A 115343-nucleotide genomic window follows, 5' to 3' on the forward strand; every position below is an offset into this window, starting at 1 on the left:
ATGTTAAGCTAGTGTTGAAATAAGGAGGAGTTATACATGAGAAACGATCAGCGTAATGAAAGTAGTTTACGACCTATCACAATTATTACGGATTTTCTTCAGCACCCGGAAGGCTCTGTGCTGATTCAGATAGGAAATACAAAAGTAATATGTAATGCAAGTATTGAAGACAGAGTTCCTCCATTTATGCGTGGGCAAGGAAAGGGGTGGATTACAGCGGAATATGCAATGCTTCCTCGGGCGACTGAGCAAAGAAATATACGTGAATCTTCTAAAGGTAAAGTAAGTGGAAGAACGATGGAAATTCAACGGTTAATTGGACGATCCCTTCGATCGGTCGTCGATTTAGATAACATAGGTGAACGAACGGTTTGGGTAGATTGCGATGTCATTCAAGCTGACGGAGGAACGCGGACAGCTTCGATTACTGGTGCGTTTGTTGCTGTAGCATTAGCATTTAATAAGTTAGTGGAAAATAAAGTTATTTCTAAAATGCCAGTTACAGATTTCTTGGCAGCAACTTCGGTTGGCGTATTACCAGATGGAAACGAAATTCTAGATTTAAATTATCAAGAAGATTCCAGTGCGCATGTTGATATGAATATCGTAATGACAGGCTCAGGTGAGTTTGTTGAAATACAAGGTACAGGGGAAGAAGCTACTTTTTCAAGTAAACAATTGCAAACGATGCTCCAGCTTGCTGAGGAAGGGTTGTTAACACTATTTGAAAAACAGCGGGAAGCATTAGGTTCCATTGCTGAAAAGATTGTTAAGCCTGCAAGTGCGCAAGGAGAAGAATAACAAAATGAAAAAAATAATTATTGCTACAAAAAATAAAGGGAAAGCGAAAGAGTTTAAAGAACTATTTGCTGCGTATGAACTTGAAGCTATATCCTTGAATGAATTAAACGGTATACCAGATGTTGAAGAAACAGGGTCAACATTTAAAGAAAACGCAGCATTAAAAGTAGAACAAATTGCTTCTGTGTTATCGCTCCCTGTCATCGCTGATGATTCTGGCTTAATGATTGATGCATTAGATGGGAAACCTGGGGTGTACTCCGCGCGATATGCTGGAGAGGATAAAAGTGATCAGGCCAATATCGATAAGGTGCTCACAGAATTACATAACGTACCAGAAGTGAAAAGAACAGCACATTTTATCTGTGTACTTGCAGTTGCTATACCTGGTTCAGCTACTACATATTATACTGGATATTGTCACGGTAGAATTGCTCATTCACCAATTGGAAAGAACGGTTTTGGGTATGATCCTATTTTTATTCCAAAAGGCTTTCAACAAACAATGGCTCAATTATCCCAAGAAGAAAAAAATGCTATTAGCCACAGACGAAATGCTTTGAAAGAACTAGAAGTCAGTTTAAACAAACAAGATATACTTTTAGATAGATAGGATGGTTCTTATGACAAAAGTGCTGATTGTGAGTGATAGTCACGGGTTAACGAAAGAGCTGGAAATGATTAAACAACGACACCGTGTAGATGCTATGATTCACTGTGGAGATTCGGAATTAGGTATGGACGACAAGGAAATGGCTGGATTTTATTCTGTAATGGGAAATTGTGATGTTGATACGCGCTATCCTGAGGAACAAACAATCCAAGTTAGTGGAGTCAAATTTCTCATTGTTCATGGTCATCTGCATCAAGTAAAGAGTAATTTATTACATGTGGCTTATCGTGCAGAAGAACTTGGAGCACAAGTGATTTGTTTTGGTCATACACATATTGCTGGCGTGGAACAAAAAGGAAACCAACTGCTAATTAATCCTGGTAGTATACGCTTGCCACGTGTCCGCAAAGAAAAGACCTATGCAATCATGGAATGGCAAGTTAAAGAAGAGATAACCGTGCGTTTTTATTCGGTTGGCGGACCTGAATTAGAAGCATTGTGTTATGTAGCAACATTATAGTTGTAAAGTGTAAAAAGACTCACCACGTGTTGTGGTGAGTCTTTTTACACTACATGTGATAGGTCAAGTACATTAGAAAAACTTGAATTACCTATAACAAAAACAAAAAACCCTTATAAACATTATGTTTGTGAGGGTTTTTAGGTACGTCCCAGGCAGGATTCGAACCTGCGACCCACAGCTTAGAAGGCTGTTGCTCTATCCAGCTGAGCTACTGGGACAAGATATGTATGGAGCGGGTGAAGGGAATCGAACCCTCGTCATCAGCTTGGAAGGCTGAGGTTTTACCATTAAACTACACCCGCAAATAGAGTTATTAATTATTATTGATGTTTTTAACGACAAGATTCATTATATAAATTTATTGTGAAAAAGTCAATGGTTTTTATATATTCTTTTAAAGTTATTATATTCGGAAAAAAGCATTTTCTTAATCGTGTGTCTTTATCGCTTCGTAATTTTTAATTCGCCTGCGTTTGGAAAATTATACTTCATAGGTTGACTTTCAAACGCTTTTCCGTTGGCGGATGCATTTAGAAAAAAGGGAATTAGCCATGTAGTACTCGGTTTCGACTTGCCCGTTTTTAGTTTGCACAGGTGATTGTTTTTTAAAAGTGTTAACCATTTACTTCATTTGTTAAAATCTCAATGTGGCTTTTTCATTTATTCGTCATTTGAGGATATCCTTCTGTTGCACTTTCTTGACTATGAACTGCTTGAGCAATTATCAGTTAATGTTCTGTCGTAAGTTCCATGTTTTGCATTATATCTCTAGCACGCTACTTATTTTATATGTTGCATTCGAATAGTTAGTAGCATTTTACGAATTTTTTAGTCCCTACAAAGGTCCTTCCATGCCTTCTAGCTCTTCTATCTTCTATTTCTGCATTCAAACCTAGTAAGTTAGGTTGTTCGTAGGTTTTATTAAGTATGTAACCACCATGTAAACTTGTTCGAAAAAAGGGATACATAGGGTAGCATATTACCTTGGTATTTATAGTACGGACTCAATCAGTCACTGTTTGCTGTTTAGATTGATCGATTTTTTCTTTCGCTTCCTGTTCAACTATATTTTTTAATTGATTTAAAATAGCACTAAAATCGGTATGTTCGCCAAGTTGTAAACATAATTCATATTCTATCGGCTTCCAAGTACTAATATCGGCTTCATTATGTTGAATTTGCACCTCGAGTTTATCCAAGGCGTTTGCGACTTTTGCTTCATATGTTTGTTTGGCTTCAAATTCCATCCATAAATTGTATAGACTTCCGCCGACTTCCTCTGGTAAAGTATTTTTTATATTTAATTCATTCATTTGTTTTTGCTTCTTCGCTTCTTCGTTGTCCATGATTTCAAAAACAGGAATATCTTTTGCTTCAGCTTCTACTAGATCGTGAATGATAATCATTTTTAATAATTTTTCCATGTCTACTTTCTTGTTTAAATAAGGTTGTAATAATATGGCCATCAGTTACATTCTCCATGTATGCTCTGCTACGCTTTCTCTTCTTCCGTTGGAAAGCCAACTGTGACGTAACTCTGTTTTTAAATTTTCTCCAAGTTTGATAATTTGGTAAATCCGATGTAATGGTTCTTGCATGATTTTCACCTCTACGTATATAGTAATAAATAAAGTTATTTTTATAATAAATTATAAAGAAATGGTAGGAAAAAGGTTTCAAAATTCATTGCTCAGGGAAAGAATGTTTAGTATGTTATAGTTAAAGTAAAAGTTCAAGAAGCTGGTTAATAAACCAAATTAGTACACTACTATGGTAAGGATTTGAACCTCCTTTTTGAACAAAATTAGCAGCAGGAAGGGGGGAGAGAATGGGGCAACGAGAAAATATTATATTGTTCCCGAAATGGAGAACGGCTTTAGAGGAGGAGAGCTTACTTGCCTTAAAAGAAAAAAGATTTGCAGAGGCATTAGAAAAGCTCAATGAATTATTAAGCTATCAAGTCAATAGTTTTGAGATTGTAAGCGGAAAACTAATCTGTTTAATTGAATTAGATCGGCATAAGGAAGCTCAGGATATTTGTGAAGATGTGTTACACCGACAGGATAAACACTATTACCATTACTTACATATTTATTTAACCATTTTGTTTCAAACAAATCAATATGAGATGTTAATGGAGCAGGTGGAAGAAGAGTTTAAATTCCATCAAGTACCACAAGTGTTAAAAGAACAATTTCATCAGTTATACGAAATGAGTCGTAAATTAAAAGCAGACATGTTAGTAGAACATCAATCTGTGTTTATGGAAGAATGGGACGACGCTATTACTACACGTGATTATCAAAAACAATGGTTAATTATAGAGAAATTACGTGTAATTAAAAGCGAACCAAATCGTAAAATGTTACACTTATTAGTAAAAGAAGACATACACCCTGTTGTAAAAACAGCTATATTAATGTGGTTACAAGAAATAGATTATAATCAGCTAGTCGATATAAAAAAATGGGGAAGAAGCATACAAGTACACCCTTTAGAGATAGAAGCAATTGGGAAGCATGCTTCAGTGAAACGAATCAATTCGATCATAAATGAGCTTGAACAAAAAAACCCAACTTTATATGATTTGTTAGTGAAATTGTTATATCATTACATGTATGTCAAATACCCGATGCTCCCTGTTAAAGAGGAAGCGGAACATATCGCGCTAGCCTTAAAAGCAATTGGTGCAAATTATTTAAACATAAATTTGAGTGAGTCAGGAAAGCAATTAGATGTGAATGATTACATAGAAGATATTGAGCGTTGCGAAGCCTTGTATTCTAGTATCATTGAGGATAACTAGAAATATATCGAAATGCTTGAAAGGGAAAGCAATTATGTTATAATGTAATGGTTGTAAATCTCGGTCTTTTAAACAATAAATGAATGTTTGAAAAATGAAGGACACAATAGATTTTGGAGGGAATTATATGTCAGTAAAATGGGAAAAGCAAGAAGGAAATGAAGGTGTACTTACATTTGAAGTAAGTGCTGAAGAGTTTGACAAAGCATTAGATCAAGCATTTAATAAAGTCAAAAAGGATGTACAAATTCCAGGTTTTCGTAAAGGTAAAATTCCACGTGGTTTATTTGAAAAGCGTTTTGGTGTAGAAGCACTTTACCAAGACGCTGTTGACATTGTATTGCCTAGTGCATATATGCAAGCTGTAGCTGAAGCTGAAATTGAACCAGTAGATCAACCAGATATTGATATAGAATCCATTGATAAAGGCGAACCTTTAGTATTCACTGCTAAGGTAACTGTAAAGCCAGAGGTTAAACTTGGTGAATATAAAGGCCTCGAAGTAGAAGATGAAGAAGTAGAGGTAACTGATGAAGATGTTATGCATGACTTGGAGCACCAACGTGAGCACCATGCTGAATTAGTTGTTAAAGAAGATGGTGAAGTAGAAAATGGTGATACAGTTGTTATCGATTTTGAAGGTTTCGTTGATGGAGAAGCATTTGATGGTGGAAAAGCTGAAAACCATTCTTTAGAAATCGGCTCTGGTCAATTTATTCCTGGATTTGAAGAGCAGCTTATTGGTAAAAAACCTGGAGAAGAAGTGGAAGTTGCGGTAACTTTCCCTGAAGATTACCATGCAGAGGAGCTTGCAGGAAAAGAAGCTACCTTTAAAGTGATGATTCATGAAGTCAAATATAAAGAGTTGCCAGAACTTGACGATGAGTTTGCCAAAGATTTGGACGATGAAGTTGATACGCTTGAAGAGTTAAAAGCTAAGAAAAAAGAACAACTTATAGAGAAAAGAACAGAAGAAGCTGATAACAAAAAGCGGGAGACATTGATTGAAAAAGCTAGCGAAAATAGTGAAATTGCTATTCCTGATGCAATGGTAGAATCAGAACTAGACCAAATGGTACAAGAATTTGAACAGCGCCTGCAAATGCAAGGAATGACGCTAGAGATGTACTCCCAATTCTCTGGACAAGATAAGGATGCTTTAAAAGAGCAAATGCGTGAAGATGCTAAGAAGCGTGTGAAAACAAATCTTACGTTAGACGCTATTGCTGAAACAGAGGAATTGGAAGCAACGGATGAAGATGTTGAAGCAGAACTTGATAAAATGGCAGAAATGTACGGTGCTGAAAAAGAACAGATTAGACAAATGCTTGGTGGTAATGCAGAAGCATTAAAGAGTGATTTGAAAAAGCGTAAAGCAATTGACTTCCTTGTAGAACAAAGTAAAGCTGTATAACTTATTTACGTATAGTTATTTAGAAAACAGGGAATGATGCAAAACAAGGTGTGATTCTATCACACCTTGTTTTTTCCATATAAAGTGAAACTTCAATCCGTGAGGGGTTAGTAGCTCAAGGATATGAAAACGAAAGAGGGGATTTAGGACTTGGTAAGCTCATAACTTCCAATGCTTGAAGTGAAAGCCTTGCAGCACCTTAGATCAGGGATGAGCGAAAGAAATGTGTTTCTAGATATAAGATCATAAATCCAATAGAAGTAGCATGAAAAAACTTTGTAGTTACACCGTCCTTTTCATTCGACTTTCTAATTATTCTCTTATAAAGTAATACAAAGAATGTTACATAATATACTTAAATATAAAGCTTTCTTAAAAGGAAGTTAACCTGAAAACAATATTATGAAAAGCGTGAATGATGGGAATGCTAACAAGTAGTGTATCGAACCAAATGTGACGGTGTTAGTAATTATGATGAAAATAGCATTAAAAAAAAGTATATCATTTTGTATTTTAATTTTGATCTGATATGATGGCTATAAGTTGAAACCTAAAGAGCCATTTGCAAGGAAAGAGATTTAACTTTTAGGGGTGAAGAATAAGTGTTTAAATTCAATGAAGAAAAAGGACAATTAAAATGTTCGTTCTGTGGTAAAGGCCAAGATCAAGTTCGGAAATTAGTGGCTGGACCGGGCGTTTATATATGTGATGAATGTATTGAATTGTGTACGGAAATAGTGGAAGAAGAACTTGGCACGGAAGAAGAAACAGAATTAAAAGAAATACCCAAGCCACGTGAAATATGTGATATATTGGACGATTATGTTATTGGTCAAGATAAGGCAAAAAAGAATTTATCTGTTGCTGTATATAACCATTATAAGCGGATCAATACACCGAAAGCTTCTTCTGACGATGTAGAGCTAGCGAAAAGTAACATAGCTATGATTGGTCCAACTGGTAGCGGGAAAACATTGTTAGCGCAAACTTTGGCGCGAATAATTAATGTACCTTTCGCAATGGCTGATGCAACTTCACTTACTGAAGCAGGCTATGTTGGCGAGGATGTAGAGAATATATTACTGAAACTTATTCAAACAGCCGATTATGATGTAGAAAAAGCAGAAAAAGGCATTATTTACATTGATGAAATAGACAAAGTAGCTCGTAAGTCAGAAAATCCTTCTATTACACGAGATGTCTCTGGAGAAGGAGTGCAGCAGGCTTTACTTAAAATATTAGAAGGAACAGTAGCTAGCGTTCCTCCTCAAGGTGGGAGAAAGCACCCTCATCAGGAATTTATTCAAATTGATACAACGAATATTTTGTTTATCGTTGGTGGGGCATTCGATGGAATTGATCAGGTTATTAAACGCCGTCTTGGTAAAAAAGTAATTGGGTTTGGAGCCAATGAAAAGCAGCAAGATTTAGACATGGGTGAGCTGTTAGAAAAGGTTTTACCAGAAGACTTATTACGTTATGGGCTTATTCCAGAGTTTATTGGTAGAATTCCAGTTATAGGTAGTTTAACGCCATTAGATGAAGAGGCGCTCGTTGAAATTTTAACGAAGCCAAAAAACGCTTTAGTGAAACAATATGAAAAATTATTTGAGTTGGATAATATTGAATTAGAATTTGAAGAGGAAGCCTTAAGAGAAATTGCTACTAAGGCAATTGAACGTAAGACGGGAGCTAGGGGGTTACGCTCCATTATTGAGGGTATAACACTTGATGTCATGTTTGAACTTCCGTCTAGAGATGATATTGAAAAATGTATTATTACGAAAGGAACTGTAGAAGAAGAGGGTGTTCCAAAACTCGTATACCGAGATGGGACAGTAACAGAAGGAGCTAAAAAACATCCTAAAGAAAGTGCTTAAAGCGCACCAAAACCTAGGATTTTATGATTTTGGTTGTTGGTAAGTAAAAGTAGTGATACGAATAAACTTATGCATCTTGACAAACTTCCTTGCTAGAGATGAAATTAGCAATATGTAAAAGAGGCTGACTTTTTTGGACGTTTATTATACAACTAGTCAGTCTCTTTTTTTATACTATAGGAAATGTATCATATTGTGGATCTATAGCCTTAGAAAAAACTACAGCTTGCGTAGGTAAAGATTTTTTAAACATATAACCGCCATCAGACCTTCCTTTTCCAATTGTGAAAAAAACAGCACTTAAGTTCGTCCCCCGGCTATTCCAAGGTTTTCAAACCAAATCATATCCTTACACTTTAAGAATCGGTACGGGAAAGAACATCTATGTATTGGAAATGATTTTTATAAAATATTTACAAACCACCCACTTTTCTATAGAATTTAAGAATGTATAAATACATCACTACCTATATATGGAGGTACATATGATGACAAATGATAAAAAACAAATTCCCCTCCTACCATTAAGAGGATTGCTTGTTTTCCCGTCTATGGTTTTACATCTGGATGTAGGAAGAGAAAAATCTATATCAGCTATTGAAAAAGCGATGATGGATAATGAATACATATTTTTAGCAGCACAAAAGAAAATCCGTTTAAAAGAACCGGAACCAAAGGACATCTACTCTATTGGGACGGTTTCTATGGTTAAGCAAATGATTAAACTGCCGAATGGAACGATGCGAGTTTTAGTTGAAGGTGTATACCGAGCAGAAGTATTAAGATACGTTGAACAAGAGCACGAATTTATTGTAGAAGTACAAAAGTTATCCGATATAGAAACGGATCAGCATGAACAAGAAGCGCTTATGCGTTCACTATTGACCCAATTTGAGAAGTATACGACACTTTCGCAAAAAATCACACATGAAACATTTGAGACGGTTGCTGATATAGATGAACCTGGGCGATTAGCAGATATAATTACCTCTCATTTGTCTTTAAAAATAAAGGAAAAGCAAGCACTATTGGAAACGCAAGAAATTAAAGCACGGCTAAAGATGTTAATTCAATACATATCCAACGAACAAAAGGTGCTTGACCTGGAAAAGAAGATCGGTCAACGTGTCAAAACATCCATGGAGAAAACACAAAAAGAATATTATTTACGTGAACAATTAAAGGCAATTCAAAAAGAGTTGGGAGAAAAAGACGGGAAAATAGGTGAGGTAGATGAATTGCGGGAAAAAATTCATGCTTCCACCATGCCTGAGCGAATTCAAACAGCAGCGCTTAAAGAATTAGACCGTTATGAAAAAATCCCTCAAAGCTCTGCGGAAAGTTCAGTAATTAGAAATTACATAGAATGGTTGTTAGCGTTACCTTGGAATGAGAAGACGGAAGATCGGATTGATGTGGACTTGGCAGAAAATATTTTAAATAGGGAACATTACGGTCTGGAGAAGGTAAAAGAGCGAATTTTAGAATATTTAGCTGTACAAAAACTCACTTCATCTATTAAAGGACCTATTTTATGCTTGGCGGGTCCACCTGGAGTGGGGAAAACATCTTTAGCGAAGTCGATCGCTCATGCTGTAAATCGAAATTTCATCCGTATTTCCTTAGGGGGGATCCGTGATGAAGCCGAAATTCGAGGCCACAGGCGTACTTATATTGGGGCTATGCCAGGAAGAATTATTCAAGGAATGAAAAAAGCAAAGACGAACAACCCGGTATTTTTATTAGATGAAATTGATAAAATGGCTCATGACTTTCGCGGAGACCCATCTTCCGCTTTATTAGAAGTTCTTGATCCAGAACAAAACGCGCAATTTAGTGATCATTTTATTGAAGAAACGTACGATTTATCCAATGTGCTGTTCATCGCTACTGCAAATTACATAAACAACATCCCAGCACCTTTGCTCGATCGAATGGAAATTATTTCTATTACTGGATATACAGAAATTGAAAAGCAGCATATTGCAAGGCGCCATTTACTGCCTAAACAATTGAAAGAAAATGGTTTAACAAAAGGACAATTGCAATTACGAGATGAGGCTCTTCGAAAATTAATTCGAATGTATACAAGAGAAGCAGGCGTTCGTAATCTTGACAGGCAATTAGCTTCCTTATGCCGAAAAGCAGCTAAGCTTGTTGTTTCTAAAAAGAAGAAACGTGTCATAGTAACTGAAAAAAGTTTAGAGGAAATGCTTGGAAAACCATTATACCGTTATGGTTTAGTAGAAAAAGAGAACCAGGTAGGTACTGCCACTGGGCTAGCATACACAGCGGTTGGAGGCGATACATTATCTATCGAGGTTTCCCACTACCCTGGAAAGGGGAAATTGACCCTTACAGGGAAACTCGGTGATGTCATGCAAGAGTCAGCGCAAGCTGCTTTCAGCTATATTCGTTCTCGAGCAACTGAACTGAATATAGATCCATCTTTTCATGAGAATTGTGATATTCATATTCATGTGCCTGAGGGAGCCACTCCAAAGGACGGGCCCTCCGCAGGAATAACGATGGCTACTGCTTTAGTTTCTTCATTGACAGGTCGTCCCGTAAAGAAAGAGGTAGCAATGACTGGAGAAATAACCTTAAGAGGTCGTGTACTTCCGATTGGTGGTCTAAAGGAAAAAACGCTAAGCGCACATCGTGCTGGTATTTCTACCGTTATTATTCCAGAAGACAATAAAAAAGATATTGAATCTATTCCTGAAAGTGTAAGAAAAGATATCACATTCGTCACGGTTCGTCATCTGGATCAAGTATTACAACATGCGTTAGTGGGGGAGCAAAATGAAAGTAACAAAAGCTGAAATTGTAATAAGTGCTGTCAGTGAAAAACAATATCCAAATGATCAGTTACCAGAAATAGCTTTAGCAGGACGATCGAATGTGGGAAAGTCTTCGTTTATTAATACGTTAATTAACCGCAAGAATTTAGCACGAACGTCATCAAAACCAGGAAAAACACAAACGCTAAATTTTTATCTTATCAACAACGCCTTTTATTTTGTTGATGTCCCTGGTTATGGTTATGCAAAAGTGTCAAAAAAAGAAAGGCAAAAATGGGGCAAAATGATGGAAGAGTACTTTGAAAAGCGCCATTCGCTAAAAGCGGTGCTTTTAATTACAGATATCCGACATGAGCCCACTGTTGATGATTTACAGATGTATGATTTTTTAAAGTATTATGAACTTCCGGTTTTAATCATAGCGACTAAATTGGATAAAGTGTCTAAAAACAAACGATCACAGCATGTAAAACGAACGGAAAAAGCTTTTCAAGTGGAGGCAGGAGATCTGGTATTACCTTTTTCTGCTGAAACGGGTGAAGGAAAAGAAGAAGCATGGTCCATGATCCGCCAATATATGGAGGTGTGATTTTTCATAAATGATGTAAAGGGGGCTCTTTTTATACGAGCGCCCTTCCATTTCATCATTTATCTATGTTTATTTCCGTTTCGTTAATAAAAACAAGCCAAAAATAATTAACAAAACAGGCCAAAAACGTTCCATTACATCTACAATTGTATAGATCCAATTAAACCAGCTAGGAAGTTGTACTGAAAACATCATGACCAAAGAAAAAGCTGTCAACAATATTCCTGGTATCAAACCTTCTTTCGTTTGTAAAAAACGAACTATAAATGCGACGCCTACAATAAGTACATACATAGCCCAATGATCAATCCAAAAAGAATAGTAAGCTAGACCGTAAAAATGAATGCCTAATCCTAACAAAATAGTACCGCTAAACAAATTCTGGTAATTTTTTGTAATATAACTATGGATTAACAAAACAAGTCCAATTATAATGATTATTGTTTGCCATGAATAAAAGTTGTTCAAGATAGGGATATTTAATTGTTTAAGTAAAAAAAACAAACCTATACCGATAAGAAGATACGCGGTAAGCGTGTTTTGTTTTTTCAAGTAATCACCTCTGATATGTAGTTCGAATGCTTGCTTCTTTACTTTTGTTGTGATAAAGTACAGACGTGTTATGCACTATGGCTTATACGTTATATGCTACCATAATGTTTCAGATTATGTTCACATTTTATTAAATTGTAACGGAATATACATGTTATAATAGTATTTAGAAATGATGTTATTTTATATTTATTATTAATTGGTCATTTATCCTGTTATGCTTGATTAAAAAATTAGTCCAAACTATACGGATAATACCTATTTTTGTAACAGCTATGGAAGTTTCATTTTATTTGGGGGTAGATGGTTGTGCATATTTTAAAGGTGGGTTTTAATTATAAAACAGCCCCTGTAGAAATTAGGGAAAAGCTTGCCTTTTCGGAAGATCATGTTCACGAGGCCATGGTCGCTTTGAATGGGCAAAAAAGTATTTTAGAAAATGTTATTGTTTCCACTTGTAATCGTACAGAAATTTTTGCAGTAGTAGATCAGTTGCATACAGGGCGATACTATATCAAGCAGTTTTTAGCTGATTGGTTCGACGAGGAGAAAGCTAGTTTTTCTTCATTTTTGCAAATTGCTGAAAATGACGGAGCGATGGAGCATTTATTTCGTGTAATTACAGGATTGGATTCTATGGTATTAGGGGAAACGCAAATCTTGGGTCAAGTGAAGCAGGCGTTTTTAACTGCGCAAAAAATGGGGACAACTGGTACTGTGTTGAATGAATTATTTAAACAGGCTATTACGTTTGGTAAGCGTGTACAGAAAGATACGGCAATTGGTAAACAAGCAGTATCTGTTAGTTATGCAGCTGTTGAGCTAGCAAAGAAAATTTTTGGCGACTTAAAGAAAAAACGTGTTGTTATACTAGGAGCGGGAAAAATGGGGGAACTTGCTGTTAAAAATTTACAAGGTTCCGGAGCGAACGACATTACAGTGGTAAATCGTACAAAAGAAAAAGCAGATGCGTTGGCTAAAAAGTTTGCAGCACGCGCTGAAACAATCGACAGGTTACCTATCGTATTACAAGAAGCTGATATTCTGATTACTTCTACCGGTTCCACATCTGTCATCCTATCAAAAGAATTGATGGAAGCAGTGCAAAAAGAGCGCAAGGGGAACCCTTTATTTTTAGTAGACATTGCAGTTCCGCGCGACATTGACCCTTCTGTAAGTGAATTAGAAAATACTTTCTTGTATGATATCGATGATCTGCAACATATTGTTGATGAAAATTTAGAAGCAAGAAAAGAAGCAGCAGAGCAAATTGAGCTGATGTTTGAAAGTGAAATTGTTGCATTTAAAGAATGGTTAAAGACATTAGGTGTTGTACCGATTATTTCGGCTTTACGGCAGAAAGCACTTTCCATACAAATGGAAACAGTGAAAAGTATTGAAAGAAAAATGCCTGATCTCACAGAAAGAGAGAAAAAGATCATTAACAAACATACGAAAAGTATCGTCAATCAGTTGCTAAAAGAGCCAATTACACAAGCAAAAGAAATGGCGGTAGGTGACCGATCCAAGGAATCACTTCAATTGTTTATTGACATATTCGGTATCGAAGCAGAAGTACAAGCAGAGCTTGATAAGCAGGCAAAAAAAAATGAAACAAATAAAGCAATGAAAAATAAACAAGTATCCTTCCCACTTTTAAATAAGATGCCGACCATATAATGAAAGGAATACTCATATGGTAGAATTAAAATGGCTTTATGAATTTATATTAATCATTTATGGGTTAAGCCTGTTCGGATACTTTATTGATTTTGTTCAAGACAACCGGAGGGTAAATCGAATAGCCTTCTGGTTGCTTAGTTTGGTTTGGATCATTCAAACCTTTTTTTTATTCTACGTAATAATCATTGAAAAAAGTTTTCCGGTTGTAACCTTAAATGATAGTCTATTTTTTTATTCGTGGATTCTTGTGACGATATCATTACTAGCGAATAAACTATTTCCTGTTAATTTTATTGTTTTTTTCACAAATGTATTTAGTTTCTTCATTCTATTGCTTTTTTTGTTGACGGACGCGCAAAAAAATTGGCAGGAGCATGCCGTCCAATTTGTTCATGAAATAGTTATTGCACATATAACGATTGCCATTACTTCCTATGGATTTTTTACACTATCATTTTTATTATCCATTATGTATTTAATTCAGTACAAATTATTGAAGCGAAAAAAAGGTTTTAAGTGGATGTGGCGGTTTGCTGACTTGAACCAATTGGATAGCTATGCATTTAAAACAGTAACCATTGGTGTTCCTTTACTATTAATCGCTATTATACTAGGAATTGTGTGGGCTTATGTATCTGATGCTCTATTTTACTGGGTAGATTTAAAGACAATTGGTTCTTTTTTTGTATTGGCTATTTACGTCGTTTACTTAGTCATCCGTTTATGGAAAAAGTATAAAGGGAGAACGATTGCAATGTATAATACAGTTGCTTTTCTATTGTTGCTAGTCAATTTCTTGTTATTCAGTACGTTATCGAAATTTCATTTTTAAAGATAGGGAGAGAATAAACTTGCGTAAATTAGTTGTTGGTTCACGAAAAAGTAATCTTGCATTAACACAAACCAATTGGGTAATTAATCAATTAAAACAAGCTGGGGTTGAAAATGATTTTGAAGTGAAGAAAATCGTTACAAAGGGGGATCGTATTTTAGATGTTACTTTATCTAAAGTAGGTGGGAAAGGTCTGTTTATCAAGGAAATTGAGGAAGCTATGTATAACAAAGAAATTGATTTAGCTGTACATAGTATGAAGGATATGCCGTCTACGATGCCAGAAGGGTTGATTATAACAACTATTCCAGAGCGTGAAGACCATCGAGATGCGTTTATTTCTAAAGGAAATATTCGTTTAAAAGATTTGCCAAACGGGGCAATTGTAGGAACGAGCAGTTTACGAAGAGCTGCGCAAATACAAGCTGTAAGACCAGATGTCACTATAAAGTGGATACGTGGTAATATTGAAACAAGGATAAGAAAATTAAAGGAAGAAGATTATGATGCGATTGTGTTGGCTGTTTCTGGTTTAAAGCGAGTAGGTTTAAGTGAAACATTAATTACGGAGTACTTAGAGCCAGACGTTTGTGTTCCTGCAGTTGGGCAAGGCGCTTTAGCTATTGAATGCCGGGCGGATGATGATGAACTGAAAAAACTCTTAGCAACCCTTCATGATGAAGATACCGCTCGAACGGTTACAGCAGAACGAACCTTTTTGCATTTGTTGGAAGGCGGCTGTCAAGTACCAATCGGAGGCTATGCATATTTACAAGGAGAAACGATTGTACTGACAGCTTTTGTAGGCACACCTGATGGGAAAACAGTCTTAAAGGAAGTGGTACAAGGTAGTGATCCAGAAGCAGTTGGCAGGAAAGCAGCTACGTTATTACAAAATCGAGGAGCTAAGGAAATTATTGAAAAGGTAAAAGAGGAGTTAAATGAGTAATGAGCTTACCGTTAGATGGGAAGCGAATCTTAGTCACTCGCGAGCAAGAAAAAGCAACAGATTTTGCGAATAAAATTACTAATTTAGGCGGAGAACCAATACAAGTCCCACTTATTAATATTACTTGTAAACGTCCAATAAATGGGGATTTTGCACAACAATTGTCAAATTGTAATTGGATATTTTTCACAAGTGGGAATGGGGTAAGCTGCTTTTTTCAGTTCGTAAAGCACGACGCTGTCGCTTTAGAGAATGTGGTGCAAACTAAAATTGCTGTTGTGGGAAATAAAACGGATCTTAAGCTAAAAGAAATAACAGGTCGCTCTGCTGATTTTGTCCCAAGTTCTTTTGATGCTGAGACGATGGCAGAGGAGTTTTTAAGTCAATATCCTACCGACGATCATTTTTTGTTAGTAAGAGGAAATCTCTCTAGACATGTGTTGCCAGAGCGCTTTAAACAAAGCAATAAAACTTTTACAATGCTTGAAGTGTATGAAACCCATAAGAATGTCAAAGCAAAACCGTTGTTGCAATACGCCATAACGGATACTAAGGTTCATTATATTACATTTACAAGCCCGTCTACAGTGGAGTCATTTGTCGATCTAATAGGGGTCAGAAACGTCGCACCATGTGTATGCATTGGTACGACAACAGAACAACGGGCGAAGGAATTAGGATTTTCTAAAGTTTTAACAGCAAAAGATTTTACAATTAATGGTATGATTGATTGTATAAAGCAAGACGTGATGAAAAGAAAGGATGAAAAAAAAATGACGAACATACCGACTTTTGACAGACACCGTAGATTAAGACGTACGGCTGGTATGAGAGACTTAGTAAGAGAAACACATTTGCATAAAACCGATCTTGTCTATCCCATGTTTATTGTTGAAGGAGAAAAGGTGAGAAAACAGGTTCCTTCTATGCCAGGAGTATACCAGTTATCGTTGGATTTACTTACGGAAGAAATAGATGAACTAGAAGAACTTGGTATTCAAGCTGTTATTTTGTTTGGGGTGCCAAATGAAAAAGATGAACAAGGGACGGGCGCTTTTATTGATGAAGGGATTGTCCAACAAGCTACACGAAAAATTAAAACAAAAGTACCATCAATGCTCGTAATTGCAGATACTTGTTTGTGTGAATATACGTCTCATGGACATTGTGGAGTCATTCATGACCATGATGTAGATAATGATGCGTCATTAGAGTTACTTGCTAAAACAGCAGTCTCCCAAGCAAAGGCAGGGGCTGACATTATTGCACCGTCAAACATGATGGATGGGTTTGTAGCAGTTATTCGTCAAGCTTTAGATCAAGCTGGTTTTACACAAATTCCTATTATGTCTTACGCGGTTAAATATGCTTCTTCTTTTTATGGTCCATTCCGAGATGCAGCAGATAGTACACCACAATTTGGAGATCGAAAAACATACCAAATGGACCCCGCGAATCGATTAGAAGCACTTCGTGAGGCGAAATCAGATGTTCATGAAGGTGCTGATTTTTTAATTGTAAAACCAGCTTTAAGCTACTTAGATATTGTGAGAGAAATGAAGAATAACTTTGATTTGCCGATTGTTGCCTATAATGTAAGCGGCGAATATGCGATGGTGAAAGCTGCAGCGCAAAATGGCTGGATTGATGAACAGGCGCTGGTTATGGAAAAACTATTATCTATGAAACGAGCTGGAGCAGATCTAATTATAACTTATTTTGCAAAAGATGTTGCAAAATGGTTAGTAGAAAAAAATAGATAGGAGGATGTCTGGTTATGAATTTTGATAAATCCAAAGCTGCTTATGAAGAAGCAGTTGATTTAATGCCTGGTGGTGTTAATTCACCTGTTCGTGCATTTAAATCAGTAGGTATGTCACCAATTTTTATGGAATCTGGTAAGGGAGCCAAAATAAGAGATATTGATGGTCATGAATACATTGATTACGTTTTAAGCTGGGGTCCACTCATTTTAGGACATGCTGATGAACGGGTCGTAACAAAATTAAAGGAAACAGCGGAAAAAGGTACCAGCTTTGGAGCGCCGACATTATTAGAAAATGAGCTTGCACAGCTAGTTATTGACCGCGTTCCATCCATAGAAATGGTTAGGATGGTTAATTCAGGTACGGAAGCAACAATGAGCGCTTTGCGTGTAGCAAGAGGCTACACAGGAAGAGATAAAATACTAAAATTTGAAGGGAACTACCATGGTCATGGTGATTCACTGTTAATTAAAGCAGGGTCAGGTGTGGCTACACTTGGACTTCCTGATAGTCCAGGTGTTCCTAAAACGATTGCTCAAAATACCATCACGGTTCCATATAATGACTTAGAAAGTGTACGTTATGCTTTTGAGACATATGGTGATGATATTGCTGCAGTTATTGTTGAACCTGTTAGCGGCAATATGGGAGTGGTTCCACCAATAGAAGGTTTTTTACAAGGATTAAGAGAAATTACGGAACAAAACGGCACCGTGCTTATTTTTGATGAAGTAATGACTGGCTTTCGGGTAGGTTACCAATGTGCGCAAGGTCATTTTGGAGTGACACCCGATATGACATGTCTCGGGAAAGTAATCGGTGGCGGATTACCAGTTGGTGCATATGGAGGTAAACGGGAGATTATTGAGAAAGTTGCTCCAACTGGATCCATCTATCAAGCTGGTACATTATCTGGTAACCCGCTAGCGATGACCGCGGGGCTTGAGACATTAAAAGCGTTAGATGAATCATCTTATGAAGCGATAAATAAAAAAGTGGACCGATTGGTAGAAGGGTTTACAGCGGCTTCCAATAAGCATCATATACCATTGCATATTAACCGAGCAGGTTCAATGGTTGGCGTCTTTTTTACTAATGAAAAAGTAATTAATTTTGAAACTGCTCAATCTGCTAATCTTGACTATTTTTCTCAATATTATCGCTCTATGATTGAAAATGGTGTGTTCCTTCCACCTTCACAATTTGAAGGCCTGTTTTTATCAACTGCGCATACAGACGAAGATATTGAACATACGATAAAAGCAATTGACACAGCTTTTGCTTCTATAGAGTAACGAAGCTTATTACTAAGTTACGCCTTTTTTATGGTGTGTATTTATTTCGATCAACCTATGCCAGAGAATAGAACATAATTTAAAGACCTCTACTAGTAGTATTAGTACTAATAGCATGTGATTTTTGATATACATGCCACTAGTGAGGTCTTTTTTTGCAATAAATGAAAAAACTCACAAATTGAAACGATCCTAGCTATTCTTAAAGTCTCATGCAACTACTACGGAAGTCAAGTTTTTCTACATAGTTATAACCTCAAATTTCCAGCACTTTATTTATGTACACTTTAAACGATTTTTCATACAACGTTTATTTTGGAAACGCACAAGCGTCATGTAGATAGTGACCGCTGCAAAACTTTCCATTGGCCCAAAAGTCAGCCTCCTCGAAAAAAAGCGGTTCTCTTTTTCTTGCAGGGTCTTCCGCTACGCTTTCCCATCTTAGTCTCCGGATTTCCTTCGCTAGCTTAAGCAAAAAGGTTCATTTTTAGTAAAGTCGTAGTAAAGAAGCTGTTTTTAACTTCATGGAAATCAACTTTACCGTTTGTAATATCCTAATGAAAATATTCATATAGTTGAATATAAGGCATATCATCATATATGAACTATATGGTGGAGAGGAGGAGAGCCGTGACAAATGAAGCGTCCGTATTTCAGTTTGAATTGAATGAAACACTCTATTTTGAAAAAGGACAGGAAGTAAATGAAATGAGAGGGGTTTCATTGGAGCCAGACATCTCTATTCATTCATTTCACGACTATATTTCAATCAGAGGAGTTATTGAATTAAAAGGAGAGTATGAAAAAAGCAGACACACCGTTTTTCAAGATAATTTAGAAGAAGATGTGATGGGCTCTAAACGCTATGTTGAAGTCGTGGAGCAAGATGAAGAAGGGGTATCTATATTTTCTCATCACTTCCCAGTAGAAATTTCTGTACCTGCAAACCGCATTGCAAACTTAAACGATATAAGCGTGTATATTCAGACATTTGATTATGAAATCCCCAATCCAACCCTATTCCGACTTTATTCAACAATTGAAATCTATGGCATTCAACAAGAAGAAATAACTGATGCACGAGAAAAAGAGTCGCAAGAACAGTTTAACTATCTACCTCCCGAAGAAGATAAGTCTAATCGAGGAGATCAAGAAGCTGATCATTTTCAGTTTGAAATGAAACAATCAGAGCAAGATTATAAAACAGAAAATGAGGAGATGAACCCATCTTTACCATTTCTAACGGTACCAGAGCAAGATAGGTCAGATGAAAAAAGCAGATTAAAGGAAATAGAGCAAGAAGAAACAATACTATCTGATGAAAATCCAGAGAAAATAACAGAACATCTAGATAAGGAAGGTGAGCAAACTGATGAAGTAGGGAGATGGAAGTATAAAGAGACGAAAACGCTAAAGGAATTTTTTGATTCTAAACAAGAGGATACTAGTGATGTTCATGAAGAAGAATCGGGTGAAGATGAGGGGACAGAACAATATGAACAAGTAGTTTATGACTCTACTCATGAAACAATTCAAGAAAGTGAAGAACGAGTCACTGAAGAAAAAAGCAATGTAACAGATTATGAACAAGAAAGAGAAGTTGAAACGAATGAAGAGCAAAATAATTTAAACGGCGATGACCAAGGGAGAAAAGCTGCAGAAGCTGAAGTTACGGAAGAACCTAACAATTTTAATGAGATGAAGATGAAGCAAAATAATGATGAGAATGATCAAGAAGCGTTATCCGTCTCGCCGGAAATTAATCAGACGAGTGGTGATCGACACATCAATGATGAGATCCAGGATGTCACCTACTTAGCAGATATTTTTAGTAATAAAGCTGAAAATAGTTATACTAGCATGAGGTTATGTTTCGTACAGGAAGAAGATTCGATCGATTCCATTGCGGAAAGGTATCAAGTTTCTGCACTACAATTAATTAAACAAAATCAATTGGATGATGATTATGAAGTTACGCAAGGTCAATTACTGTACATTCCACAAAAGAAAAACAAATGATGCTCTTTTCGTTATAGAGGTAAGGGTGCCTGTAGCTTCCTTAAAAGCTAGTATTGGCACCTCATTTTTCATTAACCAAAGGTATAAAAGTTTTTTTACGCTATAGAAAAGTATGAGATTTTTTGGTTTATAATATAAGAAAAACAAAGGCTTTTGCCATAAGATTTGGCGATAAGCCAAGTTTTTCTAAGGCTAAATATAATCGAACTCTATGACTTATCGCGGATAAAGGTGCTGTAAGACTCCTACTTCAAGATTGGAAGATGTGAGCGGAACAAGTCTAAGTGGGAGATACACCGCCTTACTCTCCTTTTTCGTAAAAGCCCTTTAAATCGTATTCCTTGTGCTGCTGAACAACCAGCGGGGTACGAAAGAAAACCCCACTAATTGATAAGAGTGTAAAGGCATGAGCCTAATTTTTGTTCGCTTTGAAACTAGGGTGGTGAAGAAAATGGATACCTTACAAGAAGTTTTGCATGCTTATTCTATTCGACCTTTTTACATAGAAAAACAAACGGAACGGCTCTACATGGTGCAAGACTACAACCAGCAATATGCCTTAAAACATAGCCGGCTAACGGAAGAAACGATCGTTATGTGGGAACAAGTTTATAAATTGGCTTATGAAGAATATCTTTTTCCTATTTTACCAGTTTATTTAACGAAGCAAGGAAAGTTATATGAAAAAAAAGGAGAGCTTATTTATTATGTGACACCTTGGAAAGAAAGCCGAGAAACAGAATTAGATCAATCCACGATTGATAAAATCTTTCAAAGCTTTGGATTGATTCATATGAAAACAAAACGGCGACATTTGGTTGAAATCCAGCAGTTTAAGCAAGCTTTTCAACAGTATAAACAGCATTGTTTGACCTTACAGCAACAATTACTTACATTTGTAGAGGAGTACGAACAACATCGCTTTATGTCCCCATTTGAATTACTTGTGTGCACGCAATTTAAAGATGTTAATTATAGTCTGAATGAAACGATACGAAGAATTGATCAACTGTTGGATGAACAGGAAGAGACTTGGTATTATAGTTTGTGTCATAAGAACATCAAAACTTCACATACTTTAGTTGATCAAGGTCAGCTCTATTTTATAAATTGGGAGAATGCAGGGTTTGACTATCCCGTTTTTGATTTAGTTGCTTTTTTTCAAGAAGAAACAAAGCATTATGATACTCCGACTATTATGCTGCTGCGCGGATTTGACAAGTATATGAATGAGAACGAACTGACCAAGAAAGAACTATATTTGTTAGTCATTCAATTATTAGATCCACAAGCTTATCTAAGTTGTGTCAAAAATCATAAACAAGCAAACACGTCCATGCTGAAACAAATAATTCATTTACAGCATACATTTCGCCGTATACTGTTTGGGTTGCACCTTTCTGCACATGTGGAAAAAACGTATGATACGATCGATCTGGATGATCTGGACGACCTAGATGATTTGGATGAAACAGATTAAATCCATTCCAAATAAAAAGCTATAAAAATGCCAACGATAATACCCAGAAGAAATACATCAAAGGTGGTTGGGAAAAATAAAGTACGAATCAATTGAAAAATTAATATAGGCAGTGTACATCTTTCGATTACGATAATACAATTTCTAGCCCATGGTGGTAGCCGGTAACGGTAATATCTTGCCAATGAGACTCTCTCCTTTACATCAGAAATTTGTATTGTTACTATACTATATGTATAAATTGATCTTTTTGGTGCAAACCTTACTATGTAACGGGTTATTTATTTAAGAATAGATGATAGCACTAGCAATTAGATAAACGTCCACAAACACTTACAATAACAGTGAAGAGTTACATTCTTTAAGCTGCTTTTTGTCGTAAACATTCCAGAGCTGGGAAAAGAACGCCCTATTTCATTTTAGTGAATAAACAGTTGACGTAAAGAGGAATTATATATAAAATAAAGCTATTCTAATAATATGCATGTAAACAATGAAAATGTAAAGAATGGGAAGAGTACAGGATAATTATCATGTAGAGATGGAAATCATTGGCTGAAAGTTTCCTTGAAAGATTATGCTGGAATGTCGCCCAGGAACAGCTCCTTTGAAAAATAAGGCTACGATGATGTCTTCTTTTAAGTAGAAGGAAGCCGGTCTATGTACCGTTATCAACAAATGAAGTGTGTATACTTTGTTTCTTTATTACACTAGAAGTATACAAATAAAGGTGGTACCACGGAAAGCAAGCCCTTTTCGTCCTTTTATAGGACAAAAGGGTTTTTTTTACACTTTGGTAAGTGTCAAAAACGTATAAGAGAAACTACAGCTTTCTAAAAAAGATATTGTCAGGAGGAGCATGTCATGCACGAACAAGAATCAAAACCTTCACTTTCTGCTAAATACAACCCGCAGGAAGTAGAAAAAGGTCGCTATCAATTTTGGCTAGAAGGAAACTATTTTAAAGCAAAGAACGATACGGAGAAAGAACCCTATTCTATTGTTATTCCCCCACCAAATGTTACAGGACGGTTGCATTTAGGGCACGCTTGGGATACGACAATGCAAGATACCATTTCTAGAATGAAACGTATGCAAGGATATGATGTATTATGGCTCCCTGGTATGGATCATGCTGGGATTGCTACACAAGCAAAAGTGGAAGGAAAGCTAAAAGAACAAGGTACGAATCGTTATGAGCTAGGTAGAGAAAAATTTCTCGAAAAAGCCTGGGAATGGAAGGAAGAGTACGCTGCGTTTATTCGTTCACAATGGGAAAAGTTAGGGCTTAGTTTAGACTATTCACGTGAACGGTTCACGCTTGATGAAGGTTTGTCAGATGCAGTTAGAGAAGTATTTGTAAAATTATACGAGCAAGGTTTAATTTATCGCGGAGAATATATTATAAATTGGGATCCAGATACAAAAACGGCTTTATCCGATATCGAAGTGATTTATGAAGAAGTGCAGGGCAAATTTTATCATATGCTCTACCCGTTAAAAGATAGCGATGAGAAAATCGAAATTGCTACCACACGCCCAGAGACGATGTTAGGTGATACTGCGATTGCTGTTCACCCTGATGATGAACGATATAGCCATTTAATTGGCAAAAAAGCTATTTTGCCAATCGTCGGTCGTGAAATACCAATTGTTGCAGATGAGTATGTAGATATGGAATTTGGTTCTGGTGCAGTGAAAATTACGCCCGCTCATGATCCAAACGATTTCGAAGTTGGGAATAGACATGATTTAGAACGAGTATTAGTTATGCATGAAGATGGAACGATGAATGAAAATGCTGGTATTTATGAAGGAATGGACCGATTTGTGTGCAGAAAACAAATTGTTCACGATTTGAAAGAACAAGGTGTACTATTTAAGATTGAAGACCATCTGCACCAAGTTGGTCACTCTGAACGAAGTGGCGCTGTCGTGGAGCCATACTTATCTACGCAATGGTTTGTAAAAATGAAACCACTAGCAGATGCTGCAATCGAGCTACAAGCAGGAAGTGACAAAGTTAATTTTGTTCCACAGCGTTTTGAAAGAACCTATTTAAATTGGATGGAAAATATTCGTGATTGGTGTATTTCTCGCCAACTATGGTGGGGGCACCGCATACCAGCTTGGCATCATAAAGAAACAAAAGAAATTTATGTCGGCAAGGAAGCTCCCGACGATATAGAAAATTGGGAGCAAGATGAAGATGTATTAGACACTTGGTTTTCATCTGCTTTATGGCCATTTTCTACCATGGGATGGCCGGATGTAGGAGCAGAAGATTACAAGCGGTATTTTCCAACTGGAGTTCTCGTAACAGGTTATGATATTATTTTCTTCTGGGTTTCAAGAATGATTTTTCAATCGAAGCATTTTACGAATCAAAAGCCGTTTGATGATGTTTTGATCCACGGATTGATTCGAGATGCAGAAGGAAGAAAAATGAGTAAATCGTTAGGCAACGGTGTCGATCCAATGGATGTCATTGATAAATATGGTGCTGATTCATTACGTTATTTTCTATTGACTGGTTCTACCCCTGGTCAAGATTTACGCTTTCATTGGGAAAAGGTAGAAGCAACATGGAACTTTGCGAATAAGGTGTGGAATGCTTCTCGTTTTTCTTTAATGAATTTAGCAGATTTTTCGTATGAAGATATTGATTTAACAGGCGAAAAGTCTTTGGCAGATAAGTGGATATTAACCCGTTTAAATGAAACAATTGAGCATGTAACTAGAAATAACAATAAATATGAATTTGGCGAAGCTGGCCGTCAATTATATAACTTTATTTGGGATGAACTATGTGATTGGTATATTGAAATGGCAAAAATACCATTATATGGAGATGACAAAACTCAAAAACAAACAACACGTTCTGTGCTCGTTTATGTTTTAGATCAAACGATGCGTATGTTGCATCCATTCATGCCGTTTATTACAGAAGAAATTTGGCAACAGTTACCACATCAAGGAGAATCTATCACAGTTGCCACTTGGCCAGAGCCAAGAGATGAATTCCATGATGAACAGGCAGCAAATGAAATGAAGCGACTAGTGGCGATTATCAAAGCTGTCCGTAATATTCGTGCAGAAGTAGATACACCAATGTCAAAACAAGTTAAACTACTCATCCAAGCGGAGAATGAATCTATTGTGAAGGAATTAGAAGAAGAGCGTCACTATTTAGAACGTTTTTGTAACACAAGTGAATTAGCCATTATGGAAAAGATCGATGTCCCTGAAAAAGCATTGTCAGCAGTAGTGACAGGAGCAGAACTATTTTTACCATTAGAAGGGCTAATTGATTTTGACAAAGAAATTGCTCGCTTAGAAAAAGATCTAGCTAAATGGACAAAAGAAGTAGAGCGTGTGCAGAAAAAACTCGCAAACGAAGGGTTTATTAATAAAGCACCTCAGGCAGTAATTGAAGCAGAAAAACAAAAAGAAAAAGAGTACTTGGATAAACAAGCGAAGGTTCAAGCAAGATTACATGAATTAAAAAACTAACAAATTTAAGGGTTACCTACTTCGAACTGAATGTACGAAGTAGGTAACCCTTATTGCATGATTGCATGATAAAAAGGATTACGACTGGATGTGTTTTTTGATATGCTCCACATATAACCGTAGTATATTTGTATTGCTAACGGCACTTAGTATGCGAGAACCGACAACATCTTCAATTTCATTAAATAATAGTTCTCCATCCATACTTAGTAAGAAATCAATTCCTACCATTCCAAAATCGAAATAATCAATAATCGTTTGGATTCTTGTTGCTTCTTTTTTGGACAATGTATATAGTGTTGCACTACCACCAAGCTTGTAGTTGGCTCTAAAATCGGTATTACTTTCTCTAAGTACAGCTGCGATAATTTTTTTCCCTACGACAAAAACGCGCAAGTCTTTGCCTTGTTGCACATGGCAACTTTGCATGATGATGTCACTGCCTTTTATTTTCTTCATACATGCTAAATACTCCAACTCATTAGTGATCATATAAACCTCTTTTCCACCTCTGCCTGCAACGGTTTTTACTACAAATGGAAAAGAAAGCGGAGGGGAATCTTTTAAAAAAGAAGCTTTATGGAAATATGTGTCTACCATTGGAACATTGAGTTGATGTACATAATGATGCGTTAACGCTTTGTTATTGCAAATAGTTGCTATGTGAGAGTTGTTAAAAACATTAATTCCACAACTTTCCAGATGAATACTAAGCATAGGATCAATGGTACGAACAACTGCAAATTCAGGTAAAGGTTCTATCTGATGGTTATTTAATAGGACTTGGCGCTGTTTATGAATTCCAATCGTCAGGTCTTCCCTACGTACAAGCTGCAGATGGATGGATTGAAGTGCTGCTTCTTCCATAAACCAATGAATATAGGCTTTATTTACTTCAATATCTTCATCACTATAGATAAGCCAGCCGTTATGCATTTGTGTTCCCTTCTATCTTCTTAAAAATATAGTCAATTATAAAGGTAGCAACATTTATTCCCGTGGCATCAAACAAATTGCGGATGTGAGCATTGGAGTTAATCTCGCAAATTATAGGAGAATCATTTTCTCCAACTAATAGATCAACACCTGCGAAATCAGCTCCAATGGATTGTGTAGCTAGGATCGCCAGTTTTTGTTCTTCCTCCGACGGTTCATACGCCTCCATTGTACCACCAGCAGTAATATTTGCTCTGAAATCATGTGCTGACTGTCGTTTCATGGCCGCAACAACTTTATTGCCTACAACATGCAGCCGTAAATCTTTTCCATAGCTAGTAGAAATGAATCTTTGTAAAACGAAGGGCTTTGTTGCCAAATTTTTAATTTGCTGAATTAAGTCCGCTTTATTATGGATAAGATACACTTGTTCGCCAAAAGAGCCGAATGCTTCTTTTACAATCATAGGAAAACCCAAACGGTGAATTGCAGCTTGCAGTGCGCCAGGCTTTAGCTGTTGGGAAGTAAATGTTTTCGGATAAATAATCGTTTTAGGTATTGGAAGCTTAGCTGTTGCAAGCTGTTGATACGTTAATATTTTGTCATCACTAATACGAATTGCTTCCGAAGAATTAAACACGCTTATACCTAATAATTCGAGCTGCTTAGCTAGGTAAATATCTTTATCTGTAAACACTACAAAGTCAGGCAAAGCGCTAGGTTGCTCTTCCGTTAATACAGATAATTCGCTTTGAGATAAAAAAGATAAGAGTTCGCTATTTGACATGATTTTTACGTTGCTAGCTCTTTGTATCGCTGCTTTTTCTAGCCATTGTGCAAAATCAATAAATTTCTTGCCGGGTAAACTATCGTTATATATAATCCATCCAGTTACGTGCATCAGTTCTTTCCTTTCTGCTATACTTATAATCGTTCATAAAATTTTTCAACTTTACAAGTAAGCACTTTTAATTAAAATTTTTACGAAAAGATTTATCCTAGATATAGGTGCTGTATGACTCCCACTTCAAAATGAAGATGTGAGCGAAATAAAGTAAGAGGTAACAGCACTTAAATCCCGGATTCGTCATAGGCCTTTAGGGCATACTGGGCTGCTAACAATCAGTCGGGGATGAAAGAATCTACAGATTGAAGATTCACTTTATGTTATAAATTAAATACTACTCATGAAAGGATTGTACATAATTGCATACAATGAAGCAAATAGAAGCATTTTTTAATCATCGGCATCAGTTAGGTGTTAAACCTGGTTTGGAACGTATGCAACAATTACTTGCTTTACTTGGTCACCCTGAAAAACGATTAAATGCTGTTCATATTGCCGGCACTAATGGAAAAGGATCTACTGCCGCTTTTGTGAAACAAGGTTTGCAAGCAAGTGGCTATCAAGTAGGAGTGTTTACTTCACCAAGCTTACATGGAATTCGCGGGTATATTTATGTAGAGGAAGAACCAATTTCTGAACAAGCATTTTTAAAAGTGTGGGAAAAAGTTTACCCAGCGGTTCAGGAATTAGATCAAAAAAATCAATCCCCAACAGAGTTTGAAATATTGACAGCTATTGCGTTCTTTTATTTTGTTACCAATGTTGACATTGCTGTTATAGAAGCTGGAATGGGAGGGAGAGAAGATACGACAAACTGTATAATCCCTTTAGTATCTATTATTACTAGTGTTAGTAAAGATCATATGGCTTTTCTTGGTCAGACAATACCTGAGATTGCTTTACATAAAGCAGGGATTATTAAACAAGGAGTTCCAGTTGTTATTGGACAATTACAATTAGCTGCTAAAGAGGTGATTATACAAGAAGCGGAGGCTAAGGAAGCTCCAGTCTATCAATTAGGGTTGCATTTTCATTATCAAAGTCTACCTTCTAAAGAATGGAATCATATGGAATGGAACCTACCTTATACGAAGGGAGCTGCTTTTAAACTTAAATTGTATGGAGAACATCAATTAGCGAACGCATCATTAGCGTTAATGGCTTTACATTTAATACAGCAGAAAGGATGTATCATCCAGTTGTCGAAATTACCAACTGCTTTTTTTGACGTACAATTAGAAGGTAGATTTGAACTAGTGTCCCAACATCCTATTATAATTCTTGATGGAGCTCATAATCCAGCAGGAATTCGTGCATTTATAGACACACTGGAGAAAGTCTTTCCATATCAAGAAAGGCAGCTATTATTTGCAGCTTTTAAAGATAAAGCAATTGATGAGATGATGATTCCTCTAACGGGTAAATTTAGTGAAATTTACTTAACCACTTTTGATCACCCGAGAGCTGCAAGTATATCTGAAATGAAAAAAATCTCGTTACCTTCAATGAAAACCATTAATTCGTGGGAAAATGCGATCAGTAAAATGAGTGACCCAAACACTGTATATTGTATTACAGGTTCGCTTCATTTCATTTCTATTGTAAGGTCGTATTTACTCAGTAAGAATAAATAATAGTTTTAGTGGCACCATGTAATGGAAAAAGGTATCACATTATGTTGAACAATTTCTTAAAAAGCTGACAAACTTCGTCTTACTTTTCACATGTTTTTTGCTAGAGTAAAATAGAACTCTTCTAACAGGAGGCAAAACTGTGAAAAAGGACAAGCGTAAAATAACAGTCTGGAAAAACGGTCAGCAGGTGAAGCTGTCTATGTATTCATCAAAAAATAATGATACAACTGGGGAGACAGAGAATGAGGAAGCTGCAACACTAACGGATACAGAGGAAGAAGTTCCATCATACGCCCGACTATCTGATAAGAAGTTTTCAGTTTATCCCATATTTTTTAAAAAAATAAAGCATATGAAACCTTTAATTATTGCCATTGCTTCAGCTTTTATTATAGGGACATTGCTGGGGATTACATTGATTCGAATGTTTGTTACCATTGATGAAGATCGCCAAGCCAATAGTGAGGAGAACAACGCTAGCGTGACCGAAACTAGCCGTGAACAAGAAAGGAAAGAACTAGATGGTCACGCAAATATAAAAGGTTTTGATATTTTTGTATTGCAGGGAGGCGTTTTTTCTGAAGCAGGAAATGCACAGACGTGGCAAAAGAAGTTTCAAGAGGAAGGGCTACCTGCAATGATTTGGGAAAAAGATAAGCAATATTTTTTATTAATATCTGCGGCTGCCTCAAAGGAAAAAGCGGAACGGTTAAAAAATGATATCACTTCAGAATTGGATATTTATGTAAAAAAATGGCAGATTCATGTGGGAGAAGAGGGACTGAAGAAAGAAGAAAGAAGCTGGATGCAGACATTTGCGGATGTATGGCGGAAAGATATGCAACAACAAAAAGTATCTAAAGAACAATGGGAATCTACCAAAAAAACTATCCCTAGACGACTCCAAAGCTTAGGTAATGCAATGAATCAACATGTAATTGAAGAAAAAAATGATAGGGCTGTAGACTTAGGAGCAAATTTACTAACTTTATGGTATGAATTAATACATGAGCTTAACCGTGAAAAAAAAATAGTGAACGAATAAAAGAATACTACACTACTATTTGTAAAAGTAGGATGATGTAAGAAAACAATATCGTATAAAGTTAATAGCTTTAAATAGGGTTGAACCCTTCTACAAAATGGTTGGAATAAAACTTCCCATGCTGTTTTACAATTTATTATACTTCAAGTTTTTTACTTGCTTATCTACTGAGAATAGAATTTTTAAGAAAAAACAGTTACTCATATGGCGGTTTTTCTCCTATATAAAGCTTTTTTTGTCTCAGATATTTAGTTGTTTTTTTAAAATTGCTGGTTTGTTTAAACAAAGAATCCTCTGTAAGATACAAGTATCTTAGTTAAAGGGGGATGAAAATGACTTCAATGCCTATTATGATCAAAGATGTACCTAAAGATGACCGCCCCAGAGAAAGGTTACTAAAGGTTGGCCCTGGACAGGTGTCAAATGCAGAATTATTGGCTATTATTCTTGGGAGTGGGACAAAATCAGAATCTGTACTTTCTTTATCTAATCGCCTATTGATGCATTTTGAAGGTTTAAAACTTTTAAATGATGCAACCATAGAAGAGTTAATAGCTATAAAAGGAATCGGCAGAGCTAAAGGTGTCCTCGTTTTAGCAGCCATTGAGTTGGGAAAGCGAATGAACGGTTTTCAATCAGGTGATCGTTATGTCATTCGGTCTCCTGAAGATGGCGCAGATTACATTATGGAAGATATGCGAGTATTAAACCAGGAACATTTTGTAGCACTATTTTTAAACACCAAAAATCAAGTTATTCACCGGCAAACGATTTTTATTGGCAGTTTAAACGCTTCTATTGTTCACCCTAGAGAAGTATTTCGTGAAGCTGTTAAACGTTCTGCCGCTTCCATAATTGTTGCTCATAACCATCCTTCAGGCGACCCAACACCTTCCCGGGAAGATATTCATGTAACCAGGAGATTAGTTGAGTCCGGAAAAATGATCGGGATTGAACTGATGGATCATTTAATTATAGGCAATCGTAAATTTGTTTCTTTAAAAGAAAAAGGTTACTTGTAAGATAGTGTAATCTAATAGTCTGGCTAAAAATATGCGTTAAGAAATTGAATTCAAAGCGTACTGTAAGAATGACATCGCCTTTTTATCCTTGTTGCCAAAATCTTACTACAGTCTACGTTTTCACTTCAGAAGTTATCGTTTCTTATGATAATTTGAATGATCTACATGAAGTGATCAAACATGCTTTTATCAAAATCCTCACCAGCAATAACTATAAGTTCCCAATCCTTATTTGCTTCATGTGAAATTTATTTGTTGTATGCTAGTGTTTTTTTTACGTATGGACGCTCTACTTATGCTCATATTTTTAAAATACGCTACGCTTAGCATTACCTACTACGTCCTGTTAAACATTCGCCTGCTAAGCTGAAACAAAAAGTTGTTTTGTGAAAATGAAACCCAGTTAAACATAGATGTGGACCATGCTTGACAAAAAACTTGTATTAACACTATCTATTTTTTATTTTTTTTCGTATAATTATATAGAAAAGAAATGAAGGAAGCGCCATTTTTCAGTAAACCTGAGGAAAGTGGCGCTTGTTACGCTTATATTTATGTATAATAAGCGCATGTTATACTAGATAATTGTTTTACTTTTTAACGGGAAAACGAGATAATTGAAAATAACATAATACGAGCTACATAAAAATATATGTATGCAAACTGGAAAGGGAGATTTTTTTGGGATTATTTAATTTTTCTCAGGATTTAGGAATAGATTTAGGTACAGCCAACACGCTTGTATTTGTTAAGGGCAAAGATGTTGTTGTTAGTGAGCCTACAGTGGTAGCCAAAAATAAAAACACTGGAGATATTGAAGCTGTAGGAAGCGCAGCGCGTAATATGATTGGACGAACTCCAGGAAATATTGTTGTCATTCGACCAATGAAAGACGGAGTAATTGCTGATTATGATACAACAGCTACCATGATGAAATATTATATTAATAAAGCAATGAAGAATAGATCTTATTTTGCAAAAAAACCAAATGTAATGGTATGTGTTCCTTCGGGCATTACGATGGTTGAAGAAAGAGCAGTTATTGATGCAACGAAACAAGCGGGCGCAAAGGAAGCTTATCCTATTTCCGAGCCTTTTGCAGCAGCTATTGGAGCAGACCTCCCTGTTTGGGAACCAACGGGGAGTATGATTATAGACATTGGTGGTGGCACAACGGAAGTTGCAGTTATTTCATTAGGTGGTGTCGTAACCAGCCGTTCTGTTCGAACAGCTGGTGATAACATGGATGAAGCCATTACTCAATATATTCGTAAGCATTATAGTTTAATGATCGGCGAACGAACAGCAGAATCCATTAAGTTGGAAATTGGTACAGCAGGGAAAGTGGATGTGAATGAAGAAATTGATATACGAGGAAGAGACCTTTTAACAGGTTTACCAAAAACAATTACCGTTACTGCAGAGGAAATTTCTGTAGCGTTAAAAGATACCGTAGACTCCATTGTGGAAGCTGTGAAAAATACACTAGAAAAAACCCCACCAGAGCTTGCAGCAGATATTATGGATAGGGGAGTCGTTTTATCTGGTGGAGGAGCTTTACTAAAAAATATTGATCAGGTTATAAGTGATGAAACCAAAATGCCTGTGTTTATTACGGAAAATCCACTGGAAAGTGTAGCGATTGGTACGGGTAAATCACTGGAATATATACACCACTTTCGATCCCAACCACATGTGTCATCACGTCATACTGTAGATTAAGTGGGTGTTTAGATGTCTTTTTTACGCAAAAAGCGATTGTTCATTCTATTAATTGGTTTTATACTGCTTGTAGCTTTAATAGGTTTCTCTTTAAGGGATCGAGAAGACCTAACAATAATAGAAGAAATAGTCAATGATACGGTCGGTTGGGCACAAAGCGTGGTTCATGCTCCAGTAAATTGGGTAACAAACGTTACTCGTAATATTGGAGATTTCAAGGATACGTATGAAGAAAATAAATTACTAAAACAAAAACTTGCTGAATATAAAGGGCTTATTTATGAAGTTCAAGAATTGAAAGAAGAAAATGAGGATTTAAGAAACAACCTTGAACTGACAGAATCGGATGCAATACGAAAATATAACCCTATACAAGCAACAGTAATTTCTAGATCGCCTGAAAGGTGGCTAGAACAAATTACGATCAATAAAGGGAAAGATGATGGAGTTAAAAAGAACATGGCAGTGATCACACCAGAGGGAATGGTTGGAAAGGTAATGACCCCATCAAAGCATACTTCTACCGTTCAACTACTTACAGGCTTTGACCAATTTAACCGGATTTCCGGGGAAATTTCTCGTGACAAGGGCGATAATATTTTTGGGATGATTGAAGGGTATGATAAAAAAAGTAAGCACCTCATATTCCGAATTATTGAAGAGTCTCAAAAAGACGTGAAGAAGGATGAATTAATTGTTAGCTCTGGAATGGGAGGCGTATTTCCAGCGGGGCTTCCGATTGGAAAAGTTCAAGAAGTAGTTCCTGACAAATATGGATTAACGAAAACTGCTTTAGTAAAACCATCTGCTGACATGTACGAATTAAACCAAGTAATTGTAGTCGATCGTTCTGTACAGACTGATGAAGGTCAGGAAAGTGAAGAGGAGGAGGAGTAATGAAGCGTGCCTATTTACCTCTTATCCTCCTACTTATTCTTGTTTTACAAGGAGTTTCTTTGGAATTACTGCCTGGAAACTTATTGAAATCAGATTGGCTGATTGTTTCCCATTGGGTGTTTATATTTCTTGTTTTTATCGCTGTATTCTATGACAATGAAAGCACCCACTATTCTGTTCTATACGCGTTAATCTTTGGTTTGCTAATTGATATAGTTTATACAAGTACACTAGGCGTTTATATGTTTTCGTACGCATCTACGATTTACTTGATTTATGGTCTGAAAAAATTACTGCACGGAAACATTCTTGTTGTAGCTTTGTTAGGTATTGTGGGATTAGTAGTGAGTGACGGGATGATTTATCTTATCTACTCTGTAGTCGCATTAACAGACATGCCGTGGAGTATGTATTTAACCAACCGATTATTGCCTACAATAGGGTCAAATTTAATTTTCTTATTCGTTTTATACCCGCTGTTTGCAAAAAAACTGACAAATTGGGGGAAAGATCAAATAACGAAAGGAAACTCATTTTGAGAGGCTATTTGGTTTTAGGGGAGTTGCTTAATTACTTTAAAATGAGCTGTAACCGACATGTTTTATCGACTCACCACATCGTCTTACACGAATAAGATAGTATAAAATTGTGGTGTTAAGTGTATAAGCAAAACTGGTGGTTGCATAAAGATTCGGCGATAGGCTAAGTTTTCTCCCCCCAACTCTCCCTAAATATAAAATATACGAGTACTGTTCTAGGGGAATATTGGTATTACAAATAAATTATACTTGTTAGGCTACCTAGTCAATGAAGTCTGACATACCATAGTAAATAAGGCTAAATATGATTTTAATTTGAAGCATTCTTCCGAGTTTCCGAATGTATAGAATGAGGTGAACGTGTGACACAGGAAAAAACACAATTAATTACCATGAAAGGTACAAAAGACGGGCTCACATTATTTATTGACGATACCTGTTCGTTTGAAGAAGCCATGCAGGAATTGCAGTATAAAATGAACGAGAGCAAGCCTGCACATGTGGAGCCGGTTGTAGCTGTAAGAGTTAAATTAGGCTATCGGTACTTAAAGCATGATCAGATGATTCGATTAAAAGAAATTATAACAGCTGAAAACCGTTTTACCATTCAAATCATTGAATCTGATGTTGTTCCTCGTGAAGAAGTTCGTAAATGGCAGGAAAATAGTGAAATAAAAACGATGAATCAAATAGTTCGTTCTGGACAAGTCTTACATATAACTGGCGATTTATTATTAATTGGGGATGTAAATCCAGGTGGAAAGGTAACGGCTACAGGCAATATCTTTGTAATGGGAAACTTGCGCGGAATTGCACATGCAGGTATTGATGGAGATAAACAAGCATTTATAGTTGCATCTTATATGAACCCGATGCAACTAAGGATCGCACATTATATAAGTCGTGCTCCAGATTATGAATCTGACGGTGTGTATATGGAGTGTGGACTGGTCGATGAAGAAAAAGATAAAATAATCATTGATCGACTCCAAGTTCTTTCACAGAAGCGAAGAGAGATAAACAGGTTCGAAAGGAGAATGCTGAATGGGTGAAGCAATAGTTATTACTTCTGGAAAAGGCGGGGTCGGAAAAACGACAACTACTGCGAATATCGGTACAGCTTTAGCTTTAATGGATAAGAAAGTTTGTTTAATAGATACGGATATTGGGCTTAGAAATCTTGATGTCATTATGGGATTAGAAAACCGTATCATTTATGACATTGTAGATGTTATTGAAGAAAGGTGTAAGCTGAAACAAGCATTAATTAAAGACAAACGCTTTGATTATTTAACTTTGTTGCCAGCTGCACAAACAAGTGATAAGACATCTGTGACAAGTGAAGGAATGCAACAAATTATTTATGAGCTGAAACAAGAATATGATTACATTATTATAGATTGCCCGGCAGGAATCGAGCAAGGCTTTCAAAATGCAATTGCAGGTGCTGATAAAGCAATTGTGGTTACTACTCCAGAAAAATCGAGTGTGCGAGATGCTGATCGTATAATCGGATTATTGGAAAAAGAGGAAATGGTTGAATCTCCACGTTTAATTATTAACCGCATTCGAAATCATATGATGAAAAATGGAGATATGCTTGATATTGATGAAGTTTTACAAATTTTATCTGTAGATCTAATTGGTATTGTGATAGATGATGATGAAGTGATTAAAGCTTCCAATAAAGGCGAACCAGTTGCGTTTAAACCTACTTCTAAAGCCTCTATTGCTTATCGGAATATTGCTAGAAGAATCTTAGGCGAAACAGTCCCGTTGCAATCATTAGATACAGAAAAAGGTATGATGCAAAAGCTTAAGCAATTTTTAGGCATGCGTTCTTAAATGCAGTAATTAATATAATACAGTCATACACAAAAAGCAGGCTTTTCCTGCTTTTTGTAGTATAAGAAAGCAATAACGAAATAGTAAAATAGCCACTTCCGTCTTCATCGCCGAGCAACTAGGCGACTTCACTTCATTGACCCTAAGCTAAGTCATCGTCGGTTCATAACTAAGAGGAAGGCCGACTAAAAACGGGCTTGGCACCCGACATCGGCATCACCCTGTTCTTAGTGGCGTGATTCCTAAATCTTTCGTTGATTTGTTCCATTCGCTACGTTGTTAACGCGCTAAAATAAACTACAGCTTTCGTTATAAGACTTAGCGATAAGCCAATTTTTTCTAATATCATATCAAAGTATTCAATTGTGCATTTTTGAATCGTTTCGCTCTTCCTCTTACTAACATATATTTGCAACTAGCTTCATATACTTGTACAAATGTGATTAGAAGGAATGAGAAACTATGAGTAGAGGAGTTAAGCAAGTACGTCAATCTATTGAACAAAGAAAAAAAACACGTAACATTATTTCACAGAATAGCGCATCAAAATCTGTCGTTACACCATTTGTGCAAGAGGAGGAAAAGCATGGGTTTGAACCGCTCTATACTGCAACATCAAGTAATGGGCGACAAGGAAAAATAGTAACAGGACTTTTATGGAAAGCAATTCTTTCCGCTATCTTATTTTTGACGGTTGCAATTATTTGGCAGATGGAATCAACTCGACTACAAACCGCTAAATCCATTATAAGCACTGCCCTTATAGAGGAATTCCCATTTGCTAAAGTAAATCTATGGTATCAAGATACATTTGGTAGTCCACTTGCTTTCATGCCGGACGGAGCTCCAAAAGATCAGGTCGTAAATGAGAATGCTCCAGTAATTCCAGTAAACGGTAATGTTTCTGAATCTTTTCAAACGAACGGTACAGGAATAAAAATTTCACCTAATGAAAAATCAGATATAATGGCGTTGGAACAGGGGATTGTCATTTTTGCTGGAAACGATCGGCAAACAAATAAAACAATTGTCATTCAACATCCAGATGATAGTATTACCACGTACGGTGAATTAAGTAATATTGATGTTCACTTATACGAACATGTTGCTAAGAAGCAACCTATTGGCCAGTTTGTTCCGACTGAAAATAACCAAGCAGTTTATTTTTCTATTGAGAAGGATAATCAATATATAGACCCCGTTCAGGTGATAAAAGTTGACGATGTGGAATAGTTTATTGCCAAAAATTCACTTCCATCCTATTTTACTGCTTTTTCTCCTGATTTCTTTTTTTACGGGTACATTTATGCAACTGGCTATTTTATTGTTTATTGTGTTTTTTCATGAATTAGGTCACTACATAATGGCATTACAATTTAAATGGCGTATAAAGAAAATTATGCTCTGGGTATTTGGTGGTGTCATGGACACAGAAGAGCATGGGACCAGACCTGTGAGAGAAGAGATTCTGGTCATTTGTGCCGGACCCTTTCAGCATATTGTATTATACGTTATTGCGCTGGTGGCAGTTGATACAGGGGTAATATCCTCATCCATATTTGATACTTTTATGTACTATAATACGACTATATTTATTTTTAATTTATTACCCGTATTACCTTTAGATGGAGGGAAATTACTTCAGCTTATCATATCAACAAAATGGCCATACAAAACGGCATACTATCGATCGATTTATTTCTCGTTGATTGCTTGTCTTTTTTTGCTTGGCACTTCTTTAGTTATCCAACCATTTACACTAAGTACTTTTTTGTTGTGCCTTTTCTTACTGTTTGAAAATAAAAATGAATGGAAAAAACGGTACTATGTATTTACAAGGTTCCTTCTTAAGCGTTTTGAAACAAGACATAATCCAATTTGCCGGACAAGATCTATTAGGGTGAAAGCAGAAAAATCGTTACTAGAAGTTTTTTCTTATTTTTACCGTGGATGGAGTCACAATATTTACATTATATACCCAAATGGCTCCATAAAGCTTATGAATGAATATGATTGCCTATATTGGTATTTTGAAGCTAAACGGTACAAAGATACAGTTGGTGACTTAGGTGATTTGACTAATAACACGAAGTAGTATTGTCATTTTATAGGTGTTCGATATTTACCCTGAATTGTAGAATGTAAAGCGATTGATGGTACAAGATCTTCTAACACTATAAACAAATGCGGATAAGAGGCAATGTAATAAATGAAGCGTTCATTTGTATAGAAAGCATTATTTTCCCGAGAAGTTATCATAAACTTATTGACAATGAATGTATTGTAATGGTAACATTAATACGTTATTCATCGTAGCACCAGTGCTACAACCGCTCAGAACAGGTTGTAAACTCAATGTGTAGTACCTGTATGGCGAGTCTTAGTTTATGGGAGGTGCAAAGTATATGTATGCTATTATTGAAACTGGTGGCAAACAAATGAAAGTAGAAGAAGGTCAAGAAATCTTCATTGAAAAAGTTGCTGCTGATCAAGACGAGACGGTTACATTTGACAAAGTTCTTTTTGTTGGTGGAGATGATGTAAAAGTTGGTGCTCCATATGTAAATGGTGCATCGGTAACTGCTAAAGTTGCTAAACATGGTCGTCAAAAGAAGATTACTGTGTTTAAATATAAGCCAAAAAAGAATTATCATCGTAAGCAAGGTCATCGTCAGCCTTACACTAAATTAGTGATTGATAAAATCAACGCTTAGAGGTTACTTATGATACAAGTAATTGTTTTTCGTGAAGATGAACAAATAAGAGCATTTGAACTTTCCGGACATGCTGAAAGCGGTCCTTATGGATATGATTTAGTGTGTGCAGGAGTGTCTGCAGTATCCGTTGGTTCTATAAACGCAGTTCTGGCTTTATGTGAAGTGGATCTTGATATAAACCAAAGTGATAATGGCGGTTATCTTCATGTAACAATACCAGACTATATTTCTTCTGAAGAAATGCGTCGAGTTCAATTATTATTTGAAGGTATGCTTGTATCACTTTCGTCCATAGAACAGGATTATGGACAATTTATTACTATTCAAGATAAATAAGGAGGTGTATCTTATGCTACGTCTAGATTTGCAGTTTTTCGCACAGAAAAAAGGTGCTGGTAGTACAAAAAACGGTCGTGATTCCGAATCCAAGCGGCTTGGTTCTAAAAGTGCTGATGGCCAATTTGTAACAGGTGGATCTATTCTTTACCGTCAACGTGGAACGAAGGTTTATCCTGGTGAGAACGTTGGTCGCGGTGGAGATGATACACTTTTTTCAAAAATCGATGGTGTTGTAAAGTTTGAACGTTACGGGCGTAATCGTAAAAAAGTAAGTGTATACCCTGTTGCTAAAGAAGCATAATACAAAACTCCAGCCAATTCATTGGCTGGAGTTTTTAACGTTTAATATTATTTTTTTCTATAGAAAAAAGGAACCAAAACAAAACGTGGAAAATGAAAGAACCCACAAGGATTGAAAAATGACTTAGGAGAATGAATGACCTTTTTTGCGTTTTCTGCTATACTTTTGGACATGTGGGAGGATGTTATATGAATGCAGAAGAAGCTGTTCGTTTCATGCAGCATTATCGGCATGACTTAATGAATCATTTACAAATAATTCACGGTTATGCTTCAATGGGCAATGTTAAAAAGATAGAAGAAAAGATAGTTGATATCATTCATTGTTATAATATGGAACGAAAATTAATGCACCTACAAGCAAATGAGTTTTGTTTATGGGTGATGAAGCACGCTTATATGTATGTGGATGTAAAATTAGAGTACGATATACATACGGAAGGAAAGCGGGTTGAAAGTATAGACCAAATATTAACGGAGCAATGTGAGCAATTTTTAGCTGTGGTAAAGAAGCTGAAGCTCAAAGATGAATTTATAACGGTTCATTTAGTTGTTAAGCAGGAACAGAAGGATTGGATAACAATGTATTTCTCAGTAAGTGAATTTTTTAATCATGCACAGTTAAAAGAACAACTGCATCGGTTGGAGACGCATTTTCCTTTAACTGTAATGGACAATAGTGACATTGTAGAATGCTCTTTTTCTGTTCCGTGTAATTGAAAGAGGTGAGGACATGTTTGTAGATCAGGTAAGTGTTTATGTTAAAGCTGGTGATGGTGGTAATGGCCTTGTCGCATATCGTAGGGAAAAGTATGTACCTAAAGGCGGCCCTGCTGGAGGCGATGGTGGCAATGGAGCTGATGTTAAATTTAAAGTGGATGAAGGGCTGAACACTTTAATGGATTTTCGGTATAATCGCCATTTTAAAGGAAAACGTGGCGAAAATGGGATGAGCAAAAACCAACATGGAAAAAACGCCCCTCATTTAGTTGTTCCAGTACCACCTGGGACAACAGTAATAGATGAAAGCACCGGAGAATTAATTGCTGATTTAACGGAACATAATCAAGAAGCTGTGATTGCAAAAGGGGGTCGAGGCGGTAGAGGGAATTCACGCTTTGCAACTCCAAGAAATCCAGCGCCAGATATAGCAGAGAATGGCGAGCCAGGACAGGAAAGACAAATAAAGGTGGAATTAAAGCTAATCGCTGATGTCGGATTAATCGGTTTTCCTAGTGTTGGAAAATCTACCTTCTTATCTGTAGTAAGTGCTGCAAGACCTAAAATTGCAGATTATCATTTTACTACATTAGCTCCCAATTTAGGTGTTGTTGATACAAATGACCAGAGAAGCTTTGTTATGGCTGATCTTCCAGGTTTAATTGAAGGAGCACATGAAGGAGTAGGATTAGGTTACCAATTTCTGCGTCATGTAGAAAGAACGAGAGTACTTGTTCATGTCATTGATATGGCTGCAACAGAAGGTCGGAATCCTTATGATGATTATGTTAAAATTAATCAAGAACTAGAGCAGTATGATTCTAAATTGATGACACGACCCCAAATTATAGCGGCAAACAAGATGGATATGCCGGGTTCAAAAGAAAATTTGGAAGTTTTTAAGGAAAAGCTACAAAATAAACATCCTGTTTATGAAATATCTGCACTCACAAAAGATGGCGTTCGCGATATATTATTTGCGATTGCTGATAAATTAGAAAAAATACCAAAAAGTGCTGTGGATGAAGAAGAAGCTGTTCCAAAAGAAGAGAAAGTTATCTATCGTTATCATAAAGAAGAAGATCCGTTTGAAATTACGCGAGATGATGATGGTGCTTATGTATTATCTGGACATCGCATTGAAAAGTTATTTAAGATGACTGATTTTAACCACGATCAAGCTGTACAGCGGTTTGCACGTCAGCTAAGAAAAATGGGAGTTGATGATGCTTTAAGAAAACGAGGTGCAGAGGACGGAGATACGGTTCGTATATTAGAATTTGAGTTTGAATTTATGGAATAAGAACATGTGCCAAACGAAAAAAGTATAAAGGTTAAAGATGTTCATTTCTAGCTACATTCGTAGAGGCTGGGTAAAAGCTTCTAGAATGTAGTTTCACTTTATTTTCAACAGAATCATTTTTATATTAGAAAATATAGGGGGATAACGTAGTGACAGCAACTATTGGCTATTTGGGACCAAAAGGTACGTTTACAAAACTAGCAGTGGACAAGACATTTAATGGCGAGGTAAAACATAGTTATTCTACAATACCAGCATGTATTGATGCAGTAAATAATGGGGAGATTAATATCGGTGTTGTACCATTAGAAAATGCTATAGAAGGCACGGTTCAATTGACCGTTGATTATTTAGTACATCAAGTACGTTTGCCGATTATGGCAGAAATTGTTGTTCCTATACAGCAACATCTTTTGGTGCACACTAGTTTCACCGGAAAAATGGCTGATATAAAGGAAGTGCACTCTCATAGTCATGCTATTGCACAATGTCATCAGTATATTCATCAACACTTACCAAATGCAACGCTTCATTTTACTTCATCTACAGGTAAAGCAGCAGAACTAATAAGTGAAAGAAAAGGAGAACCAGTAGCTGCAATTGGTAATCAATTAGCTGCTAATATATATCGACTCCATACAATACAGAAAAACATTCATGATTTTCCGAATAATCATACGAGGTTTATTGTGTTAAGTAAACAACAGGAATTGGTAAAAATAGCACATCCCGTTCAATCAGAGAAAACAACGCTATTAATTACACTCCCAAGCGATTTTGCAGGAGCATTACATCAAGTATTATCTGCTTTTGCATGGAGAAAAATGAATTTGTCTAAAATTGAATCTCGTCCCATGAAAACAGGGCTAGGTAATTATTTCTTTATTATTGATGTTAATCAACCTTATGATGAAGTTCTCTTCCCAGGTGTAAAAGCAGAATTAGAAGCATTAGGCTGTCAAGTGACCGTTTTAGGGACATATCCAGTATATCAATTGGATCATTTATAAAATATAAGGAAAACTTTCTTTTCAACAACCAATCCACACCATTATGTAGAGATAATTCTATATTTAAATTTATCAACATTTAATCTTTCTTTGCATATGTTGATATAGAGTAATTAGCCCAGATATGACAGAGAGGAGTTTGATGAATTTGAAAATACACATTGTACAAAAAGGTGATACGATGTGGGAGATAGCTCAACAATATGGTGTGGATTTTGAAGAATTAAAGCAATTAAATAGTCAAATTTCCAGTCCAGACATGATTATGCCTGGGATGAAAATAAAAATTCCTGGAAATTCCAAATCAGTAAAACAAACACAAATGAAGGAAATGCAGCAACCTCTGAAAGAGCAACCATATAAAGAAATCCAGAAAAAGCCAACCCCTGTGATTAAGGAAGATGATAAGGAAAAACCTAAAATGGTGAAGCCGGAAATGCCGCCAATGCCGTCTATGCCACAAATGCCACCAATGCAACAAATGCATACCCAACCAATGATGCAAATGCCAGTAATGGAACAAGAGTTTCAAAATTATACAACAATCAACTTTCCGCAAATGCCAGCACAACCAAAGCAAGAAGCAAAGCCTGTTAAAAAGGAAAAGCCAAAAGAGGAGCCAAAACAGGTGAAAGCACAACAGCAACCAATGCCTCAGCCAATGCCAATGATGCAACCACAAGTTCCGATGGCTCCACTATGCTGTTACGTTATGGATCCGTGCTATCCACAAATACCTTTTCAGACGGTAGGACCGATCCCTTGGGCTTGTCATGGTATGGCGATGCCATCAATGCCAATGGCTTATGAGCACGGGCAACACGCTAGCATGATGGGAAGTCAAGGATATATGCCAACTATGGGAAATGAAATGATGCCGCAAATGCAGGCGAATATGGGGGGAGGAGCTCAAGCGTCTTGGAACAGTCAAATGCAATGTGGGTCTCAGGGTATGTATCGCAACCAAGTGGGAGAAGAAAGTCCTGACCAACATACATCAGAAATGCATGTGCCGTTGTATCCCCCGTTTCAAAATAATATGAATCAAATGCCATTTCCGATGCCTCCTGGGTATTATGAATCATCACAGAAAGAACAAAGGGAAGAGAAGGAAGATAAGTAATTGTTAAAAGGGGCGACATTTCCATCGTCTCTTTTTTATACTTTATAGGAGAGTATAAAAGTTTATATTATAAGAAAAACGATAGCTTTCCGCCAAAAAAAGTGACGACAAGCTAAGTTTTTCTAATATTTATTTGTTTTGTTTTTGTAAACACGATTACTGTCATATTCATACTAGCTGATTTTTTTCGGAGATAGCGGAGTGGTCAGTATCTCTAGAGTTTGCATATACTCAAACAAAGAAAAAAGCAAGTCAGCAATTGATAGCGCGGTAGCTGAGAGATTTTCCATTGCCGTGAATTGGGAGTTTGAAGTCTATATAGCGTCAGTGGTACCGTTAAGCAAGCGGAGAAAAAACACAGAGACTCGAAAATAATTGCAATGTTTCGCTGTCTGTAGTTTCCTTGTCCTGTGGAAACGTAGTGGGAAAACCTCGCAGAAAAGAGCGAACTTCTTTTTTTCGAAGAGGCCTTAGCGCTAGCGTATGGAAAGCGTTGCGTTTTTTCGCAGTGGTAACTAGCCACATTTCGCTTACATGTAATGTTGTATTAAAAGCCAATCAATAACAGTGTACATAAATAGAGTACGGGAAATATTGGGTTATAGCTAGGTCGATAAAAACTTTGTGAATTCCTATAGTGTGAAAAATTCATATTAATGGTATTATAATTAAAGTAAGTTTCCATTTACAGTAGATTTTCCTATGTAGCATTACGTTTAACGTGATTGTAAGAGCTTGAATACATGCTATAAAGGAATTGTATTTTGTGAAAAGTAAAACATACTTATGAATGAAATGTCTAATTAGTTAAGAAGAAAAAGGAAACAGACAACCAGTTTTATGGTTGCTAATATAAATAAGGAGGGCTTAAGTTGAAAAAAGAAGTAGACGAAATTGTAAGTTGGTTACAATTTCAAGTGGAAAAAACAGGCGTTAAGGGATTAGCTGTAGGTGTTAGTGGAGGTATTGATTCTGCTGTTGTGGCAGCATTAATTAAAAAAGCTTGTCCAGATAATTCTATAGGAGTAATTATGCCAATCCATTCAGGTAATTCTTCTGTAAAAGATGCGAAATCTGTAGTGGAGAAAATAGATATAGATCATGTAACAATTGATTTAGCTAAAATGAGAGATAATATGTATAACTCTATTCACTCAGAACTACAAGCAAATCAAATGTATAATACAAATAATGAAAAACTGGCGAAAGCCAATTTAAGTGCAAGAATACGGATGAGTACGCTATATACGATAGCAACTAATCATAATTATCTCGTTGTCGGCACAGATAATGCTGCGGAATGGTATACAGGTTATTTCACAAAGTATGGAGACGGCGGAGTGGATATTCTTCCTATTGTTGAATTTACAAAAGGAGAAGTGAAGGAATTAGCAGCTTATTTAGGGATTCCTGATGCTGTTGTAAACAAACAGCCTAGTGCAGATTTGTGGAAAGGACAGAGTGACGAAGAAGAAATGGGCATTCGTTATGCCGTGATCGACGCATATCTCAAAGGTGAAGATATTCCTCAAGCAGACCGTAAAAAAATTGAAACCATGCACAAAAGAACGGCACATAAGCGTGAAAGTTTACCCTTTTTTTCTCGAAAAAAATAGACTTTACCTATTATTAACTGTGTAAAAACACCTTCATGAACCAAACTATTGGTAAGGAGGTGTTTTTTTATGCGGTTTAAAATAAATATTATACTACTCAGTTTGGCTTTTATTGTGCTAGGTTGTACGAATGAAGAAGCCGAATATGATTATCAACACCATGAAAAAGACAATACGCAGCCTATTCATTATGAAACAGATAAGGAGAGGAAAGATCGTTTAAATATTCGAGAAGAGACAGTTGGAGAAAAAGGTGGCTATCCACAAAGTAAGCAAGACAATATAAATCGATCGGATTTTAAAAGTGGTTATGCTGATCCTTTTACCAATGAAGAATCAAAATTAATCGCAGAAGCATTACGAGATCATAAACAAATTAGTCAAGCTCAAGTCGCTTCTACAGCTGACCGTATTTTAATAGGAGTAAAGTTAAATGCGCATGTGACAGATGATGTTGGGGAAGACATTAAAAAAGAAGTAAAACAATTACTACCTCAAGCAAATAAAGAAATCATTATTTATACAGACGATGCGCATTGGGAGAAAATGAAAAATTTAGAAGCAAGGATAGAAGCAAAGGATAATGGTAAAAAAATGGAAGAGTTTATTAACCAATTTGTAAAGTGAGAAAAAGAAGTGGAAGGTGATTTTTACTTCCGCTTCCACTCGATTGGAAACGAAGTTGCGGGTTCTCTCCTCATTCCCAACGAATAGAAAAAGCCACAACCTTATTATTTTAATCTAAGTTAAATCTGTTAGAATGAAGAGGAGATGTACATAGCGAGAGAGCATTTTATTTCTGTTTCACTGTTAATTTCGTGAGCAGTACATACTACCTCAAAGGCTTATAAATTGGAGTAAGTGGTATTATGGGTATCTCTTTAAGAATTGGCTTATTTTTGATATAGTAAGAAAGGAAATTTCTAGAGAGGAGAATGTCCTCATGGCTGGTCATTCTAAATGGAAAAATATACAACGAAGAAAAAACGCGCAAGATGCAAAAAAAGGAAAAATCTTCATGCGGCATGCCAAAGATATATATACGGCTGCTAAGCAAGGTGGTGGTGATATGGCGTTAAACCCGAGTCTACGCCTTGCTGTTGATAAAGCAAAAGCTGATAATATGCCAAACGATAATATAGATCGTGCAATCAAAAAAGCAACCGGGTCATTAGACGGTGCCAATTTTGAAGAGTTAACATATGAAGGGTATGGTCCGGGAGGAGTAGCTGTCATTGTGCATGTTCTAACAGACAATAAAAACAGAACGGCAGCAGACATACGCCATGCATTCAAAAAAAACAATGGTAACCTAGGTGAAAATGGCAGCGTGTCGTTTATGTTTGACCGTAAAGGTTACATTGTTATTATCGATGAACAAGGTGAAATAGATGAAGACGAATTAACATTAGAAGCCTTGGAAGCTGGGGCTGAGGATATACAAGTAGAGGAAGGTACGTTTGAAGTATTTACAGATCCAGAAAATTTTCCAGAAGTTGTCAATTGCTTGGTGGAATCTGGTTACGCTATTGCTGATTCAGAAATAACACTTATCCCGCAAACAACTACTACTTTATCAGAAGAAGCCGCTACGCAAATGATGAATTTAATTGAAACATTAGAAGAAAACGAAGATGTACAAGATATTCATCATAATTTGGAAGTAACGGAATAATCGCTGTACACACTTTGACGTTAAACTTCTATTTCTTCAAGCTAGAAATAGAAGTTTATTCATTTCCATCAACTTATGATAGAATGAATGGATAAGGTAAAAGGAGTAGAGAAATGATTGCATATATACAAGGGAAGCTTACATATATACACGAAGAAGCGATTATTGTTGATGTACAGGGGGTTGGTTATGAAATTATTTGTGCCAATCCATTTGCTTTTCAAGATTTAGAAAATAAAGATATAAAAGTATATACATATCATCATGTTCGCGAGGATGCACAACTGTTATATGGCTTTAAGAACCTCGATGAAAAATATTTGTTTACAAAGCTTATATCTGTCTCAGGCATCGGCCCTAAAGGTGCGATCGCTATTATGGGGTCTGTTCATGTAGGAGAATTTGCTGCAGCAATTGAACGAGAAGATGAAGCTTTTTTAACTCATTTTCCAGGTATCGGGAAAAAGACAGCAAGGCAAATCATTCTTGATTTAAAAGGAAAATTAACTATTTCAACTACTGTAAATGAAGGACAGCAGAAAATAGATGAGCCATTTGATAATACAGCTGTTCAAGATGCTAAAGAAGCGTTAAAAGCTTTAGGCTACTCAGAAAATGAAATAAAAGCTACTTTATCTAAATTATCACATACAGGGTCTGAAACAACGGATATGTTAGTTCGTAAAGCATTAGCATTACTTATGAAAAATTAAGAGAGGAGGAGCAGGTTAATGGAAGATCGTATGGTCACTGGTGAACTGCAAGAAGAGGATGCAACTGTTGAATTAAGTTTGCGCCCGACGATGTTGTCACAATATATTGGACAGCATAAGGTGAAAGAAAACCTACGCATCTTTATTCAGGCTGCTAAAATGCGTGAGGAGCCTTTAGATCACGTTCTTTTATATGGTCCTCCAGGGCTTGGTAAAACAACGTTAGCAGCTATTATTGCCAATGAAATGGGTGTTCAATTTCGATCTACATCAGGCCCTGCTATTGAGCGAGCAGGTGACTTGGCAGCGATTCTTTCCTCTTTAGAAGCAGGTGATGTATTATTTATTGATGAAATCCACAGGTTGCCTAGAACCGTTGAAGAAGTTCTTTATCCTGCTATGGAAGATTTTTTTCTTGACATTGTGATCGGTTCAGGACCAAGTGCAAGATCTGTCAGAATAGATTTACCACCGTTTACATTAGTCGGGGCAACAACAAGAGCTGGTTTGTTATCTGCTCCGTTGCGTGATCGATTCGGGGTGTTGAGCAGGCTCGATTTTTATGATCCAGAAGATTTATGTATGATTATTGAACGTACTGCCGACATTTTTAATACAAGTATTACAAAAGAGGCAGCTTTGGAGGTTGCTGAACGATCTAGAGGTACGCCAAGAATTGCGAACCGTCTGTTAAAACGAATTCGTGATATTTCCCAAGTAAAAGGAGAACAGAAAATTAGTTTATCTACTACTGGTCAAGCATTAGAAATGCTACAGGTAGATAAACAAGGTTTAGATCATATCGATCATAAACTATTAAAGGGAATGATGAATCATTTTCAAGGTGGTCCTGTTGGCTTAGATACCATCGCAGCTACAATAGGTGAAGAACCGCAAACAATTGAAGATGTATATGAGCCGTTTTTATTACAGATTGGGTTTATTCAGCGAACACCACGGGGAAGAATAGTAACGCAAGAGGCTTATGAACACTTTGGATGGAAGGATAGAGCGGATAATGAACCTCGGTAAAGTCTTTATTGTACTAGGAATTATCTTCTTGCTAATGGGAGTTATTTGGAATTTCATCGGTAAGTTACCAGGGGATATCACGTGGAAAAAAGGAAATGTGATTTTTCATTTTCCTATTGTTACATCTATTGTGGTTAGCTTAATTCTAACATTGTTGTTTTATATTTTTGGCAAGTTTCGATAAAAGTAAGGAGTTTCATCATGAATATTGAAGAATTTGACTTTGATTTACCAAAAGAATTAATTGCTCAGACGCCGTTAAAAGAACGTACGGCTTCAAGGCTTCTTGTTTTAAATAAACAAACGAAAGCTATTTCTCACCACCATTTTTTTGATGTAAAGCAATTTTTAAAACCGGGGGATTGCCTTGTATTAAATAATACCCGAGTATTACCAGCAAGGCTTCATGGTATAAAAGAGGATACGGGAGCAAATGTTGAAATATTGTTGTTACATCAAGTAGACGGGGATTCGTGGGAAATACTTGCAAAGCCAGCGAAAAAAGTAAAGCTTGGAACGGTAATCCGTTTTGGAGATGGTCTCTTAACTGCAACAGTTACGCAAATCAAAGAGCATGGCGGTCGAGTGGTGGATTTCGCTTATACAGGAATCTTTTATGAGGTACTAGATCAATTAGGTGAGATGCCATTACCTCCTTATATCAAAGAACAACTTCCTGAAAAGGAACGTTATCAAACCGTTTATGCAAAAGAAGAAGGATCTGCTGCAGCTCCTACTGCTGGACTTCATTTTACGAAGGAGCTATTAAATGAATTAGAGCAAATGGGGGTATGCATTGCTTTTATCACATTACATGTAGGACTAGGTACTTTTCGCCCGGTAAGTGTAGAGACAGTGGAAGAACATGAGATGCATGCAGAATTTTATCATATGGATCAGAATACAGCGGATTTGCTTAATGACGTTAAACAATCTGATGGTCGAATTATTTCAGTAGGTACTACATCTACACGTACTTTAGAGACCATTGCTAGGGATAATCATGGAACTTTTAAGCAAGCTAGTGGTTGGACAGATATCTTCATTTATCCTCCTTATCAGTTTCAAGCAGTTGATGGTTTAATTACTAATTTTCATTTACCTAAATCCACTTTATTAATGTTAATTAGCGCATTTGCTGGTAAAGATGCTGTGATGGAAGCATATCGTGAAGCTGTACAAGAGCGATATCGTTTCTTTAGTTTTGGAGATGCCATGTTTATATATGCTTAAATATACGCTTAACCACAGTGAATGATTTTGCAATAATTTTAACGTACTTTGCATGAAAAGATCACCCAACTGCTGAAAGAACGACTTTATTGATAAAGGAAGAGTAAATCATGACACCAATTACTTATGAATTAAAGAAAACATGTAAACAAACAGGCGCTAGATTAGGGCGTGTACACACTCCACATGGATCGTTCGATACTCCAACATTTATGCCGGTGGGGACATTAGCAACCGTAAAGACAATGAGTCCAGAAGAGTTAGCAGAGATAAATGCCAATATTATTTTATCTAACACCTATCATTTATGGTTGCGACCGGGTGAAGATATTATTAAAGAAGCTGGCGGCTTACATCAGTTTATGAATTGGAATGGAGCAATTTTGACCGATTCAGGCGGATTTCAAGTGTTCAGTTTGAGTGAAAATAGACATATTACGGAAGAAGGAGTTCATTTTCGTAGTCATTTAAACGGGGAAAAGCTATTTTTATCTCCGGAGAAAGCCATTCAGATACAAAATGCTTTAGGCTCCGACATTATGATGGCGTTAGATGAATGTCCACCTTATCCTGCAGAGTATCAATATATGAAAAGTTCTGTAGAACGAACTTCACGTTGGGCTGAAAGATGCTTAAAAGCACATGAACGAAAAGGGGAGCAAGGTTTATTTGGTATTATCCAAGGTGGAGAATATGAAGCATTAAGAAAGCAAAGCGCGCGTGATTTAATTTCCCTTGATTTTCCTGGTTATGCCATTGGCGGATTATCTGTTGGGGAGCCAAAAGACGTCATGAATCGTGTGCTTGAATTTACGACACCTTTCATGCCTAGTCATAAACCAAGATACTTAATGGGCGTTGGTTCGCCTGATTCTTTAATTGATGGCGCGATTCGCGGGGTGGATATGTTTGATTGTGTCCTTCCTACTAGAATTGCAAGGAACGGTACTTGTATGACGTCGAACGGTCGTTTAGTTGTGCGGAATGCAAAATATGCACGTGATTTTGCACCCATTGATAAAAATTGTGACTGCTATGTTTGTAAAAATTACACACGTGCCTATATACGTCATCTAATTAAATGTAATGAAACGTTCGGGTTCAGACTTACTACTTATCATAACTTATATTTTCTGTTAAAATTAATGGAGCAAGTACGAAAAGCGATTAGCGAAGATCGTCTTGGCTCATTTAGGGAGGAATTCTTTGAGCAATACGGTTTTAATAAACCGAATGCTAGGAATTTTTAACGTGTAGAAGGGAGGAATAGAACAAATGGAAATGTTAGCAACGTTAGCACCACTTATTCTGATGTTTGTGCTTCTGTATTTTATACTTATTCGACCACAACAAAAGCGCCAAAAGCAAGTCAGAGAAATGCAATCTAATTTGCAAAAAGGGGACGCTGTAGTTACGATTGGCGGTTTTCATGGAGAGATTCATGCAATGGATGAAGATACGCTAGTTTTACAAGCTGGAGATGGATCTAAATTAACTTATGATCGTTCAGCAATCCGCGAAGTAAAACAACAATAACTATGACGGTTACGCAATAAGGGATAAGCAATGGACGAGCGTCTGTTGCTTATGCCAGCGAACAGGAAAATTTTATACATAGGTATAAAGTAATAAAGGAACACAAAGGCGATTGCTTTTGTGTTCCTTTTTTGGTGAAAAATGGTTTGGCACCACAAAAAGATAGAATTGCTCTAGTATAATTGTTTAGTTATTTATCGCTTGACGACTCATCTCCAACGATGTTGACACCTAATGCACCACCAAATAACGCAGCGGCCATATATCCAGCGTGGTGAAGGGATTGTTCAAATGTAAATCCTTGTTGGTAGCCTAAGTATTGTACAGATAAAACGAATAATGTAAATCCCATTCCTGTAATTAGGCCAATGACCCATCCTTTTGTTTTTCCTTTAACGCCTGCTGCAAGCCCCCCAAGAAATAAACTGATAAGGCCAATGACGAAAGTGACCCATGACAAAGCAGGATCATTAAACGTAGTAAAGCGAAGCAACAAAGCTAATACAAAACTTGCGAGCATCATAAGTCCTAAAACAATAACCCATCCATATAATAATGCTACCCATTGTTTACTTTTCATAACGATTGCCTCCTTTCCAGATTGTCCACTTACTTTCATCCTATTCACTTAGAAAAAATAATAGACGAAAAATATTTTCTTTTTTAATGACATATAGTTGAAATATAGCGTAAAAAGGTAAGCATAGAAGGTGGGGAGTTAGTTGGAAATAATAGTAGCTTCAGTGATTTTTATTTGCTGTTACGTATTTATTATGACAGAACAAATCAATCGTGCAGTCGTCACTTTAACAGGTGGAGTGTTGTTGTTATTAACAGGGATATATTCTGCAGAACGTATGTTAACAGAATATATTGATTGGAACACGATTGCGCTTTTATTTTCCATGATGGTACTAATAGCAATAACAGAAAAGACAGGCTTGTTTGCTTTTATAGCTATTCGCTTTGCGCAAAAGGTTAAAGGTGATCCAATACCTTTATTAATTGGTGCTGGGGTGTTAACAGGAATTGGTTCTGCTCTATTAGATAACGTAACAACGGTATTAATATTTGTTCCTATTATGCTTAAAATAACCAAGTTATTAAAGCTTCCATCGTTTCCGTACTTGCTAATGATTATTTTCAGCTCTAATATTGGTGGTGCAGCAACGTTAATTGGTGATCCTCCTAATATTATGATTGGACAAGCGGTGGAGCATTTAACATTTTCATCGTTTTTAATTCATATGGCTCCAATTGCTATAATGATGTTCGGAGTGATGCTATTATTTGTTTTGGCGTTGTTTCGTAAATCGTTACGTAGGGCAGATTTTGATGTCAAAGAATTATTAGCTATGGATGCACAAGCGTACTTGCACCGAACACCCATGTTATATCAGTCGATTACTGTTCTTCTATTAACGATAACGGGTTTTTTATTACACGCATTTTTGTATGTTGAATTAACTACAGTAGCATTATCTGGAGCTGTGTTACTTCTTCTTTTGACAGAAAAAGAATTAGCGTCGGGAAAGATTTTTGAAAAAGTGGAGTGGGTAACGTTATTCTTTTTTATAGGCTTGTTCACGCTAGTAGGAGGTTTAGAAGAAGTAGGAGTTATTGATGAAATCGCAAGAGCAATTATAGTTATAACGGATGGGGATTATGTACAGACTGTATTATTAATACTATGGGTATCTGGATTGTTTTCTGGGATCGTAGACAATATCCCCTTTGTTGCAGCAATGATTCCTGTCGTTCAAGAGTTTGAAAGTTATGGAATGGTATATTTAGATCCTATTTGGTGGGCTTTAGCGCTAGGTGCTTGCTTAGGAGGAAACGCGACGTTAATTGGAGCATCTGCTAATGTAGTAGTAACAGGGCTTGCTGAAGGAGCTCACGAAAAAATATCGTTTATTCGGTTTATGTTATATGGATTTCCGTTAGTGATTATATCCTTAGTTGTTTCTACGATCTATATATATTTCCGTTATTTAGTTCCTTATATTGGATAAAAAATAAAAACACTTCCATACACGATGACTAATAAGGCAGGAAGTGTTTTATTTTTTTCCATTATCGTCTGATATTTTAAAAACTCCCCAATTTAAAGCCATTTTTGCAGAAAAGGGATTTGTTTCAATTCTTCTTTCGTTATAAAGCGAAGTAAAAATAAAAAAAGTATATAAATGAAACTTAATATAACAAAGATGATAATTAACAGTATAATCCCACCTTGCATATTTACGTATATACGTTGTAATAGCTCACCGACTCCCCAAGTCAATAAGAGAAGAGCAATCATTTTTGATATATCTAAAACAGGTATGCTAAATTTAATCGCTTTATACAAAGCTCCTAAATGTAAAAGTGTAATTAATACGACGCTTAAGGAAATAGCTATTGCAACACCAGTAATCCCAAAATTCGGATTGGATGCGAGTAAAAAAAGCATGGCAAGCTTACAAAAAGCACCAATTAAACTATTCCACATAGCAGCTTTAGCAAGGTCAAGTGCTTGTAATGCGGCTTGTAATGGAGCTTGGATATAAAGTAAAATAAAAAATGGAGCCATTATTGTGATAAATTTACTTGCATTAGCGGTTCCGTACATATATGTTAAAATAGGTACAGAAAATAAAGCCAGTACAATCGTAGCTATGGCTCCAGATGCAAAAGAAATCCGAATGGCTTGATGAATTCGGTAATGAATCATCCGTTTATTTTTTGTTGCCTCCGCTTCAGAAATAGAAGGGACTAAAGCGATGGATAAAGAATGGGTAATAAATGTTGGTAGAAACAGTAAAGGTAGTACATAACCTGTTAATTCACCGTATTGTTTTGTTGCTAATGTGGTGGATACCCCTGCTATGGCTAGACTTTGCGCAACAAGTATTGGCTCCAGAAAATGTGAAATAGATGCGATAAAGCGACTGCCTGTACTTGGTAAAGCAATGGAAAAAAGCTCCTTTATTGTAGATTTACTGGTTGCTAAATAAGAAAAAAAGTTTGTTCTTATTTTAATTCGTTTTTTTCGTTTGAATTTGTGCGTCATATAAATAAGTGACACAAATTCTCCTAAAATAATACTAAACATGGCTCCTGCTGCAGCATATTCAAGACCAAAAGGCAAGAGTAATTTAACAAACATTGCTACACAACTTATACGCACAATTTGTTCTAACACCTGTGCATAGCTTTGTGGTTTCATGTTTTGCTTTCCTTGGAAATAACCACGTAAAACGGATGAAATAGCTATAATAGGAATGATTGGGCTGATAGCTAACAGTGGGTATAGTGTTCTTTCGTCAGTCAATAGATGTTTGGCGACAAACGGTGTCGCTGTAATCATTAAAGTGGTAAAGACGATACTAGAAATACCTGTAATGACCAAGGATACGATGACAATTTTTTTTGTTTTTGCTTCATCGCCACGAGCTTCTGCTTCAGCAATACGTTTAGAGATAGCAACAGGTAAGCCAAGCTGTGTTAATGTGATGACGAGAAAAAATGTCGGTAAAGCCATCATATAAAGACCAACACCTTCTTCACCAATCAATCGAGCGACGACGATTCGATTGATAAAGCCTAGAAAACGAGTGATCATACCTGCAAGAATAAGAATAAGTGTACCTTGTAAAAAAGTTTGTTTCGTCATCTTGACGACCTGCCTTCTCAAATAATGGAATATCATATACAATGATATATATGCAAATTAATGGTCCAAGCATGACAAGAATAAGCAAATAAGAATATTTTAACTCCATAAAAGGAGGGAGTTCTGTTGGAAATCGTACAAACTGTATCTGAATGGAAAGAAATGGTCCGTCCAGCTTTGCAAAGTAAGGCGGAAGAATTTCATTTAATGGGATATGAAGAAGCAACGCCAGAAGATGTTTGGAAATGTCTTGTAGGGAAAGTATGGAAAGGCGACCCTGAAAAAAGAATTTATGAAGTAGTACAAGACATTTTTCAATTAACAACAGCGACTTACATTAGTTATTTAACTGTAAGTGCACAGCAAAATGATGATTTATTTGCTTCTATTGCAGCAGTTACGAATACAGAAATGAACCATCATTAAATTACTACATAATGAATGACCCTAATGATAAGAGGGAGGACAATTTGTAATGAAAATGAGAGGCAGAATTGTTGCCTTTTTTCTAATCGTACTTATCTTTGCTGGTACAATTGGAACAACGGTTACAGGGATTACAAAAGATATTAATTTAGGTTTGGACTTACAAGGTGGATTTGAAGTTCTATATAAAGTTGAACCAGTTGACACTCAACAGGAGGTAGACCGTACAACGTTAGAATCAACGGTAGAGACTTTAAATGATCGTGTGAATCGACTTGGAATTAGTGAAGCAAGTATAGATATTGAAGGAGAAGACCGCATTCGTGTCCAGCTTGCTGGAGTAGAAAATCAAACCGAAGCAAGAGAGTTACTATCAACAACAGCACAGCTTTCTTTTCGTGATGTTAATGATAAAGAGCTTTTAAGTGGCAATGATGTTAAAGAAAATAGCGCGAAGCAGGATTTCGATCCTAAAAGTAATCAACCAATCGTTACATTAGAATTGAAGGATGCAGAGAAATTTGGTGAAGTAACGAGTAAAATAAAGGATATGAATAACCCAGAAACGACTTATCCAGATAATTTATTAGTCATTTGGATGGATTACAAAGAAGGTGATTCTTTTGCAGAAGAGTATGGAAAAGAGGATCCTAAATATGTTTCTGCTCCTAGCGTAACGCAGACATTAAATACGAACCAAGTCATGATTTCTGGTAATTTCACCGTGGAATCTGCAAAGCAATTAGCCAATGTCATTAATTCTGGTTCCTTACCAGTACACATGGTCGAGAAATATTCTACATCGGTAGGAGCACAGTTTGGGGAGCAGGCGTTAAACAAAACCGTTTTTGCAGGATTTATTGGTGTTGGCATCATCTTTCTCTTTATGATAGCTATTTATCGTTTCCCTGGTTTAATTGCAGTAATTAATTTAAGCATCTATATTTACCTTATTCTATTTGTATTTGAATTAATGAATGGTGTATTAACGTTACCAGGTATTGCTGCCCTCATCCTCGGTGTAGGTATGGCTGTTGATGCCAATGTCATTACATTCGAGCGCATTAAGGAAGAATTACGCACTGGAAAATCGTTAATTTCTTCATTTAAAGCTGGTACGAAGAATTCACTTTCAACCATATTAGATGCAAACATAACGACGCTAATTGCAGCTTCCGTATTATTTATTTTCGGAACAAGCTCCGTCAAAGGTTTTGCAACGATGTTAATCGTTAGTATTCTTGTGAGCTTTATTACGGCTGTCTTTGGTACTCGTTTACTTTTAAGCTTATGGATTAAAAGTCCGTTTTTAAAACAGCGTCCTAGTTGGTTTGCTGTAAAAAGGTCAGACATTAAAGATATTAAGGATAAGCAAGTTGAAGAAGCAAAATTATTTAATCGAGAAATCAATGTTGTTCAACATCGAAAGAAATTCTTTTGGATATCAACGATTATGGTTGTGCTAGGAATCGTTTCCCTTGCCTTATTTAAATTAAATCCAGGTATCGATTTTACAAGTGGTTCAAGAATTGAAATTTTAGCTGAAACTAGCATCACTACAGATGAAGTAGAGAAGGAGTTTGGCAAGCTTGATCTTGAAGTGAAATCGATCGTTTCTTCAGGGGAAAATGGAGAGATGGCCATTGCGAGATTTGATAGAGTATTAAGTAAAAACAAAATTGCTGAAGTGAAAAGCCATTTTGTAGATACTTATGGCAATGAGCCAAACGTTAGTGTTGTTTCACCAATTGTTGGTGAAGAGCTCGTGAAAAATGCGGCTTACGCTGTCGCCATTGCTTCTATATTTATGATTATTTATGTCACTATTCGTTTTGAATTCTTTTTCGCTATTACGGCGATAATTGCTTTATTACACGATGCTTTCTTTACGATCGCGATTTTTAGTGTTACGCAAATTGAATTTGATATAACCATTGTGGCAGCGATTCTTACAATTGTTGGTTATTCTATAAATGATACCATTGTTACTTTTGACCGAATTAGAGAGAATTTAAGGAAAAAGAAAAAAATTAAATCGTATAAAGAGCTTGCTAGCGTTGTTAATCGAAGCTTAGTACAAACGTTTGTACGTAGTATCAATACGTCCATTACCACATTAATTGCTGTATTAGCATTTTTATTTCTAGGTGCTGAATCAATTGGTGGATTTGCAATTGCTTTAACGTTTGGTTTATTAGCTGGTACGTATTCGTCACTTTTCTTAGCCTCACAATTATGGCTTGTATGGCGAGGAAAAATGATTAAGAAAAAACCAGTTGATTTTACAAAGAAAAAGCGTGTAGAAGGCCCACAAGTATAGACAATAAGGAGAGGCTCTCATCAAACGTCTAGGTACGTTTGGTGTAGAGCCGTCCTTGCTTTTAAAGTGTTTATAGAAAAGGGAAAAAGGGTATATAATACTGCGTTTGTTAAAAGGAGGGGAATATGTGAGAGGTCAAACATATGTTATATTTACCATTGTTTTTGTGATTATCGTAGCAGTATTTGCCGTTACGAATGTGGAGACAGTGGAGGTCAATTACCTCTTTTGGTCCGCGGAATCACCGTTAATATTAGTCATTCTATTTTCCGTACTAATGGGCGGTTTAATAACTGCAACAGTAGGGTTAATTAAGATGTACCGTATGCAAAGAGAAATGAAGCGCCTTGAAGCTGAAAATTTCAACTTGATGAACAGGTTAGAAGAAGAAGGTATTTCACACCCTAAAGAAGAAAGCGAAGCGCTTCAATTAACTGAGGAGAAAGAAAAGTAGTCTTTAACTAATTTCATGACAAAAAATATAGAGGAAATGTAGTTGCTCCCCCTGTAACTATTTATGTATAATGGATAGGTCAGGGGGGTAAATTATGTTGGCAAGCAAGGCAAATTGGAATTTTATCGAACAAGAAATAGCGAACGTAGAAAGGGACAACGACTCCCTGTCTATTTCCCCTATCATTGAAAAATTACTGGTACAAAGAGGGGTTACGACGAAACAAGCTGTATCTAAATTTTTAAAACCAGATTTAGAAGACTTACATAGTCCAGATAAACTTCTTTCCATAGATAAAGCAGTAAAAAGAGTGAAATTAGCAATTGAACAAGGTGAAAAACTACTTGTGTTTGGTGATTATGATGCTGATGGAGTTACTGCTACGACGGTTTTGATAAAGGCATTACAAGAATTAGGTGCTCTGTGCGACTATTATATTCCGAATCGCTTTACAGAGGGGTATGGTCCAAATGAAGCTGCTTTTCGACAAGCACATCGAGAGGGATATACACTTATAATAACAGTAGACACGGGTATTGCCGCTATGGAAGAAGCAAAAATAGCGCAAGAATTAGGCATGGATGTAATCATCACAGACCATCATGAGGTTCAAGAAAATGTACCAGAATGTTATGCGATTATTCATCCTAAATGCTCACCTGATTATTTGTTTCAGGAGTTAGCTGGCGTTGGCGTAGCATTTAAATTTGCGCAAGCATTGCTTGGATATCTTCCCAAGCAATTGTTAAGTTTTGTTGCAATAGGTACTGTAGCAGACCTTGTACCGTTAGTGGATGAAAATCGTATATTGGTATACAACGGCTTAAAAGAATTAGCAAACACCACCAATCCAGGTTTAAAAGCTTTAAAACAGACTGCTAACATTAACGGTAATGTAACAGAAGAAGATGTGGGTTTTGCTATCGGGCCCAGACTAAATGCTGTAGGAAGACTTCAATCAGCAGACATGGCAGTAGAATTAATGCTAACCGAAGATCCACAAGAAGCTATAACCATTGCTGAAGAAATGGAAGAGATAAATAGCGAAAGACAACAAATTGTGCAAAAGATTGTAAAAGAAGCAGAGCGATTACTATCTGATAAAGAGCAGCAAGACGTTATTGTTGTAGCAAAGGAAGGTTGGAATGAAGGGGTATTAGGAATTGTTGCTTCTAAGCTAGTTCGTAAATGGGACAGACCAGCAATTGTTCTGTCTATTAAACCAAATGAAGGAATTGCAAAAGGATCTGCCAGAAGCATCCCAGCTTTTGATTTATTTCACAATTGTATGCAAGTAAATCATTTATTCGAGCAATTTGGTGGACATTCTCAAGCAGCAGGGATGACATTAGCATTAACGAATGTTCAACCGTTGGAACTAGCTTTAAACAAACAAATCGCTCAACAATTAAGCGAGTCAGACTTCAAACAAGAGTTAAACATTCATGCCACTTTACCTGTTTCACAAATAAATATTCCTTTAATTAAGGAAATTCAACAATTAGCTCCATTTGGAATGCATAATTCGAAACCGTTGTTTCATATAAAAGCTATACCAGAACAATCAAGGCAAATTGGGAGTATGAAAAATCACCTTAAATTGCAGTTCACAGAAAATAATCAACAACTTGATGCGATCGGTTTTGGCTTTGGAGAGTTGTACAACTACCTTACTCCTCATACGCCTGTTAACATCGTAGGCGAGTTAAGCATTAATGAATGGAATGGCAGTCAAAAACCACAGCTAATGATTCAAGACTTGTCTATTGATGAATGGCAGCTGTTTGATCATCGTGGAAAGCGGCAAGCAAATTTAAATGAATTTATTCATTCATACTCATCTGTTTTTAGTATAGGAGATCGTACCCGTGCGGAGTCTTTAGGAATCCCTCATAAAGATTATCAAGACGACTGGTCTTCGTTGGAAAATGTGGATACATTAATTTTATTTGCACTGCCATCAAACTTAAAAGACTTAGAAGCATTACTGAAACAAATTAAGCCAAAAAATATTCATCTGTGTTATTATGTAAAAGATAGCATTTATTTGCGTGCTTTTCCGTCTAGAGATGACTTTAAAAAGATGTATATTTTTTTACAACAGAAAAAAGTAGTATCCATTGATAAAGATTTACCTCCATTTGCACAAACAAATGGTTGGAGCAAGGATAAATTGTTGTTCTTAATTCATGTGTTTTACGAACTTCATTTTATACAGATAGAAGGCAGAATAATACAGGTTGAAGAAAAGCCATTAAAAAAAGATTTGCAGGAGTCAGCAACATATCAGAAACGTTTACAGCAAGCTGAGATTGAAAGGAAATTGTACTACTCAAATTACGAGCAATTAAAAAAACATTTTACAAACTGTATGGAACATTTGGGAAGGCCCAAGGAGGAACAAAGCTATGGATTATAAAAAATATATTAAAATTGTAGAAGATTGGCCAAAGAAAGGAATTAAATTTAAAGACATTACACCATTAATGGCAAATGGGGAAGCCTTTCATTCAGCAGTAGACGAAATTGTGGATTACGCGAAACAAAAGGAAATAGATGTCGTTGTAGGTCCAGAAGCAAGAGGATTTATTATAGGGTGTCCAGTCTCTTATTCGTTAGGAGTTGGATTTGCGCCAGTGAGAAAAGAAGGAAAACTTCCTCGTGAAGTCATTAAAGTGGATTACGGTTTGGAATACGGAAAAAATGTCTTAACCATTCATAAAGATGCGATTAAACCTGGTCAACGTGTATTAATTACAGATGATTTATTAGCAACAGGGGGGACGATTCAAGCAACCATTCAATTAGTAGAAGAACTCGGAGGTGTTGTTGCTGGATGTGCATTTATTATTGAATTAAGTTATTTAAACGGAATGGACAAACTAAAAGGCTATGATGTACTATCTTTGATGCGTTTTTAATGTGCCAATTAGGTCTGACGATAAGCCCTCGTTAGGCCTATTGTTATTACTGTCATATACATAATCTGGTCAACCAAGGGGTTGATCAAAGCTTAATGAATGCTAACAATACATATCATACATTCCCTTATTACCAAGATGGCTATTAAAAATGCATCTCAGATATATTGTCAAATTAAATGATAATAGCGATGAGAATAGTGAAAAATTTCCAAGTAATCTTTTTTAAAAGCCAGTATACTATATTTTTAGGCAAGTACATTTACTCAACTCGATTTTTTTCTAGTTGGCTAATTCTAACAATGGACACATGTATTTGAAAAGCATATAATGAAACTATTTAAATAACTAAAAATTAGACTCGATTTCGCGAATAAAGGTGATTTTTTATGGCAAAAACCGATATAATGACAATAGATGATATTTTAAATAAGGCAAGTCAGTATCTGTCGGAAGATGATACTGCTTTTATTCGCCAAGCCTATGAATTTGCCGAAGAAGCTCATGCTGATCAATTTAGAAAGTCGGGGGAGCCGTATATTATCCACCCTGTACAGGTAGCAGGAATATTAACGGAGCTCGGGATGGACGCTGAAACAATCGCAGGAGGATTTCTTCATGATGTGGTTGAAGACACGGATGTGACTGTGGAAGAAGTGGAAGAAGCATTTAATCATGAAGTAGCTATGCTAGTTGATGGGGTTACAAAGTTAGGGAAAATTAAATATAAGTCAAAAGAAGCGCAGCAAGCAGAAAATCATCGAAAAATGTTTGTTGCCATGGCGAAAGATATCCGTGTGATTTTAATTAAATTGGCAGATCGTTTGCATAATATGCGTACTTTAAAACATTTGCCTCCCGAAAAACAGCGTCGTATTGCAAATGAAACGCTAGAAATTTTTTCACCGTTAGCACATCGATTAGGAATTTCAACCATCAAATGGGAATTAGAGGATACGGCATTACGCTATTTAAATCCTCAGCAATATTATCGAATTGTTCAATTAATGAAACAAAAAAGAGATCAGCGTGAATCATATATTAAAGAAGTCATGGATCAAGTTTCCAAACAATTAAGAGAAATGAATATAGATGCTGAATTATCTGGCCGTCCAAAACATTTATATAGCATATATCGGAAAATGGTAAAACAAAATAAACAGTTTAATGAGATATATGATTTGCTTGCTGTGCGCATTTTAGTTAATAGCATTAAGGATTGTTATGCTGTTCTTGGCATTATCCATACTTGTTGGAAGCCGATGCCTGGGAGATTTAAAGATTACATTGCTATGCCAAAACCAAACCTGTATCAATCATTGCACACGACCGTTATAGGTCCAAAAGGTGACCCGCTAGAAGTGCAAATTCGGACAAGAGAAATGCATGAAATAGCCGAATATGGAATTGCAGCTCATTGGGCGTACAAAGAAGGCAAGCAAGTTCAAAATGATAAAAAGTCTTTTGAAGAGAAATTAACTTGGTTTAGGGAGATTTTGGAGTGGCAAAATGATACACATGACGCAGAAGAATTCATGGAATCTTTAAAGGTAGATTTATTCTCAGACATGGTATATGTGTTTACTCCAAAGGGAGATGTTATTGAGCTTCCAGCTGGTTCCGTTCCCTTAGATTTTGCCTATAAAATTCATACAGAAATCGGTAATAAAACGATTGGAGCAAAAGTTAACGGGAAGATGGAGCCACTTGATTATAAATTGAAAAACGGCGATATAGTTGAAGTAATGACGTCAAAGCATTCTTATGGTCCCTCTCAAGATTGGCTTAAAATAACCCAAACTTCTCAAGCTAAAAGTAAGATTAAGCAATTTTTTAAAAAACAGCGTCGTGAAGAAAATGTGTTAAAAGGGAAAGAAGCTGTGGAACGTGAAATTCGTAGCTTTAGTATCGAACCAAAAGATGTTTTAAAGCAGGATAATTTGCAGCGTGTGTATGAAAAATATAATTTCTCTAATGAAGAAGATATGTATGCAGCGGTAGGTTATCAAGGTATTACTGCTGCATCTATAGCAACAAAGTTAACAGAAAAATTAAGACAATCAAAAGAAAAACAACAAGCTCTTGAACAAACCATTGAAGAAGTTAAAACAGATGGAAAACAAAAGAAAGTCAGTAAACGGGATTCTGGAGTGAAAGTAGAGGGGATTGACAATTTACTTGTCCGTTTATCTAAATGTTGTAACCCAGTACCAGGCGACCAAATAGTAGGATATATCACAAAAGGAAGAGGTGTATCCGTTCATCGAGCTGACTGCCCGAACGTGCAGACAGAAGAAGCTAAGCAACGATTTTTGCATGTCGAATGGGAAAATAATCGTACAGAACAGAAACAATATCATGTAGATTTGGAAATATCGGGCTATGATCGACGAGGATTAGTGAACGAAGTGCTACAAGCCGTAAATGAAACGAAGACGAATATAACTTATGTGAATGGTAGGTCAGACCGAAATAAGATGGCAATTATTCAAATAACCATTCTAATTCATAATACAGCACATCTTCGAAAAATAGTCGAGCGCATCAAACAAATTCCTGAAGTGTATTCCGTAAAACGAACATTGCATTGATGTACATTGTATCTTAATAAGGCAATAATACGCTTGGTAGCTAAAACGGAGATAGGCAAAGAGTGCTGTAAAGAGTTTGAGTAAAGAATACCCTTGCTATAACGAGGATGCTTAAGTCCATCCTTATGTGGCGCTATCTGGACTTCATTGCATACCAACTACAGTATTATGAAAAGGAGTATAGTATGAGAGCAGTCATTCAACGTGCAAAAGCAGCGAGCGTTTCAGTTAATGATTCCGTTATTGGACGAATAGAACATGGGTTTGTTGTATTGCTTGGCGTAACTCATGATGATACGATCGAGGATGCAACTTATTTAGCTAATAAAATCGTCCATCTGCGTGTTTTTGAAGACGAACAGCAAAAGTTAAATTTATCATTAAAAGATGTAGAGGGAAGTATTTTATCTGTTTCACAATTTACATTGTATGGGGATACAAAAAAGGGACGTAGACCAAATTTTATGAATGCAGCTAAACCAGAAAGAGCAAATGAGCTGTACCTTCAATTTAATCGTTTAGTTACAGATGAAGGTGTTCATGTAGAAACTGGGGCATTTGGGGAAATGATGGATGTCCAATTGACAAATTCAGGCCCTGTTACGTTAATTTTAGATAGTAAGCAAAGATAAGCTATGAACCGCATGGAATAGGTTGTAACTCTAAAGAGAGTTCAAAAGTGATTTCATGCGGCTTTTATTTGTATAACAGTTTCACTATTCAGCTTTACCAATCTCAGAACGTGCGAAATAGGAACCTAACCCTTGGATGATGCCAGACACAAGCTTCTTCTGGTACATCGTCGTTAGAAGACGTGATTCTTCTGCTTTGTTGGAAATAAACCCTAATTCTAGTAAGATAGCTGGCTTCAAATTTTGTCTAAGTACTAAAAAATCTCCAAATGATGTACCACGATCATCTGTTTGAACAGCATGGAATACTTTCTTTTGGATCGAAGCAGCTAACTTTTGATTTGCTTCTTTGTAGTAAAAGGACTCGATACCAGTAACATTAGGTAAGTTTGGTACGCTGTTGTAGTGTAAGCTGATAAATACATCTGTATCAAAATTGTTGCTGTAGCTAATTCTGCTATTTAAAGGGATATAATCGTCATTTCTTCTTGTTAATCGGACATTTGCACCGAGCATGGATAGTTCATTTGTTAATTCTTGAGCTGTCAAAAAAGCCACATCTTTTTCAAATACGCTGCTTGCACCTATCGCTCCAACATCTCTTCCGCCATGACCAGCATCAATAACAATCGATTTGTTAGCAAAACTGCTTTTCATAGGGAGGGGGGCAGGTTCAGTAAGGGCTTTATATACGAATCCATGTATCGCTTTATCTTCTATTTCGTACCAGTCCCCTTTGGAAGAAAGAACTTGAAACGAACTTCCTTTCTTTGCAAAATTTGCTATAGGAGCATCCGTGGATGGACTACTACGAATTTGGGTATTATCATGGGGAATAGTGATTGTAGACGGTGTGTCCACTTGGTCTTTGATGCTAATATATTTAGCATGAACCCAACCGACGCTACTATCATCTAATTGTATTTCTACCCACTTTACTTGCTGTTTTATCAATGTAAATGCTGTTCCATCATTAATTTGTGTTATTATTTGAAATTCTGTTCCAGGCCCTGAACGCATATGCACGTTATCTTCTGTAATAGTACCTTGTTGTGCAAAACTAACAGATTTGTCCGAATTGAAAGTAAACAACAGTACTAGAATGGAAATAGCCATTATACGTTTATTCAAAAAGACACCTCCTAATTGGTAACGTTATCAATGATGGTTAATTACAAACTTTCTACTAAGTATAATAAAAAAAATGAATGGAGGCAAAACTAAGAAAGAGGAGGATACGTATATGCATAAATCAAAAAAACAGTGGAATGCTCATCGACATACGGACTTGTTTGGAGTGAATTTACATCAGGTTATGGAGTTAGTAGAAGCGGAAGCAAATCATATGGAGATGGCAGAAGAATTAGGTTTATCGTTAAGGGAAATTCATGTATTAAAGAAAAAGATCAATCGTGCTTGACAGAATGGCTTTGAACGATTATTATAATATACATTCCTTTGTATTGGTTAGGTGCGGTACTTTATTCAAATACGATTGTCTACCTAAACTAATTTTTATAATGTAGGTTTGGAGACTATTATTATTAAACGATAATTTCTTGTTTGTATGGAACAAATTATATCTGTAAATGAACCGATGACGGAAACAGTAGTTGGTTGCCGAATTGACTAGAGAAAAAATGCCAATGGCTGGAAGCATTTTACATATTCGCCCAATGAAAGACGCTCCAGAGGTTTTATATCGAATTTCAAGTAGGTATAAACGTATCGCAGGCGTTAACTGCATAGAGCGGATGTTATGTACATCAACTAGGGTGGCAACGCGGGTTAAACTCTCGTCCCTTATTTATTGAAAAATAATGAGGGGACGGGAGTTTTTTATATTATTATAGTTATATGGTTGATAGTAAAAAATGATAGCTTTTACATAAAGTGCTTCATGGGGGTTTTCTTTTATTCCACAGGGATTGTTTAAATGAAAAAATGGGGATTTAGGCGTTGCTATCTTCCCGTTTAGACTTGCCCAGCTCACATCTTTCAATGCTTTAAGAGCGAGTCTTACAGCATTTTTACTTATATTCGGGATAAACCCATTATCAATCATATCGATGATGATTTTAATTTCTACATCTTATTTAAAACATAAGCTATACAATGACTAATAGGAGGTTAACAAAATGAGCTATAAAGCGCCACGAGGTACGACTGACATACTACCTGAAGATGCAAAAAAATGGCGGTGGGTAGAAGAAACAATTAAACAGGTATGTCACAAATTTCATTATGAAGAAATTCGGACACCTGTATTTGAACATACGGAAGTGTTTCAACGCGGGGTCGGTGATACAACAGATATTGTTCAAAAAGAAATGTACACTTTTGAAGATCGAGGTGGGAGGAGTATTACTTTACGACCAGAGGGAACAGCTCCTGTCGTTCGTTCTTTTGTACAGCATAAACTGCACGGTTTGGCAAACCAACCAACAAAACTTTATTACTTTGCAGAAATGTTCCGATATGAACGTCCACAAAAAGGGAGAATGCGACAATTAAATCAATTTGGAGTAGAAGTATTGGGTAGTGCTGATCCAGCTGTCGATGCAGAAGTTATTGATTTAGCAATGACTTGCTATCAAAAAATGGGCTTAACATCTTTAAAATTAGTAATTAATTCACTCGGAGATAAAGAAAGTAGAGAAAATCATAGACAAGCACTTATCGCGCACTTTACACCGCATAAGCATGAACTCTGCTCTGATTGCCAAACGCGTCTACAAAACAATCCGTTACGTGTACTAGATTGTAAACAAGATCGGGATCATCCAGCAATGCAAACTGCTCCTTCTATTTTAGACTATTTAAATGAGGAGTCTGAAGCCTATTTTGAACAAGTTAAAGACTATTTGGATAAAATCGGAATTCCCTATGAAATAGATAAAAACTTGGTTCGCGGTCTAGATTATTACAACCATACGGCATTTGAAATCATGAGTGAAGCAGACGGATTCGGTGCGATAACAACTTTAGCAGGTGGTGGTAGATACAATGGCTTAGCTGAAGAATTAGGAGGTCCAAACACGCCCGGAATCGGATTTGGAATGGGGCTTGAACGATTGCTTATGGCATTAGAAGCTGAAAATCAAGTTATCCCTGTCGATCGTTCATTGGAAGCTTATGTCGTAGCAGTTGATGAACAAGCACAAAAAGAGGCCGTAATGCTCGTTTCTAAACTGCGCAAGCATGGTGTCCAGGTAGATAAGGACTATTTAGGAAGGAAAATGAAGGGGCAATTCAAAGCAGCTGACCGTTATGCAGCTAAATATGTATTAATTATTGGAGAAAGTGAGCTTGAAGAACAGACGATTACGGTAAAAGAGATGAGCACAGGAGAGCAAACAACGGTCGCTAAAGATCAAATAATTGACGTGATGAAGGAAAAGTGTGTAGGAGGAAGAGAACATGAGTAAGCAGCAACGTGTAATGGCGGGTTCACTATGTGAATCTAATGTAAAAGAATCTGTCCTTTTAAAAGGGTGGGTGCAAAAGCGCCGCGATTTAGGAGGCTTAATATTTATCGATTTACGTGATGCTTCTGGTGTTGTGCAAATTGTCTTTAATCCAAATCATTCACAAAGAGCGTTAGAAATTGCTGAAAATATTCGCAGTGAATATGTAGTTGAAGTAGAGGGAACCGTTGTAAAACGTGATTCTTCAACGGTTAATCCTACTATGAAAACAGGAGAAATTGAAGTGATCGTTTCTACGATTACGATTTTAAACAAAGCGAAAACACCACCTTTTGCAATTCAAGATAAAGCAGAAGTATCCGAAGATTTACGATTATCTTATCGTTATCTTGATTTGCGCAGACAGCCATTGCAAGAAACGTTTAAATTAAGACATCACATTACACAGGCTGTTCGCCACTATTTAAATGAACAGCAGTTTTTAGAGATGGAAACACCTATTTTAACTAAAAGTACACCAGAAGGAGCGAGGGATTATCTTGTTCCAAGTCGTGTGCACCAAGGTGAGTTTTATGCTTTACCACAGTCGCCTCAATTGTTTAAACAATTAATTATGATGGGGGGATTTGAAAAGTATTACCAAATTGCTCGTTGTTTTCGTGACGAAGATTTACGAGCAGATCGCCAGCCTGAATTTACACAAATTGATGTGGAAACATCATTTTTAACAAGCGATGAAATCATGCAGTTAACAGAAGAAATGATGCAATTTGTTATGAAAGAAGTGAAAGGAATTGACATCTCCCTTCCATTAAAACGCATGCCGTATGATGAGGCAATGGCACGATATGGTTCTGATAAACCAGATACTCGTTTTGGAATGGAATTAATTCATGTTGGAGAGATTGTGAAGAAATCGAGCTTTAAAGTATTTCAAAGCGCTATTGAATCAGACGGTTTAGTAGCTTTGTTGAATGTAAAACAACGGGCAAAGACATATTCACGCAAAGATATTGATAAACTAACTGAGTTTGTTAAAGTGTATGGTGCTAAAGGTCTTGCATGGCTTAAAGTTGAAGGAGAAGAATTAAAAGGACCAATTGTCAAATTTATTTCTGAAGAAGAAAAAGCAGGTTTAATGGAAAAAGCACAAGCGGAAGATGGTGATTTGTTATTATTTGTTGCAGATAAAACCAATGTTGTTTACAATAGCTTAGGCGCCCTTCGTTTAAAATTAGGAAAAGAGTTAAACTTGATAGACAACACTGCATATCATTTTCTATGGGTGACGGACTGGCCGTTATTAGAATACGACGAAGAGCAAGGAAGGTATTTTGCAGCGCACCATCCGTTTACTTCACCGATTGAATCAGACATTGAAAAGCTGGCTACAGAGCCGGAAAATGTCAGAGCAAATGCATATGATTTAGTTTTGAATGGCTACGAATTAGGCGGTGGGTCTGTTCGTATTCATCAGGTAGAGCTGCAAAAGAAAATGTTTAAGGTGTTAGGATTTTCTGAAGTGGAGGCTAAAGAACAGTTTGGTTTTCTATTAGAAGCCTTAGAATATGGTGCTCCACCACATGGCGGCGTAGCCTTGGGGCTTGATCGAATTGTCATGCTTTTAGCTGGCAGAACGAATTTAAGAGACACGATTCTATTTCCGAAAACAGCTTCTGCTTCCGATCTATTAACAGATGCACCGAGCGAAGTGGACCCAGGTCAATTAGATGAATTGTCTATTCAACTTATTTCTCAAGATCAAGATAAATAGCTTTTTAAAAAAAACGAATGAATAAAGCATTTGTACCATCTTGCAAATAGTTTACTTATATCTTTTGGGGTGAAGCGTGCAACGCTTTCTAACACTATAGGGGAGTAGAAGTTTTTAGGGTAAATAGTATAAGAAAAACAAAGGCTTGGGGATAAGCCAAGTTCTTCTAAGATATCGTTACTATGTAAATAAAACAAGAAGCTACAAAAAATGGCATGTCGTGAATATTTGCTATTGAACTGTTTTTTAGGAATAGAAGTAAAGTGCAGTTAAAGGATTGATTTTTACAGAAGCGACATGTTAAAATAAATTTACAATAAAGTCGATCCTGATGTGTTCGTCCATGAAAAAGTGTTTTGACCGAACACCTTTATAAAAGGGAGCTTGTTGGTTTCTATGTTGCGTGCACGCCTTACTTACAGGAAGCACAATATATGTAGAACGGAGCACCCACCTGCCATGAGCGGGATCAAAACTTTATACTGGACGGCACGATCGGGAGATAAAAAAACCTACATTGCTTAAAGGAATTTTCCTTTAGTAATGTAGGTTTTTCAGTTTTGCATACATTCAATTAGATCCTTGCGCTAATTGTTGCAAATTTCCATTTTTATCCATTCGAAATGCTGGTGCAGTCCTCATATCTTGATCTTCTAACACAGTCATTTTTCTCGCCCTATCCATAATTTGAATAAAAGCTTGATAGTCCTCCTGCATCGTCGCTAATTGCGATTTTGTTTGTTTTAATTCTTGAGTCAATCTATCTACTTGTTTTTGTAATTCTTCTTTTTCATTTTGAACGTGTTCAAGTGATGCTTGAGATTGATTTGAATGTAACGATTGCTTTTCTAATTCTCTTAAAAAATGAATGACTTTATCCATCGTTACGAGAGAATTGGAAGAATTGACGTTTATAGAAGTTTCAGTTGATGTTTGAAACTGCTCCGTCTCTTGATGTTTTGTGGCTGATGAAGCTACAAGGGTTGGTTTATTTTCTACTTTTTCTGCTCTAGCCATAGCCCGTTTCTTTTCTTTTCGCTGACGTTTTGCGAGATCAATAGCATTTACATACTTATTGCGTATTTCTGCATTCCAACGAAATCCACATGCGGCAGATGTACGATTTAATTTATCTCCAACCTCTTCAAAAGCATTCAGTTGCGTACTTCCTTCTCTAATGTGACGTAAGACGGTTTCTGCCAATAATAGATCATCTTCATGTGACCATGCATCTTGTCTGACCTTAGCCATTTTGTTTCCACTCCTTTTTTTACTGTAACAAAATATAAACTGTTAGGTTTTATCATATTAAGAAAAACAATAGCTTTCCCGTCAAAGTTGGTGAAGCGTCATGTTTTCTAATAACAATCAAAGTTTGAGAAAAATAGTATACAAGATCATATTTGCTTTTATTGTTACCAAAGAAGTTTCAACTTATACCTAAAATTTTATTTATACTAAAAGAAAGTATAAATTTTTAGGGTTTATCGTAAAAGAAAAACAATATACCTTTCGCCATAATACTTGACAGGGGGCAGTTCAGACAAGACAAGTTTTTCTAATCTTTCTTTATTCTCTCATAAACTTGTTTCATAGCTTGTTCAAATTTCCCTGTAGCTTTAGGTTCATAGTATTGCTTATGTTTGATTGCCTCAGGTAAATATTGTTGCTTTACCCAACCACTCTCATGGTCGTGTGGATACTGATACTGTGTTCCTCTTCCTAATGTTTGTGCACCAGCGTAATGAGCATCTTTAATATGAGCAGGAACTTCTCCGCCTTTTCCGTTGCGTACATCTTGTAAAGCTTTGTCTAAAGCTTTATAGGCTGAATTGGATTTTGGAGATAAACAAAGTTCAATAATTGCAACAGCTAATGGGATTCTAGCTTCTGGAAAGCCCAACCTTTCCGCAGCTTGTACAGCTGTTAACGTCCGTGGCCCTGCTTGTGGATTGGCTAATCCAATATCTTCATACGCAGTTACAACCATTCTCCGCCCGATACTTTCTAAGTCACCAGCTTCCACTAATCTGGCTAAATAATGAAGTGCAGCGTCAACATCGCTTCCACGAATGGATTTTTGAAAAGCAGAAAGCACATCATAATGCGCATCGCCATTTTTATCATGTGAAAAACTCTTTTTTTGCATACACTCTTCCGCTGTTGTTAAGGTGATAGAAATTTGTTTCTCTTCATTCTCTGGTGTTGATGCTACAGCTAGCTCCAACCCATTTAATGCTGCACGCAGATCTCCGTTAGCGCTAAACGCAAAATGATTTAAAGCTTGCTCAGAAATGTAAATGGACGAGCTGCCGTAGCCGTTTACTTCATCTTTTAATGCACGTTGTATTGCTTTCTTGACATGATCCGTTGTTAGTCGATGCAATTCAAACAGATGACATCTGCTACGAATAGCAGGATTAATGGAATGATAAGGGTTGCTTGTTGTACAACCAATCATAATTACTAAATTACTCTCAAGATGTGGAAGTAAAAAGTCTTGCTTCGCTTTATCTAAACGATGTACTTCGTCTAAAATAAGTACCAATTGCCCTGTCATTTTTGCTTCTTCCACAACAATTTCCATGTCTCTTTTTTTATCTGTTACTGCATTTAATGTTTTTACTGGCATTGCTAAGCTTCTTGCTAAGGCTATTGCCATGGATGTTTTTCCCGTACCAGGCGGTCCAAATAATATCATGGATGCAAGTCGCTTAGCAGTTACCATCCGACGAATAATTTTCCCTTCGCCAACTAAATGCTCTTGACCAATAATTTCATCAATATGTTCAGGTCTCATTTGAAATGCAAGTGGTTTTTGTTTCATTTATACCGCCCTTTATAATATAATAATAAATTACTTATCTAACTTGACATTGTAATACACATACGAATGAAATGCATCGTATGCAATACTTTTGTATTCCATGCTATAATAACATGTATGAGAAAGTGTGGAACGTTATTTTAATTGAGGTGTTATATATGAAAATTTCAACCAAAGGAAGATATGGTCTTACTCTTATGATACATCTAGCAAAATGTCATGGCAAAGGACCTATTTCTCTAAAACAAATAGCGAAGGAAAATCAATTATCGGAGCATTATTTAGAGCAACTAGCCTCACCATTACGAAATGCCGGCTTAATTCGGAGTATTCGCGGTGCATATGGTGGTTATGTATTAGCTAAGGAACCAATGGATATAAAAGCTGGTGACATCATTCGTGTATTAGAAGGCCCGATTACACCTGTAGAAGGAATAGAAAATGAAGAACCAGCAAAGCAAGCTTTGTGGCGAAGAATCCGTGATGCAGTTAAAGACGTATTGGACACGACGACGTTAAAAGATTTAGCTGAGCATAATGATGATGAACCACAAGATGCTTATATGTTTTATATTTAATCGTAGGAAGGGTAGATTTTCTTGGAACATATATATTTGGATCATGCGGCAACGACACCCGTTCATCCACAAGTATTAAAACGCATGTGTGAAGTAGAAAAAGAGACTTTTGGAAATCCATCCAGCGTGCATGCTTTTGGAAGAAAAGCGCGACAAATTGTAGATAGCGCTAGATCCCATATTGCTAAACGTATTGGCGCTAACGAAAAAGAAATTATTTTTACAAGTGGCGGAACAGAAGCGGATAATTTAGCCTTAGTTGGCGTAGCTAGAGCCAATCGAGACAAAGGAAATCATATTATTGTAACTGCTCAGGAACATCATGCGGTATTACACACTGCGGAAGCGTTGGAAAAAGAAGGTTTTCGTGTCACCTATGTACCTGTAGACAGACAAGGGAAAATTGCGGTTGAGGATGTCATGGATGCATTGACAAGCGAAACTATTCTCGTTTCCGTAATGTATGTAAATAATGAAACAGGCATAATCCAACCAATTCAAGAAATTGCTGAACAAATGCAGCATCATCAAGCCTACTTGCATACGGACGCTGTGCAAGCTTTTGGTTTACTTGCTATTGATGTTCGTGAATTAGGTGTTGATTTACTAACTGTATCTGCTCATAAAATTAACGGTCCAAAAGGCATCGGTTTGTTATATACGAAAAAAGACGTACAGTTACAATCCTTGCAATATGGTGGTGAGCAAGAAAGGAAACGGCGTGCAGGAACAGAAGATGTTGCTCGAATCGTAGGCTTTGAAAAGGCTGTTGAGTTAGCAGTAGAACATAGGCATGAGCGAGCGGAACAATATCGAGTTCTTAAACAGCAATTTATCAACGGCTTACGGGAACAAGACATTGACTTTCGAATAAATGGTGACCAACAGAATACAGTCGCTTCGATTGTAAATATTAGCTTTCCAAACACGGCTGTAGAAGCACTCTTAACTAATTTAGACCTCGATGGTGTTGCTGCATCTAGTGGTAGTGCGTGTACGGCCGGGTCTGTAGAACCTTCGCATGTGTTAACAGCGATGTACGGTTCAGGGGATGAATGCACTACAAATTCGGTTCGATTTAGTTTTGGCCTAGCTAATACTCCAGAAAACATTCAGACTGCTACTAAAAGAGTAGCTAAGAGCGTGAAGCGACTGACTCAGTTATAAGGTAAAGGTCAGCAATACAAAATGTGAAGAGTAAAGACCCATAAATGGGCGAAAATGTATCAACAAATGTTTAAATAGTAAAAGGATGATTACAATGAATCAAGATACAAGAGTAGTTATAGGCATGAGTGGAGGTGTAGATTCTTCGGTAGCAGCTCTATTGTTAAAGCAACAAGGTTATGATGTGGTGGGGATTTTTATGAAAAACTGGGATGATACAGATGAATTTGGTGTTTGTACCGCGACAGAGGATTTTGAAGATGTTGTCCGAGTATGTAACCAACTAGATATCCCCTATTATTCCGTTAATTTTGAAAAACAATATTGGGATAAAGTGTTTACGTATTTTTTAGATGAATATAAAGCAGGTAGAACACCTAACCCTGATGTGATGTGTAATAAAGAAATAAAATTTAAGGCGTTTATGGACCATGCATTGTCATTAGGTGCTGATTATGTTGCAACTGGTCATTATGCCAGAGTTCGTGAACAGAATGGGCGCTTTGAAATGTTGCGTGGTGTAGATGGCAATAAAGACCAAACGTATTTCTTGAACCAACTAACAGAAGATGTGCTATCAAAAGTTATGTTTCCGCTTGGACATTTACCGAAATCAGAGGTACGGAAAATAGCTAAAGAAAATGATCTTGCTACGGCAACGAAGAAAGATAGTACAGGTATATGCTTTATTGGAGAACGGAACTTCAAAGCATTTTTAAGTGAATATTTGCCTGCTCAGCCTGGAGAAATGCAGACGTTAGATGGCGTAGTGAAAGGACGCCATGATGGTTTAATGTACTATACAATAGGACAGCGACAAGGTCTTGGTATTGGTGGTGCAGGTGACCCGTGGTTTGTAGTTGGAAAAAATATAGCCGAAAATATATTATACGTAGAGCAAGGGTATAGTAATGAAAAGCTGTTTTCTGATGCTTTGACTGCAACAGATGTAAATTGGATCCAATCGGATAAATTAAACGAGGTGTTTACTTGTACTGCAAAATTTCGCTATCGTCAAGATGATAGTCCAGTAACGGTAACCGTGTTGGGTAATAATCAAGTTCATGTTGTTTTTAAAGAAAGTCAACGTGCTATTACTCCTGGGCAAGCTGTCGTTTTTTATGATGGAGAAATATGTCTTGGAGGCGGTACAATTGATAAAATTTATAAGCGTGAACGTCAACTTGATTATGTAGGTTAACAAGGAGTTTTTACAATGGAGAACAAGTTAAAACTAGCGATAAAAGCAATGCAGAATAACGAGCTGGAAGAGGCTGCGTCATTATTTGCAGAAATTATAGAAGAATACCCAGATGATCCCGTAGGGTATACTAATTTTGGGAATCTACTTTTGCATATGCAAGATACAGAGCGAGCACAACGTTTCTTTGCCAAAGCAATTGAATTAGATCCACATGCAGCAACTGCTCACTACGGTTTAGGAAATTTATTTTATGAGCAGTCGCTATACACGAAAGCGCAAAACCATTTACAGCAAGCTATAGATCTAGGATTAAAGGAAGCAGATGTTTATTATTTATTAGGGATGACATTTCAACAACAGGGTTATCACAAACTAGCATTACCATATTTATTGCGAGCTGCTGAACTGAATACAAATGAAGAAGAATTCCTGTTCCAATATGGATTAAGTCTTGCACAATGTGAGCATGTAAAAGAAGCGGAGGAAATCTTTCACAAAGTTCTTCAGTTGAATCAGAATCATAGCGATGCATATTATAATTTAGGAGTCATAGCTTTATTTAGAGAAGAGGCAGAAAGAGCATTAAACTACTTTGAGGAAGCATTGCGCATTCAGCCTGACCATATTTTAGCTGCCAACGGTCGTAAGAATGTACAACCCTACCTTCATGAATCATAGGAAGAAGATGGAGTGTTTTGGATGGAACAAATAAAACAGCCAGCAGAAAATGAAAGCTATATTCGTGGCGAACTCCTTCACTTAATTTTTACAAACGAAGTGGAGCATTTTTCAATTGCTAAAATTAAGGTGTTAGATACAAACGAAACACTTGAAGAGAAAACAATTGTTATAAAGGGTTATTTTTATAATCTGCAGCCGGAAACTAGCTATTATTTTTTTGGGGTATTTGATAAACATCCGCGATTTGGCACTCAGTATAAAGTAACTTCATATAAAACATTTATTCCAGAGACGAAGGATGGTTTAGTAGCCTATTTATCCAGTGATCTATTCTATGGCATTGGCAAAAAAACAGCTGCCAAGATTGTGGATCAATTAGGTGAGAATGCAATTTCTAAAATTATTGATGATCCTGAAGCATTGTATGCTATATCTGGACTGAAGAAGAAAGCAGCCGATCAATTACGTGTTACTTTACAAGAAAATCAAGGCTTTGAACATGTTGCTATCTATTTAGCACAATATAATATTGGCTTGAAAATGGCACAAAAAATCTATCAAAACTATAAAGATGAAGCAGTTCAATTATTAGAAGCAGACCCGTATCAGTTTGTGTTCGATATTGATGGGTTTGGCTTTCGAACTGCTGATGAAATAGCTAGACAAATGGGGCTTCCAGCTACTCACCCGACTCGTATAGGAGCAGGTTGCATCTATGTTTTGCAAACTTCTATTCAGGAGGGGCATGTTTATTTGCCAATGGATGTTTGCATTTCATCTATTTGTTCGCTATTAAATACGAAAGAATTAACGGAAGCAATGGTAGTAGAAACTTTAACAGCTTTAAATAAAGATAAACAAGTAATTCTCCAAGATGGCAATGTCTACTTACCTTCTCTCTACTATGCTGAGGATGGATTTAGTTCTCATTTAAAACGCATTTTACAAAAGCCAATCGAGCATCAAACGCCGATAGCTGAGCTTATGAAAATCATTGGCAGTATTGAAGAAGAAGAAATTTTATCCTATGGAAAAGAACAGTTTACAGCGATCAACCAAGCTATTCATGCAAAGGTTATGATTCTAACAGGCGGTCCAGGAACAGGTAAAACGACCGTTATTAAAGGTATTCTAAAAGCGTATGCCAATATTCATGAGCTATCTTTACAGCCAAAAGATTACGAATATAAAAGTGACTTTCCATTCATCTTAACTGCACCAACAGGAAGAGCTGCAAAACGATTAAATGAATCTACTGGGCTACCAGCAATGACTGTACACCGCTTATTAGGATGGGATGGAAACCAAACTTTTGAAAAAAATGAGCATGAACAACTAAGTGGTAAATTTATTATTATAGATGAATTTTCTATGGTAGATATTTGGTTAGCTAATCATCTTTTTAAAGCTATCCCAGATGATATGCAAGTATTAATTGTAGGGGATGAAGACCAATTGCCTTCTGTTGGACCAGGGCAAGTGTTAGCAGACTTGCTAAGTACAAATAGAATACCATTTGTGAGGCTGACGGAAGTATATCGACAAAAAGAAGGCTCAAAAATTATTCAACTCGCTCACGAAATAAAAAAAGATGAGCCAATAAACTTAGGAAAAGATCATGATTTTAACTTTATCCAATGCGGAACAACACAAATGGGACATGTAATTACTAAAATATTTACGAAAGCTTTGGAGAAAGGATTTGAAACGAAAGATATTCAAGTTCTTGCCCCTATGTACCGTTCAGAAGCTGGAATTACTAAATTAAATCAAGAGCTTCAACAAGTAATTAATCCAAAGACAAACCAGAAAAGAGAAGTTCGCACACAAGAAGCAATCTTTCGAACAGGTGATAAGGTTATACAGCTTGTTAACCAGCCTGATGATGGCGTATATAATGGAGATATTGGAGAAGTAGTCGCTATTTTTCGAGAAGAAGAGAACACGGAACAAGAAGAACAGCTTGTCATTGCCTATGAAGATCGTGAAGTTGTTTATGAGCGGAAAGACTACCGTAATATTATGCTGGCATATTGTATTTCCATTCATAAATCACAAGGTAGTGAATTTCCTATTGTCATCATGCCTGTTGCTTGGGCATACCAACGCATGCTGAGAAAGAATCTATTATATACCGCAATAACAAGAAGTAAACAATCATTAATTATTTGTGGTGAGCAAGAAGCTTTTTTATACGGTGTAGCGACAAAGAATAAAAGTCATCGCTATACAACACTGACACAACTGCTCATGGAAAAATTAACTGTGCTTTATGAATCGAATATACATGCAAATTTGGAAGAGAATGATTCTAATCTTTCCCCTTATGACTTTATGTAAGAAGGAACGTATATTTTTATTTGAAATGGGTTAGCATGATAAATAACTAGTATTCAGTGAAAACCAGAAGGAGTATTAACGACATGCGATGCCCGAATTGTAATGGGAAAGATATTGGTAAAATAGGAATCCGGCAATACTACTGTTGGACGTGTTTTGTTGAGATGACGATAGAAAATAATACACTGCTTTTACATCAAGTGGAAGCAGACGGATCATTAAGTTCGCTCAATGACTTATTTAATGAGGAAGAAAGAAGACTATATGGGAATAGTTAAAGGTTTGATTACACGCTACCTTTTGGAGGAAGTTAGCCATGTTTAATAGTCGTCAAAGCCTGAACTTCCTCTATTTTCTATTAATTGGTATTCTACTCTTCCTGTTTTTTTACTTAATGATTAAATTGTTTCCTTTCTATAAAGCAGTATTTTTACTTTTCTGGCATGTAGCAGCTCCGTTTGTTATTTCCTGTTTAATTGCTTATCTATTATACCCAGTTGTGCAGGCAATACATAAGTACCACATTCCTAAAGGAGTGGCAGTTTTAATCATTTACCTGCTTTTTTTTGGTTTAACAGCCTATTGCATATATCGTATTTATCCAATGGTTGTTGTTCAAGTGAGAGATTTAAATGAGCAGTTTCCACAGTTAATGAAAATGTATGAAAAAATGATTTACCAATTTTATGAGTATACATCCTTTTTACCCGAAAATGTGCATGATAAATTTGACCAATTTTTGTTACGAATGGAGAATACACTCGACCAACTCTTAGAAAGATTGATGAGTGGGTTTACCAAGGTCTTTGATCTCATCATCTTTTTAACGGTTATACCTGTACTTGTTTTTTATTTTTTAAAAGACTATGAAAAAATAAAAAAGTACGGGAAACAGCTAATTCCATCTAGGTTTAGAGCTCCATGTAGTCAAATTTGGCATGCAATTGATGATAGTTTAGGAAATTATATTAGAGGCCAATTAATTGTTTGTGGCTTTGTAAGTCTCACGTCTTTTGTTATTTTTAAATTTTTATTGCAACTTGATTTTGCGTTGTTACTAGCCATCATTATGGGAATAACAAATTTAATTCCTTATTTTGGGCCTATTATTGGAGCGGTCCCAGCAGTAGCTATAGGTTTTACTGTCTCAGGGAATATGGTCGTTTTTGTCATTTTATCCGTGTTTGTTATTCAGTTGATAGAAAGTAATTTACTTTCCCCGTATATTGTTGGAAAAAGTATTAATATTCACCCAGCCGCCATCATTTTTGCTTTATTACTAGGTGGGCAGTTGTTTGGTGTCGTTGGCATGATTATCGCGGTGCCATTAATGACTATTTTAAAAGTAATTATCACGCATTTATTTATATGGAAGGATTATCATTCCACTTCTAAGCAAGAAAGAGACTCTGCACCATCTTAATTGACATTTATGTCTGCCTTATTCTATAATTGCGCTTAACAAGGTTTATCATTAAAATGCGTTGAAGGTTCTGAGTACATGATCAATGCTTTTGTAGAGAAAGGGTTCCTTAGGCTGCAAGAACCCTTAAAGTTCACATCATGGAAAGCTGTTCTGGAGTGCGGTTCATTCCCGCCGGTTTGTATACCGTTATCAACAACAAGTGATGAATGCTGTTGTGTTCATAATAAGGGTGGTACCGCGATCAATCTCGTCCCTGCAAGTGCAGAGAGGGGATTTTTTTATTCTCTTCTATTTAAATAGGCAAACATCTTTGTTTTATTTTCCAAATTTAGTAATAAGTAAAGTTTTTTAATAGATGTATTGTTTTCTCAGAACAAACTTCGATCCAACATTTTTTACATAATGGTATAGGAGGAAAATTATATGAAGCAATTAACGTCAGCAGAAGTGAGGCAAATGTTTCTTGATTTTTTTAAGGAGAAAGGACATCGAGTGGAACCAAGTGCATCTCTTGTGCCAATAGACGATCCAACATTACTATGGATTAATAGTGGTGTCGCTACATTAAAGAAATATTTTGATGGTAGAGTTATTCCAGAGAACCCACGTATTGTTAATGTTCAAAAATCGATTCGTACAAATGATATTGAAAATGTAGGCTTTACTGCAAGACATCATACGTTCTTTGAAATGCTCGGAAACTTTTCGATAGGTGATTATTTTAAGCAAGAAGCGATCGAATGGGCATGGGAATTTTTAATAAGTGACAAGTGGATTGGATTTGAAGAAGATCGTTTATCCGTCACCGTGCATCCCGAAGATGATGAAGCGTATGACATTTGGCTGCACACTATTGGATTGCCCAAAGAGCGTATCATCCGTCTCGAAGAAAATTTCTGGGATATTGGAGAGGGGCCAAGTGGTCCCAATACCGAAATATTTTATGATCGTGGCGAAAAATATGGTAATAACTCGAATGACCCTGAGCTGTATCCAGGAGGAGAAAACGATCGTTACTTAGAAATATGGAATCTTGTATTCTCCCAATTTAATCATAACCCAGATGATACGTATACTCCGCTACCTAAAAAGAATATTGATACAGGGCTAGGTCTTGAACGAATGGTGTCCGTCATTCAAGATGTTCCAACCAATTTTGAAACAGATTTATTTATGCCGATAATAAATAAAACGGAAGCTTTAGCATCTGTAAAATATGGTGAGACTTCATCAGGGGATACGGCTTTTAAAGTAATTGCTGATCATATACGCACAGTCAGCTTTGCTATTGGCGATGGAGCAGTCCCATCGAATGAAGGAAGAGGGTATGTGTTACGTCGCCTCATTCGTAGAGCAGTACGCTTTGCGAAAGAGATCGGCATTGAAAAACCGTTTATGTATGAGCTTGTTGATATAGTGGCAGAAATCATGCAAGATTTTTACGCGCAAGTAGTGGAAAAGAAAGCATTCATTAAAAATATGATTAGAGCAGAAGAACAAAAATTCCATGAAACATTGCATGATGGTCTAGATATATTAACAACTATTATGGATCGTGAAACACAACGAGGTAGTACCATTTTCCCTGGTTATGAAGTGTTCCGTTTATACGATACGTATGGTTTTCCTAAAGAACTAACCGAAGAATATGTTCAAGCACAGGGATTTACTATCGATGAAGCAGGTTTTGAGAAAGAAATGGAAAAACAAAGGGAACGAGCAAGAAAAGCACGTCAAAAAGTCGATTCTATGCAGGTACAAGGAGGTGCGATAGCGAATATTGATGTATTAAGCGAGTTTGTGGGTTACTCCAACTTAGAACAGGATACTACTGTTGCTGCAATCATCCAAGGGGAAGAACAAGTAGAGCAAGCAAATGCTGGAGAAGAAGTATACTTGTTTTTACACCAAACTCCTTTTTATGCAGAAAGTGGGGGGCAAATTGCTGATCATGGTACGATTCGTACAGAATATGCGCTTGGATCTGTAAAAGATGTACAAAAGTCTCCAAAAGGACAACATATACATCGAGTATTCATTGAAAAGGGTAGTATTTCAGTAGGTGAAATGGTTACTGCGACAGTGGATGCATCGAAGAGATCGTTTATTGTTAAAAATCATACGGCAACTCATTTGTTACATCAAGCTTTAAAGGATGTGGTTGGAGAACATGTTAACCAAGCTGGTTCATTCGTAGCACCTGAAAGATTACGTTTTGATTTTTCTCACTATCAAGCCGTATCTAAGCAAGAGTTAAAGCAAATTGAACAGATTGTAAATGAAAAAATATGGCAAGCTATTTCATTAGAAACTACAACAGAAAAGCTGAAAGATGCGAAAAAGATGGGAGCAACGGCCCTTTTTGGGGAAAAATATGGAGATGTAGTTCGTGTCGTTCAAATTGGTGACTATAGTATTGAATTATGTGGTGGCTGTCACGTTGTTAATACAGCTGAAATTTGTCTATTTAAAATTGTAATGGAAAGTGGAATAGGTGCTGGAACACGACGTATTGAAGCAGTAACAAGTAAGCAAGCTTATCATTTTATGTCAAATAAATTAGGCGTGTTACAACAGGCGGCCCAACTTGTAAAAGCAAAAGAAGAAGCGGTGCCTGAAAAAATTGAAGGACTATATAATGAAATAAAACAATTACAAAAAGAAGCGGAATCTCTGCAAGCTAAATTAGCAAACAAAGAAACTGCCAGCATGCTGGAAGAGGCTGATTCAATAGACGGAGTTCGTGTTTTAGCGAAACAAGTAGATGTGCGAGATATGAACCAGTTAAGGAATATGGTAGATGAATTAAAACAAAAACTTAATTCAGGTATGATTCTATTAGCCATGGAAAATAATAATAAAGTACAGCTAGCAGCAGGTGTATCCAAAGATTTAATCGAACAAGGTTATCATGCTGGGCATTTGATTAAAAAAGCAGCACAAGCATGTGGGGGAGGCGGAGGAGGCCGACCTGACATGGCACAAGCTGGAGGAAAAGACCCTGCTAAAATTGAACAAGCGCTGCATGCTGCAAAGCTTTATATTAAAGAGAAGCAAAACTAATATATCATTTAGGATATAAAAAAGATATAATTCATTGTCTAAACATGTTACTATAGTAGAAGAGAAGCATATCGGTAATTTCTTGTTCAAAGATAATGATCCCAAAATCGAGGTGTCATGATGAGTTCAATTGATAAAACAATGAAATTTAATTTTTCAGAGGAACCGTTTGAAGAGAATGTGAAAGAGATTTTGTTTAAAGTACACGAAGCGCTCCAAGAAAAAGGCTACAACCCAATTAATCAAATTGTTGGCTATTTACTGTCCGGTGACCCTGCCTACATTCCGAGATACAATGACGCTCGTAATCTAATTCGTAAAATTGAACGAGACGAAGTTATTGAAGAACTGGTAAAATTTTATTTAGAGCAACAGAGGGCAGGTAGATAAATGAAGATATTAGGGCTTGATGTAGGATCCAAAACGATTGGCGTTGCTGTTAGCGACGCTTTAGGTTGGACTGCACAAGGAATTACAACTATTAAATGGAATGAAAATGTTTTAACTTCAGCGGATGATGCTTTGGGTGAAATTATAACAGAGTACGAAGTTGGAAAGGCTATTATTGGGTTACCAAAAAATATGAATGGAACGATTGGTGAACGTGGTGAAGCTTCCATTGTTTTTGCAAAACATATGGAGAAAAAGTTTCAAATTCCAACAGAACTCTGGGATGAGCGTTTAACGACAATTGCTGCAGAAAGAGTATTGTTAGAAGCTGATGTTAGTAGAAAAAAACGAAAAAAGGTCGTTGATAAGATGGCTGCTGTGATGATTTTGCAAGGTTATCTTGACCAAAAATAAAGGAGTGGAATAATGGCGTTAGAAGAAAAAGAAAGAATTATTATCCCAGATGAAAATGGAGAAGAGCATCTTTTTGAGGTATTATTTACATTTGATTTGGACGATACGAACCAGTCTTACATTGCAGTAACACCTGTAGAGCAATCGGAGGAAGAAGAAGTGGAAGTGTACGCATTTCGCTATGAAGAAAAAGATGAGGATGATTTATCATTATTTCCAATCGAATCAGACGATGAGTGGGAAATGGTAGAAGAGATGCTAAACACCTTAGCAGAGCAGGAAAATGAAGAATAAGTTGTAGTATAGTAATTTTGAGCTAATGTCCTTTTTGACATTAGCTCTTTTTTTGTTGTCTAGGAAATTAAAAAATTTTGCAGCTGTGGGTAAACTTACTAAGTTATTTAGCCACGTCCGGCTCCAGCGCCCAGCAACTAGGCGACTTCACTCCATTGCCCTACGATAAGTCATCATTGGTTCGTTCCTCACCGTGATTCCTTTATCTCAGTTGATTCGTTCCAGTCGCTACGTTGTTGAACGGGCGATTGCGCCTTTGTGCCACTATAGGAAAGAATATCATGTTAAGCGTTCATTGGTTTATAGTTAACAACAAATTGGATGGTGTTTTACGCCATAAAGACTTGCTGGTAGCCAAGTTTTTTCTAATGAAAGTTGATTAAGGCTGGACATAAATCCCTTTGTAAAAATCTAAACAAAGGATATTTATACAAAAATAATGGCATCTAATAGCATATTTTAGTATAATATAGCGGATGAGGAGGGAAGATATATGTCCAAGCAGATAAAAACCAGCAAATTTAAGGACAACCTCAAGGCTCGCAGTGAAGAAGCTAAAACGGTTCGCAAAATTGTAACGATCATTATTATGACGCTATTAATTATATTGGTAATAGGGGGGGCTTCAGGTTACTTATATGTGAAATCTGCATTAGAACCTGTTAATCCTGGCAGTAAAGAAGAAATTAAGGTAACGATACCAATTGGATCTTCATCCTCTAATATTGCTAATATATTGGAAGATAATGGTGTGATTAAGAACGCACTAATATTTCGCTTTTACTTAAAATTTAATAATGAGTCCAGCTTTCAAGCGGGAGATTATGTATTTACTCCAGATATGGAGCTAAGTGAGATTGTCGATTCATTAAAAAGTGGTAAATTATTGGCAGAACCTGTCTATACGGTTACCATACCTGAAGGAAAAACGATAGAAGAGTTAGCAGAAATTTATGCAGAACAATTACCTTTGTCCAAAAAAAAGTTTTTAGAAAAAGTGAATGATCCAGATTATATTCAGGCATTAATGGAACGCTATCCATCTGTGCTGTCAGAAGATATTTTAAACCCAGAGATTCGTTCACCACTGGAAGGGTATCTATTTGCCGCAACGTATGAGTTCTTTGAAGAAGAGCCTAGTGTTGAAACAGTTGTCGATGAGATGCTAAAAAAGACAGAAAGCGTGCTATCCGATTATTTAGATGCCATCAAGGAGCAAAATTATACTGTTCACGAAGCTATAACGTTTGCCTCTGTTATTGAAAAAGAAACGGGCGCCAAAGACCAGCGTAAGAAAATAGCAGGAGTATTTGCTAATCGGTTAGAAAAAGGGATGAAACTTCAGACAGATCCAACTGTTTTATACGCGCAAGGGGAACATAAAGACCGAGTTTTGTATGAAGATTTAGAAATTGAATCACCATATAACACTTATTATATAGAAGGTCTTCCTGTTGGTCCGATTGGTAATTTTTCCGAGACCGCGCTTGAAGCCGCCCTTCACCCTGAGGAATCGAAGAATTTATATTTCTTACATGATAAAGATGGAAATATCTATTATGCAGAAACATTAGAGCAACATAATAAGAACAAGCAAAAACATATAAATTGAGGCATATTATCTCCCGGTCTTATGGATAGGGGGATAAATGCAATTTTTAGAAGGTAGAGGGGATTGTAATGAATGACAGCAATAGTGGTCATTACTTAGAAAAAATGATACCAAAACGAACCGCTTCTATTGAAAGGTTAGAAAAAAAAGCCAAAAATGATCATGTGCCAATTATGGATGTAGTAAGTATGCATTTTGTACAACAAATCATTCGTCTAAAACAGCCTAAGCGGATATTAGAGATCGGTACAGCAATTGGTTATTCTGCTTTACGCATGCTGGAAGCACAACCTAATGCAGAAATTATAACCATAGAAAAAGATGAGCAAAGATATCAAGAAGCCAAGGAGCATATTCGTGCTCACCAAGCTGAACAGCAGATAAAAATCTTATCTGGAGATGCCTTAGAAGTACTAAAAAACTTGCAAAACGAAGCATTTTTTGATGTAATATTTATCGACGCTGCTAAAAGCCAGTATCGTCGTTTTTTTGAGCTTGTTACACCCTTACTAGCAAATGAAGGTATTATCATTACGGATAATGTTTTATTCCGAGGATATGTTGCCAACGAGCGTATCGTTCCATCTAGGTATAAAAAAATGGTGGAAAAGATCAATGAATATAATCATTGGCTAATGCAACATCCATTGTTTACCACGACTATAGTACCTATAGGAGATGGTGTAGCAATTAGTAGCAAACAGAGTCAGAGTTAGAAGGGAGAAACCATTCGATGCATCATCAACCAGTAGTTATTGGGGTAGCAGGTGGAAGCGGAAGTGGAAAAACTTCTGTTACACGCTCCATATGCCAGCGCTTTTTAGAGCAAACCATTTTAGTTATTGAACAGGACTATTATTATAAAGATCAAAGCCATCTCCCATTCGAAGAACGCTTAAACACCAACTACGATCATCCATTAGCTTTTGACCATGACCTATTAGTTGAGCATATGCATAAATTATTAAGCGGTGAGACGATAGATAAACCCGTTTATGATTATAAGATGCATACACGCTCTCAAGAAATTATTCAAGTACAACCAAAAGATGTAATCATTTTAGAGGGGATATTAATTCTTGAAGATCCACGGCTACGTGATTTAATGGACATTAAAGTTTTTGTTGATACAGATGCGGACTTACGAATTATTCGCAGGCTTATGCGAGATATAAAAGAACGTGGAAGAACATTAGATTCTGTAATTGAGCAATATGTTCATAAAGTCAGACCATCACACTTACAATTTATTGAACCGAGTAAACGTTATGCTGACATCATTATTCCAGAAGGTGGACAAAATCATGTAGCCATTGACATTATGGCAACTAAAATAGAAAATATCCTTTTGAAACATAGTAATAAATTTAATGAAAAGTATTGAAAAAATATTCGAATTCTGCCATAGTAATGGTTAGTATAATTTTGAAAATGGAGCGCTTACATTTTCGTCGAGCTCCTATTAGTTTGTGCTCAAAAAATATAAGTTAAAAAGTAGTAAACAAGAAGTACAATGTTGTAATTGTACTTAAAGTGAGAATATAGAACTAAAGTTTTGAGCATAGCCTAAAAAGAAACATGTCAAATTACATTAGTATGACGACGATATATTGAAGGAAGAAGAAGGAGTGGTTAGAATGACTGTAGAAAAAAGCTATTATATGACTCAAGAGGGGAAAGAGAAATTAGAACAAGAATTGCATTATCTAAAAACAGAACGCCGTCAAGAAGTGGTTGAACGTATAAAAGTGGCTCGAGACTTCGGTGATCTTTCCGAGAATTCAGAGTATGATTCTGCAAAAGACGAACAAGCTTTTGTGGAATCTCGAATTGCACAAGTGGAAAAAATGATTCGTAATGCAGTTATTATAGAAAATGATAATCAAAACCCGCACATTGTTTCTTTAGGTAAATCTGTGACGTTCCAAGAACTTCCTGATGGTGATACAGAAACATACACCATTGTTGGAAGTGCTGAAGCTGATCCATTTGAAGGTAAAATCTCTAATGATTCCCCAATGGCACAGAGTTTAATCGGAAAAGAAGTGGGTTCAGAAGTTTCTGTAGCTACTCCTGGTGGAGAAATATTTGTAAAGATTATCGAAGTTGAATAAGTAAGCAAAAAGATAGTGAGCCAAAGCGTTCACTATCTTTTTACGCTCAACAACTATGAGGGCTCTTATGGATTGACTCACTTTTATGAAAAAAGTTTGGGAGTCGATCCTTTAATACAAAAAACAATTATTTCACATAAGCAAGGTTTGGCTTAATACAAAAGGCAAATTTGTAGTTAGTACATAAATTGTTATATGCTAAGCATATTAATTCTTATACTAAATATGATATGATAGTAGGGTAATTATGGGAGGGTTGAGATAATGGGTGATTTTGATAGAGTTTCCCGTGTAGATAAATTTGAAAAACGAAGAAAAAATACTAAATCTATATCAATTTTTCTTATTATAGGTGCTGTTTTAGTCCTCATTCTGTTGGGAACTTGGATGTTTGGCGGTGGCGATGAATCCTCAGAAGAGAATAAAGATACTTCCAATGAACAGGCAGAAGCAGAAGATAACGGTACAGAAGATAATAAGGAAGGAGATAACAACGATCAATTTACTAGAGTAGAAGATGATGAGGACAACACTCAGTCTTCTGATAATGAAAAAGATGAACAAGATAATATAAAAGAGGAAGAACAAGCTGAAGATAATAGTTCAGTGGAAACAGAACAAGTTGAATCGTCAGATGATAATGTCGTGAAAGCTTTTACAGGTGATTGGAAGCCAATTGGAACAGAACAAAAAGGAACGCATACAACAAACTATAATGAAGGTTCTCAAGATAGAAAAGAAATCAAGACTGCTGTTACGCAGGTAACGGGTTTAGATAAAAATAGCATGGTTACACATTGGGTAGGAAATGGTGGAAGTCCGGAAAAAGTAGAAGCAACAGTTTCTGCAGAAGATAATACACAGATTTACCGTGTGTATTTAATTTGGGTAGAAGAAAAAGGCTGGAAACCAACAAAGGTAGAACAATTAAAAAGTGTAATTATTAACAGATAGATTTGGAGGTATTTGGATGACAATAGGAATTATTGGAGCAATGGATGAAGAAATTGCTTTCTTAAAAGATGCAATGTATATCAAAAAAGAGTTAGAAGTAGCAAACTGCTTATTTATTGAAGGACAATTATATGATAAAGAGGTTGTTTTGCTTCAATCCGGCATTGGTAAAGTGAATGCTGCGATGGCAACAACCATCCTGCATGAACGATTTGCTCCAAACTACATCATTAACACTGGATCAGCAGGAGGATTTGCTACAGATCTAGAAATAGGAGATGTAGTTATCTCGACACAAGTTGTCCATCATGATGTAGACGCTACGGCATTCGATTATGCTTACGGACAAGTGCCGCAAATGCCTGCAATGTATGATGCAGATGTTAATTTAGTCGCAAAAGTAGTAAATGTATTGACAGACCTAGACATCTCATATAAAAAGGGAATTATTGCGACTGGTGACTCGTTTATGAGTGATGGAAAACATGTTACATTTGTTCGTGAAAAATTTCCTACTATGATAGCTGCAGAAATGGAAGCAGCTGCGATAGCACAAGTATGTTACCAATATGCTACACCATTTGTTATTATACGTGCACTTTCTGATATTGCTGGAAAAGAATCCTCTGTTTCTTTCGACGCCTTTTTAAAAACTGCAGCCACAAATGCTGCTAATATCATCATAAAGTTTATACAATCAACCTAAAATTTTGCTATAAAGAGTAATAAACATAGACAAAATTGTTTATTCCAATAATTACCTTCCTATGAATTATGTATTTTATGTTAGGATAATGATAGAAATAGGAGGTAATATTAATGGATAATAAACAGAGATTGAAATATAAATATATAGATTACCAACGTTTTATAGGTGTGTTATTAATCTTATCTATGTATTTATTTTTAGGTGCTATCATTAATACGTATTTGAGACCTTCTGAAGATGGTATTGTTCTTATTGGTTTAACACTCGTTTCATTGGGTGCTGGATTTTGGTTGGCATACCAACAACGTCAAATAAAAAGAAAGCTAGATGAACGCTAATGCAATAAATGCTTAGCGTTTTTTTGCACTATGGAAAAGTGTAGCATTTCAGGGTTTTAAGCTTTAGTCATAAAAATATACGAAGCTAAGTTAGTGCACAGTACAGTGTTTATTAGAAAACATTGTAAAATATTTGTGCCAAGTGTTTTTACAAATTATAGTAGAGAACTTTTCGGTTATTTCGTTATGTACAAGAAACTAATTTTATATTGCTTATACAAAAACAAAGAAGGATAATAGCAACCCTCCTTTGTTTATCAACGTTATCTTATTTCGTACATATAAATTTATTTCATTCCATTTTCCTTTAAAAATTTTTCATTTTCTTGCGCTTTTTTGGTAACATTATTATTTTTCCACCAAGCATATATGGCCATTATTGTAGTAGCTATTGTAGAAACAATTTCATAAATTTCATCTTCGTTTAATGGTAGGGGCTGATAGCCAAAGGTGATTAAAGCTTGGTTAAGCAATAAAATACTTAGTGCAACAAGCCTTACAATAGCAGTTTTCATGTTATCACACTCCTCACTTAAATATATTCCAAAAATTCTAATTTATTCGTAAAATACTTTTGAAAAAGAAAAATATTTTCTTCTTATAAACAAAACGTGTATCTGAAATCAATTTTTAGTCAGTCGAATAGCAAATTTGGCATCACAAGCGATTTTTTATTAAAAAATAATAATAGAGTAAAAAAGTATTAAAGCAGGAAACAGTAGTTAATTGTTATTGACATACCTTTTTTATCCATGTAAAAGAGATTAATTTAGCCTTTACCGCATTATCCATGAAACATTGTAGCGGTGTTTTGAGTTTTTTGATATTTCTCAAAGCATCATTGGACACGCTTTATTCTCTAAATCCATAATTCTTTCCCTATACATTTGTGCTATGCCTTCTTTTTATTGAGAATGAGATTTCAATTACACTAGGAGACATCAATCAATGCAAACAAGTGTTAAAAAGAGCGAATAATGAATATATCTGAATTATTAACTTGTATTTCTTGAATAAATATTCGCAACACCCTCTGTGTTTTTTCGTATGTAACTGACTTCCTTTCACTTGCATGTAATACTTTATTGCTTCTTCCAATACGAAAGTTGCTAGGATTCCCACTTAGCGGTCATTTTGGACTGGCTAGCAATATTCTGTTGCATGGTTCGTTTCTAAAGAGATACCAAATCATGACCATATGGTCTTGCATTATCCATAGAATTGTAAACCAGACTCCCTATGTAGCAAACGCTCGCGTGTTCAGTCTTAGTTTTTTAAGATTGCTGTATTCATACTCTATGATACAATTTTTAAGCAGGCGTAGGAACTGGAAATACACTCACACAAAAAAAGAAAGCTAAACTTTTAAAGTTAGCTTTCTTTTTTATCCCTTTTACCTCTATGTTCTTTTCTGTAGTATTCATGAAATACTTTCATCAAAGCTCGTTTTTCAATTCGAGAAACGTAACTTCTAGATATGTTTAATTTTCTGGCAATTTCTCGTTGTGTTAGTTCTTTTTCATCGTTTAATCCATACCGATAAACAATTACTTCTCGTTCTCGTTTATCTAAAATCGCAAAATAATCTTCCATTTTTTCAATTTCCATATTTAATTGAATAAATTCGATAATATTTTGATTCTCAGCTTCTAAGATATCAATAAGGCTAATTTCATTTCCTTCTTTATCTTGACCAATTGGATCATGCAGCGAAACATCTTTCTTTATTTTCTTCAATGCTCGTAAGTGCATTAATATTTCATTTTCAATACACCGGGCTGCATAAGTAGCAAGTTTTGTACCTTTTCCAGGCGAATAACTTTCCACCCCTTTAATCAAACCAATGGTTCCAATAGAAATAAGATCTTCAGCATCTTCTCCCGTATTTTCAAATTTTTTTACAATATGTGCTACGAGCCGAAGATTATGTTCAATGAGTTTGTTTCGCGCTGTTTCACTTCCGTCCTGCATTTGCTGAATGTATTTTTTTTCTTCATCAGGTGGTAGAGGTTGGGGAAAAGCATGGTTTTTAACATAAGAGACAAAGAACATCGCTTCTTTAATAAGTAAAGCGAGCGCACTTAAAATGCCGGACAAATATATCCTCCTCCTTGGTGTACATACTCAGTAGTCATTAGCCCATATGTTTATACTATGAAGCTTAGAGAAATAAAGTGTCTGTCCTAAATAAGGTTTTATTATGTTCGTTTCATATTTTATTCTGTATAGTTTTTACAATTTAAATTGTTGTAAGATCCTCGCTTCAAGACTTACATGATGTAAACTGACAAGTCAAAGTAGGGATAATACATAGACTCATTAAAAAATACTAGGGCTATTCATGATTAAGAAAATGGACACGGGTTGAAGGTCTGATCACTAAAGCAAATTCTTAATGCGTTTTACCGTATTGTATGTATACATAGATATTTATAGGTATTTGTCCAAGCAATTACGACATATATTCTTTTAAATGGACGGGCAAAACAGTAGAGGTTGTATTGTATAATATTTAGACGTTACAGGTAAAGAAGAAAGAGAATAGTAATCATTTTAGAGTAAAAATACAAAGTAATATTGAAATAAAATTTTATAAATAAATAACAAAAATCAACATATTTTTTCAAAGTGTGTTATAATAATAGCAGAAGAAGGGTGTGAATCATATGTTAGAAAAACTAAAGACAGAAACAAGAAATGAATACACTTACAATCTTGATTCGATGCAATTTAAAGACGGTTTAGCGCTTATGAATAAAGAAGATAAACAGGTTGCAAATGTTATAGATACGCAACTTTAATAATAGAACGAGCTGTTCAACTTGTAATTACATCTTTTCAAAAAGGTGGAAGGAGCGCAAGATGACGAAGAGCAAGGTGAAAAAGATTTACAAAGGAGAAACCTCACACAGGCAGACGCGGTGATAGGGGTTGCAGCTAGTGGGAGAACGCCTTATGTTATAGGGGCTTTTAGCATATGAAAATAAAATAAACGCAAAAAAGGTTCGTATTTCTTGTAATAAGGGGGCGGTAATGAGTAAACATGCAGATGTAGCAATTGAATTAGAAACAGGTCAGGAGGTAATTATTGAAGCCACCTGCTTAAAAGTTGGAAGAGCGCTTTGATCTCTACAGCTTCAATGATAGGTATTGGTAAAGTATATTAAAATGTAATGTTGATTTATAAGCCGCCAACGAGAAATTAGTAGTTAGATCAATATGCATCATGATGGATGCTATAGGAGTAGATCACAAAGAAGCAAAAGATTATTTACGTAAGTCCAAAATTAATTTCAAGATTGTTATCATAATAATATTACTACAACGCTCCTATGACAAAGCAAAAGAGAATGTTCTCCAAGCGGGCGTTTTTGTACAAAAAGCGTTAATGAAAGGGGAGAAGAGATAATGAAAAAGGAAGAAAAACTGACGCAGGATATTTTACAGTTTATTGGTGGAAAAGAAAACATAAAACAAGTTAGCCATTGTATGACAAGACTAAGGCTTAAGCTTAAAGATGATGGAAAAGCTGACATCAGTGCTTTAAAAAATGTAAACGGTGTCATGGGGGTTGTTGTGGACGAAACATTACAGATTGTGATTGGACCAGGAACTGTTAATCGTGTTGCGGAGAAAGTAAGTGAAATAACTAAATTAGGCATTGGCGAGGAGCAAGGTCCAGATGATAAAAACTTGACGTTTGAAGAAAAAGCAGCATTACAAAAGCAGGAAATAAAGCAAAGAAATAAAACGCCTTTTAAAAATTTTCTACGTCGATTAGGTAATATTTTTATTCCATTAATTCCTGGGTTAGTTGCCTCAGGTATTATTAATGGCGGTGCTAACTTTGCAAAAAATGCGGGTGTTGATCCAGAAACGACATGGATGCAAATCTTGCTTGTTTTTGGAGGCGCTATTTTTACGTATTTAGCTGTATTAGTAGGATGGAATACCGCAAAAGAGTTTGGAGGCACACCTGTATTAGGTGCCATTGCTGGTATGATTTTATTTAATCCGATGCTTGCTGATATTACCATATATGGGGAAGCGTTAGTTCCTGGTAGGGGGGGCTTATTCGGAGTCATCTTTGCAGCTTGGTTAATGACATTTTTAGAAAAACGAGTTCGAAAAATTATTCCAGCAGCCGTAGATATTATTTTCACTCCTTTAATTACGGTTTTAATTGTTGGTTTTGCTTCTTTATATGTAGTTATGCCAGTTGCCGGTGTCTTATCTGATGGCATAACAGATGGATTAACATCCTTAATCGATATGGGGGGATTTATTGCTGGTGCAGTATTAGCAGGTTTTTTCCTTCCATTAGTAATGGTTGGATTGCACCATGGATTAACCCCCATTCATTTAGAGCTGATTAATACGTTCGATAATACGGCATTACTTACTATTTTAGCGATGGCCGGAGCAGGGCAAGTGGGAGCAGCAATGGCTATTTATGTGAAAACCAAAAATAAACGCTTACGAAATATTATTAAAGGTGGTCTACCAGTAGGATTTTTAGGAATTGGAGAACCTTTGCTTTATGGCGTGACATTGCCTTTAGGACGGCCGTTTTTAACCGCATGTATGGGAGCGGCAATTGGGGGCGGATTTCAAGCTGTCATGCAAACTGCAGCTAAAGGTATCGGTGTTTCAGGTTTGTCATTGATTCCACTTATTGATGATGGAAAGTATATATTATATTTCTTAGGTTTAGTAATTTCATATGCTGGAGGTTTTATTTTCACGTATTTGTTCGGCTTTAAAGAAGATATGGCTAAAGATATATAAAAAATGAAGTTACCTTGACTGTTACCAAGGGGCAAATTTATAAAAGCCCCTTGGTAAATAGCGGTAATAAAAAAGGGTGGTATTCATGCTAGGTATTTCTGTATATATTGGTGAACAAAGTGTGGAAGAACAGTCCACTTACATAAAGAAAATGAAGGAAAAAGGGTTTACGTCTATTTTTACCTCTCTGCATATACCAGAAGAGGACCCCGCTATGTATAAACACCAGTTACAAGCATTAGGAAAGATAGCAAAGCAATTAAATATGGAACTAATGGTTGATATTTCTCCAACTTCACTTATTGCTTTAGGGTTTGAGTGGAAGACAGCTTCTGAGTTAGTAAATTGGGGATTAAGTGGTCTGCGCCTTGATTATGGAATTGACGAGGATACGATTGTATACCTCTCAAAAGAGATGAAGGTCGCTCTTAATGCAAGTACACTAACGCCGCATGTTTTAGAAACATTAAAACAAAAAGGGCTGGATATTTCTATGGTTGAAGCATGGCATAATTTTTATCCACGCCCGGAAACTGGCATTGGCTGGGATGATTTTATTAAAAAAAATAAATGGTTAAAACAAGAAGGATTATCTATCATGGCGTTTATACCAGGAGATGAAAAGTTAAGAGGCCCCATTTTTTCAACATTACCAACGTTAGAAGCTCACAGATCGGTGTCTCCTTTTGCTGCATATTTAGAGCTTAGTCATAAGGGAATAGTTGATAAAATTTTGATTGGAGATAGAAGTGTTAGTGAACGTACGTTCGAACAGTTTTCTGGTTACCAAAAAAATGAAATCCTTCTTCATGTGACACCAAATCCAGCAATACCTCAATCAGATGTAGATTTAGTAAAAGGCACGCATACAAACCGCGTTGATCGCGCACGCGATTGTATTCGTTCTGTTGAGTCGAGACAATATGCATCGATAGGAGCTACGAAGATTGCCCCTGTTAACTGTGTAGAACGTCGTATAGGTTCAATAACAATTGATAATGAGCATTATCAAAGGTACCAGGGTGAAGTGCAAATAACTACACGCGATTTGCCTAAAGATAGACGAGTAAATGTGATTGGAAGAGTAGTCCCCCAAGATAGGATGTTGTTAAAATGGATAGATGGTGGGCAAAGGTTTACCATTAAACTGGTTTCAAACGATTAGCAGTTAAAAAAGAAGGCTATCATAAAAAAGCAATGAGAATCCATGAAGGAATCCATTGCTTTTTTTACTATAGGCATTTAATATTTTTTGGTTTATAGTTTGAAAGAAAAATGACGGCTTTCTAATACATATTTCTTTTTTTATACTCTTTTACAGCTTCTTCATATGCATCTTTTTGGTTTTTTAAATATGGCTTTACTCCTGATGAGTGTGCAGCTCTTCCCATCATATGTGCACCTACGGGAGCTGTTAACATGATAAATACGATTGCTAATAGCAACTTACCACTAACAATAGAATGCTCTAAATATAGATACGTAAAAGCTCCAATAAGAATAAAAGCGATTCCTAATGTAGATGCTTTTGTTGCTGCGTGTAATTTTGTATAAACATCAGGAAAGCGAACGACGCCAATTGACGCAGATAGAATAAAAAAGGTGCCCGCTAAAATGAATAAAGCAACGATAAGGTTTAAGATAATATTAATCCACGTCTCTATCAATGATAACACCCTTTTCTAGGTATTTTGCAATGGCAAGCGTTGAAAGGAATGCAAGGATTCCAATGAGCAAAATGACGTCATTTAACTTTGTTGTTATCAAGTAGATTGACATTAAGCCCGCTAGCCCCATTAAGTTAATACCAATGGCATCTAATGCAACCGCTCGATCAGGTAGTGTAGGGCCAGATATAACACGATATAAAAGAAGAGCTAATGATAGTGATATACCAATAAACGAGATCACGATTGCTACTTGTAATATATTGTCTGTCGTTGTTAATATATTCGTCATCTTGTCACCTCCATGATTGCTTTTTCAAATGTGTTCTTTATGGAATCGATAGCCTCATTGTTATCATGAATATCCATTCCATGAATAAACAATTTTGTATTATCACGCGATACAGCAACGGATAATGTACCTGGAGTGAGAGAAATTAAATTCGCCAACAAGGTAATTTCCCAATTACTTTTCAACTCTGTTGGTAGCTCGAATATTGCTGGTTCAAAATTTGGTTTCGGTGAATAAACAAGTTTTACAATTTCAATGTTTGAAGAGAGTAACTCTTTTATAAACAGGAAGATCAAGCTAACGATCTTTACCACTCTTCGAAAATAGAACGTGTCTGGTATAAAGCGACGTAAAAGAAACAAGAGTAAAATCCCTAATAGATATCCAGCAAAAAAGCTTGGAACAGAATAAGATTCACTTAAGAACATCCACATAAAGGCGATAATTAAATTAATTACTATTTGAAAAGCCATTATTCATTACTCCTTTAGCACAGAATCAATATAAATTTCCGGATCAAGTAAATAAGCAGCTATTGACTCAATACTCGGATAAAACAATTCTGCTCCAACTCCTAGCAATACAGATATCGTTAATAAAGCGACAACGGGAGCCATTAAGCCGTTAATAGGCTTCTTTACAATAGTACCCATTGTTTCTTTATCTCCCCAAAATCCGTTAATAAATATTTTTACAACGGAATAAAGGATGAGCAGACTCGTTAGCAAACCGACAATAACGATAGCGATTTCTCCTTCTTCAAAGGCACCCTTCAGTAATAACAATTTGCCGATAAACCCGCTAAAAGGTGGGAGACCTGCTAATACGGCAGCAGATAAAAACAATAGCCAACCTAAAGAAGGATAGTAATGAATAAGCCCGCCCATTTTGCGTAAATCGGATGTTCCAGCTACATAGGCTATGATACCTACTAGTAAAAATAGTGCAGTTTTAATGATCATATCGTTAATAAGATAGTATATGGAGCCACTAATTCCAGATTCGTTCAAAACCCCAATTCCTAGAAGGATAAATCCAATGGCAGGAATAATGTTATAAGCGATAATCAATTTAATATTTGAAGTCGACAATGCACCAATGATGCCAAAAATCATCGATAGACCAGCTATCCAAATAAACATTTCATGGGTTAAATCTGTTTGATAAACAAAAATAAGTGAAAATACTCGTAAGATAGAGTAAACCCCAACTTTTGTTAACAACGCGCCGAATAAAGCCGATATAACAGGATTCGGTACGATGTATGACTTTGGTAGCCAGTAATAAAGTGGGAATAACGCTGCTTTCGTAGCAAAAACAAAAAACAGTAATATCCCAATCGTTGTAATGATACCTTGCTGTTCCACTTCTTGTACGCGTTCGGCAATTTGTGCCATATTCACTGTTCCAACAACGGCATATAAAAGTGCAACAGTGGTAACAAATAACATCGATGAAAATAAGTTAATTAACAGGTATTTCAGCGATTCTCGTAATTGAACTTTTCCGCCTCCTAATACAATTAAACCGTAAGAAGCCATTAATAACACTTCAAAGAATACAAATAGGTTAAATAAATCACCCGTTATAAATGCCCCAGACACACCAGTAATGAGAAAAAAGAAAAATGGATAGAAATAAAATTGTTCTCTTTTTTCCAAACCAGCATAGGGAGCGTAGAATGCACAGGCAGTACTAATTACATTCGTTGTTAAAACTAATATGACAGCTAAGCCATCCATGACTAAAACAATTCCATAAGGAGCCATCCAGTCTCCTGTTTGCAATATAATTGTGCCATGTTCAAGTACGTACCAAGTAATATAGCCAGCTGTTGCTAAACTAATGATTGAAAACAGCTTCGTTAGTGCTCTTGATATGCGAACATTTTTATTGAAAAAGATAAGAACGATAGCTGCTATCATTGGGATGATAATTGGTAGTATTACTAAATTACTCATTTTCGTTACCCCTTAATTCTTCCATATTGTCCGTACCGTTTTCTTGAGTCGATCTATAAGCTAACACTAAAAGTAAACTGGTTACACCAAAGCTAATCACAATAGACGTTAGGATTAAAGCCTGAGGTAGCGGATCGGTATAATTTTCGATCCCATCTGTCAAAATAGGAGGCTGGCCAGTTTTTAATTTCCCCATTGTAAAAATAAGGATGTGGGCTCCGTGGGATAGTAATGCTGTACCTATAACGATGCGAAGCAATTGCTTTTGCAACATATTATAGATGGCAGTTGCAAACAAAACTCCTGCTAATATAGATGTAATAATCTCCATGGTTATTCTGCCTCCTTATTCTTTTTATATTTAATAAGGCCGACGATGGCTAATGCAGCGATACCTAACACAGCGATTTCGAATAAGGTATCTAACCCACGAAAATCAACCAAAATTACGTTAACAATATTATATCCGCCGCCCAATGGTTTTGAGTTCTCTACAAAGTAATTAGCTATCGATTCGAACCACCTACTACTATGACTAGATATTGCCACTAAGGTAATCAACGTTCCAAACCCGATAGAAATGATTGCATTCATCAGTTTTGTTCTTGGTGTGTCAGATGATTTGCGCAACTTCGGTAAATGGTAAAAGCAAAGTAAAAAGAGTGCCACAGTAATTGTTTCAATAACTAATTGCGTTAGAGCAATATCTGGTGCGCGATAAATAACAAATAGAATAGCCACACCGAAACCAACCACTCCGACTACTAAGATGGCAGCTACATTATGATTCATATAAATAGTAGCGATTGCTGCAATAATCATAATTCCTACAACTGCAACCTCGATAAATGAAATATCAGCTAACTCGTTCGTGCTAAATGCAAAACCGTCTGTTAAAAACATAAATAGAAACGAAACAATAAGCATTGTGCCAAGAATTAAAGACATATATGTTCTTAATGAACCAGTCATGTAGTAATTCGTAATGCGATTAGAAACTTGACCAATTCGATTTAAAATAGCGTCATATACGTGGTTAAAGCTTACTTTACCAGGCAAGACTTGATAAACTCCTCGCCATTTTTTTCGAGTCAAAAATAACACTGTACCTAATCCAACCACTGCTAATGACATTTTAAAAGGTGGAATAAACCCATGCCAAAATGTAACGTCTTTATAGGTTACAGAACTGTTGATCGCAGTCGCTGCATGCTGTAAAAAGGATGAGTTAACCATATTTGGAAACAAACCAATTGTAATGACGCCAACTACAAGAATGATCGGTGATATAAGCATGCCGATAGATGCTTCGTGTGGTTTCTTTGGTAGTTTATCCAAATGTTTTTTACCAGTAAATGTCCCGAAGAACAGATACATGGAATAGACAAATGTAAAAATACTACCTAGAACTGCTAAAAATGGGATGGTTTGACTCCAAAAGTCAGCACCTAAGCCTAGTGATGCATCAAAAAACAGTTCTTTACTATAATAGCCATTTAGAAATGGTAATGGAACTCCCGCCATAGAAAATGTTCCAAACATGGCTAATGTAGCAGTAATGGGCATTAAAGTAGCCAGTCCGCCAAGTTTTCGAATATCTCGAGTTCCAGTTTCATGATCAACAATCCCAGCTACCATAAATAGACTACCTTTGAATGTCGCATGATTTAATATATGGAAAACAGCTGCAAAAACGGCTGCTTTTGTGCCAAAACCTAGCATAGCCATGATCATTCCAAGCTGACTAATGGTAGAGAAAGCTAAAATAGCCTTTAAGTCTGTTTGTCTTACAGACATATAAGCGCCCCAACACAATGTTGCAATTCCAAATACACTTACAATAATAAAAAATGCTTCATATCCAGAGAAAATCGGCGAAAAACGAGCTACAAGAAAAAGCCCCGCTTTTACCATGGTGGCTGAATGTAAATAAGCACTAACAGGTGTTGGTGCTTCCATTGCGTCAGGTAGCCAAATGTGAAATGGGAATTGGGCAGATTTTGTAAATGCACCTAATAGTAATAAGCCGAGAATGAGTGGCAAATAATTGCTATCTAAAATAAAATCTACTTGGGTAATCATTTGTTGTATGCTTGTTGTACCTGTAACGACGTACAGCAGAATAAAGCCACCAAGCATACTTAACCCGCCAAATACAGTTATGAGCATGGATTTTAATGCACCATAGCGAGAACGCTCTTTAAAATGCCAGTACCCAATTAATAAGAACGAAGAAATCGATGTTAATTCCCAAAACGTATAAAGCACAAATATATTATCCGATAGCACTACGCCAAGCATTGCGCTCATAAACATGAGCAAATACACATAAAAATGCCCAAGGCGTTCTGACTTGTCAAGATAATAGATGGAGTAAAGGACGACTAATGAACCAATTCCGCTAATTAATAGCACGAATAATAAACTTAGACCATCTAAATATAAATCAAAGTTAATGCCTAAAGATGGAATCCAGTTATAATGTTCCATGATTGGAGTAAAGTCGTTACCTATAAAAGTAACGAAGTATAGAAAAATCAAAAAAGGTATAAAAAAAACGAAGATCCCTGTATGTATTTTTTCTTTTAATTTACTTAATGCAGGAATAAAGCATGCAATAAGCAGTGGAATAAGAACTGCAAATATCATTTGACCGGAATTCCTCCTTCACCAACTAAAACGGTTTTCTATTATGTTTTTCATTACTTGATATGACAAAAGGGCTAAACCACCTATACCTATAAGTGGTACATGTAAATATCCTTCTCCATAGTCGGATATTTAATCATTTGTTGTTATTTTTATACTAAATGGGTCTCTTTATTTATTTCACATATAAGGAACTGTTAGAATCCCACTTCAAGAGTTGGAGAATCGATAATGCCAAAAAGAGTGGTTAGCAACGATATGCTTGGTAAGTTTAGCAAACAAACAGCCAAGATGAAAGAAAGCCCACCTGATGATTCCTTTATAACGAATGAGCGTTGTGGTACAACTTTCAAATGGGGAAAAATTCTTTTTTATGTGCAACAAATGGTTTAGCCAAACAAAATGGTATTTGTGCGAGTTTGTATACCATTGTATATCAAGCTTCATCCAAGAAATATTTTAACACAATAAAGGGTTGATAAAAATAAAAAACCCTTAGAAATCATAAATTCTTCAAGGGTTTTCGAGTTTCTTCATATTTAATATAGTGGGTAAATTCATTAACCTGATTTTGTATCTTTTATTTTATGTGACAAATGTCTTCTATGAATCTCTTCTTCAATTAGCAAGAGAAAATCAGGGCTTAAATTTAAATCATTTGCTGTAATATATGATTCGAGTAATAATTCATCCGACAAATGTTCCATAAATACAGCCCCCTTAGAAGTGGAAATCTTCTGTAATAAAGTTACTAATAATTTATCATGAACCTAGCAGCCGGACAAGGTGCTAGTTATCTACAATGGTCTGTAGATAACTTGTGTATAAATGGTAGAAAAGTGTAATAAATGCAGTTAAATCAACTCGAAAATTGTTAATAAAGTTATCCACAATGCAGAAAATGAAAGTATTTGTCGAACGATTTATGTATGTAAAGTAGGTATTTATGCATAGTCTCTAATCACCAAAACCTATTTTGCTGAAATTTGTTAGTATACACTTTGTTAAGATGTCGAAAATCAATGCATAAGCAAAATTGTTAAAAATAAGTGACTAAGGAAAAACAGAGATCTTGTGAAAACAAGTTTAAAAAGAGAAAAATGTGATGTCTAAGATATAAGGATACCCTTGGAAAAGAACAATATTTTTAAACTATCTCTTTATACAACGTTTATGAAACAAATCAATTGCTTTTTCTAAATTTTTGCTTGGAAAATAAAATTTCTTTATTATTGTAGCGAGTTGTTATAGGATTAGGGTATAATTGTTTTTTTGTATGTATGTAGGAATGAGTGATTTGCTTGTTGGTCTAGGAAAACGAGCATTTTAAAACAAGCATTATATTGCAGAATATATGATGAAATGGCTATTCATCTGTTTTATATGTATTCCTATGGATCAACTGACTGTAATGAGGTGTGAAAGTGTGTTAAAAAAGTTTTTACCGAATGAGCATGTGAAAAGTATATTTGAGATTCATCCTGAATCATTGAAGGAAAAAGGGATAAAAGGTATTATTACTGATTTAGATAATACTTTGGTTGCTTGGGACGTTAAGGAAGCTACTTCTGAAGTGGTAGAATGGTTTAAGTTAATGAAAGAGCATGGCATTAGCGTAACCATAATTTCCAACAATAATCGAGAGCGAGTGAGTGTGTTTTCTGAGCCGCTCGATACCCCTTTTGTATTCAGTGCTCGCAAACCATTAAGCAAGGCGTTTAAAACAACAGCTAAAAAAATGAATTTAAAGGAAGAAGAAATTGCCGTTATCGGGGATCAGGTTTTAACGGATGTACTCGGAGGAAATATGGCTGGTTTTTATACAATTTTAGTCGTCCCCATTGTGCAATCAGACGGAAAGATAACAAGAATTAATCGTAAAATAGAGCGCCGTATTCTTGCATATATGCGAAAAAAGGGGAAAATAAGCTGGGAGGAATAAGCAACGATGGAAACAATATATTGTCAAGGTTGTGGTATACGCATTCAAACAACAGAAAAGAACCAACCAGGGTACACTCCTGCCTCATCCTTGATAAAGGAAAATATTCTATGTCAAAGGTGCTTTCGTTTAAAGCACTATAATGAAATTCAAGATGTTGCAATTACCGATGCTGATTTTTTTAAAATGGTAAGTTCTATTAGGGATACATCTGGGTTAGTAGTACATGTGGTCGATATCTTTGATGTGGCTGGAAGTTTAATTAAAGCTTTACCGAGAATAGTTGGAAATAAATCCATTTTGTTAGTAGGTAATAAAATCGATTTGCTTCCTAAATCAGTTAATACAAGGAAGTTACTACAGTGGTTACGCGCGCAAGCTAAACAAGTGGGGGTAAATGTAGCCGATGCTTGTTTAATCTCCTCAGCAAAAGGGCACGGGATAAGTGAACTTGCAGAGACAATGGAGCAATATAGAAATGGTGATAACGTTTATATTGTGGGCACAACAAATGTTGGAAAGTCAACGTTTATTAACCGATTAATTAAAGAATCGACAGGCTATCGTGACGTGATTACTACTTCTTATTTTCCAGGAACGACATTGGGTTTTATTGAAATTCCTTTAGATAACCATTCAGCTCTCATCGATACACCAGGTATTGTAAATAAAGAGCAAATAGCTCATTATATTTCTGGTAAAGACTTAAAGCTGATTACACCAAACAAAGAGATAAAACCTAGAGTTTACCAATTAAATGATGGACAAACTTTGTTTTTTGGCGGATTAGCTCGATTAGATTTTATAAAAGGAGACAAACAGTCCTTTGTCTGTTATTTTTCTAATCAAGTTTCGATACATCGTACAAAATTAGAAAAAGCAGATGAACTATTTGAAAATCATCTCGGTGAACTATTGACGCCTCCATCCATGGAGTCCATCGATCAAATACCACCTATGATTTCGGACACATTTCGAATAGATCCGGGAAAGTATGATATTGTTTTTCCTGGTTTAGGCTGGGTCAGCATCTTAGGTGATGGTGCTACAGTAACTGCGCATCGACCAAAAGGTGTTGCTGTTTCTATTAGGCAATCATTCAACTAGGGGGGGATAGGTTGTGGCATACATGTTTGGGTTAATTGGTTATCCTATTAAACACTCGCAATCGCCATGGATTCATGAGCAATTTATGAAAACAACGGGAGTGGAAGGGGATTACTGTATCTATGAAGTAACTCCAGAAGATTCTTTTGAGGCATTTATGGGACAGCTTCAATCGTCTAGTGTAGACGGTTTTAATATAACAGTACCATACAAGGAGAAAATTATCTCTTATTTAGATGATATTGATCCTGTAGCTTTAAAAATTGGAGCAGTCAATACGGTGGTGAATAGGAATGGTAAGTGGATTGGTTATAATACGGACGGCAAGGGGTATGTTCGTTCTTTAAATTCCAAGTTTCCTAACTTATTGCAAAAAGCCACTAAACGAGCGCTTATTCTTGGTGCTGGTGGTGCTGCTAAAGGGATTTTTGCAGCGCTTGAAGAGGTGGGTTTTAAAAGAATAGATATAGCTAATCGAACGAAAGAAAAAGCGGTAATGATTTGTGGGCGACACAAACATCAGTCACAAGCATATTCCTTTGAGGATGTGGAACAGCGTTTGCATGACTATGATATTGTCATTCAAACAACTTCTGTAGGAATGAAACCGCATGTTGATCAATCTGTTTTATCAGATGATACAAACTTTTCGCCTGTACCAATTTACAGTGATATCGTATATCAACCGATCAGAACGAATTTTTTACAGAAAGCAGAACAAAGTGGTGCACAAATTCACTATGGACACACAATGCTTCTCTACCAAGCGCAATATGCTTTTGAATTATGGACAGGTCGAAAACCAAATATAGGGCAAATGGATGAAGAATTAAAACAGATTTTGAAAGGAAGATAACATGCTAACTGGAAAACAGAAACGATTCTTACGAGCAAGAGCAAATCAAATAAAACCTATTTTTCAGGTTGGTAAGACAGGCGTAAATGAAAATATGGTTACACAAATTACAGATGCTTTAGAAAAAAGGGAACTATTGAAAGTAAGTATTTTACAAAACTGTTTAGAGGACAAAACAGTTGTTTCTGAACAATTAGCGGAAGGAACAGGTGCTGAGGTTGTGCAAATTATTGGAAATAATATTGTCCTTTATAAAGAGTCAACAGAAAACAAGCACATTGTATTACCATAAAGGATGAGATTATGAAACGCATAGGATTATTAGGAGGTACATTTGATCCACCTCATATTGGTCATTTAATCATTGCAGAAGAGGTGCGCTTCGCTTTAGATTTAGAGGAGGTTTGGTTTATCCCTTCTTATACGCCACCTCATAAAAGCAATGTAAAAACGAAGCCAGAACATCGACTGAAAATGATTAGACTTGCTATACAAGGCAATCCTTATTTTAAAGTGGATACAATTGAGTTAGACCGGACTGGGAAATCTTATACCATTGATACGATAAAAGAGCTAAGAAAACGCCACTCTGATAAGAAATTTTATTTTATTATTGGTGGAGATATGGTTGAATATTTACCTAATTGGTATCAAATAGAGGAATTAAAAAATCTGGTAACTTTTGTTGGAGTTAAACGCTCTAATTTTTCAACCGAAAGTGCGTTTCCTGTTTTTATCGTAGATATTCCTTTAATAGAAATTTCTTCAACTGTTCTACGTAAAAGGTGTTTAGAAGGAACTTCCGTACAATATTGGTTGCCACATTCTGTTCATCAGTATATAAAGGAGCATCATTTATATGGACATTGAATTAGCGAAAGAGAAAGTAAAACCCCACTTAACAAAAGAACGATATGAACATTCCTTACGAGTTGCTGAAACAGCTAAAATGTTAGCGGATCGATCTGGTGAAGATGTACGTAAGTTGGAGTTAGCAGGTGTATTGCATGATTATGCAAAGTACCGCCCTCAAGAAGAATTAGCACGCTGGATTAAGTCATCTACATTACCGAAAGATTTGCTTGCATTTCATCATGAGCTTTGGCATGGACCAGTTGGTGCACTTTTAATTGAAAAAGAGCTTGGCATAAAGGATAAAGTAATACAAGGAGCCATAAGGTATCATACTACTGGAGCGGCAAATATGAACAAGTTTGAAATGATTATTTTTTTAGCGGATTACATAGAACCAGGAAGAAGCTTTCCAGGAGTGAATGAAGTGAGGAAAGTAGCAGAAAATAATCTACAACAAGCATGCTGGATGGCCTTATCCAATACAATTCATTTTCTAGTTGGAAAAGGAGCTACAGTATATCCAGATACATTTTATGCGTATAATTACTTAACGAGATTGGGTTATGGAGGTATTGTTTAATGCAAAATGAACGAGTTGTACAATTAGCAGCGCACGCATGTGACGATAAGCGAGCAGAAAATATTATAGCATTGGATATGAACGGTGTTTCTTTAATAGCAGATTATTTTTTAATCTGTCATGGGAATAACGAACGGCAAGTGCAAGCAATTGCGAGGGGAATTAAAGAAAAAATGGAAGAACATAATATCCCTGTTTACCGGCTGGAAGGATTTGAACAAGCTAGGTGGATTCTTGTAGATGTAGGTGACGTAGTTTGTCATGTTTTTCATAAAGATGAAAGAAGCTACTACAATTTGGAGCGCCTGTGGGGGGATGCTGTAACATATTCCATTGAAATGGATCAGGATGAATAGAGATGGTGTATGAAAGAATGGCTGACATCTATGACCTATTTATGGTAAACGCTCCATATGATAAATGGTTGCAATTGACAGAGCAACTCTTAGAGGGAAGAGAAATTCAATGTATAGCAGATGTAGGTTGCGGTACAGGGGAGATTACTCGGCGACTTGCGCAAGTTTATCCGCATGTAGTTGGGGTGGACTACGCAGTAGATATGTTGTCAAAGGCAGAAAGAAAGTGTAGAGATACGGGCACATCTATTCAATGGGTTTGTCAAGATGTAAGGTCACTAAACGGCATAACTGGTCTCGATGCCGTTGTTAGTTTTTGTGATGTAATTAACTATATAACAACTGAACAGGAGTTAGCACACACGTTTCAGAATATTTATGATGCGCTTAGTGAAAAAGGAGTTTTTTTATTTGATGTCCACGCATTATCGTTTGTCATGGAAAACTATATGAACGAAACGTTTGCTGATGTTACTGAAGAAGCTAGTTATATCTGGTTTTGTTTAGCGGGGGAACACATTGGTGAGATGTATCATGAGCTAACTTTTTTTTCAAAAAACGAAAAGGGTACTTACTCCCGATTTGATGAAGTTCATCATCAACGTACTTTTTCTGTAGATTTTTATAAAAAATTATTACAGCAAAAAGGCTTCCAAAATATAAAAGTGTATGGGGATTTTTCTATAAAAGCTAATAGTGTTGATGAAAACACAGCTCGAATTTTCTTTTTTGCTGAGAAGAGTAAATGAAAATGCTTTTTTTAAGCAAAGAGGAGTTTTTATAGCTGCTGTGGAAGTAAATTATACAGCAGCTATTTGCTCTAGTTTTTTATAAAAAATTGCTTATTGCCAAATCTCTATAGCGAAAAAAGCCATGGTTTAGCTTATGCTAAAAAACGCTGAGATTTTATGCTTAAGTGCAAGAAAAAGGAGTGATTCCCCTTGTACACAAATAAAGTAAAACGTATTCTTTTTATCATTGCTATTCCTATAGCAATCATTGTGGTTCTCCTAATAACGAGTGGCGAAAAAGATGAGGATGAAGCGGAAAGGAAGGTTGATGTGAATGATCAACCAATAGATCCTAGTCTCGCTTCATCTACGGAGCAAGAGAAAGGTGTTACTTCTTCCATATATGTTGATATTAAGGGAGAAGTAAAGAACCCGGGAGTTTATGAGATGGATGCGGAAGAACGTGTCATTGATGCTATTGAAACTGCAGGCGGATTTACAAACAATGCAAATGAGTCTCTTGTGAATTTAGCCCAAAAAGTTCATGATGAAATGGTTATTGATGTATTGCCCGTTGGCGACAATGGAACACCAGCTTTAACAAATAGGCAACATACGGATACTTCTAAAATTAGAATTAATCAAGCTACTGTTGAGGAGATTGAAGCCTTAAATGGAATTGGGCCAGCAAAAGCAGAAGCAATTGTGCAATACCGAGACGAAAATGGTCATTTTCAACAAATTGAAGATTTATTAGAAGTTTCTGGGATTGGCGAGAAAACATTAGAGTCACTTGAAGATGATATTCAAGTACCATAGCAACTATGAAAATAATCCTATGCTAAATTAGCATTTAGTAGAAATTTATTAAAACAGAAAATAAAGGGGAGATAGGAATGGAACGCATTTCATGGGACCAATATTTTATGGCACAAAGCCATTTATTGGCTCTTCGTAGTACGTGTACAAGACTTATGGTCGGTGCCACAATTGTAAGAGATAAACGAATAATAGCTGGCGGTTATAATGGCAGTGTGTCAGGGAGTGTCCATTGTATTGATGACGGCTGTTACGTAATTGATGGACATTGTGTGAGAACGATTCATGCTGAAGCAAATGCATTACTACAATGCGCAAAGTTTGGCGTTCCTACAGATGGTGCTGATATTTATGTCACTCATTTTCCGTGCTTACAATGCTGTAAACAGTTAATACAAGCAGGTATACAAACAGTAATTTATGCAAAGGATTATCATAATCATCCATACGCTGTTTCTCTATTTTCGGAAGCGGGCATAAAAACAAAAAAAGTAGAACTTGATGATGTTAAGGTTGATACGAATTACATGGAAAAACAAGTATTTGTAAAACAACTCCTTCAAAAAATGGAAAAAGGAGTGCTAGAAGCTGATGAGTTAAGAAACTTAAAAGAAGATGCTGTGCGTCTGTTTCATTTAGATGTGCAAGGAGATTAAATGTGAGTGGGTATTGGCATTTTATTGCATCTGCTGCTTTGGTAAGTATGCTGGCCAAGTTAACGAATTTGCACAGTCTTGCTTTTATTCTATTTATGGTATGGATAAGTTATTTATTCTACAAGAAGCGGATAGCCATCCTCTCTGTGATGCTATCCATTCTATCTCTTCTCTTTTTCCACTTTTATCTTCCAGAACTCCCTAATCATAACAATATCTCTCCTCCTAATGGTCCAACAACAATATCTGGCACGATTATAAGTTCTGTTGAAAAGTCTCCTTCTCGCCTTACTTTTACGATCCTTAATAAACAAACAGATGAAAAAATCGCAGTCGCCTACTTTTCAGACGAGGAGATCGATTATAACGAAGCTATACGGTATGGCTCTGCATGTTCATTTACTGCAGAATGGAACGTACCGGACGCTGCTACAAATCCGGGACAATTTGACTATCGTATGTATTTATTATCACAAGAAATAAAGTTTGAAGCAATATTAACCGACATCGATTCATTAAAATGTATAAGTAAAACAGGTTTAATGCAGGAACTTAAAGGAGTTAGACATAAAGTACTGGGATATATAGATAGGCGTTTAACCAATGAAACAGCTGGTTGGATGCGAGCACTTGTGCTTGGAGATGATTCCTATGTAAGTGAAGACACCGTAGAATTGTTTGAACGTTGGGGGATGAGTCACTTACTTGCCATTTCTGGTTTACATGTGGGGATTGTAGTTGGGCTAGTATATTTTTTGTTAATTAAATTAAACCTACTCACGAAGGAGTGGGCGCAGTGGGTTATCCTTGTATTTTTACCTTTGTATGCTATTCTTGCTGGTGGAGCGCCTTCCGTTTTACGGGCGAGCTTAATGGCTTGCATGGGTATTATCCTACATAAAACAGGCTGGAAATGGAATGTTACAGATGTTTTAAGTTTGATATTTTTGTTTTTGCTTGTTACAGATAAATATATGATGTATCAAGTTGGCTTTCAGCTCTCCTTTGCAGTAACGTTTGCTTTGCTATTGTCCAAACAAATATTGTTACAGTCGAAGAGCCGCTTTGCTCAAGTGTTATATATTAGCTTTATTGCTCAAATTGCCATTTTACCAATTCAATTTTATTACTTCTCTTTATTTCAGCCTGCTTCCGTATTTGTTAATTTGCTTATGGTTCCGTATTACTCCGCTTTTGTAATCCCTATCATGTTTTTTATGCTTATTTTGCTACCTTTCCCTTGGATTTCTTTGTTGGATACTTGGTTTTTAAACATTCACGAATTAGCGATGCAAATAGTTTATTGGTTTGATGAATATGTATATTATCCTATGGTGAGCGGTCCATTACCTTGGATAATAGTGCTTACCTATTACGTCTTGCTATTTCGTTTTATGCAATTATGGGAGAAAGGAAAATTAAAACAAGCTTTTAGTTTTGCGGTAATGCTTGTTTTGGTATTAACGCTAAATGGTTTACGTCCTTATTTATCACCATATGGGACAGTTACGATGCTAGATATTGGGCAAGGTGATGCATTTGTTGTTGAATTGCCTTATCGTAAAGGAACGATATTTATTGATGCGGGATCGTCTTTTTCATTTCAAGAACAAGCACCTTCTGATCGGGTACATGATCAGATTATAAAGCCATATTTATATTCTCGAGGAATTCAGCAATTAGATGCTATCATCTTAACCCACGATGATACAGATCATATTGGAAGTGTGTCTTACCTACTGGAAGATTTTGCAGTAAATACGGTTGTAGTCAGTCCTTTTTTTAGTACAAAGGGGTTGTACCTGCTGCAACTCACAGAGGAAGTGGACTTAGCCACTATAAAAGGAAATTCAAAAGTGACTATCGCTGATCATTTGTTTAATGTTCTGGCTCCAATTCAAGATAACAATGATACAAATGGAAACTCCATTGTATTGCATACAACGTTGGGAGGAAGAGAATGGTTATTTACTGGTGATATTTCAAAAAAAGAAGAAAAGAAGTTAGTGAAACAATATCCAAATTTGTCTGTAGATGTTTTAAAAATTGCTCATCATGGCAGTGACTCTTCCACGGATAAACAATTTCTTTCACAACTTTCACCAGAGATTGCTTTGATTTCTGTAGGAAGGGACAATCTTTACGGACATCCTCATCAAGACGTGATGCAAAGACTTAAAGAACAAGGAGTAACAATATTGCGGACAGATTTACATGGCGCTGTTCAATATCGATTCAAAGGGAAGGAAAGTTATTTTATGATTAGAAAATAACGTAAACCTTGAAGTAACAATATCTTCCATCAACATATTAGGTATGAAGAACGAAATAACATGCAATAGCATATACTTTATTAGGTTAGCAAAAGCGTTTGGTTAGAAGCACATAAATGTATTGTTAGCATGCTGTATGATAAACCACTCTCCTATAGTAAAATAAAAAAGAGACTGTAAACAGTCTCTCTTTATGTAAGCTACTTATTACATTAAGATCCAAGCACACTAATGGTTACCCCGATTGCAAAAATTAACAAAAAGAATACAAATGAAAATGTAAAGCCTTTAATGTTATCAACGACGTCATTTGTTTTAGACTGAATGTCTTTTTCAAATTCGTTCATGTTAACCCCTCCCATATCACCAATAGTATAAGCCAAATCATTTAAAAAATCCAGTTTTCATTTATTGTACCATATAAACGTTTTCATACCAAAACTAGAAAGACTTAACATCCATAATTTATAACAGAAAGGACATGATAGAAATAAGTCAAATATCGTTTAGTGAATAGTTCCTAGGGCTTTTCGCTAAGCGTTTATATAGATTAGGGAGGGAATGCCTTTGTTTATTTGTAAGCATCCCTCTCTGTTGTTTTTTATGCTCCACATAAGCTGATATCGGAACGTTTAAACAAGTTGGAAAAGTCAGATGAGATTTGAGTTTTGCCGTAATTACGGCTTGTGCTAGTAATGAATGTGGAAGAAGAGAATCCTTATTGTTGTAAAGTATGCAAACGAAAAAAATCGCTATAGTTTGTGCTAGTATGTGGTTTCACGAATAGCGCTTTTCTATGTTTAGTCTTGCCATTCTCACTCAGACGATTTACCATGGTGTAAGATAGGTTTAAAAGATGGAGTGAAAATATGGATTACATAGAAGTAGTCAAACAATTAAATAAGAAACAGCTAGCACCTCTATATTTATTTTATGGAACTGAATCCTTTTTTATACAACAATTAAAAAATAAATTAAAACGAGTTACAATTAACGATGATATAGATAATTTAACCGTGTATGATTTAGATGAAACTCCTATTGAAGATGTGATTTCTGATGTGGAAACCTTTCCCTTTTTTGGTGAACGCAAATTAATTATTGCGAACAACGCTTCATTTTTAACAGCAAAACAAGGAAAAAATGCAGTGGAACATCAGTTGGAAATTCTGGAAACGTACTTATCAAATCCTGTAGATTATTCTATTTTACTAATTATTGCTCCATATGAGAAGTTAGATGAAAGGAAAAAAATAACAAAATTATTAAAAAAGCAGGCAACAGTTGCTCATTGTAGAGAAGTAAAAGAGTATGAATTACGAAAATGGATGAAACAACTGGCAGATCAACTGAAAATTGAGATAACAGACGAAGTATATGATATGCTCGAATCAGAAATTTCAACCAATCTTCATCTTTTGGAAAGCGAATTACATAAATTTTCTTTGTATGTCGGAGAAGGCGGGCTGGTGACCAAAGAAATTGCTAATCAATTATTGTCTCATACTGCTACAAGCTCATCGCTTCGATTGGCGGATGCAGTTATGAAACGGGATTTAGCTCAGGCAATTGAAATCTATAAAGATTTAGAAAAGCAAAAAGAAGAACCAATCGCTTTGGTAGGTTTGCTCGCATTTCAGTTTCGCATCTTGTTAAGAGTGAAGCTTTTAAAACAGAAAGGCTATACGCAGGGCCAGATGGTAAAACAACTTGGTGCCCATCCATATGTAATTAAATTAGCTTTAGAACGTGAAGCAAAATTCACAGTAAGAGCGCTACACTATTTTATGAACCAGCTTGCAGAAGCGGATAGTGTAATGAAGCAGGGTGGTATGGAAAAAGATGTAGCATTTGAAATGCTTTTATATCAATTAGTGAAACGAAATGGTGCTTAAAAACATCGTAATAATAGGGTATATAGCTTAGAACAACTTGGCTATCGCTAAGTTGTTAAGGCAATAGCTGTAGTTTTGCTTTTACTGTAATCCATAAAATTTTATACTTTCTTATAGTGTAAATTAAAAACGATCCATAGCGGATCGTTTTTTTGTTATGCGCCAAGCTGGTTAATTTTGTTAGCTAGCCGTGATTTTTGACGGTTTCCGAAATTTTGATGAACGACGCCTTTTTGTACAGCTTTATCAATTGCTTTTTTAGCTACGTTGTAAGCGATGCTTGCATTTTCTTTATCTTTTGCTTCAATTAACTTTTCAACATGTTTGATATGAGAACGCATAGCTGATTTTTGTGTATTATTATTTGAACGCTTTTTTCTATTTGTATCAACACGTTTAATTGCAGATTTAATGTTTGCCATTGACTTCACCTCCTAAAACTTCACCTTCATCGATTATATCTCGGGTTTATAATCCAAAAACAAATCGTTATGTGACTCTATGTTTTTGTCTATCGACAAAAGTCATTTTACCAAAGCAAGCGCATGTTTTCAAGTAACCTCTACACTTGAGTACGATTTTATTGTTTAAAAAGTGCTGTTTTTTTCATTTTCTTAGTCAATTTACCTAATTTATTATGATATTGCTGCATGTATGAGTTTTATCTTATTGTTTACACTAAAAACAAAAATGGATAAAGGGTGATTGTCTTGGGGCAACGGAATAAGCACATAGTACCTTACCAAGTAAGGACAGATTTAGCAGTAGAAGCAAAAGATATGTATGTAGAGAAGCGAGAGCAAACGGAAAAGTCATTAAAAGGTGTGAATATTAAAGAAAAAGAGAAAGATGGTGTAAAAGTTTCTTACGTAAATATTGATCAAACGGGTGCTAAAATGCTGCAAAAAAAACCTGGAACGTATATTACGATTTATGCAGATGGGGTAAAACGTCAAGATACAGATAGGCAACACTTGGCAGCTCAAGTTTTAGCAGAGGAACTAGAGGAACTTCTAAGTGCAAATGGAATTTCCCCAGATGCTAAAGGACTTATTGTTGGTCTAGGTAATTGGAATGTAACTCCTGATGCACTTGGTCCAATGACAGTAGAGAAGGTTTTGGTTACAAGTCATTTGTTTCGTCTAGAGCACGAGACAGTTTCAAGTGGGTATCGATCAACGGCAGCAGTTACACCAGGGGTTATGGGAGTAACAGGAATTGAAACAAGCAATATTATTTTCGGTATTGTGGAAAAGTTTGAACCAGATTTTGTTATTTGTGTGGATGCACTCGCTTCACGATCGATAGAAAGGGTGAATGAGACCATTCAATTGTCTAATACAGGCATACACCCAGGATCCGGTGTAGGAAATAAGCGTAAAGAAATTAGCTATGAAACATTAGGAATACCTGTTATGGCAATCGGCGTTCCTACTGTCGTTGATGCAGTAACGATTGCCAGTGATACGATCGATTTTATCTTAAAACATTTTGGTAGGGAATGGCGAGAAAAAGATGCACCTTCAAAAGCTTTAACTCCGGCTGGTCTAGCATTTGGCGACCGTAGTTTAAGTGATGATGATATGCCGGAAAAAGAAAAGCGTGAGACATTTCTTGGAGTAGTAGGTGGTCTTGAAAATGAAGAAAAAAGACAGTTTATCTCAGAGGTGCTTACTCCTTTAGGGCATAATTTAATGGTTACACCCAAAGAAGTAGATGGGTTTATGAAGGATATGGCAACTGTTCTTGCTAATGGAATAAACGCAGCACTTCATGAGAAGATCGACGTAGATAATGTTAGTGCTTATAGCAGATAGGAAAGCGAATAAATGAAATGGTTAGTTGAAATACATTGAGATAATTCTAATGAATAATATTCGATGTAATAAGCATAGAGATAGTAGATCCGAACTTTAATAACATTAAAGTTCGGATTGCTTTTGTTGTAAGAAACCATGCCTTATTGAGATTTTCTTTCTAGTATGTAGAAAAAGAGTATACATACTATTTTTAATTAGTGCCAAGTCTACGTAACAAACTGTTAGAGAGTAAATCTCAACTTATAAAAGATTTACTTTATAGAAGTGGAATTGATGGTTCTAGTTTTTGAAAACCCAACATAGAGTAAATTAGAAGATTTAATAGTTTAAGAGATCCATCTATTAAAAAGGGCTGCGTATACTTGTTAACATAGATAGCATGTAAAAGAAAGGATGAAAGCATGAGAGCAAAGGCTATACGTGTTTTTTTGCCTAAGAGTAGTGTGTATATTATTGGC

General features: G+C 36.1%; 112 protein-coding genes, 2 tRNA genes, 1 other RNA gene, 2 pseudogenes and 3 other annotated features (1 of these 120 only partly in view). Of the genes and pseudogenes, 93 read left to right on the top strand and 24 right to left on the bottom strand.

The annotated features are described in order from the left end of the window. Nucleotides 1-36: 36 nt before the first annotated feature. The 3 genes from rph to B2C77_RS09570 are packed head-to-tail and all read left to right on the top strand — an operon-like array spanning nt 37 to nt 1934. Complete coding sequence (gene rph, locus B2C77_RS09560; RefSeq protein ID WP_077703409.1) at nt 37-801, top strand: ribonuclease PH; 765 nt, start codon at nt 37-39, stop codon at nt 799-801. A 4-nt stretch (nt 802-805) separates the two neighbouring features. After that, the gene (locus B2C77_RS09565; RefSeq protein WP_077703410.1) at nt 806-1414 is read left to right on the top strand and encodes an XTP/dITP diphosphatase; all 609 of its coding nucleotides are present in this window, start codon (nt 806-808) and stop codon (nt 1412-1414) included. Between the two features lie 10 nt (nt 1415-1424). Beyond that, nucleotides 1425-1934 carry a metallophosphoesterase gene (locus tag B2C77_RS09570; protein WP_077703411.1) on the top strand — a complete coding sequence of 170 codons (510 nt, stop codon included), beginning with the start codon at nt 1425-1427 and terminating at the stop codon, nt 1932-1934. Between the two features lie 147 nt (nt 1935-2081). Here B2C77_RS09570 and B2C77_RS09575 read toward each other — a convergent pair. The 3 genes and pseudogenes from B2C77_RS09575 to B2C77_RS09585 form a co-directional block, all read right to left on the bottom strand. Beyond that, nucleotides 2082-2155: transfer RNA gene (locus B2C77_RS09575), tRNA-Arg, on the bottom strand. A gap of 10 nt (nt 2156-2165) precedes the next feature. Continuing rightward, a tRNA-Gly gene (locus B2C77_RS09580) sits at nt 2166-2239 on the bottom strand. Nucleotides 2240-2941: 702 nt separating this feature from the next. Then, nucleotides 2942-3535 (bottom strand): annotated as a pseudogene (locus B2C77_RS09585) (HD domain-containing protein). A 230-nt stretch (nt 3536-3765) separates the two neighbouring features. Here B2C77_RS09585 and B2C77_RS09590 point away from each other — a divergent pair. From B2C77_RS09590 to yihA, 5 genes are all read left to right on the top strand, one after another. Next, entirely contained in the window at nt 3766-4743 is a 978-nt protein-coding gene (locus B2C77_RS09590; RefSeq protein ID WP_077703412.1) for a tetratricopeptide repeat protein, read from the top strand. Nucleotides 4744-4870: 127 nt separating this feature from the next. Beyond that, nucleotides 4871-6157: a trigger factor gene (gene tig, locus B2C77_RS09595; protein WP_077703413.1), complete on the top strand. Its 1287-nt coding sequence runs from the start codon at nt 4871-4873 to the stop codon at nt 6155-6157. Between the two features lie 602 nt (nt 6158-6759). After that, nucleotides 6760-8037: an ATP-dependent protease ATP-binding subunit ClpX gene (gene clpX / locus B2C77_RS09600; protein WP_077703414.1), complete on the top strand. Its 1278-nt coding sequence runs from the start codon at nt 6760-6762 to the stop codon at nt 8035-8037. Nucleotides 8038-8525: 488 nt separating this feature from the next. Then, nucleotides 8526-10862, top strand: a complete 2337-nt coding sequence (lon, locus tag B2C77_RS09605) for an endopeptidase La (RefSeq protein ID WP_077703415.1) — start codon at nt 8526-8528, stop codon at nt 10860-10862. Continuing rightward, entirely contained in the window at nt 10843-11430 is a 588-nt protein-coding gene (yihA, locus tag B2C77_RS09610) for a ribosome biogenesis GTP-binding protein YihA/YsxC (protein ID WP_077703416.1), read from the top strand. The genes lon and yihA overlap by 20 nt, the downstream gene beginning before the upstream one ends. Before the next feature lie 69 nt (nt 11431-11499). Here yihA and B2C77_RS09615 read toward each other — a convergent pair whose 3' ends face one another. Next, nucleotides 11500-11982, bottom strand: coding sequence for a LiaI-LiaF-like domain-containing protein (locus tag B2C77_RS09615; RefSeq protein ID WP_073004695.1), 483 nt, complete (start codon nt 11980-11982; stop codon nt 11500-11502). 309 nt (nt 11983-12291) lie between these two features. Here B2C77_RS09615 and hemA point away from each other — a divergent pair, with 309 nt between their 5' ends. From hemA to B2C77_RS09650, 8 genes and pseudogenes are all read left to right on the top strand, one after another. Next, nucleotides 12292-13662, top strand: coding sequence for a glutamyl-tRNA reductase (gene hemA / locus B2C77_RS09620; protein ID WP_077706878.1), 1371 nt, complete (start codon nt 12292-12294; stop codon nt 13660-13662). A gap of 16 nt (nt 13663-13678) precedes the next feature. Next, complete coding sequence (ccsA, locus tag B2C77_RS09625; RefSeq protein WP_077703417.1) at nt 13679-14497, top strand: cytochrome c biogenesis protein CcsA; 819 nt, start codon at nt 13679-13681, stop codon at nt 14495-14497. 19 nt (nt 14498-14516) lie between these two features. Beyond that, complete coding sequence (gene hemC / locus B2C77_RS09630) at nt 14517-15446, top strand: hydroxymethylbilane synthase (protein WP_077703418.1); 930 nt, start codon at nt 14517-14519, stop codon at nt 15444-15446. After that, nucleotides 15446-16162: pseudogene (locus tag B2C77_RS22065) on the top strand (uroporphyrinogen-III synthase); the annotation flags it as partial. The gene hemC and the pseudogene B2C77_RS22065, both read left to right, overlap by 1 nt. Nucleotides 16163-16219: 57 nt before the next feature. Then, nucleotides 16220-17209, top strand: coding sequence for a porphobilinogen synthase (gene hemB, locus B2C77_RS22070; protein WP_101933825.1), 990 nt, complete (start codon nt 16220-16222; stop codon nt 17207-17209). A 14-nt stretch (nt 17210-17223) separates the two neighbouring features. Then, entirely contained in the window at nt 17224-18507 is a 1284-nt protein-coding gene (gene hemL / locus B2C77_RS09640) for a glutamate-1-semialdehyde 2,1-aminomutase (RefSeq protein WP_077703420.1), read from the top strand. Nucleotides 18508-19137: 630 nt separating this feature from the next. Further along, nucleotides 19138-20526, top strand: coding sequence for a LysM peptidoglycan-binding domain-containing protein (locus B2C77_RS09645; protein WP_176087309.1), 1389 nt, complete (start codon nt 19138-19140; stop codon nt 20524-20526). A gap of 451 nt (nt 20527-20977) precedes the next feature. Next, on the top strand, nt 20978-22006 hold the full coding sequence (locus B2C77_RS09650) for a phosphotransferase (RefSeq protein WP_176087310.1): 1029 nt from the start codon (nt 20978-20980) through the stop codon (nt 22004-22006). Here B2C77_RS09650 and B2C77_RS09655 read toward each other — a convergent pair. After that, nucleotides 22003-22191 carry a YszA family small membrane protein gene (locus tag B2C77_RS09655; RefSeq protein WP_073004679.1) on the bottom strand — a complete coding sequence of 63 codons (189 nt, stop codon included), beginning with the start codon at nt 22189-22191 and terminating at the stop codon, nt 22003-22005. The genes B2C77_RS09650 and B2C77_RS09655 overlap by 4 nt on opposite strands. A gap of 310 nt (nt 22192-22501) precedes the next feature. Beyond that, nucleotides 22502-22773, top strand: a binding site (T-box leader). Nucleotides 22774-22870: 97 nt separating this feature from the next. Here B2C77_RS09655 and B2C77_RS09660 point away from each other — a divergent pair. Continuing rightward, on the top strand, nt 22871-25519 hold the full coding sequence (locus B2C77_RS09660; protein WP_077703423.1) for a valine--tRNA ligase: 2649 nt from the start codon (nt 22871-22873) through the stop codon (nt 25517-25519). A gap of 78 nt (nt 25520-25597) precedes the next feature. Here the strand turns inward: B2C77_RS09660 and B2C77_RS09665 are convergent, their stop codons facing one another. Both B2C77_RS09665 and B2C77_RS09670 read right to left on the bottom strand, forming a co-directional pair. Next, nucleotides 25598-26455 carry an ATP-grasp domain-containing protein gene (locus B2C77_RS09665; protein WP_077703424.1) on the bottom strand — a complete coding sequence of 286 codons (858 nt, stop codon included), beginning with the start codon at nt 26453-26455 and terminating at the stop codon, nt 25598-25600. Then, nucleotides 26448-27356: an ATP-grasp domain-containing protein gene (locus B2C77_RS09670; RefSeq protein ID WP_077703425.1), complete on the bottom strand. Its 909-nt coding sequence runs from the start codon at nt 27354-27356 to the stop codon at nt 26448-26450. Before B2C77_RS09670 ends, B2C77_RS09665 begins: the two co-directional genes overlap by 8 nt. A 314-nt stretch (nt 27357-27670) precedes the next feature. Here B2C77_RS09670 and B2C77_RS09675 point away from each other — a divergent pair, with 314 nt between their 5' ends. From B2C77_RS09675 to yajC, 26 genes are all read left to right on the top strand, one after another. Next, entirely contained in the window at nt 27671-28936 is a 1266-nt protein-coding gene (locus B2C77_RS09675; protein WP_077706879.1) for a bifunctional folylpolyglutamate synthase/dihydrofolate synthase, read from the top strand. Nucleotides 28937-29075: 139 nt separating this feature from the next. Next, nucleotides 29076-29981 (top strand): SPOR domain-containing protein, encoded by a 906-nt coding sequence (locus B2C77_RS09680; protein ID WP_077703426.1) that lies wholly within the window; start codon nt 29076-29078, stop codon nt 29979-29981. Nucleotides 29982-30322: 341 nt separating this feature from the next. Continuing rightward, entirely contained in the window at nt 30323-31003 is a 681-nt protein-coding gene (radC, locus tag B2C77_RS09685) for a RadC family protein (protein ID WP_077706880.1), read from the top strand. A 681-nt stretch (nt 31004-31684) separates the two neighbouring features. Further along, on the top strand, nt 31685-32725 hold the full coding sequence (locus B2C77_RS09690) for a rod shape-determining protein (RefSeq protein ID WP_077703427.1): 1041 nt from the start codon (nt 31685-31687) through the stop codon (nt 32723-32725). A 12-nt stretch (nt 32726-32737) separates the two neighbouring features. Then, nucleotides 32738-33622 (top strand): rod shape-determining protein MreC, encoded by an 885-nt coding sequence (gene mreC, locus B2C77_RS09695; RefSeq protein WP_077703428.1) that lies wholly within the window; start codon nt 32738-32740, stop codon nt 33620-33622. Continuing rightward, on the top strand, nt 33622-34161 hold the full coding sequence (gene mreD, locus B2C77_RS09700; protein ID WP_077703429.1) for a rod shape-determining protein MreD: 540 nt from the start codon (nt 33622-33624) through the stop codon (nt 34159-34161). The genes mreC and mreD overlap by 1 nt, the downstream gene beginning before the upstream one ends. Nucleotides 34162-34523: 362 nt before the next feature. Continuing rightward, nucleotides 34524-35213, top strand: coding sequence for a septum site-determining protein MinC (minC, locus tag B2C77_RS09705; RefSeq protein ID WP_101933831.1), 690 nt, complete (start codon nt 34524-34526; stop codon nt 35211-35213). Next, nucleotides 35206-36006: a septum site-determining protein MinD gene (gene minD, locus B2C77_RS09710; RefSeq protein ID WP_077703430.1), complete on the top strand. Its 801-nt coding sequence runs from the start codon at nt 35206-35208 to the stop codon at nt 36004-36006. Before minC ends, minD begins: the two co-directional genes overlap by 8 nt. 462 nt (nt 36007-36468) lie before the next feature. Continuing rightward, on the top strand, nt 36469-37239 hold the full coding sequence (locus B2C77_RS09715) for a M23 family metallopeptidase (RefSeq protein WP_077703431.1): 771 nt from the start codon (nt 36469-36471) through the stop codon (nt 37237-37239). Continuing rightward, the gene (locus B2C77_RS09720) at nt 37229-38101 is read left to right on the top strand and encodes a M50 family metallopeptidase (protein WP_077703432.1); all 873 of its coding nucleotides are present in this window, start codon (nt 37229-37231) and stop codon (nt 38099-38101) included. Before B2C77_RS09715 ends, B2C77_RS09720 begins: the two co-directional genes overlap by 11 nt. Before the next feature lie 223 nt (nt 38102-38324). Further along, nucleotides 38325-38397, top strand: a sequence feature (ribosomal protein L21 leader region). A gap of 14 nt (nt 38398-38411) precedes the next feature. Further along, complete coding sequence (gene rplU / locus B2C77_RS09725) at nt 38412-38720, top strand: 50S ribosomal protein L21 (RefSeq protein ID WP_073004659.1); 309 nt, start codon at nt 38412-38414, stop codon at nt 38718-38720. A gap of 9 nt (nt 38721-38729) precedes the next feature. Next, complete coding sequence (locus B2C77_RS09730) at nt 38730-39059, top strand: ribosomal-processing cysteine protease Prp (protein ID WP_077703433.1); 330 nt, start codon at nt 38730-38732, stop codon at nt 39057-39059. Nucleotides 39060-39072: 13 nt separating this feature from the next. Further along, entirely contained in the window at nt 39073-39363 is a 291-nt protein-coding gene (gene rpmA / locus B2C77_RS09735; RefSeq protein ID WP_077703434.1) for a 50S ribosomal protein L27, read from the top strand. Between the two features lie 188 nt (nt 39364-39551). Next, nucleotides 39552-40082, top strand: coding sequence for a Spo0B domain-containing protein (locus B2C77_RS09740; RefSeq protein ID WP_176087311.1), 531 nt, complete (start codon nt 39552-39554; stop codon nt 40080-40082). A gap of 13 nt (nt 40083-40095) precedes the next feature. Beyond that, nucleotides 40096-41385, top strand: a complete 1290-nt coding sequence (obgE, locus tag B2C77_RS09745; RefSeq protein ID WP_077703436.1) for a GTPase ObgE — start codon at nt 40096-40098, stop codon at nt 41383-41385. Nucleotides 41386-41534: 149 nt separating this feature from the next. Next, complete coding sequence (gene pheA, locus B2C77_RS09750) at nt 41535-42395, top strand: prephenate dehydratase (RefSeq protein WP_077703437.1); 861 nt, start codon at nt 41535-41537, stop codon at nt 42393-42395. 148 nt (nt 42396-42543) lie between these two features. Further along, nucleotides 42544-43518, top strand: a complete 975-nt coding sequence (gene safA, locus B2C77_RS21870; RefSeq protein ID WP_217697384.1) for a SafA/ExsA family spore coat assembly protein — start codon at nt 42544-42546, stop codon at nt 43516-43518. An 872-nt stretch (nt 43519-44390) separates the two neighbouring features. Next, nucleotides 44391-45134: an NAD(+) synthase gene (gene nadE / locus B2C77_RS09760; protein ID WP_077703439.1), complete on the top strand. Its 744-nt coding sequence runs from the start codon at nt 44391-44393 to the stop codon at nt 45132-45134. A gap of 69 nt (nt 45135-45203) precedes the next feature. Beyond that, entirely contained in the window at nt 45204-45761 is a 558-nt protein-coding gene (locus B2C77_RS09765; RefSeq protein ID WP_077703440.1) for a YhcN/YlaJ family sporulation lipoprotein, read from the top strand. 316 nt (nt 45762-46077) lie between these two features. After that, a complete protein-coding gene (locus tag B2C77_RS09770; protein ID WP_077703441.1) occupies nt 46078-46809 on the top strand; it encodes a YebC/PmpR family DNA-binding transcriptional regulator in 732 nt (243 codons plus the stop codon). Nucleotides 46810-46922: 113 nt separating this feature from the next. Beyond that, entirely contained in the window at nt 46923-47522 is a 600-nt protein-coding gene (gene ruvA / locus B2C77_RS09775) for a Holliday junction branch migration protein RuvA (protein ID WP_077703442.1), read from the top strand. 18 nt (nt 47523-47540) lie between these two features. Continuing rightward, nucleotides 47541-48554 carry a Holliday junction branch migration DNA helicase RuvB gene (ruvB, locus tag B2C77_RS09780; RefSeq protein ID WP_077703443.1) on the top strand — a complete coding sequence of 338 codons (1014 nt, stop codon included), beginning with the start codon at nt 47541-47543 and terminating at the stop codon, nt 48552-48554. Next, nucleotides 48541-48738 (top strand): DUF2905 domain-containing protein, encoded by a 198-nt coding sequence (locus B2C77_RS09785; protein ID WP_077703444.1) that lies wholly within the window; start codon nt 48541-48543, stop codon nt 48736-48738. The genes ruvB and B2C77_RS09785 overlap by 14 nt, the downstream gene beginning before the upstream one ends. 17 nt (nt 48739-48755) lie before the next feature. After that, the gene (gene queA, locus B2C77_RS09790; RefSeq protein ID WP_077703445.1) at nt 48756-49787 is read left to right on the top strand and encodes a tRNA preQ1(34) S-adenosylmethionine ribosyltransferase-isomerase QueA; all 1032 of its coding nucleotides are present in this window, start codon (nt 48756-48758) and stop codon (nt 49785-49787) included. Between the two features lie 110 nt (nt 49788-49897). Further along, a complete protein-coding gene (gene tgt / locus B2C77_RS09795) occupies nt 49898-51037 on the top strand; it encodes a tRNA guanosine(34) transglycosylase Tgt (RefSeq protein ID WP_077703446.1) in 1140 nt (379 codons plus the stop codon). Nucleotides 51038-51062: 25 nt separating this feature from the next. Continuing rightward, nucleotides 51063-51323 carry a preprotein translocase subunit YajC gene (gene yajC / locus B2C77_RS09800; RefSeq protein ID WP_077703447.1) on the top strand — a complete coding sequence of 87 codons (261 nt, stop codon included), beginning with the start codon at nt 51063-51065 and terminating at the stop codon, nt 51321-51323. 190 nt (nt 51324-51513) lie between these two features. On the opposite strand, the gene B2C77_RS09805 is transcribed toward yajC, so the two are convergent. Continuing rightward, nucleotides 51514-51903, bottom strand: a complete 390-nt coding sequence (locus B2C77_RS09805) for a TIGR04086 family membrane protein (RefSeq protein WP_077703448.1) — start codon at nt 51901-51903, stop codon at nt 51514-51516. 142 nt (nt 51904-52045) lie between these two features. Between B2C77_RS09805 and B2C77_RS09810 the strand changes: the two genes are divergently transcribed. After that, nucleotides 52046-53338: an ArsB/NhaD family transporter gene (locus tag B2C77_RS09810; protein WP_077703449.1), complete on the top strand. Its 1293-nt coding sequence runs from the start codon at nt 52046-52048 to the stop codon at nt 53336-53338. 92 nt (nt 53339-53430) lie between these two features. On the opposite strand, the gene spoVB is transcribed toward B2C77_RS09810, so the two are convergent. After that, nucleotides 53431-54981: a stage V sporulation protein B gene (gene spoVB / locus B2C77_RS09815; RefSeq protein WP_077703450.1), complete on the bottom strand. Its 1551-nt coding sequence runs from the start codon at nt 54979-54981 to the stop codon at nt 53431-53433. 126 nt (nt 54982-55107) lie between these two features. On the opposite strand from spoVB, the gene B2C77_RS09820 reads away from it, so the two are divergent. The 7 genes from B2C77_RS09820 (at nt 55108) to dtd (ending at nt 64325) form a co-directional block, all read left to right on the top strand. After that, complete coding sequence (locus B2C77_RS09820; RefSeq protein WP_077703451.1) at nt 55108-55407, top strand: post-transcriptional regulator; 300 nt, start codon at nt 55108-55110, stop codon at nt 55405-55407. 49 nt (nt 55408-55456) lie between these two features. Next, nucleotides 55457-57727 (top strand): protein translocase subunit SecDF, encoded by a 2271-nt coding sequence (gene secDF / locus B2C77_RS09825; protein ID WP_077703452.1) that lies wholly within the window; start codon nt 55457-55459, stop codon nt 57725-57727. 127 nt (nt 57728-57854) lie between these two features. Then, nucleotides 57855-58181, top strand: a complete 327-nt coding sequence (locus B2C77_RS09830; protein ID WP_077703453.1) for a LapA family protein — start codon at nt 57855-57857, stop codon at nt 58179-58181. A 94-nt stretch (nt 58182-58275) separates the two neighbouring features. Further along, nucleotides 58276-60600: a single-stranded-DNA-specific exonuclease RecJ gene (recJ, locus tag B2C77_RS09835; protein WP_077703454.1), complete on the top strand. Its 2325-nt coding sequence runs from the start codon at nt 58276-58278 to the stop codon at nt 60598-60600. Further along, complete coding sequence (locus B2C77_RS09840) at nt 60590-61102, top strand: adenine phosphoribosyltransferase (protein WP_077703455.1); 513 nt, start codon at nt 60590-60592, stop codon at nt 61100-61102. Before recJ ends, B2C77_RS09840 begins: the two co-directional genes overlap by 11 nt. A gap of 389 nt (nt 61103-61491) precedes the next feature. After that, a complete protein-coding gene (locus tag B2C77_RS09845) occupies nt 61492-63693 on the top strand; it encodes a RelA/SpoT family protein (RefSeq protein WP_077703456.1) in 2202 nt (733 codons plus the stop codon). A gap of 185 nt (nt 63694-63878) precedes the next feature. Continuing rightward, nucleotides 63879-64325: a D-aminoacyl-tRNA deacylase gene (gene dtd / locus B2C77_RS09850; protein WP_077703457.1), complete on the top strand. Its 447-nt coding sequence runs from the start codon at nt 63879-63881 to the stop codon at nt 64323-64325. Between the two features lie 84 nt (nt 64326-64409). Here dtd and B2C77_RS09855 read toward each other — a convergent pair whose 3' ends face one another. Continuing rightward, nucleotides 64410-65456: an N-acetylmuramoyl-L-alanine amidase family protein gene (locus tag B2C77_RS09855; protein WP_237342726.1), complete on the bottom strand. Its 1047-nt coding sequence runs from the start codon at nt 65454-65456 to the stop codon at nt 64410-64412. A 112-nt stretch (nt 65457-65568) separates the two neighbouring features. Between B2C77_RS09855 and B2C77_RS21665 the strand changes: the two genes are divergently transcribed. Then, on the top strand, nt 65569-65745 hold the full coding sequence (locus B2C77_RS21665; RefSeq protein ID WP_164085519.1) for a hypothetical protein: 177 nt from the start codon (nt 65569-65571) through the stop codon (nt 65743-65745). Between the two features lie 168 nt (nt 65746-65913). Beyond that, nucleotides 65914-66132 (top strand) — a binding site (T-box leader). Here the strand turns inward: B2C77_RS21665 and B2C77_RS09860 are convergent. Further along, entirely contained in the window at nt 66133-66390 is a 258-nt protein-coding gene (locus B2C77_RS09860; protein WP_077703458.1) for a hypothetical protein, read from the bottom strand. A 73-nt stretch (nt 66391-66463) separates the two neighbouring features. On the opposite strand from B2C77_RS09860, the gene hisS reads away from it, so the two are divergent. From hisS to ssrS, 3 genes are all read left to right on the top strand, one after another. Further along, complete coding sequence (gene hisS, locus B2C77_RS09865) at nt 66464-67753, top strand: histidine--tRNA ligase (protein WP_077703459.1); 1290 nt, start codon at nt 66464-66466, stop codon at nt 67751-67753. Next, a complete protein-coding gene (gene aspS, locus B2C77_RS09870) occupies nt 67746-69527 on the top strand; it encodes an aspartate--tRNA ligase (protein WP_077703460.1) in 1782 nt (593 codons plus the stop codon). The genes hisS and aspS overlap by 8 nt, the downstream gene beginning before the upstream one ends. A gap of 322 nt (nt 69528-69849) precedes the next feature. Then, nucleotides 69850-70033: non-coding RNA, 6S RNA (ssrS, locus tag B2C77_RS09875), on the top strand. Nucleotides 70034-70097: 64 nt separating this feature from the next. Here ssrS and B2C77_RS09880 read toward each other — a convergent pair. Beyond that, on the bottom strand, nt 70098-70778 hold the full coding sequence (locus B2C77_RS09880) for an RsfA family transcriptional regulator (RefSeq protein WP_077703461.1): 681 nt from the start codon (nt 70776-70778) through the stop codon (nt 70098-70100). Between the two features lie 307 nt (nt 70779-71085). Further along, on the bottom strand, nt 71086-72354 hold the full coding sequence (locus B2C77_RS09885) for a replication-associated recombination protein A (RefSeq protein WP_077703462.1): 1269 nt from the start codon (nt 72352-72354) through the stop codon (nt 71086-71088). A gap of 158 nt (nt 72355-72512) precedes the next feature. Here B2C77_RS09885 and cymR point away from each other — a divergent pair, with 158 nt between their 5' ends. The 18 genes from cymR to B2C77_RS09980 all read left to right on the top strand — a co-directional run bounded on the left by cymR (nt 72513) and on the right by B2C77_RS09980 (nt 89638). Further along, complete coding sequence (gene cymR / locus B2C77_RS09890) at nt 72513-72932, top strand: cysteine metabolism transcriptional regulator CymR (protein WP_073004592.1); 420 nt, start codon at nt 72513-72515, stop codon at nt 72930-72932. 21 nt (nt 72933-72953) lie between these two features. Next, nucleotides 72954-74099 (top strand): cysteine desulfurase family protein, encoded by a 1146-nt coding sequence (locus B2C77_RS09895; protein ID WP_077703463.1) that lies wholly within the window; start codon nt 72954-72956, stop codon nt 74097-74099. Between the two features lie 94 nt (nt 74100-74193). Beyond that, on the top strand, nt 74194-75300 hold the full coding sequence (mnmA, locus tag B2C77_RS09900) for a tRNA 2-thiouridine(34) synthase MnmA (RefSeq protein WP_077703464.1): 1107 nt from the start codon (nt 74194-74196) through the stop codon (nt 75298-75300). A gap of 15 nt (nt 75301-75315) precedes the next feature. Beyond that, nucleotides 75316-75981 (top strand): tetratricopeptide repeat protein, encoded by a 666-nt coding sequence (locus B2C77_RS09905; protein WP_077703465.1) that lies wholly within the window; start codon nt 75316-75318, stop codon nt 75979-75981. 21 nt (nt 75982-76002) lie between these two features. After that, the gene (recD2, locus tag B2C77_RS09910) at nt 76003-78324 is read left to right on the top strand and encodes an SF1B family DNA helicase RecD2 (protein WP_077703466.1); all 2322 of its coding nucleotides are present in this window, start codon (nt 76003-76005) and stop codon (nt 78322-78324) included. A gap of 83 nt (nt 78325-78407) precedes the next feature. Continuing rightward, nucleotides 78408-78602, top strand: coding sequence for a YrzR-like zinc ribbon domain (locus B2C77_RS09915; RefSeq protein ID WP_077703467.1), 195 nt, complete (start codon nt 78408-78410; stop codon nt 78600-78602). A 38-nt stretch (nt 78603-78640) separates the two neighbouring features. After that, the gene (locus tag B2C77_RS09920) at nt 78641-79747 is read left to right on the top strand and encodes an AI-2E family transporter (protein ID WP_077703468.1); all 1107 of its coding nucleotides are present in this window, start codon (nt 78641-78643) and stop codon (nt 79745-79747) included. Nucleotides 79748-80173: 426 nt separating this feature from the next. Then, the gene (gene alaS, locus B2C77_RS09930; RefSeq protein ID WP_077703470.1) at nt 80174-82813 is read left to right on the top strand and encodes an alanine--tRNA ligase; all 2640 of its coding nucleotides are present in this window, start codon (nt 80174-80176) and stop codon (nt 82811-82813) included. Between the two features lie 120 nt (nt 82814-82933). Further along, nucleotides 82934-83203 carry an IreB family regulatory phosphoprotein gene (locus B2C77_RS09935; RefSeq protein ID WP_073004573.1) on the top strand — a complete coding sequence of 90 codons (270 nt, stop codon included), beginning with the start codon at nt 82934-82936 and terminating at the stop codon, nt 83201-83203. Then, the gene (gene ruvX / locus B2C77_RS09940) at nt 83204-83617 is read left to right on the top strand and encodes a Holliday junction resolvase RuvX (protein ID WP_077703471.1); all 414 of its coding nucleotides are present in this window, start codon (nt 83204-83206) and stop codon (nt 83615-83617) included. A gap of 12 nt (nt 83618-83629) precedes the next feature. Beyond that, nucleotides 83630-83911, top strand: a complete 282-nt coding sequence (locus B2C77_RS09945; RefSeq protein ID WP_073004569.1) for a DUF1292 domain-containing protein — start codon at nt 83630-83632, stop codon at nt 83909-83911. Nucleotides 83912-84404: 493 nt separating this feature from the next. After that, complete coding sequence (gene mltG, locus B2C77_RS09950) at nt 84405-85523, top strand: endolytic transglycosylase MltG (protein ID WP_077703472.1); 1119 nt, start codon at nt 84405-84407, stop codon at nt 85521-85523. Nucleotides 85524-85591: 68 nt separating this feature from the next. Continuing rightward, the gene (locus tag B2C77_RS09955; protein ID WP_077703473.1) at nt 85592-86239 is read left to right on the top strand and encodes an O-methyltransferase; all 648 of its coding nucleotides are present in this window, start codon (nt 85592-85594) and stop codon (nt 86237-86239) included. A gap of 17 nt (nt 86240-86256) precedes the next feature. After that, nucleotides 86257-86907, top strand: coding sequence for a uridine kinase (gene udk, locus B2C77_RS09960; protein WP_077703474.1), 651 nt, complete (start codon nt 86257-86259; stop codon nt 86905-86907). A 253-nt stretch (nt 86908-87160) separates the two neighbouring features. After that, nucleotides 87161-87637: a transcription elongation factor GreA gene (gene greA, locus B2C77_RS09965; protein ID WP_073004561.1), complete on the top strand. Its 477-nt coding sequence runs from the start codon at nt 87161-87163 to the stop codon at nt 87635-87637. Nucleotides 87638-87901: 264 nt separating this feature from the next. Then, nucleotides 87902-88591, top strand: coding sequence for a YrrS family protein (locus tag B2C77_RS09970; RefSeq protein ID WP_077703475.1), 690 nt, complete (start codon nt 87902-87904; stop codon nt 88589-88591). A gap of 16 nt (nt 88592-88607) precedes the next feature. Further along, nucleotides 88608-89297, top strand: coding sequence for a 5'-methylthioadenosine/S-adenosylhomocysteine nucleosidase (gene mtnN / locus B2C77_RS09975; protein WP_077703476.1), 690 nt, complete (start codon nt 88608-88610; stop codon nt 89295-89297). Between the two features lie 113 nt (nt 89298-89410). Beyond that, on the top strand, nt 89411-89638 hold the full coding sequence (locus B2C77_RS09980) for a YrhC family protein (protein WP_077703477.1): 228 nt from the start codon (nt 89411-89413) through the stop codon (nt 89636-89638). A gap of 287 nt (nt 89639-89925) precedes the next feature. On the opposite strand, the gene B2C77_RS09985 is transcribed toward B2C77_RS09980, so the two are convergent. Together B2C77_RS09985 and sigK are read right to left on the bottom strand one after the other, a co-directional pair. Further along, nucleotides 89926-90153, bottom strand: coding sequence for a phage holin (locus tag B2C77_RS09985; RefSeq protein ID WP_077703478.1), 228 nt, complete (start codon nt 90151-90153; stop codon nt 89926-89928). Between the two features lie 856 nt (nt 90154-91009). After that, nucleotides 91010-91735: an RNA polymerase sporulation sigma factor SigK gene (gene sigK, locus B2C77_RS09990; RefSeq protein ID WP_077703479.1), complete on the bottom strand. Its 726-nt coding sequence runs from the start codon at nt 91733-91735 to the stop codon at nt 91010-91012. Nucleotides 91736-92304: 569 nt separating this feature from the next. On the opposite strand from sigK, the gene B2C77_RS22365 reads away from it, so the two are divergent. The 5 genes from B2C77_RS22365 to B2C77_RS10005 all read left to right on the top strand — a co-directional run bounded on the left by B2C77_RS22365 (nt 92305) and on the right by B2C77_RS10005 (nt 95591). Then, nucleotides 92305-92439, top strand: coding sequence for a hypothetical protein (locus B2C77_RS22365; RefSeq protein WP_296361370.1), 135 nt, complete (start codon nt 92305-92307; stop codon nt 92437-92439). A gap of 45 nt (nt 92440-92484) precedes the next feature. After that, complete coding sequence (locus B2C77_RS22640) at nt 92485-92619, top strand: hypothetical protein (RefSeq protein ID WP_296361371.1); 135 nt, start codon at nt 92485-92487, stop codon at nt 92617-92619. A gap of 245 nt (nt 92620-92864) precedes the next feature. After that, nucleotides 92865-93047, top strand: a complete 183-nt coding sequence (locus B2C77_RS22075; RefSeq protein ID WP_254843966.1) for a hypothetical protein — start codon at nt 92865-92867, stop codon at nt 93045-93047. Continuing rightward, on the top strand, nt 93047-94426 hold the full coding sequence (locus B2C77_RS10000) for a PTS transporter subunit EIIC (RefSeq protein ID WP_077703480.1): 1380 nt from the start codon (nt 93047-93049) through the stop codon (nt 94424-94426). The genes B2C77_RS22075 and B2C77_RS10000 overlap by 1 nt, the downstream gene beginning before the upstream one ends. A gap of 85 nt (nt 94427-94511) precedes the next feature. Then, entirely contained in the window at nt 94512-95591 is a 1080-nt protein-coding gene (locus B2C77_RS10005; protein WP_077703481.1) for a DUF871 domain-containing protein, read from the top strand. Between the two features lie 121 nt (nt 95592-95712). On the opposite strand, the gene mnhG is transcribed toward B2C77_RS10005, so the two are convergent. The 6 genes from mnhG to B2C77_RS10035 are packed head-to-tail and all read right to left on the bottom strand — an operon-like array spanning nt 95713 to nt 100995. Next, nucleotides 95713-96093 (bottom strand): monovalent cation/H(+) antiporter subunit G, encoded by a 381-nt coding sequence (gene mnhG, locus B2C77_RS10010; RefSeq protein ID WP_077703482.1) that lies wholly within the window; start codon nt 96091-96093, stop codon nt 95713-95715. Continuing rightward, nucleotides 96074-96385 carry a Na(+)/H(+) antiporter subunit F1 gene (locus B2C77_RS10015; protein ID WP_073004541.1) on the bottom strand — a complete coding sequence of 104 codons (312 nt, stop codon included), beginning with the start codon at nt 96383-96385 and terminating at the stop codon, nt 96074-96076. The genes mnhG and B2C77_RS10015 overlap by 20 nt, the downstream gene beginning before the upstream one ends. After that, the gene (locus B2C77_RS10020; RefSeq protein ID WP_077703483.1) at nt 96382-96858 is read right to left on the bottom strand and encodes a Na+/H+ antiporter subunit E; all 477 of its coding nucleotides are present in this window, start codon (nt 96856-96858) and stop codon (nt 96382-96384) included. The genes B2C77_RS10015 and B2C77_RS10020 overlap by 4 nt, the downstream gene beginning before the upstream one ends. A gap of 6 nt (nt 96859-96864) precedes the next feature. Beyond that, the gene (locus B2C77_RS10025) at nt 96865-98346 is read right to left on the bottom strand and encodes a Na+/H+ antiporter subunit D (RefSeq protein WP_077703484.1); all 1482 of its coding nucleotides are present in this window, start codon (nt 98344-98346) and stop codon (nt 96865-96867) included. Continuing rightward, on the bottom strand, nt 98339-98677 hold the full coding sequence (locus tag B2C77_RS10030) for a Na(+)/H(+) antiporter subunit C (protein WP_073004536.1): 339 nt from the start codon (nt 98675-98677) through the stop codon (nt 98339-98341). The genes B2C77_RS10025 and B2C77_RS10030 overlap by 8 nt, the downstream gene beginning before the upstream one ends. Before the next feature lie 2 nt (nt 98678-98679). Continuing rightward, a complete protein-coding gene (locus B2C77_RS10035; RefSeq protein ID WP_077703485.1) occupies nt 98680-100995 on the bottom strand; it encodes a Na+/H+ antiporter subunit A in 2316 nt (771 codons plus the stop codon). A gap of 231 nt (nt 100996-101226) precedes the next feature. Between B2C77_RS10035 and B2C77_RS21670 the strand changes: the two genes are divergently transcribed. Next, nucleotides 101227-101388 carry a hypothetical protein gene (locus B2C77_RS21670; RefSeq protein WP_176087313.1) on the top strand — a complete coding sequence of 54 codons (162 nt, stop codon included), beginning with the start codon at nt 101227-101229 and terminating at the stop codon, nt 101386-101388. A 167-nt stretch (nt 101389-101555) separates the two neighbouring features. On the opposite strand, the gene B2C77_RS10040 is transcribed toward B2C77_RS21670, so the two are convergent. Continuing rightward, nucleotides 101556-101702, bottom strand: a complete 147-nt coding sequence (locus B2C77_RS10040) for a sporulation histidine kinase inhibitor Sda (RefSeq protein WP_077703486.1) — start codon at nt 101700-101702, stop codon at nt 101556-101558. Nucleotides 101703-102421: 719 nt separating this feature from the next. Here B2C77_RS10040 and B2C77_RS10045 point away from each other — a divergent pair. The 11 genes from B2C77_RS10045 to B2C77_RS10095 all read left to right on the top strand — a co-directional run bounded on the left by B2C77_RS10045 (nt 102422) and on the right by B2C77_RS10095 (nt 111170). Continuing rightward, a complete protein-coding gene (locus B2C77_RS10045) occupies nt 102422-102937 on the top strand; it encodes a YqeG family HAD IIIA-type phosphatase (RefSeq protein WP_077703487.1) in 516 nt (171 codons plus the stop codon). Between the two features lie 6 nt (nt 102938-102943). Continuing rightward, on the top strand, nt 102944-104044 hold the full coding sequence (yqeH, locus tag B2C77_RS10050) for a ribosome biogenesis GTPase YqeH (protein WP_077703488.1): 1101 nt from the start codon (nt 102944-102946) through the stop codon (nt 104042-104044). 13 nt (nt 104045-104057) lie between these two features. Then, nucleotides 104058-104900, top strand: a complete 843-nt coding sequence (gene aroE / locus B2C77_RS10055; RefSeq protein ID WP_414930278.1) for a shikimate dehydrogenase — start codon at nt 104058-104060, stop codon at nt 104898-104900. A 1-nt stretch (nt 104901) separates the two neighbouring features. Then, complete coding sequence (yhbY, locus tag B2C77_RS10060; RefSeq protein ID WP_077703489.1) at nt 104902-105192, top strand: ribosome assembly RNA-binding protein YhbY; 291 nt, start codon at nt 104902-104904, stop codon at nt 105190-105192. An 11-nt stretch (nt 105193-105203) separates the two neighbouring features. Beyond that, nucleotides 105204-105770, top strand: a complete 567-nt coding sequence (locus B2C77_RS10065) for a nicotinate-nucleotide adenylyltransferase (protein WP_077703490.1) — start codon at nt 105204-105206, stop codon at nt 105768-105770. Further along, a complete protein-coding gene (gene yqeK, locus B2C77_RS10070) occupies nt 105760-106335 on the top strand; it encodes a bis(5'-nucleosyl)-tetraphosphatase (symmetrical) YqeK (protein WP_073004524.1) in 576 nt (191 codons plus the stop codon). The genes B2C77_RS10065 and yqeK overlap by 11 nt, the downstream gene beginning before the upstream one ends. After that, a complete protein-coding gene (rsfS, locus tag B2C77_RS10075; protein ID WP_077703491.1) occupies nt 106335-106691 on the top strand; it encodes a ribosome silencing factor in 357 nt (118 codons plus the stop codon). The genes yqeK and rsfS overlap by 1 nt, the downstream gene beginning before the upstream one ends. A gap of 2 nt (nt 106692-106693) precedes the next feature. Beyond that, complete coding sequence (locus tag B2C77_RS10080) at nt 106694-107440, top strand: class I SAM-dependent DNA methyltransferase (protein WP_077703492.1); 747 nt, start codon at nt 106694-106696, stop codon at nt 107438-107440. A 192-nt stretch (nt 107441-107632) separates the two neighbouring features. Beyond that, nucleotides 107633-108241 (top strand): ComEA family DNA-binding protein, encoded by a 609-nt coding sequence (locus tag B2C77_RS10085; protein WP_077703493.1) that lies wholly within the window; start codon nt 107633-107635, stop codon nt 108239-108241. Nucleotides 108242-108318: 77 nt separating this feature from the next. Further along, nucleotides 108319-108897, top strand: coding sequence for a ComE operon protein 2 (locus tag B2C77_RS10090; protein ID WP_077703494.1), 579 nt, complete (start codon nt 108319-108321; stop codon nt 108895-108897). Between the two features lie 2 nt (nt 108898-108899). After that, the gene (locus tag B2C77_RS10095; RefSeq protein ID WP_077703495.1) at nt 108900-111170 is read left to right on the top strand and encodes a DNA internalization-related competence protein ComEC/Rec2; all 2271 of its coding nucleotides are present in this window, start codon (nt 108900-108902) and stop codon (nt 111168-111170) included. 212 nt (nt 111171-111382) lie between these two features. Here B2C77_RS10095 and B2C77_RS10100 read toward each other — a convergent pair whose 3' ends face one another. Beyond that, nucleotides 111383-111517, bottom strand: a complete 135-nt coding sequence (locus tag B2C77_RS10100) for a YqzM family protein (protein WP_072740890.1) — start codon at nt 111515-111517, stop codon at nt 111383-111385. A gap of 522 nt (nt 111518-112039) precedes the next feature. Between B2C77_RS10100 and holA the strand changes: the two genes are divergently transcribed. Then, nucleotides 112040-113065, top strand: a complete 1026-nt coding sequence (holA, locus tag B2C77_RS10105) for a DNA polymerase III subunit delta (protein WP_077703496.1) — start codon at nt 112040-112042, stop codon at nt 113063-113065. Between the two features lie 155 nt (nt 113066-113220). Here holA and rpsT read toward each other — a convergent pair whose 3' ends face one another. Next, the gene (gene rpsT, locus B2C77_RS10110; protein ID WP_077703497.1) at nt 113221-113487 is read right to left on the bottom strand and encodes a 30S ribosomal protein S20; all 267 of its coding nucleotides are present in this window, start codon (nt 113485-113487) and stop codon (nt 113221-113223) included. Nucleotides 113488-113844: 357 nt separating this feature from the next. Here rpsT and gpr point away from each other — a divergent pair, with 357 nt between their 5' ends. Together gpr and spoIIP are read left to right on the top strand one after the other, a co-directional pair. Further along, nucleotides 113845-114882, top strand: a complete 1038-nt coding sequence (gpr, locus tag B2C77_RS10115) for a GPR endopeptidase (RefSeq protein ID WP_217697399.1) — start codon at nt 113845-113847, stop codon at nt 114880-114882. Nucleotides 114883-115286: 404 nt separating this feature from the next. Next, on the top strand, nt 115287-115343 hold the beginning of the coding sequence (gene spoIIP / locus B2C77_RS10120; protein WP_077703498.1) for a stage II sporulation protein P. It continues 1107 nt past the right edge of the window; only the first 57 of its 1164 coding nucleotides appear in the window; the start codon lies at nt 115287-115289; the stop codon falls past the right edge of the window.

The organism is Virgibacillus dokdonensis, from assembly GCF_900166595.1.
GTDB classification, from domain to species: domain Bacteria; phylum Bacillota; class Bacilli; order Bacillales; family Amphibacillaceae; genus Virgibacillus; species Virgibacillus dokdonensis.

Coding starts and splice junctions, on each gene's coding strand:
- rph (WP_077703409.1), top strand. CDS start 37: ATGAGAAACGATCAGCGTAATGAAAGTAGTTTACGACCTATCACAATT.
- B2C77_RS09565 (WP_077703410.1), top strand. CDS start 806: ATGAAAAAAATAATTATTGCTACAAAAAATAAAGGGAAAGCGAAAGAG.
- B2C77_RS09570 (WP_077703411.1), top strand. CDS start 1,425: ATGACAAAAGTGCTGATTGTGAGTGATAGTCACGGGTTAACGAAAGAG.
- B2C77_RS09590 (WP_077703412.1), top strand. CDS start 3,766: ATGGGGCAACGAGAAAATATTATATTGTTCCCGAAATGGAGAACGGCT.
- tig (WP_077703413.1), top strand. CDS start 4,871: ATGTCAGTAAAATGGGAAAAGCAAGAAGGAAATGAAGGTGTACTTACA.
- lon (WP_077703415.1), top strand. CDS start 8,526: ATGACAAATGATAAAAAACAAATTCCCCTCCTACCATTAAGAGGATTG.
- yihA (WP_077703416.1), top strand. CDS start 10,843: ATGAAAGTAACAAAAGCTGAAATTGTAATAAGTGCTGTCAGTGAAAAA.
- ccsA (WP_077703417.1), top strand. CDS start 13,679: ATGGTAGAATTAAAATGGCTTTATGAATTTATATTAATCATTTATGGG.
- hemB (WP_101933825.1), top strand. CDS start 16,220: ATGACGAACATACCGACTTTTGACAGACACCGTAGATTAAGACGTACG.
- hemL (WP_077703420.1), top strand. CDS start 17,224: ATGAATTTTGATAAATCCAAAGCTGCTTATGAAGAAGCAGTTGATTTA.
- B2C77_RS09650 (WP_176087310.1), top strand. CDS start 20,978: ATGGATACCTTACAAGAAGTTTTGCATGCTTATTCTATTCGACCTTTT.
- B2C77_RS09660 (WP_077703423.1), top strand. CDS start 22,871: ATGCACGAACAAGAATCAAAACCTTCACTTTCTGCTAAATACAACCCG.
- B2C77_RS09665 (WP_077703424.1), bottom strand. CDS start 26,455: ATGCATAACGGCTGGCTTATCTATAGTGATGAAGATATTGAAGTAAAT.
- B2C77_RS09670 (WP_077703425.1), bottom strand. CDS start 27,356: ATGCACGTAACTGGATGGATTATATATAACGATAGTTTACCCGGCAAG.
- B2C77_RS09675 (WP_077706879.1), top strand. CDS start 27,671: ATGAAGCAAATAGAAGCATTTTTTAATCATCGGCATCAGTTAGGTGTT.
- radC (WP_077706880.1), top strand. CDS start 30,323: ATGCCTATTATGATCAAAGATGTACCTAAAGATGACCGCCCCAGAGAA.
- mreC (WP_077703428.1), top strand. CDS start 32,738: ATGTCTTTTTTACGCAAAAAGCGATTGTTCATTCTATTAATTGGTTTT.
- mreD (WP_077703429.1), top strand. CDS start 33,622: ATGAAGCGTGCCTATTTACCTCTTATCCTCCTACTTATTCTTGTTTTA.
- minD (WP_077703430.1), top strand. CDS start 35,206: ATGGGTGAAGCAATAGTTATTACTTCTGGAAAAGGCGGGGTCGGAAAA.
- B2C77_RS09715 (WP_077703431.1), top strand. CDS start 36,469: ATGAGTAGAGGAGTTAAGCAAGTACGTCAATCTATTGAACAAAGAAAA.
- B2C77_RS09720 (WP_077703432.1), top strand. CDS start 37,229: ATGTGGAATAGTTTATTGCCAAAAATTCACTTCCATCCTATTTTACTG.
- rplU (WP_073004659.1), top strand. CDS start 38,412: ATGTATGCTATTATTGAAACTGGTGGCAAACAAATGAAAGTAGAAGAA.
- B2C77_RS09730 (WP_077703433.1), top strand. CDS start 38,730: ATGATACAAGTAATTGTTTTTCGTGAAGATGAACAAATAAGAGCATTT.
- rpmA (WP_077703434.1), top strand. CDS start 39,073: ATGCTACGTCTAGATTTGCAGTTTTTCGCACAGAAAAAAGGTGCTGGT.
- B2C77_RS09740 (WP_176087311.1), top strand. CDS start 39,552: ATGAATGCAGAAGAAGCTGTTCGTTTCATGCAGCATTATCGGCATGAC.
- obgE (WP_077703436.1), top strand. CDS start 40,096: ATGTTTGTAGATCAGGTAAGTGTTTATGTTAAAGCTGGTGATGGTGGT.
- B2C77_RS09765 (WP_077703440.1), top strand. CDS start 45,204: ATGCGGTTTAAAATAAATATTATACTACTCAGTTTGGCTTTTATTGTG.
- B2C77_RS09770 (WP_077703441.1), top strand. CDS start 46,078: ATGGCTGGTCATTCTAAATGGAAAAATATACAACGAAGAAAAAACGCG.
- ruvA (WP_077703442.1), top strand. CDS start 46,923: ATGATTGCATATATACAAGGGAAGCTTACATATATACACGAAGAAGCG.
- ruvB (WP_077703443.1), top strand. CDS start 47,541: ATGGAAGATCGTATGGTCACTGGTGAACTGCAAGAAGAGGATGCAACT.
- B2C77_RS09785 (WP_077703444.1), top strand. CDS start 48,541: ATGAACCTCGGTAAAGTCTTTATTGTACTAGGAATTATCTTCTTGCTA.
- queA (WP_077703445.1), top strand. CDS start 48,756: ATGAATATTGAAGAATTTGACTTTGATTTACCAAAAGAATTAATTGCT.
- tgt (WP_077703446.1), top strand. CDS start 49,898: ATGACACCAATTACTTATGAATTAAAGAAAACATGTAAACAAACAGGC.
- yajC (WP_077703447.1), top strand. CDS start 51,063: ATGGAAATGTTAGCAACGTTAGCACCACTTATTCTGATGTTTGTGCTT.
- B2C77_RS09805 (WP_077703448.1), bottom strand. CDS start 51,903: ATGAAAAGTAAACAATGGGTAGCATTATTATATGGATGGGTTATTGTT.
- spoVB (WP_077703450.1), bottom strand. CDS start 54,981: ATGACGAAACAAACTTTTTTACAAGGTACACTTATTCTTATTCTTGCA.
- secDF (WP_077703452.1), top strand. CDS start 55,457: ATGAAAATGAGAGGCAGAATTGTTGCCTTTTTTCTAATCGTACTTATC.
- recJ (WP_077703454.1), top strand. CDS start 58,276: ATGTTGGCAAGCAAGGCAAATTGGAATTTTATCGAACAAGAAATAGCG.
- B2C77_RS09840 (WP_077703455.1), top strand. CDS start 60,590: ATGGATTATAAAAAATATATTAAAATTGTAGAAGATTGGCCAAAGAAA.
- B2C77_RS09845 (WP_077703456.1), top strand. CDS start 61,492: ATGGCAAAAACCGATATAATGACAATAGATGATATTTTAAATAAGGCA.
- dtd (WP_077703457.1), top strand. CDS start 63,879: ATGAGAGCAGTCATTCAACGTGCAAAAGCAGCGAGCGTTTCAGTTAAT.
- B2C77_RS21665 (WP_164085519.1), top strand. CDS start 65,569: ATGCATAAATCAAAAAAACAGTGGAATGCTCATCGACATACGGACTTG.
- B2C77_RS09860 (WP_077703458.1), bottom strand. CDS start 66,390: ATGATTGATAATGGGTTTATCCCGAATATAAGTAAAAATGCTGTAAGA.
- hisS (WP_077703459.1), top strand. CDS start 66,464: ATGAGCTATAAAGCGCCACGAGGTACGACTGACATACTACCTGAAGAT.
- aspS (WP_077703460.1), top strand. CDS start 67,746: ATGAGTAAGCAGCAACGTGTAATGGCGGGTTCACTATGTGAATCTAAT.
- B2C77_RS09880 (WP_077703461.1), bottom strand. CDS start 70,778: ATGGCTAAGGTCAGACAAGATGCATGGTCACATGAAGATGATCTATTA.
- B2C77_RS09885 (WP_077703462.1), bottom strand. CDS start 72,354: ATGAAACAAAAACCACTTGCATTTCAAATGAGACCTGAACATATTGAT.
- cymR (WP_073004592.1), top strand. CDS start 72,513: ATGAAAATTTCAACCAAAGGAAGATATGGTCTTACTCTTATGATACAT.
- mnmA (WP_077703464.1), top strand. CDS start 74,194: ATGAATCAAGATACAAGAGTAGTTATAGGCATGAGTGGAGGTGTAGAT.
- B2C77_RS09905 (WP_077703465.1), top strand. CDS start 75,316: ATGGAGAACAAGTTAAAACTAGCGATAAAAGCAATGCAGAATAACGAG.
- recD2 (WP_077703466.1), top strand. CDS start 76,003: ATGGAACAAATAAAACAGCCAGCAGAAAATGAAAGCTATATTCGTGGC.
- B2C77_RS09915 (WP_077703467.1), top strand. CDS start 78,408: ATGCGATGCCCGAATTGTAATGGGAAAGATATTGGTAAAATAGGAATC.
- B2C77_RS09920 (WP_077703468.1), top strand. CDS start 78,641: ATGTTTAATAGTCGTCAAAGCCTGAACTTCCTCTATTTTCTATTAATT.
- alaS (WP_077703470.1), top strand. CDS start 80,174: ATGAAGCAATTAACGTCAGCAGAAGTGAGGCAAATGTTTCTTGATTTT.
- B2C77_RS09935 (WP_073004573.1), top strand. CDS start 82,934: ATGAGTTCAATTGATAAAACAATGAAATTTAATTTTTCAGAGGAACCG.
- ruvX (WP_077703471.1), top strand. CDS start 83,204: ATGAAGATATTAGGGCTTGATGTAGGATCCAAAACGATTGGCGTTGCT.
- B2C77_RS09945 (WP_073004569.1), top strand. CDS start 83,630: ATGGCGTTAGAAGAAAAAGAAAGAATTATTATCCCAGATGAAAATGGA.
- mltG (WP_077703472.1), top strand. CDS start 84,405: ATGTCCAAGCAGATAAAAACCAGCAAATTTAAGGACAACCTCAAGGCT.
- B2C77_RS09955 (WP_077703473.1), top strand. CDS start 85,592: ATGAATGACAGCAATAGTGGTCATTACTTAGAAAAAATGATACCAAAA.
- udk (WP_077703474.1), top strand. CDS start 86,257: ATGCATCATCAACCAGTAGTTATTGGGGTAGCAGGTGGAAGCGGAAGT.
- greA (WP_073004561.1), top strand. CDS start 87,161: ATGACTGTAGAAAAAAGCTATTATATGACTCAAGAGGGGAAAGAGAAA.
- B2C77_RS09970 (WP_077703475.1), top strand. CDS start 87,902: ATGGGTGATTTTGATAGAGTTTCCCGTGTAGATAAATTTGAAAAACGA.
- mtnN (WP_077703476.1), top strand. CDS start 88,608: ATGACAATAGGAATTATTGGAGCAATGGATGAAGAAATTGCTTTCTTA.
- B2C77_RS09980 (WP_077703477.1), top strand. CDS start 89,411: ATGGATAATAAACAGAGATTGAAATATAAATATATAGATTACCAACGT.
- B2C77_RS09985 (WP_077703478.1), bottom strand. CDS start 90,153: ATGAAAACTGCTATTGTAAGGCTTGTTGCACTAAGTATTTTATTGCTT.
- B2C77_RS22365 (WP_296361370.1), top strand. CDS start 92,305: ATGTTAGAAAAACTAAAGACAGAAACAAGAAATGAATACACTTACAAT.
- B2C77_RS22075 (WP_254843966.1), top strand. CDS start 92,865: ATGATGGATGCTATAGGAGTAGATCACAAAGAAGCAAAAGATTATTTA.
- B2C77_RS10000 (WP_077703480.1), top strand. CDS start 93,047: ATGAAAAAGGAAGAAAAACTGACGCAGGATATTTTACAGTTTATTGGT.
- B2C77_RS10005 (WP_077703481.1), top strand. CDS start 94,512: ATGCTAGGTATTTCTGTATATATTGGTGAACAAAGTGTGGAAGAACAG.
- B2C77_RS10015 (WP_073004541.1), bottom strand. CDS start 96,385: ATGACGAATATATTAACAACGACAGACAATATATTACAAGTAGCAATC.
- B2C77_RS10020 (WP_077703483.1), bottom strand. CDS start 96,858: ATGGCTTTTCAAATAGTAATTAATTTAATTATCGCCTTTATGTGGATG.
- B2C77_RS10025 (WP_077703484.1), bottom strand. CDS start 98,346: ATGAGTAATTTAGTAATACTACCAATTATCATCCCAATGATAGCAGCT.
- B2C77_RS10030 (WP_073004536.1), bottom strand. CDS start 98,677: ATGGAGATTATTACATCTATATTAGCAGGAGTTTTGTTTGCAACTGCC.
- B2C77_RS10035 (WP_077703485.1), bottom strand. CDS start 100,995: ATGATATTTGCAGTTCTTATTCCACTGCTTATTGCATGCTTTATTCCT.
- B2C77_RS21670 (WP_176087313.1), top strand. CDS start 101,227: ATGCCAAAAAGAGTGGTTAGCAACGATATGCTTGGTAAGTTTAGCAAA.
- B2C77_RS10040 (WP_077703486.1), bottom strand. CDS start 101,702: ATGGAACATTTGTCGGATGAATTATTACTCGAATCATATATTACAGCA.
- yqeH (WP_077703488.1), top strand. CDS start 102,944: ATGGAAACAATATATTGTCAAGGTTGTGGTATACGCATTCAAACAACA.
- yhbY (WP_077703489.1), top strand. CDS start 104,902: ATGCTAACTGGAAAACAGAAACGATTCTTACGAGCAAGAGCAAATCAA.
- B2C77_RS10065 (WP_077703490.1), top strand. CDS start 105,204: ATGAAACGCATAGGATTATTAGGAGGTACATTTGATCCACCTCATATT.
- yqeK (WP_073004524.1), top strand. CDS start 105,760: ATGGACATTGAATTAGCGAAAGAGAAAGTAAAACCCCACTTAACAAAA.
- rsfS (WP_077703491.1), top strand. CDS start 106,335: ATGCAAAATGAACGAGTTGTACAATTAGCAGCGCACGCATGTGACGAT.
- B2C77_RS10080 (WP_077703492.1), top strand. CDS start 106,694: ATGGTGTATGAAAGAATGGCTGACATCTATGACCTATTTATGGTAAAC.
- B2C77_RS10090 (WP_077703494.1), top strand. CDS start 108,319: ATGGAACGCATTTCATGGGACCAATATTTTATGGCACAAAGCCATTTA.
- B2C77_RS10100 (WP_072740890.1), bottom strand. CDS start 111,517: ATGAACGAATTTGAAAAAGACATTCAGTCTAAAACAAATGACGTCGTT.
- holA (WP_077703496.1), top strand. CDS start 112,040: ATGGATTACATAGAAGTAGTCAAACAATTAAATAAGAAACAGCTAGCA.
- rpsT (WP_077703497.1), bottom strand. CDS start 113,487: ATGGCAAACATTAAATCTGCAATTAAACGTGTTGATACAAATAGAAAA.
- gpr (WP_217697399.1), top strand. CDS start 113,845: ATGTATGTAGAGAAGCGAGAGCAAACGGAAAAGTCATTAAAAGGTGTG.